The organism is Neobacillus vireti (assembly GCF_036962345.1).
In the GTDB taxonomy this organism is placed as follows: domain Bacteria; phylum Bacillota; class Bacilli; order Bacillales; family Cytobacillaceae; genus Neobacillus; species Neobacillus vireti_A.
On sequence record NZ_JBALNB010000013.1, the window covers coordinates 1 to 115,343 of the forward strand.

Annotated in this window: 102 protein-coding genes (1 of these 102 running past the window's edge); 82 read left to right on the forward strand and 20 right to left on the reverse strand. The window is 38.9% G+C overall.

What is annotated here, in order from left to right; genetic code table 11:
• Nucleotides 1–274: 274 nt before the first annotated feature.
• The 3 genes from V7108_RS16565 to V7108_RS16575 are packed head-to-tail and all read left to right on the forward strand — an operon-like array spanning nucleotide 275 to nucleotide 2,788.
• A complete protein-coding gene (locus tag V7108_RS16565) occupies nucleotides 275–1,045 on the forward strand; it encodes an ABC transporter ATP-binding protein (RefSeq protein WP_420489036.1) in 771 nt (256 codons plus the stop codon).
• Nucleotides 1,046–1,058: 13 nt separating this feature from the next.
• A complete protein-coding gene (locus V7108_RS16570; RefSeq protein WP_335568892.1) occupies nucleotides 1,059–2,018 on the forward strand; it encodes an ABC transporter substrate-binding protein in 960 nt (319 codons plus the stop codon).
• Between the two features lie 5 nt (nucleotides 2,019–2,023).
• Complete coding sequence (locus V7108_RS16575; RefSeq protein ID WP_335568893.1) at nucleotides 2,024–2,788, forward strand: ABC transporter permease; 765 nt, start codon at nucleotides 2,024–2,026, stop codon at nucleotides 2,786–2,788.
• Between the two features lie 43 nt (nucleotides 2,789–2,831).
• Here V7108_RS16575 and V7108_RS16580 read toward each other — a convergent pair whose 3' ends face one another.
• A complete protein-coding gene (locus V7108_RS16580; RefSeq protein ID WP_335568894.1) occupies nucleotides 2,832–3,284 on the reverse strand; it encodes a winged helix-turn-helix transcriptional regulator in 453 nt (150 codons plus the stop codon).
• Nucleotides 3,285–3,423: 139 nt separating this feature from the next.
• On the opposite strand from V7108_RS16580, the gene V7108_RS16585 reads away from it, so the two are divergent.
• From V7108_RS16585 to abc-f, 7 genes are all read left to right on the forward strand, one after another.
• Entirely contained in the window at nucleotides 3,424–3,954 is a 531-nt protein-coding gene (locus V7108_RS16585; protein ID WP_335510387.1) for a DUF4242 domain-containing protein, read from the forward strand.
• Between the two features lie 212 nt (nucleotides 3,955–4,166).
• Nucleotides 4,167–5,225 (forward strand): acyl-CoA dehydrogenase family protein, encoded by a 1,059-nt coding sequence (locus tag V7108_RS16590; protein ID WP_335510389.1) that lies wholly within the window; start codon nucleotides 4,167–4,169, stop codon nucleotides 5,223–5,225.
• A 62-nt stretch (nucleotides 5,226–5,287) separates the two neighbouring features.
• Nucleotides 5,288–6,211 carry a cysteine synthase A gene (gene cysK, locus V7108_RS16595; protein WP_335510391.1) on the forward strand — a complete coding sequence of 308 codons (924 nt, stop codon included), beginning with the start codon at nucleotides 5,288–5,290 and terminating at the stop codon, nucleotides 6,209–6,211.
• Between the two features lie 164 nt (nucleotides 6,212–6,375).
• Nucleotides 6,376–6,771, forward strand: a complete 396-nt coding sequence (locus tag V7108_RS16600; protein WP_335568895.1) for a VOC family protein — start codon at nucleotides 6,376–6,378, stop codon at nucleotides 6,769–6,771.
• A 12-nt stretch (nucleotides 6,772–6,783) separates the two neighbouring features.
• Entirely contained in the window at nucleotides 6,784–7,158 is a 375-nt protein-coding gene (locus V7108_RS16605) for an MmcQ/YjbR family DNA-binding protein (RefSeq protein ID WP_335568896.1), read from the forward strand.
• A 240-nt stretch (nucleotides 7,159–7,398) separates the two neighbouring features.
• Nucleotides 7,399–7,953 carry a hypothetical protein gene (locus V7108_RS16610; RefSeq protein ID WP_335510413.1) on the forward strand — a complete coding sequence of 185 codons (555 nt, stop codon included), beginning with the start codon at nucleotides 7,399–7,401 and terminating at the stop codon, nucleotides 7,951–7,953.
• A gap of 454 nt (nucleotides 7,954–8,407) precedes the next feature.
• Entirely contained in the window at nucleotides 8,408–10,351 is a 1,944-nt protein-coding gene (abc-f, locus tag V7108_RS16615) for a ribosomal protection-like ABC-F family protein (RefSeq protein ID WP_335510415.1), read from the forward strand.
• 39 nt (nucleotides 10,352–10,390) lie between these two features.
• Here the strand turns inward: abc-f and V7108_RS16620 are convergent, their stop codons facing one another.
• Nucleotides 10,391–10,708, reverse strand: a complete 318-nt coding sequence (locus V7108_RS16620; RefSeq protein ID WP_335510417.1) for a hypothetical protein — start codon at nucleotides 10,706–10,708, stop codon at nucleotides 10,391–10,393.
• A gap of 313 nt (nucleotides 10,709–11,021) precedes the next feature.
• On the opposite strand from V7108_RS16620, the gene V7108_RS16625 reads away from it, so the two are divergent.
• From V7108_RS16625 to V7108_RS16655, 7 genes are all read left to right on the forward strand, one after another.
• A complete protein-coding gene (locus V7108_RS16625; protein ID WP_335510419.1) occupies nucleotides 11,022–12,197 on the forward strand; it encodes a sulfite reductase subunit alpha in 1,176 nt (391 codons plus the stop codon).
• A gap of 381 nt (nucleotides 12,198–12,578) precedes the next feature.
• Complete coding sequence (locus V7108_RS16630; RefSeq protein ID WP_335520299.1) at nucleotides 12,579–13,310, forward strand: GntR family transcriptional regulator; 732 nt, start codon at nucleotides 12,579–12,581, stop codon at nucleotides 13,308–13,310.
• A 205-nt stretch (nucleotides 13,311–13,515) separates the two neighbouring features.
• Nucleotides 13,516–14,418 carry an ROK family protein gene (locus V7108_RS16635; protein WP_335513964.1) on the forward strand — a complete coding sequence of 301 codons (903 nt, stop codon included), beginning with the start codon at nucleotides 13,516–13,518 and terminating at the stop codon, nucleotides 14,416–14,418.
• A gap of 23 nt (nucleotides 14,419–14,441) precedes the next feature.
• Nucleotides 14,442–15,611, forward strand: coding sequence for an SIS domain-containing protein (locus V7108_RS16640; RefSeq protein ID WP_335513967.1), 1,170 nt, complete (start codon nucleotides 14,442–14,444; stop codon nucleotides 15,609–15,611).
• Nucleotides 15,612–15,703: 92 nt separating this feature from the next.
• Entirely contained in the window at nucleotides 15,704–16,642 is a 939-nt protein-coding gene (gene lacC, locus V7108_RS16645; RefSeq protein WP_335513969.1) for a tagatose-6-phosphate kinase, read from the forward strand.
• 12 nt (nucleotides 16,643–16,654) lie between these two features.
• Nucleotides 16,655–17,668 (forward strand): tagatose-bisphosphate aldolase, encoded by a 1,014-nt coding sequence (gene lacD / locus V7108_RS16650; RefSeq protein ID WP_335513973.1) that lies wholly within the window; start codon nucleotides 16,655–16,657, stop codon nucleotides 17,666–17,668.
• A 188-nt stretch (nucleotides 17,669–17,856) separates the two neighbouring features.
• A complete protein-coding gene (locus V7108_RS16655; RefSeq protein WP_335568897.1) occupies nucleotides 17,857–21,102 on the forward strand; it encodes a chondroitinase family polysaccharide lyase in 3,246 nt (1,081 codons plus the stop codon).
• Nucleotides 21,103–21,150: 48 nt separating this feature from the next.
• On the opposite strand, the gene V7108_RS16660 is transcribed toward V7108_RS16655, so the two are convergent.
• Both V7108_RS16660 and V7108_RS16665 read right to left on the reverse strand, forming a co-directional pair.
• Complete coding sequence (locus tag V7108_RS16660; protein ID WP_335513980.1) at nucleotides 21,151–21,834, reverse strand: response regulator transcription factor; 684 nt, start codon at nucleotides 21,832–21,834, stop codon at nucleotides 21,151–21,153.
• A 39-nt stretch (nucleotides 21,835–21,873) separates the two neighbouring features.
• Nucleotides 21,874–23,382, reverse strand: a complete 1,509-nt coding sequence (locus tag V7108_RS16665) for a HAMP domain-containing sensor histidine kinase (protein WP_335513983.1) — start codon at nucleotides 23,380–23,382, stop codon at nucleotides 21,874–21,876.
• A gap of 116 nt (nucleotides 23,383–23,498) precedes the next feature.
• Between V7108_RS16665 and V7108_RS16670 the strand changes: the two genes are divergently transcribed.
• From V7108_RS16670 to V7108_RS16725, 12 genes are all read left to right on the forward strand, one after another.
• Nucleotides 23,499–24,800 carry an ABC transporter substrate-binding protein gene (locus V7108_RS16670; protein ID WP_335513986.1) on the forward strand — a complete coding sequence of 434 codons (1,302 nt, stop codon included), beginning with the start codon at nucleotides 23,499–23,501 and terminating at the stop codon, nucleotides 24,798–24,800.
• Nucleotides 24,801–24,901: 101 nt separating this feature from the next.
• Nucleotides 24,902–25,801, forward strand: coding sequence for a carbohydrate ABC transporter permease (locus V7108_RS16675; protein WP_335513988.1), 900 nt, complete (start codon nucleotides 24,902–24,904; stop codon nucleotides 25,799–25,801).
• A 22-nt stretch (nucleotides 25,802–25,823) separates the two neighbouring features.
• The gene (locus V7108_RS16680; protein ID WP_335513991.1) at nucleotides 25,824–26,705 is read left to right on the forward strand and encodes a carbohydrate ABC transporter permease; all 882 of its coding nucleotides are present in this window, start codon (nucleotides 25,824–25,826) and stop codon (nucleotides 26,703–26,705) included.
• Between the two features lie 11 nt (nucleotides 26,706–26,716).
• Complete coding sequence (locus V7108_RS16685) at nucleotides 26,717–30,127, forward strand: polysaccharide lyase family 8 super-sandwich domain-containing protein (RefSeq protein WP_335568898.1); 3,411 nt, start codon at nucleotides 26,717–26,719, stop codon at nucleotides 30,125–30,127.
• A 19-nt stretch (nucleotides 30,128–30,146) separates the two neighbouring features.
• Nucleotides 30,147–31,580: a sulfatase family protein gene (locus V7108_RS16690; protein WP_335513998.1), complete on the forward strand. Its 1,434-nt coding sequence runs from the start codon at nucleotides 30,147–30,149 to the stop codon at nucleotides 31,578–31,580.
• Nucleotides 31,577–32,776, forward strand: a complete 1,200-nt coding sequence (locus V7108_RS16695; RefSeq protein ID WP_335514001.1) for a glycoside hydrolase family 88 protein — start codon at nucleotides 31,577–31,579, stop codon at nucleotides 32,774–32,776. Before V7108_RS16690 ends, V7108_RS16695 begins: the two co-directional genes overlap by 4 nt.
• A 75-nt stretch (nucleotides 32,777–32,851) precedes the next feature.
• Nucleotides 32,852–33,463 (forward strand): YesL family protein, encoded by a 612-nt coding sequence (locus tag V7108_RS16700; protein ID WP_335514004.1) that lies wholly within the window; start codon nucleotides 32,852–32,854, stop codon nucleotides 33,461–33,463.
• Nucleotides 33,464–33,571: 108 nt separating this feature from the next.
• Nucleotides 33,572–36,196 carry a polysaccharide lyase 8 family protein gene (locus V7108_RS16705; RefSeq protein ID WP_335514007.1) on the forward strand — a complete coding sequence of 875 codons (2,625 nt, stop codon included), beginning with the start codon at nucleotides 33,572–33,574 and terminating at the stop codon, nucleotides 36,194–36,196.
• A 104-nt stretch (nucleotides 36,197–36,300) separates the two neighbouring features.
• Nucleotides 36,301–37,809 (forward strand): sulfatase family protein, encoded by a 1,509-nt coding sequence (locus V7108_RS16710; RefSeq protein WP_335514010.1) that lies wholly within the window; start codon nucleotides 36,301–36,303, stop codon nucleotides 37,807–37,809.
• Between the two features lie 42 nt (nucleotides 37,810–37,851).
• Complete coding sequence (locus tag V7108_RS16715) at nucleotides 37,852–39,117, forward strand: anaerobic sulfatase maturase (RefSeq protein WP_335514014.1); 1,266 nt, start codon at nucleotides 37,852–37,854, stop codon at nucleotides 39,115–39,117.
• Between the two features lie 296 nt (nucleotides 39,118–39,413).
• Complete coding sequence (locus V7108_RS16720; protein WP_335568899.1) at nucleotides 39,414–46,502, forward strand: 5'-nucleotidase C-terminal domain-containing protein; 7,089 nt, start codon at nucleotides 39,414–39,416, stop codon at nucleotides 46,500–46,502.
• Nucleotides 46,503–46,617: 115 nt separating this feature from the next.
• Complete coding sequence (locus V7108_RS16725) at nucleotides 46,618–47,559, forward strand: carbohydrate kinase family protein (RefSeq protein WP_335568900.1); 942 nt, start codon at nucleotides 46,618–46,620, stop codon at nucleotides 47,557–47,559.
• Nucleotides 47,560–47,899: 340 nt separating this feature from the next.
• Here the strand turns inward: V7108_RS16725 and V7108_RS16730 are convergent, their stop codons facing one another.
• From V7108_RS16730 to V7108_RS16740, 3 genes are all read right to left on the reverse strand, one after another.
• Complete coding sequence (locus V7108_RS16730; RefSeq protein WP_335568901.1) at nucleotides 47,900–48,139, reverse strand: hypothetical protein; 240 nt, start codon at nucleotides 48,137–48,139, stop codon at nucleotides 47,900–47,902.
• Nucleotides 48,140–48,219: 80 nt separating this feature from the next.
• On the reverse strand, nucleotides 48,220–48,927 hold the full coding sequence (locus V7108_RS16735; RefSeq protein WP_335568902.1) for a DUF421 domain-containing protein: 708 nt from the start codon (nucleotides 48,925–48,927) through the stop codon (nucleotides 48,220–48,222).
• A gap of 169 nt (nucleotides 48,928–49,096) precedes the next feature.
• Nucleotides 49,097–49,435 carry a YmaF family protein gene (locus V7108_RS16740; protein ID WP_335568903.1) on the reverse strand — a complete coding sequence of 113 codons (339 nt, stop codon included), beginning with the start codon at nucleotides 49,433–49,435 and terminating at the stop codon, nucleotides 49,097–49,099.
• A gap of 268 nt (nucleotides 49,436–49,703) precedes the next feature.
• Here V7108_RS16740 and V7108_RS16745 point away from each other — a divergent pair, with 268 nt between their 5' ends.
• The 11 genes from V7108_RS16745 to V7108_RS16795 all read left to right on the forward strand — a co-directional run bounded on the left by V7108_RS16745 (nucleotide 49,704) and on the right by V7108_RS16795 (nucleotide 65,072).
• Entirely contained in the window at nucleotides 49,704–51,173 is a 1,470-nt protein-coding gene (locus tag V7108_RS16745) for a protein adenylyltransferase SelO (protein ID WP_335511314.1), read from the forward strand.
• A gap of 339 nt (nucleotides 51,174–51,512) precedes the next feature.
• Nucleotides 51,513–52,736, forward strand: coding sequence for an efflux RND transporter periplasmic adaptor subunit (locus V7108_RS16750; RefSeq protein ID WP_335511316.1), 1,224 nt, complete (start codon nucleotides 51,513–51,515; stop codon nucleotides 52,734–52,736).
• Nucleotides 52,720–53,400, forward strand: a complete 681-nt coding sequence (locus tag V7108_RS16755) for an ABC transporter ATP-binding protein (RefSeq protein WP_335511318.1) — start codon at nucleotides 52,720–52,722, stop codon at nucleotides 53,398–53,400. The genes V7108_RS16750 and V7108_RS16755 overlap by 17 nt, the downstream gene beginning before the upstream one ends.
• Nucleotides 53,397–54,602, forward strand: a complete 1,206-nt coding sequence (locus tag V7108_RS16760; protein WP_335568904.1) for an ABC transporter permease — start codon at nucleotides 53,397–53,399, stop codon at nucleotides 54,600–54,602. Before V7108_RS16755 ends, V7108_RS16760 begins: the two co-directional genes overlap by 4 nt.
• Before the next feature lie 167 nt (nucleotides 54,603–54,769).
• Entirely contained in the window at nucleotides 54,770–57,130 is a 2,361-nt protein-coding gene (locus tag V7108_RS16765) for a polyprenyl synthetase family protein (protein ID WP_335513218.1), read from the forward strand.
• A gap of 218 nt (nucleotides 57,131–57,348) precedes the next feature.
• A complete protein-coding gene (locus V7108_RS16770) occupies nucleotides 57,349–58,431 on the forward strand; it encodes a Fe(3+) ABC transporter substrate-binding protein (RefSeq protein WP_335568905.1) in 1,083 nt (360 codons plus the stop codon).
• 1 nt (nucleotide 58,432) lies between these two features.
• Nucleotides 58,433–60,079, forward strand: a complete 1,647-nt coding sequence (locus V7108_RS16775) for an ABC transporter permease (protein ID WP_335568906.1) — start codon at nucleotides 58,433–58,435, stop codon at nucleotides 60,077–60,079.
• Nucleotides 60,076–60,765, forward strand: a complete 690-nt coding sequence (locus V7108_RS16780) for an ABC transporter ATP-binding protein (protein WP_335513223.1) — start codon at nucleotides 60,076–60,078, stop codon at nucleotides 60,763–60,765. The genes V7108_RS16775 and V7108_RS16780 overlap by 4 nt, the downstream gene beginning before the upstream one ends.
• 222 nt (nucleotides 60,766–60,987) lie before the next feature.
• Complete coding sequence (locus V7108_RS16785) at nucleotides 60,988–62,727, forward strand: ABC transporter ATP-binding protein (protein WP_335568907.1); 1,740 nt, start codon at nucleotides 60,988–60,990, stop codon at nucleotides 62,725–62,727.
• Complete coding sequence (locus tag V7108_RS16790; RefSeq protein ID WP_335513228.1) at nucleotides 62,724–64,526, forward strand: ABC transporter ATP-binding protein; 1,803 nt, start codon at nucleotides 62,724–62,726, stop codon at nucleotides 64,524–64,526. Before V7108_RS16785 ends, V7108_RS16790 begins: the two co-directional genes overlap by 4 nt.
• A 372-nt stretch (nucleotides 64,527–64,898) precedes the next feature.
• Nucleotides 64,899–65,072 (forward strand): hypothetical protein, encoded by a 174-nt coding sequence (locus V7108_RS16795; protein WP_420489061.1) that lies wholly within the window; start codon nucleotides 64,899–64,901, stop codon nucleotides 65,070–65,072.
• Nucleotides 65,073–65,108: 36 nt separating this feature from the next.
• Here V7108_RS16795 and V7108_RS16800 read toward each other — a convergent pair whose 3' ends face one another.
• Nucleotides 65,109–66,761, reverse strand: a complete 1,653-nt coding sequence (locus tag V7108_RS16800) for an ABC transporter substrate-binding protein (protein ID WP_335513230.1) — start codon at nucleotides 66,759–66,761, stop codon at nucleotides 65,109–65,111.
• 99 nt (nucleotides 66,762–66,860) lie between these two features.
• On the opposite strand from V7108_RS16800, the gene V7108_RS16805 reads away from it, so the two are divergent.
• From V7108_RS16805 to V7108_RS16825, 5 genes are all read left to right on the forward strand, one after another.
• A complete protein-coding gene (locus tag V7108_RS16805) occupies nucleotides 66,861–68,105 on the forward strand; it encodes an MDR family MFS transporter (RefSeq protein ID WP_335513233.1) in 1,245 nt (414 codons plus the stop codon).
• A gap of 16 nt (nucleotides 68,106–68,121) precedes the next feature.
• Nucleotides 68,122–68,667, forward strand: a complete 546-nt coding sequence (locus V7108_RS16810) for a GNAT family N-acetyltransferase (protein WP_335513235.1) — start codon at nucleotides 68,122–68,124, stop codon at nucleotides 68,665–68,667.
• Between the two features lie 130 nt (nucleotides 68,668–68,797).
• Nucleotides 68,798–69,577 (forward strand): amino acid ABC transporter substrate-binding protein, encoded by a 780-nt coding sequence (locus tag V7108_RS16815; RefSeq protein WP_335513237.1) that lies wholly within the window; start codon nucleotides 68,798–68,800, stop codon nucleotides 69,575–69,577.
• Nucleotides 69,578–69,641: 64 nt separating this feature from the next.
• Nucleotides 69,642–70,301: an amino acid ABC transporter permease gene (locus tag V7108_RS16820; protein ID WP_335513239.1), complete on the forward strand. Its 660-nt coding sequence runs from the start codon at nucleotides 69,642–69,644 to the stop codon at nucleotides 70,299–70,301.
• A gap of 14 nt (nucleotides 70,302–70,315) precedes the next feature.
• Nucleotides 70,316–71,062 (forward strand): amino acid ABC transporter ATP-binding protein, encoded by a 747-nt coding sequence (locus tag V7108_RS16825; protein ID WP_335513241.1) that lies wholly within the window; start codon nucleotides 70,316–70,318, stop codon nucleotides 71,060–71,062.
• Between the two features lie 51 nt (nucleotides 71,063–71,113).
• Here V7108_RS16825 and V7108_RS16830 read toward each other — a convergent pair whose 3' ends face one another.
• On the reverse strand, nucleotides 71,114–71,542 hold the full coding sequence (locus tag V7108_RS16830; RefSeq protein WP_335568908.1) for a VOC family protein: 429 nt from the start codon (nucleotides 71,540–71,542) through the stop codon (nucleotides 71,114–71,116).
• Nucleotides 71,543–72,238: 696 nt separating this feature from the next.
• On the opposite strand from V7108_RS16830, the gene hpt reads away from it, so the two are divergent.
• The 11 genes from hpt to V7108_RS16885 all read left to right on the forward strand — a co-directional run bounded on the left by hpt (nucleotide 72,239) and on the right by V7108_RS16885 (nucleotide 80,085).
• Nucleotides 72,239–72,766, forward strand: a complete 528-nt coding sequence (gene hpt, locus V7108_RS16835) for a hypoxanthine phosphoribosyltransferase (protein WP_335519940.1) — start codon at nucleotides 72,239–72,241, stop codon at nucleotides 72,764–72,766.
• A gap of 28 nt (nucleotides 72,767–72,794) precedes the next feature.
• Nucleotides 72,795–73,022: a hypothetical protein gene (locus V7108_RS16840; protein WP_335519937.1), complete on the forward strand. Its 228-nt coding sequence runs from the start codon at nucleotides 72,795–72,797 to the stop codon at nucleotides 73,020–73,022.
• 95 nt (nucleotides 73,023–73,117) lie between these two features.
• Nucleotides 73,118–73,693: a LemA family protein gene (locus V7108_RS16845; protein WP_335519934.1), complete on the forward strand. Its 576-nt coding sequence runs from the start codon at nucleotides 73,118–73,120 to the stop codon at nucleotides 73,691–73,693.
• Entirely contained in the window at nucleotides 73,693–74,445 is a 753-nt protein-coding gene (locus tag V7108_RS16850) for a TPM domain-containing protein (RefSeq protein WP_335568909.1), read from the forward strand. The genes V7108_RS16845 and V7108_RS16850 overlap by 1 nt, the downstream gene beginning before the upstream one ends.
• A gap of 93 nt (nucleotides 74,446–74,538) precedes the next feature.
• Nucleotides 74,539–75,456, forward strand: coding sequence for a heme o synthase (cyoE, locus tag V7108_RS16855; protein ID WP_335519928.1), 918 nt, complete (start codon nucleotides 74,539–74,541; stop codon nucleotides 75,454–75,456).
• Between the two features lie 328 nt (nucleotides 75,457–75,784).
• Entirely contained in the window at nucleotides 75,785–75,928 is a 144-nt protein-coding gene (locus V7108_RS16860) for a hypothetical protein (RefSeq protein WP_335519926.1), read from the forward strand.
• A 12-nt stretch (nucleotides 75,929–75,940) separates the two neighbouring features.
• On the forward strand, nucleotides 75,941–76,408 hold the full coding sequence (locus V7108_RS16865) for a cytochrome c oxidase subunit II (protein WP_335519924.1): 468 nt from the start codon (nucleotides 75,941–75,943) through the stop codon (nucleotides 76,406–76,408).
• A gap of 19 nt (nucleotides 76,409–76,427) precedes the next feature.
• Nucleotides 76,428–78,110 (forward strand): cbb3-type cytochrome c oxidase subunit I, encoded by a 1,683-nt coding sequence (locus V7108_RS16870; RefSeq protein WP_335568930.1) that lies wholly within the window; start codon nucleotides 76,428–76,430, stop codon nucleotides 78,108–78,110.
• A 150-nt stretch (nucleotides 78,111–78,260) separates the two neighbouring features.
• Complete coding sequence (locus tag V7108_RS16875) at nucleotides 78,261–78,893, forward strand: SCO family protein (RefSeq protein ID WP_335568910.1); 633 nt, start codon at nucleotides 78,261–78,263, stop codon at nucleotides 78,891–78,893.
• A gap of 3 nt (nucleotides 78,894–78,896) precedes the next feature.
• Nucleotides 78,897–79,454, forward strand: coding sequence for a hypothetical protein (locus V7108_RS16880; RefSeq protein WP_335519919.1), 558 nt, complete (start codon nucleotides 78,897–78,899; stop codon nucleotides 79,452–79,454).
• A 22-nt stretch (nucleotides 79,455–79,476) separates the two neighbouring features.
• Nucleotides 79,477–80,085 carry a methyltransferase gene (locus tag V7108_RS16885; protein ID WP_335519916.1) on the forward strand — a complete coding sequence of 203 codons (609 nt, stop codon included), beginning with the start codon at nucleotides 79,477–79,479 and terminating at the stop codon, nucleotides 80,083–80,085.
• A gap of 35 nt (nucleotides 80,086–80,120) precedes the next feature.
• Here the strand turns inward: V7108_RS16885 and V7108_RS16890 are convergent, their stop codons facing one another.
• Both V7108_RS16890 and V7108_RS16895 read right to left on the reverse strand, forming a co-directional pair.
• Nucleotides 80,121–81,143, reverse strand: a complete 1,023-nt coding sequence (locus tag V7108_RS16890) for a UvrB/UvrC motif-containing protein (RefSeq protein WP_335568911.1) — start codon at nucleotides 81,141–81,143, stop codon at nucleotides 80,121–80,123.
• 136 nt (nucleotides 81,144–81,279) lie between these two features.
• A complete protein-coding gene (locus tag V7108_RS16895) occupies nucleotides 81,280–81,645 on the reverse strand; it encodes a DoxX family protein (protein WP_335568912.1) in 366 nt (121 codons plus the stop codon).
• A gap of 324 nt (nucleotides 81,646–81,969) precedes the next feature.
• Here V7108_RS16895 and V7108_RS16900 point away from each other — a divergent pair, with 324 nt between their 5' ends.
• The 5 genes from V7108_RS16900 (at nucleotide 81,970) to V7108_RS16920 (ending at nucleotide 87,333) form a co-directional block, all read left to right on the forward strand.
• On the forward strand, nucleotides 81,970–82,998 hold the full coding sequence (locus tag V7108_RS16900) for a fatty acid desaturase (protein ID WP_335514230.1): 1,029 nt from the start codon (nucleotides 81,970–81,972) through the stop codon (nucleotides 82,996–82,998).
• A gap of 147 nt (nucleotides 82,999–83,145) precedes the next feature.
• Nucleotides 83,146–84,279 carry a sensor histidine kinase gene (locus V7108_RS16905; RefSeq protein WP_335514233.1) on the forward strand — a complete coding sequence of 378 codons (1,134 nt, stop codon included), beginning with the start codon at nucleotides 83,146–83,148 and terminating at the stop codon, nucleotides 84,277–84,279.
• Between the two features lie 3 nt (nucleotides 84,280–84,282).
• On the forward strand, nucleotides 84,283–84,882 hold the full coding sequence (locus V7108_RS16910; protein WP_335514238.1) for a response regulator transcription factor: 600 nt from the start codon (nucleotides 84,283–84,285) through the stop codon (nucleotides 84,880–84,882).
• A gap of 244 nt (nucleotides 84,883–85,126) precedes the next feature.
• Nucleotides 85,127–85,891 (forward strand): MerR family transcriptional regulator, encoded by a 765-nt coding sequence (locus V7108_RS16915; protein ID WP_335568913.1) that lies wholly within the window; start codon nucleotides 85,127–85,129, stop codon nucleotides 85,889–85,891.
• 125 nt (nucleotides 85,892–86,016) lie between these two features.
• Entirely contained in the window at nucleotides 86,017–87,333 is a 1,317-nt protein-coding gene (locus V7108_RS16920) for a diguanylate cyclase domain-containing protein (protein ID WP_335514244.1), read from the forward strand.
• Nucleotides 87,334–87,359: 26 nt separating this feature from the next.
• Here V7108_RS16920 and V7108_RS16925 read toward each other — a convergent pair whose 3' ends face one another.
• Nucleotides 87,360–87,947, reverse strand: coding sequence for a YdcF family protein (locus V7108_RS16925; protein WP_335514247.1), 588 nt, complete (start codon nucleotides 87,945–87,947; stop codon nucleotides 87,360–87,362).
• A 321-nt stretch (nucleotides 87,948–88,268) separates the two neighbouring features.
• Between V7108_RS16925 and argC the strand changes: the two genes are divergently transcribed.
• From argC to V7108_RS16985, 12 genes are all read left to right on the forward strand, one after another.
• Entirely contained in the window at nucleotides 88,269–89,306 is a 1,038-nt protein-coding gene (gene argC / locus V7108_RS16930; RefSeq protein ID WP_335514252.1) for an N-acetyl-gamma-glutamyl-phosphate reductase, read from the forward strand.
• Between the two features lie 62 nt (nucleotides 89,307–89,368).
• On the forward strand, nucleotides 89,369–90,595 hold the full coding sequence (gene argJ, locus V7108_RS16935; protein ID WP_335568914.1) for a bifunctional glutamate N-acetyltransferase/amino-acid acetyltransferase ArgJ: 1,227 nt from the start codon (nucleotides 89,369–89,371) through the stop codon (nucleotides 90,593–90,595).
• A 14-nt stretch (nucleotides 90,596–90,609) separates the two neighbouring features.
• Entirely contained in the window at nucleotides 90,610–91,404 is a 795-nt protein-coding gene (gene argB, locus V7108_RS16940) for an acetylglutamate kinase (protein WP_335568915.1), read from the forward strand.
• On the forward strand, nucleotides 91,404–92,591 hold the full coding sequence (locus tag V7108_RS16945) for an acetylornithine transaminase (protein WP_335568916.1): 1,188 nt from the start codon (nucleotides 91,404–91,406) through the stop codon (nucleotides 92,589–92,591). Before argB ends, V7108_RS16945 begins: the two co-directional genes overlap by 1 nt.
• A gap of 19 nt (nucleotides 92,592–92,610) precedes the next feature.
• Complete coding sequence (locus tag V7108_RS16950; RefSeq protein ID WP_335568931.1) at nucleotides 92,611–93,684, forward strand: carbamoyl phosphate synthase small subunit; 1,074 nt, start codon at nucleotides 92,611–92,613, stop codon at nucleotides 93,682–93,684.
• Nucleotides 93,671–96,907: a carbamoyl-phosphate synthase (glutamine-hydrolyzing) large subunit gene (gene carB, locus V7108_RS16955; RefSeq protein ID WP_335568917.1), complete on the forward strand. Its 3,237-nt coding sequence runs from the start codon at nucleotides 93,671–93,673 to the stop codon at nucleotides 96,905–96,907. Before V7108_RS16950 ends, carB begins: the two co-directional genes overlap by 14 nt.
• Entirely contained in the window at nucleotides 96,891–97,868 is a 978-nt protein-coding gene (gene argF / locus V7108_RS16960; RefSeq protein WP_335568918.1) for an ornithine carbamoyltransferase, read from the forward strand. Before carB ends, argF begins: the two co-directional genes overlap by 17 nt.
• A gap of 76 nt (nucleotides 97,869–97,944) precedes the next feature.
• A complete protein-coding gene (locus tag V7108_RS16965) occupies nucleotides 97,945–99,156 on the forward strand; it encodes an argininosuccinate synthase (protein WP_335568919.1) in 1,212 nt (403 codons plus the stop codon).
• A 62-nt stretch (nucleotides 99,157–99,218) separates the two neighbouring features.
• Nucleotides 99,219–100,595 (forward strand): argininosuccinate lyase, encoded by a 1,377-nt coding sequence (gene argH, locus V7108_RS16970; RefSeq protein ID WP_335568920.1) that lies wholly within the window; start codon nucleotides 99,219–99,221, stop codon nucleotides 100,593–100,595.
• 681 nt (nucleotides 100,596–101,276) lie between these two features.
• The gene (locus V7108_RS16975; RefSeq protein WP_335514276.1) at nucleotides 101,277–102,134 is read left to right on the forward strand and encodes a carbon-nitrogen hydrolase family protein; all 858 of its coding nucleotides are present in this window, start codon (nucleotides 101,277–101,279) and stop codon (nucleotides 102,132–102,134) included.
• Nucleotides 102,135–102,147: 13 nt separating this feature from the next.
• Complete coding sequence (locus V7108_RS16980) at nucleotides 102,148–102,816, forward strand: GNAT family N-acetyltransferase (protein WP_335514279.1); 669 nt, start codon at nucleotides 102,148–102,150, stop codon at nucleotides 102,814–102,816.
• A 14-nt stretch (nucleotides 102,817–102,830) separates the two neighbouring features.
• The gene (locus V7108_RS16985) at nucleotides 102,831–103,499 is read left to right on the forward strand and encodes a GNAT family N-acetyltransferase (RefSeq protein WP_335568921.1); all 669 of its coding nucleotides are present in this window, start codon (nucleotides 102,831–102,833) and stop codon (nucleotides 103,497–103,499) included.
• 76 nt (nucleotides 103,500–103,575) lie between these two features.
• On the opposite strand, the gene V7108_RS16990 is transcribed toward V7108_RS16985, so the two are convergent.
• Complete coding sequence (locus tag V7108_RS16990; protein WP_090760423.1) at nucleotides 103,576–103,764, reverse strand: YfhD family protein; 189 nt, start codon at nucleotides 103,762–103,764, stop codon at nucleotides 103,576–103,578.
• 94 nt (nucleotides 103,765–103,858) lie between these two features.
• Nucleotides 103,859–103,993, reverse strand: coding sequence for a YfhE family protein (locus V7108_RS16995; protein WP_082799616.1), 135 nt, complete (start codon nucleotides 103,991–103,993; stop codon nucleotides 103,859–103,861).
• Between the two features lie 141 nt (nucleotides 103,994–104,134).
• Between V7108_RS16995 and recX the strand changes: the two genes are divergently transcribed.
• Nucleotides 104,135–104,944: a recombination regulator RecX gene (recX, locus tag V7108_RS17000; RefSeq protein ID WP_335568922.1), complete on the forward strand. Its 810-nt coding sequence runs from the start codon at nucleotides 104,135–104,137 to the stop codon at nucleotides 104,942–104,944.
• Between the two features lie 8 nt (nucleotides 104,945–104,952).
• Here recX and V7108_RS17005 read toward each other — a convergent pair whose 3' ends face one another.
• Nucleotides 104,953–105,630 carry an SDR family NAD(P)-dependent oxidoreductase gene (locus V7108_RS17005; protein WP_335568923.1) on the reverse strand — a complete coding sequence of 226 codons (678 nt, stop codon included), beginning with the start codon at nucleotides 105,628–105,630 and terminating at the stop codon, nucleotides 104,953–104,955.
• An 84-nt stretch (nucleotides 105,631–105,714) separates the two neighbouring features.
• Between V7108_RS17005 and V7108_RS17010 the strand changes: the two genes are divergently transcribed.
• Nucleotides 105,715–106,038 (forward strand): YfhH family protein, encoded by a 324-nt coding sequence (locus V7108_RS17010; RefSeq protein WP_335568924.1) that lies wholly within the window; start codon nucleotides 105,715–105,717, stop codon nucleotides 106,036–106,038.
• Nucleotides 106,039–106,087: 49 nt separating this feature from the next.
• On the opposite strand, the gene V7108_RS17015 is transcribed toward V7108_RS17010, so the two are convergent.
• Complete coding sequence (locus V7108_RS17015) at nucleotides 106,088–106,261, reverse strand: small, acid-soluble spore protein K (RefSeq protein ID WP_335514348.1); 174 nt, start codon at nucleotides 106,259–106,261, stop codon at nucleotides 106,088–106,090.
• 138 nt (nucleotides 106,262–106,399) lie between these two features.
• On the opposite strand from V7108_RS17015, the gene V7108_RS17020 reads away from it, so the two are divergent.
• Nucleotides 106,400–106,669, forward strand: a complete 270-nt coding sequence (locus V7108_RS17020; RefSeq protein ID WP_335568925.1) for a YfhJ family protein — start codon at nucleotides 106,400–106,402, stop codon at nucleotides 106,667–106,669.
• Between the two features lie 31 nt (nucleotides 106,670–106,700).
• Here V7108_RS17020 and V7108_RS17025 read toward each other — a convergent pair whose 3' ends face one another.
• Entirely contained in the window at nucleotides 106,701–107,684 is a 984-nt protein-coding gene (locus V7108_RS17025; protein WP_335514299.1) for a metal-dependent hydrolase, read from the reverse strand.
• A gap of 171 nt (nucleotides 107,685–107,855) precedes the next feature.
• Here V7108_RS17025 and mutY point away from each other — a divergent pair, with 171 nt between their 5' ends.
• Nucleotides 107,856–108,950 carry an A/G-specific adenine glycosylase gene (mutY, locus tag V7108_RS17030; protein ID WP_335568926.1) on the forward strand — a complete coding sequence of 365 codons (1,095 nt, stop codon included), beginning with the start codon at nucleotides 107,856–107,858 and terminating at the stop codon, nucleotides 108,948–108,950.
• Between the two features lie 34 nt (nucleotides 108,951–108,984).
• Here mutY and V7108_RS17035 read toward each other — a convergent pair whose 3' ends face one another.
• Nucleotides 108,985–109,209, reverse strand: a complete 225-nt coding sequence (locus V7108_RS17035; RefSeq protein WP_335514305.1) for a hypothetical protein — start codon at nucleotides 109,207–109,209, stop codon at nucleotides 108,985–108,987.
• 110 nt (nucleotides 109,210–109,319) lie between these two features.
• On the opposite strand from V7108_RS17035, the gene fabL reads away from it, so the two are divergent.
• The 5 genes from fabL (at nucleotide 109,320) to V7108_RS17060 (ending at nucleotide 113,538) form a co-directional block, all read left to right on the forward strand.
• Nucleotides 109,320–110,069, forward strand: a complete 750-nt coding sequence (gene fabL, locus V7108_RS17040; RefSeq protein WP_335514308.1) for an enoyl-[acyl-carrier-protein] reductase FabL — start codon at nucleotides 109,320–109,322, stop codon at nucleotides 110,067–110,069.
• A 75-nt stretch (nucleotides 110,070–110,144) separates the two neighbouring features.
• Entirely contained in the window at nucleotides 110,145–110,459 is a 315-nt protein-coding gene (locus V7108_RS17045; RefSeq protein ID WP_335514311.1) for a gamma-type small acid-soluble spore protein, read from the forward strand.
• Between the two features lie 195 nt (nucleotides 110,460–110,654).
• Entirely contained in the window at nucleotides 110,655–110,912 is a 258-nt protein-coding gene (locus tag V7108_RS17050; protein ID WP_335514314.1) for a YgaB family protein, read from the forward strand.
• A gap of 195 nt (nucleotides 110,913–111,107) precedes the next feature.
• A complete protein-coding gene (gene ntdP, locus V7108_RS17055; RefSeq protein ID WP_335568927.1) occupies nucleotides 111,108–111,638 on the forward strand; it encodes a nucleoside tri-diphosphate phosphatase in 531 nt (176 codons plus the stop codon).
• Nucleotides 111,639–111,762: 124 nt separating this feature from the next.
• Nucleotides 111,763–113,538 carry an ABC transporter ATP-binding protein gene (locus V7108_RS17060; protein ID WP_335568928.1) on the forward strand — a complete coding sequence of 592 codons (1,776 nt, stop codon included), beginning with the start codon at nucleotides 111,763–111,765 and terminating at the stop codon, nucleotides 113,536–113,538.
• A gap of 35 nt (nucleotides 113,539–113,573) precedes the next feature.
• Here the strand turns inward: V7108_RS17060 and V7108_RS17065 are convergent, their stop codons facing one another.
• Nucleotides 113,574–114,647 carry an aromatic acid exporter family protein gene (locus V7108_RS17065; RefSeq protein ID WP_335514322.1) on the reverse strand — a complete coding sequence of 358 codons (1,074 nt, stop codon included), beginning with the start codon at nucleotides 114,645–114,647 and terminating at the stop codon, nucleotides 113,574–113,576.
• Between the two features lie 341 nt (nucleotides 114,648–114,988).
• Nucleotides 114,989–115,343 carry the end of a glutamate-1-semialdehyde 2,1-aminomutase gene (locus V7108_RS17070; RefSeq protein WP_335568929.1) on the reverse strand. Its footprint extends 941 nt past the window's final position, so the window shows 355 of its 1,296 coding nt (coding positions 942–1,296); its start codon lies beyond the right edge, outside the window; it ends in the stop codon at nucleotides 114,989–114,991.

The window sequence follows — 115,343 nt, forward strand, 5'->3', positions numbered from 1 at the left end:
TGCGATTCGTCCCCAAGCCCTTATATTGAGGACAAATTGTTACTTGAAGCTCATGCGATTTGTTCTCAAACCCTTGTATTGTGGACAAATCCCACTAATGGCTCATATGATATGTCTCCAAAGCATAGCCTGCGGAATCCACAAAAAAAGTTCGGAAAATTCCGATTAGATGGTTGTTTTTTAAAACAAAGTATAATAAAATAACCTACAATACACAGTAAACTAATAGGAATTAATAGGTTTTAAATTAGGGGGTTGAGATGTGTCAAAGTATATGATTGAAGTAAGTGATGTGAATAAGGAATTCGTTAATGGGAAGGAATCCATTCATGTACTTGATCATGTTTCATTTCAGGTTAAGAAAGGGGAAATTGTCACGTTACTCGGAAAAAGCGGATGTGGTAAAAGTACTCTATTAAATATGGTGGGTGGATTTGAAAAAGCGGATGGGGGAACGGTGATTCTTGACGGAAATGAAGTGAAACGTCCAACAAGAAAATGTATCATGTTGTTTCAGCAAATAAATCTTCTCCCATGGAGAACAGTTTTAAAAAATGTAGAACTTGGACTTGAAGGCGAAAGAATTTCCGCTGAGGAATTGAACCAGCGGGTAATCGATGCAATAAAGCTTGTTGGACTAGAAAACCATCATCATCTATTTCCACATGAATTGTCTGGCGGGATGCAGCAACGCGTTGCCATTGCCAGGGCGCTCGCGATGAAGCCGGATGTCATATTGATGGACGAACCATTTGCGGCATTGGATACATTTAACCGCTATCTTTTACAGGATGAACTTTTGCGTATTCAAGAAAAAATGAAGACAACAATCTTAATGGTTACACATGATATAGATGAAGCTGTCTATTTAGCTGACAGAATATTGATTATGAGCTCCCACCCGGGAAGGATTTTCAAGGATATTCCCATTAAACTAGTAAAGCCGCGAGACCGAGCGGGAGAGGACTTTCATTACTACCGTAAAAGAATATTAGAAGATTTTGAGTTAAGCGGCAGTCGTCAAGAACCGGAATATATAATTTAAGGAGAATATACCATTGAGAAAAAACAGGAAATGGATGATTTCAATCGTAACCGCTGTTGTAATACTGTTTATTACGTCATGTGGACAGACCACACAGCAAAACTTGGGGAAACCAACGATTAAAATTGGCTATCTTCCCATTACACATGCAGGACCGTTGTACTTAGATGCCCATGTTCATGGGGGGCAATTTGAGGATTATAACATTGAAATGGTTAAATTTAACTCATGGCCAGATTTAATGGATGCCTTAAATACAGGACGTGTAGATGGTGCCTCAGTTTTGATCCAACTTGCGATGAAAGCAGTTGAAAAGGGAATTGATTTAAAAGCTGTTGCACTCGGTCATAAAGATGGAAATGTATTAATTTCCTCTAAGGATATTGAAGACGCTAGTGAATTAGAAGGGAAAACCTTTGCAATTCCGCATAAATATTCCACTCATAATCTTTTATTATATGAAACATTAAAAAAAGAAAGCTTAACTTATGAGGATGTTAATGTTGTAGAAATGCCTCCTGCTGAAATGCCAGCTGCATTAGCTGGGGGACGAATTAGTGGTTTTGTAGTGGCAGAGCCGTTTGGTGCGTTAGCTGTTAAACTCGATAAAGGTCATGTTCTCCATCATTCGGAAGATATTTGGCCAAATTCATATTGCTGTGTTCTTGTCTTAAGAAACGACTTTATTCAAGACAATCGAACTGCTGCTCAATCAATGGTGACTCAATATGTGAGATCTGGAGAGCTAGCTAACCAAAAAAATGAAGATTTATATCAATCATTTGGGCAATTCATGAAGGTAGACAGGGAAGTGTTGGATTTATCTTTACAATGGATTTCATATGATGGATTACGCATTGAAAAAAAGGAGTACGAGAGGCTCCGCAATCTGATAGTAGAGATGGACTTAATGGAAAAACCGCCATTATATGAAGAATTTGTAGACAATACATTTATTGAAAAAGCGATGTGACAAGTATGAAAATAGGAAAAAAACTGGTGAACTTCCTAATAGGGATGGTCGCTTTGGTTTTCATCTGGCAAGTAATCATTTTGGTTGGAGGCTATCCAGAAGCACTTCTTCCTTCTCCGTTAAGCGTTGGAAAAGCAATTATTGTTCTGATTGTCGGGGGAACCTTGTTTGAGCATTTGCAAGTGAGCTTTGGCAGGTTTCTAACCGGATATTTCTTAGCTGTCATTCCTGCTATTCTTTTAGGGATGATACTAGGAAGACTGCCTAGGGTTTGGCAAATTTTTGACCCGATTGCACAAGTGTTGCGGCCGGTATCACCTGTAGCATGGTCACCGTTTATCGTCCTATGGTTTGGTATAGGAAATATGCCAGCGATTGCCATCATTTTTATTTCAGCCTTCTTCCCGGTTTTATTAACTACAGTAGCAGGCGTCAATAAAATTGATCGATCTTATTTGAAAATTGCTGAAAACCTTGAAATTAAGAAGCTGAAGTTGATGGTAAAATTCATCTTCCCTGCTGCATTCCCGTCTATTGTGAGCGGGATGCGTCTTGCTGTAGGGACAGGGTGGATTTTCCTTGTAGCAGGAGAAATGGTTGGAGCCCAGTCTGGCCTTGGTTTTTTAATTGTTGATGCAAGAAATACATTAAATCTCGATTACGTTCTGGCAGGGATTATTTTTATTGGCGTCAGTGGATTCCTATTGGATCGTTTAATTGGCCTATTCGAAGGATGGGTAGGGAAGCAATGGGGAATGGCAAGGACTTAAGAAAAGCAGAAGCGCCTGGTAAGTTACAAAAAAAGGCTGGAGATCATTCGTCTCCAGCTCTTTGAAGTTCTTCCTGAACAGCGATTACTTCAACAGTATCAACAACTTCGCCCGTCTTTTTATTAATATAGGCAACTGCTACTTCATCACCTGTTTTGGGGTCAATTAATTTTTTATAACACTTTTGTAAATTATTGCTGCCCCAAATAATGAGTGTATTGAAAACATGTTCTAATTCCTCACCATTTTTCGTTAATGTGTAACGATAGCGCGGAGGATGGTCAGAATAGAGCTCTACCGAAATAAGTCCTTCTTCCTCTAAATATTTTAGTCTGTCTGATAAAAGGTTGGAGGGTATACCTGGTAAGGCCTTCTTAATTTCATTAAACAATGTTTGTCCATTTAGGATTTCATGGACAATTAATAATGTCCACCGATCCCCAATGATATTAAGCGATTGGGCAATATTACACGGTATATTGTATCTTGACTTCATTTGTAATTTCCCTTCAGTGTTTTATTCTATTTTATCATAAATAAATAAAAATTAATAAGGTTGATTTTTTAAACTTAGTATAATAAAATAACCTTAATGAACCATAACAAAATATAATCAAAAAAGCGAGGGAACTACAATGGCACTTTATTTAATTGAATCATCTTTAAAAGAAGTTGTTTCTACAAAAGAGGAATTGAATCAGAAGGTTTCTGCACTACAAGCAACATTAAATGAAAAAAATTCAGCTCTAATTGAAGTACAGGTATCAAAAGACTTTTCTCGCTCTTTCTTTATCGTTGAAGGCGAAGATCAAAATGCAGCGACTGAGACTTTAAAAGCTGCGGGTGTTCCTGTGGAACTTGTAAAAGAAGTTCGACTTGTTGGAAAAGAATTAGATGATGTAAAGAAAAAGAACGATGTTGTGAATTATTTAGTAGAATGGAATATTCCAGCTGATATCACAATGGATCAGTACTTAGCGCGTAAAAAGAAAAACTCTGTACACTATCAAGAAGTTCCTGAAGTTGCATTTTCAAGAACGTACGTTTGTGAAGATATGTCAAAATGTCTTTGCTTCTATGACGCTCCAGACGAAGCCGCTGTAAAGCGTGCGCGTGAGGCGGTAAACACTCCAATTGATTCTATTACTGAATTAGCTGGCGAATAATTATTTTCACGATAGTCAAAAGGCTAAAACCTAAAAAATGGTTTTAGCCTTTTTTTATTTTTAAAATATTAATATATTTAGAAAATTGCAAGTTGATTTTTTAAACGAAGTATAATATTATAACTACATAACCTACTAATCTAATAGGAATTGATTGATTAATAAATGTTTGAATTGTTTAATAATAACTTATAAAGGCAGGAGTGGCAGCCATGGATCTACAGATTTTAAGTCAAAAGTCTATTCTTGAAAAGTTAATTGAAGAGAAATTAAAACCTTATGTGAAAAAAATTGATACGGATGCTTTCTATGCAGAAGGATTCCTAAGAAAGCTTGGGGAAGCTGGATTATTATCTTCATTAAATAAATCTAAAAAAGAATATTTATTAAATGAGATGTACCTTGTGGAAGAGACTGCTAAAGTTTGTATGACTACCGCATTTTGCCTTTGGTGCCACCTTGCTGCATTAACATATGTACGGCAAACGAAAAATAACAAGTTGAAAGAGAGATTGCTATCATCACTGGAAAAGGGTGAGATATTAGCTGGAACGGGTTTATCAAACCCGATGAAATATTATGCTGGACTTGAGAAGCTCCATTTAAGTGCGAAGCCTGTAGAAGGAGGCTATCTATTATCGGGAGTGCTTCCATCAGTTTCGAATCTTGGAGAAGACCATTGGTTTGGATGCATTGCGGGCATTAAAGAAGGAAATGATATCATGTGTTTTGTTCCTTGTAATGCTGAGGGGCTAAAGATGAAAGAAAAGATCGATTACCTTGGCATTAACGGCAGTGCCACCTATGCATGTTCTTTTACCGATGTATTTGTTCCAGATGAGTGGGTACTTTCTGAGAATGCGAAGGAGTATGTTGAACAGATTCGTCCCGCATTCCTGTTATATCAAATTCCACTTGGTCTTGGTGTGACCCAGGCTTCCATTACCTCAATAGAAAAAGTTTGTCAAAAACAAAATGGCTGTAATCAATTTTTAAAGAAACAGCCTGACGATTTACGAGCTATAGAACATGACATCCAGCAAAAATTGCAATCCTTATTTAATGGTGATAGCCTTAATTTCAGAGATATTGCTAAGATTCGTCTGAAGGCAGCCTATTTAACACTTGAAGCGGTCCAAGAAAGTATGCTGCACAACGGCAGTGCAGGATATATACAGGATAGTGCACCATCCCGAAGACTGCGCGAAGCCTATTTCTTTGCAAACTTGACACCAACAGTAAAACACTTGGAAAAAGTTCTAAATGGATAATTGTGTTCCTCCATTGGAATTTACCATGGGGGGTATTTTAAATTTCGAAAGGCGGAAGGAAAATGAAACTTTACAGTTCAGTTCTTGACTTAATTGGTAAAACTCCGATTGTAAAATTAAATAAATTACCTGATCCGACTGGTGCGGAAGTTTATATTAAACTGGAATCTTTTAATCCAGGCGGCAGTGTAAAAGACCGGGCGTCTATTAATATGATTGAACGTGCAGAAAAGGAAGGAAAACTAATCCCAGGAAAGAGTACCGTGATTGAACCGACTTCTGGTAATACCGGTATTGGAATTGCGATGGTTTGTGCAGTAAAAGGGTATCGCTGTATTATTACCATGCCTGATAATGCGACAAAAGAACGGGTCAAAATCATGAAAGCCTATGGAGCGGAGGTCCATCTAACTCCGGCAAGTTTGCGAATGCAAGGGTCTATTGATAAAGCAAATCGATTGGCTGAATCAATATCTGACAGTTTTATTCCGATGCAATTTGAGAATTCTGCAAACGCGGACGCCCATCGTGAAACAACAGCTGTTGAAATTCTGGAAGCTTTTGAAGGGAAATTGGATGCACTTGTGTTAACAGCAGGAACAGGTGGAACGGTAACCGGAGTTGGAGAAGAGCTAAAAAAACGGATTCCTAACTTGAAAATTTATGTAGTCGAACCATTTGGATCCCCTGTTCTATCAGGTGGTGAACCTGGACCACATAAAATCCCAGGAACAGGTCCGGGTTTTATTCCAACGATATTAAATCGTTCTATTTTTGATGAAATTTTGCTCATCAAGGATGAAGACGCTCAAGTGACAGCACGCCGGCTTGCTGCAAAAGAAGGAATTTTTGTAGGTGCGTCAGGAGCAGCTTCAACCTACTTTGCTGTCGAGGTAGCAAAACAGCTTCAACCTTCAGCTAGAGTTCTTTGTTTAGCTCCAGACACAGGAGAACGCTATCTGTCTTCTGACTTATTTTTGGCTTGATCTTTTATTACTCTTTCAAGAGACATATCTATCAGTCTAGACTGATAGATATGTCTTTTTTGTTGTAATTGAATGTTTTTCCATCTTTTTCTCTATAATAGAGAGGAAAAAGGATCGTACAACTAGAAATTCTAGTAGAAGTTCTTAATAAGTAGGAGGTAATCATGGGACGATTAGTTCATTTCGAAATTCATGTGGATGATATGGATCGAGCAAAAAAGTTTTATGGAGAGGTATTTGGATGGTCATTTCAGGATTGGAGTGAGTATGCAGGTATGCCATACTTTGGTGCAGTGACTGGTGATCAGAATCAACCAGGAATCGATGGTGCATTAATGCAGCGGCAAAGTCCACGGCCAGAAGCAAACCAACCCTTAAATGGATTTGCTTGTACAATGGGCGTGGAAAATTACGACGTAACGGAAGCGAAAATTATGGATCTTGGCGGAAAGGTAGCAATGCCAAAGTATGCTTTGCCAGGGATGGCATGGCAAGGATACTATATTGATACCGAAGGCAATATATTCGGCATTCATCAACCCGATGAGAATGCAAAATAGGTTGATACGAACATGAAATTACAAGATACCGCAGGCATGTTGGACAATGTGCGCACTATCTGTCTCGCACTGCCTGAAGCTGTTGAAATCATTGATGGGTTTGGCCACAATACCTTTAAAATCAATGGAAAATCATTTGTAATATCAGGAGAAAATGACAAAGGGTTCAGCTTGTCGTTTAAGTCTGATAGGGAAACTCAAGAATTATTGCTTCAAAAAGCGTATTTTTATAAAACCGCCTACATAGGACATCATGGCTGGGTTTCTATTAATAATCCAGATGGAGAAGTTTGGGAAGAATTAAACGATCTAATTCAAGAAGCCTATTTACGCGCAGCTCCAAAGCGTTTGGTTAAGAAATGGAATGAACTGCATAGAGGCTTATAGTAGATGATTCCGAGAATGAATTTTCCTGATTATGTCATAAATTAGTTCAAAGTTGTTGAAAAAGGCTTAGGTCATATCCTGACCAACAGTAAACCACCGTCCATATACACTACAGGACGGTGGTTTACTGTTTTTAAGTCTATAAATAAAAAAGTGAGACCAAAACTGTTGCTCGTCCGTAGATATAAATAGTGAACCTTTATTTAGGCAGAATCTATTTAAGGAGAAAAGGGTGATGAAATGAAGGTCTTTTGGGATATTTTGTTTTTTATTGTCATCGGGTACCATTGCTATAAGTTTATTTTTATCTTAATAAAGATGAATCGAAATGTGGTTGTCCCTGTCACTAGTGAGGAGATTGCGTTTATTAGATTACGCCCTCAGAAAACAGTAGATTTTCCAATATACTCTAATCAGAAAGTAGGAATCGTGGTCTATTCTGCTATGTTATTATTTGTCATCGTCATGTTCATTTTTGGCATTTTTACCAACATATTCGATTGGCAGTTTTATTTATTATTATTTTTACCTCTATCTTATTCGCATGATCTTTTTAATATATTTGCGGTTTCAGAGGAAGGCGTTTTTAGCGGAAGTCGATTTGTTTCTTGGAGAAGAGTAAAATCATTTCTGTTCATTCCAATTGATGTCAACCATAAACTATATGGCTATGCAGCTGAGGTTAATAATGGCTATGAATTAATTATCAAGACAAAAGGCTTTTCTATCAGGTGCATAGTTACCAGCAATGAAATGAAAGAGAAGTTGACCAAAATATTAAGTGAACATGTATAAAAAATAATATTTACAAAAAAATGAAATCATGGGATAATAAAGAAAATTTTGAAGGAGGAAAGTAAGTTTATGGAACCAACTAATTGCTAATTTACATTCATTTTGAAAATGAATAGGGATTTTGTATGGAGTGTTCAATTACCTATTAAAGTTAGGTTTATTTGTTATGCTCTTTATGAATCAGGCAATTAGAAGGTACTTACTTTACTAAAATCAAAATTATAATTTAATTTCCCCAGTTTTTACTGCAGCTGGTGAAAGGGGTATAGGCATAATCTTGTGTTTTTTTGCTATGCTTGCTTTCGTAAATTATATGGACTGATTTTTTAGACTGTAAGAAGAAATAATCTTCTTATGGTCTTTTTATTTTATAGATAAATAAGTAATGCAAGTCTTCTTTGTCCTGTCCATAAAAGGGCGTAACCTTAAATTATGGAGGAAAGAAGGAAGTTTTATGTTAGAAATGAAATTAAACGGTGTTAAAAAATTCATGGAAGCCACGCTTGTGGTTAATAATATTTCATTTGAAGCGTATGAAGGAGATAAGGTAGGGATTGTAGGAGCCAATGGAAGCGGAAAGAGTACAATTCTTAAGCTAATCGCAGGAATTGAGAAGATGCATTATTACCCAGGCTATCCACAAACCTCAAGCCCTGGATATGATGAAGGTTTGATTAATCTGCCGAGAGAAGCGACTAAGGCATATCTTGAACAATCGCCTGTTTATCCGGAAGGCTTAAAAGTTATCGATGTACTGAATCTTGCTTTTGAAGAGATTGTCGGCATAGAAAACCAAATGCGGGAAATAGAAGAGCAAATGAAGACGCTTGAAGGTACTGCTTTGGAAAAGGCCTTGAATAGATACAGTGATTTGGTTCAGTTATTCGAGGTAAAGGGCGGCTACCAACGAGAAGAAAAATTGAGCAAGGTTTGTACAGGGCTGAATTTTACAGAACGTTTTTTAAACAAGGATTTTGATTTATTAAGCGGAGGGGAAAAAACCACCGTCGTGCTTGGAAAACTGCTGATTCATAATCCGAATATATTACTGCTGGATGAGCCGACCAACCATTTAGATATGGAGGCTATTGAATGGCTCGAAGGGTACCTTAAGAACTATAAGGGAATCGTGATTATTGTTTCTCATGACAGATATTTTCTGGACCATGTAGTCAATAAAATTGTCGAAATTGAGGATATGGAATCCATCTCCTATAAGGGCAACTACTCATCCTTTGTTCGTCAAAAAGAAGAAAATATGCGGATTCAATATGAGCATTTTCGAGAACAGCAAAAAAAGATTAATAACATGGAGAAGCAAGTGACAAGTCTGAGAGACTGGGCAATGAGGGCAGATAATAATAAGTTCTTTCGAAGAGCAGCCAGTATTCAAAAAAAGCTTGATAAAATGGATCGAATTGATAAACCAATTTTTGAAAGAAAGAATATGAGGCTGGATCTTAAAGTGGGTCAGAGGTCCGGGAAGGAAACCATAAAAGCAATTGGAGTCTCGAAAAGGTTCCAAGATAAGATTATTTTTAAGGACATAAATTTAATGATTCATTACGGAGAAAGAGTGGGGCTGGTCGGGCCGAATGGCAGCGGAAAAACCACCTTTTTAAAAATGCTCTTAGGGGAAGAAAAGCCCGATAAAGGTGTAGTGGAATTAGGTGCGAATGTAATAGCTGCCTACTTGCCTCAAAAAATTATTTTTAATAATGAGGAACACACAGTGCTGGAGGCGTTTAGAGAGAATATATCGATCTTGGAAGGTAAAGCAAGAGAATATTTAGCGAAATTCATGTTTTATAAAAAAAGTCCGTTCAAAAAAGTAAAGCATTTGTCTGGTGGAGAGAGAATCAGGTTAAAGCTGGCTATGCTGTTATATCAAGATATAAATTTATTAATACTTGATGAACCAACCAATCATCTTGATATTGACTCCATTGAAACCCTAGAGGAAGCGCTTGAAGATTTTCAAGGGACGATATTCTTTATCTCCCATGATCGTTATTTCATCAATAAAATGGCGGGAAGAGTAGCTGCCGTTGAGGAACATAGTATTAATAGTTATCCTGGAAATTACGATGATTATAAAAATATTAAACAAGAAGAGGAAAGCCAGAAGGCAAAAAAAGAGCCTGAGATAAATGGTAAAAAAGAACAAAAGAAAAACTCCGAGGAAATAAACCTTGAAGCATTGCTGGATAAAGCTCTCGCTAAGATTGAAAATCTTGAAAAAGAAATAAATGAGATTGATTTATCTATGGCTAAAGAATTCATCAATCATGAGGAGCTCAGTATGTTTTATAATAGGAAAATCGATTTAAGTAATCAATTGGAATCCGAAATGGAATCGTGGCTGCGTTTAAGTCAAAATAATTCTGTTTTCGAGTAAAATTATATAGCCCTTTAAAGAGGTAAGCTATTTCAGAGCTTACTTCTTTAAAATTTCACCTAAAGAAATGATTCTATGTTTTAACTCATTATTTGAATCTAGAAAACCGATAACAATTTGATTTGCTTCTGTTATTGTTGCATATCTTAAGTGTTCGTCTTCATTAATAACAAAAGCTGCGCCTTGTTTAACTTCCAACTTTGCAAAGACACACTCTGTGTACTCAAGTGGCAGAAACTCATCTAATCCTTCTGCCGGTGCTCCAACCCATCTGAACAAAAAATCTTTGAGTGAAAATTGTTCAATCATCGTTAGTTTTTTCTTGAATGTTAATTTATCTACTGTTACTGTATTCAACTTAATCACTCCTTATATAGTAAGTAAAGCTTATACCTTCAGATTTCTAACATCAACTATATTAAAGTGACAGAGTATTTACATTTTGATTACGAACAAATGTATAATTATGAATTTTCTTAACTCTATTAAAGACAAAATTATACCTCCAACATCTCATGTATTACTATAAACACACTCTACGACATATTAGAGTTGTTAAACCTAATGATGAGGTACTTACTAAAAATTGTGCATTGTGTACTGAAATACATATCTGATATTATAATATTGTGATATTTATTAAATATATTAACTTTTGGAGGTATAAGCTTTGCAACTTACTTTGGAAAACCCTAAAAATGCCAAAAGTGACAGTCTACCATTCTCTAGGAACAATCCATTTCATGCGAAGGTTCTTAAAAATATTAATTTAAATGGCCCAGGCTCTAGTAAAGAAACTAGACATATTGAATTATCCTTAAAAGATTCAGGCCTTTCTTATGCCCCAGGAGATGCACTTGGCATCGTCCCTGCGAATGATCCAGAGCTAGTAGCAACCCTGCTAACGGAAATGGAATGGGATGATGAAACGGTAGTTACTATTAATAAGCAAGGTGAGACACTGCCACTTAAGGAAGCGTTAACAAACTATTTTGAAATAACACTGCTGACGAAGAAAATTTTACAACAAGCAGCAGCATTTACAGAAAACGAAGAGTTACAAAGACTTGTGTTGGTTGAAAATGCAGGTCAGCTAAAAGAGTATTGTAATGGCCGAGATTTGCTTGATATGTTAAGAGATTTTGGACCGTGGAAGGCTTCCGTCCAGGAAATCGTCTCTATATTAAGAAAGATGACACCGCGTCTGTATTCTATTGCAAGCAGCATTACGGCTAATCCTGATGAGGTTCATCTAACTATTGGTGCGGTTCGATACACAGCGAATGAACGAGACCGAAATGGTGTTTGTTCTATCCTTTGTGCCGAACGTGTTCAAGAGGGCGATACGCTTCCTGTTTTTGTGCAGACGAATAAACACTTCTATTTGCCGGAATCCCAAGATCTCGATATTATTATGGTTGGACCTGGGACAGGCATTGCACCTTTCCGTTCTTTTATCCAGGAACGTGCAGTGACCAATTCACCTGGACGGTCATGGCTATTTTTCGGGGACCAACATGCAGCGTCAGACTTCCTCTATCAAAATGAATTGGAAAACTATCAACAGGAAGCTGTCTTGACAAAACTTGATACTGCATTCTCCCGTGATTCAGAGCAAAAGGTTTATGTTCAACATAAAATGCTTGATAACAGTAAGGAATTATTTGACTGGATTGATAATGGTGCCTATTTCTACGTCTGTGGGGATAAAGAGCGTATGGCGAAGGACGTTAACGAAGCACTTATTAGCGTGATCGAAAAAGAAGGCGGGCTGGACCGCGATGCTGCCGAAGCCTATCTAAAAGATATGCAAAAGCAAGGGCGTTATCAACGTGACGTGTATTAAAATATAGCAAAAAAAGGGAGCGAGTGTTCAGCTCCCTTTTTTGTTGTTGTCTGGTAAATCAGGTGGTCTTGAGGACAAAACATACGAGTTTCGAATGAGGATACGTCCCCAATAGAGTGTCTTGAGGACAAAACTCGTGAGAGCCCTAAGTGGATTCGTCCCCAATAAGCGGTCTTGAGGACAAAACTCACGAGGTCCGAATGAGCATTTGTCCTCAAGCCGGGGTATTGAGGACAAAGTTTGGGTTAGTACGATGAGGATTCGTCCACAATAGGCATAAGAATAATTTTTAGCGACAGTTTATTTAGTTGGTGGATTGATGGTACAAGTGGTGGTATAATAAATATAATTCTTCGGAAAAGGATAGGAAGGAAGATTTTGATGAAGCCGTTGCAAAATGACAGTGTCATACCACTTTACCATCAACTTAAGGAAAGATTAAAACATTCTATTGAAAAAGGGGAATGGCTGCCAGGCGATCAAATACCCTCTGAGAATCAATTAGTGAATGAATATAATGTTAGTAGAAATACAGCAAAAAAAGCAATTGAAGAATTGGTCCAGGATGGACTGCTCTACCGTAGACAGGGGAAGGGCACATTTGTTGCAAAGCCAAGGCTGCAGCAGTCATTAATGGGTTTATATAGTTTTAGCAAAGTTTTTAAGGAAAAAGGTTTGACCCCTAAGGATATCCTAATTGAAATAAGAGAAGTCAGACCAACTCAAGAGATTATCCAAGAGCTGCAAATACCGGAAGATGAAACGGTTATTGAAATGAAGCGCCTTCGCTGTGTGGAAGAAGATCCATATGTTCTAGAGTCCTCCTTCTTTCCAAAAAGTGTTGTGCCGGATATATCTATGTTGAACAAAGTGGGACAAATCTCGCTTTATGATTTTCTTGAACAGGAACTTAATATTATCATAAAGAAAGCTATCGAGGCCTTCGAACCTGTATTAATTAAATCAGATGAAAGTGAGTACCTGCAAACAGAAGTAGGGAAACCTGCTCTGTTATTGGAAAGAACAGCTTATGACACAAATGGAGTACCGGTAGAGTTTTGTCGTTCGATTGTCCGTGGTGACCGCTGTCGTTTTTACACTGAACTGACTTAACGTGATATTGAAAAATCGACTGGTATGAATTTTCTAAAAAAATTCTATTTGTTGGGTTGACCCTACAAGTTGAAATGTTATAATGAAATTACAAAGTGAATGAGCTCATAGTAAAAAACTGTGAGCTTTTCTACTGATCCAACTTGTACCATCAACCCATCTACATAAAGAAAATCTTTACTTAATTAAAATCGAGGTGCAGGACATGAAAAAGGCCATTGGCATTGATATTGGCGGGACAAAAATTGCAGCAGGAATCATTACCGAGATGGGTGAATTGCTAAAACGCACAGAGGTCAAAAGTGATCCTTCCGACAGAGAAAAAATGTTTTCTAGAGTGGTAGAAGCAGTCGAGCAGCTTTTAAAAGATTCATCTTATTCAATAACGGATATGGCAGGGATTGGTGTTGGTGTCCCTGGTAAGGTAGACCGGGAAAACGGGATTGCAATTTTTCAAAATAACTTACCATGGGAGCAGTTTCCAGTTACACAAAGGCTGCGGGAGTCATTCGGAATCGAGCAAATAGTAATCGATAACGATGTCTATACGGCCGCTTTTGCGGAATGGACGGCTGCTGGTGGGAATAGAGAGGAAACCTTCGTCTATGTAACAATTAGCACGGGTATTTCCTGCGCCATTATCCACCGTGGTTCCTTTTTTAGAGGGGCGGGATTTGCTGGAGAGATTGGCTTAATTCCTATTTTTTTAAAAAGAACTGCACCCCATCTGGAGCGGCTTGAACATGCAGCTGCCGGACCGGCCATCGCCAAAAAAGCGGAAGAACGTTTGGCGTTGCGACTATCCACTAAGGATGTCTTGGAACGATATCTTGCAGGAGTGCCTGAGGTTCAGTCAATCATTGATGAGGTGACGGATAGCTGGGTCCAGGGGCTCTACTCAATTTCTAGTTTATTGGACCCTCACAAAATAGTATTTGGCGGCAGTGTAATTGCGAATAACCCTTTTCTGCTTGAAATAATAAAGGAAAAACTTAAAACCTATCAAATCCCTGAACAACTGCATGTCTTAAATCAAATGTCCATAAGTACCATTAAGCAGAATAATGGTGTGGTTGGTGCGGGGTTAAAAGTGTTTGAAAAAAATTAATTTTTATATAAGGAGTGTCGTGAATGTTTACTTTGGGTAAGGAAAAATTAGTTCCGTTAGGAGCAGAGATTACAACGGCAGAAATCCAACAACAGCCTGAATTGTGGGCAGAAACTTTTGAACTGTTTGCTGAGAGACGCGGAGCTATTGCAGCATTTTTGAACACCATTAAGGAAAAGCATGATCGTGTTCGTGTGATTTTCACCGGAGCTGGTACGTCCGCATATGTCGGTGACACCGTAACACCATATTTGAAAGGAAAGGTCGATGAATGGCAGTGGGATTTGCAGAGTGTGGCGACAACTGCTATTGTTTCAAACCCATACCAATTTTTGAAAGCAGATATTCCGACCTTACTCGTTTCCTTTGCCAGAAGTGGAAATAGTCCGGAAAGCGTGGCAACCGTTGAGCTCGCACAACAAATCGTAAACAATCTTTATCAAATAACGATTACATGCTCAAAGGATGGCAAACTTGCACAGCGGGCTGCAGGGGATGACAGAAATCTTCTATTATTAATGCCTGAAAAATCCAATGATCAGGGCTTTGCCATGACGGGAAGCTATACATGTATGACTTTAACCGCACTGCTTGTTTTTGATTCGTTATCAGATGAGGAAAAAGGTGAGATCGTTAAAACAATCCGCCGTTTGGGTGAAAGTGTAATTCAAAGAGAAGCCTTGATTGAAAAGATCGTTTCTGTTGATTTTGACCGGATCATTTATCTTGGTTCCGGGGGCTTTGAGGGATTGGCAAGAGAGGCACAATTGAAAGTCTTAGAATTAACAGCTGGAAAAATGGCCACTGCATTTGATTCATCGCTCGGATTCCGTCATGGTCCGAAGTCTTTTGTAAATGAAAACGCCGCCATATTTTGCTTTGTTTCCAACCAGCCTTATACCCGTCAGTACGATTTAGATATGTTAAATGAACTGAAGCAGGACCAGATTGCCCGCTCGGTTTGTGCCATCGTAGTGGAAGGTGAAAGTAATTATTCGGGTGACAGCTTCTCTTTCGACAATGAGGGTGCAAACGTACCGGATGCTTATTTGTCCTTACCTTACGTTATGGTTGGTCAAACGATTTCCTTACTTGCGGCCATTAAAGTCGGGAATAAACCGGATACACCGTCACCAAGCGGCACTGTCAATCGCGTGGTAAAAGGGGTCACCATTCACGAATACAAAGAATAGAAGGAAGGCAGCTCGAATGTATTTGTAAAATAGGCTGCATTTCAAGTTTGCAGGTACCAAGCTAACAACTTCAAGGGGAAAGAGGAATTCTAATGATCTTAACTGTCACAATGAACCCATCCGTTGATATTTCCTACCCGATTTCTGATTTCAAACTCGATGATGTCAACCGTGTCGAAGGGGTTCGTAAAACAGCAGGTGGAAAAGGATTAAATGTGGCCAGGGTCATCAAGCAAATGGGAGAAGGCGTTGTGACGACTGGCGTGCTGGGCGGTACGATTGGCGACTACATTATTCAGGAGCTTTCGAAAGACAGGATTGAAAATGATTTTTTGAAAATTAATCAAGAATCCAGAAACTGTATTGCCATTCTCCACGACAGCAAGCAGACGGAAATTTTAGAATCAGGTCCGACCTTGACAGCCGAGGATGAAGCGGCCTTTCTTACCAAATATGAAAGTCTACTTACTAATGTTTCATTGGTAACCATCTCTGGCAGTTTGCCCAAGGGATTACCTTCAGACTTCTACAGGCAGATGGTAGAACGGGGGCATGAGCGGGGAATTCCCGTGGTCGTTGATACTTCGGGTGAATCATTGCGCCAGATTTTGATAAGCGAGGTTAAACCTTTTGCAATAAAGCCTAACATCACGGAGCTTTCTCAGCTTCTTGGCATAAATGTGGAACCTAACATAGAAAGTCTTAGGCAGGCACTCACAAACGAATGGTTTCAAGGTATTGAATGGATTGTAGTTTCGATGGGCGGAGCAGGTGCCTTTGTGAAGCATGGGCAGAATTTTTACCAGGTAACAATCCCGAAAATTAATGTGATAAACCCGGTTGGTTCCGGTGATGCCACAGTGGCCGGATTCGCTGTCGCTGTTAAACATGAACAGTCTGTTAAGGTTGTATTAAAAACGGCGATGACGACTGGGATACTAAATGCGATGGAAGCAGTAACAGGTTATATTAATACAGCAAATTTTGAAGATATATTCAACCAAGTCCAAGTAGAAAAAATAGACTTATAGGAGTGAAGACTGATGTTAAAACTAACAGATAGCAAACTAGCGGCTCTTAAAAGATTATCAGATGAAAATGGGATTATTGGGGCATTAGCCATTGACCAACGCGGTTCATTAAAGAAAATGATTGCATCCGGAAGTGCCGCTCCTGTCGGCGATGAGGGGATCGTCCGCTTCAAAGAACTAGTTTCTGAGGAATTGACTCCATATGCCACTTCCATTCTATTAGATCCAGAGTATGGGCTGCCAGCAGCAAAAGCCCGCCATTCGGAAGCAGGGCTGTTAGTCGCGTATGAAAAAACAGGTTATGACGCCAATGCTGTGGGCCGTTTACCTGATCTATTAGAGGAATGGTCGGTAAGACGCTTGAAGGAAGCTGGAGCCGACGCGGTGAAATTTTTACTCTATTACGATGTAGATGAAGATGAAAAAATCAATGACTTTAAGCATGTGTATATGGAGCGGGTTGGGTCAGAGTGTGCGGCAGAGGACATCCCATTTTTCCTTGAGATAGTCAGCTACGATGCTAAAAACGAAGATGTGAAAAGTTTAGAGTATGCAAAAGTGAAACCACATAAAGTGATTGAGGCAATGAGGGAGTTCTCGAAGCCACAGTATCAAGTAGACGTATTAAAAGTCGAAGTTCCGGTTGATATGAATTTTGTCGAAGGATACTCGAATGGTGAAGTGGCGTATACGAAGGAAGCAGCAGCAGGTTATTTCAAGGAACAAAGCGAGGCAACTCACCTGCCATTTATCTTCTTAAGTGCAGGCGTCAGCGCGGAATTGTTCCAAGAGACATTAAGGTTTGCCAAGGATGCCGGTTCCACTTTTAACGGTGTTTTATGCGGCCGTGCTACTTGGAAGAACGGTGTTACACCATTTGCGGAAATTGGTGAAGAAGCAGGACGCGCCTGGCTCCGTGATACAGGCAAAAAAAACATTCAAGAACTAAATACTGTTTTAAAGGATACTGCCAGCTCATGGTTTCAAAAAGTCTCCACTAAACGCAGTGAAGCAGCGGGGGTCTAGCACACTGGGGGAAAGCCCCCGGTGTTTTTTAGTGTTTGGTTACAGCTAGGGCCAAAAATCTCACTGCGTGTTACGGCAATCTGGGGGTATAAAGTTTTCCACTTACCTTATTACAAGTTTCCCCTACAATGGTAACTGTAAGCGTTTACGAATGACGTTTACAAAAGTGGAAAGGAGATGGATAGAAAATGAGAGATTCGATGGACAAGCAACAACTATCTGAAAAGGGGAGTAACCAGTTAAAAAATGAATGCAAGAGGTATGGGAAACGGTTCGCAGCTTTAACACTTACAGCAGCTTTAACACTTACAGCAGCTTTAACAGTTCCGCTCATCACATTACCTCCTATAACGCAAGCTTCTGAACTAAGAACTTTTTCCGCTAGTACGACTATAGGCGGTCAGGAACTGTCCACACTTGCTCTACAGCTAGAAAATGAAGCAAATGCGTTGGGAATTCCACTCTATTTGTTTGAAAATGGGGTGCCCAAGACTTTTAAAGCGGAAAAAGGCAGTACCCTTAAAATGGATGACCGTCACTCCAAGGACGGCAAGCACTCGCTAAAATGGAATTATACAAAAGGCTCCAAGCTAATGATTAACGATAAAATGGGGTATAAACCTTTTGTCGCAAATAACCAAGATCAATCAATTCAAACCTTTGTTGTCTGGGTCTATAATGAAAAGCCTGTAAATGATATAGTTACCTTTCAATTCGGCAGAGGCAATCATGTTGATAGTTGGTTTGAAATGAACCTCAATTTTACAGGATGGAGGACGGCATGGGTTTCATATGAACGTGATATGGAAGGTACTCCTCATCCAAATATGAACCGAATGACGATTGTCGCTCCTAAATCACAATCTGGAACACTTTATTTTGACTCCATGATGTTATCTACTCCAATTGACCCGCGTCATCATACACCGGATCAACAAGTTCCATTTGTTAACCCGGGAATTATGGAAGCAGCAAACGCTCACTGGCTTGGGCTTTTGCATTACTCCAAACTTACACCTCCAGATCCTCAAACAGAAGTAACTCTGGACAACTTAGCAGGCATCCGAAAAATAGAATCGAAGTTTACCGAATTGGTCTTTAAGAAACAAAAAGTAACCGATGCTTTACTTGATGACATCCGTACTCGTTTTGACACCTATGGTTTAAATAGAGACGCACAAGAAATCAAAGGGGCTTCCCTGTTTATGCCACATTTTGACCAGGTTCCAGCTGCCTTAAAAACATCTTTTAAGGAGCTTAGTAATACAGCAGACCTTCGAGAATTTACTGACTTTATGAGCTTAGTGGCAAATACGTATCTTTCAACCGAAGATAGTGTCATTAAAAATGAGTTAAAATCCATGTTCATTGATTTATCTGACCATTTATTTGATCAGGGATGGGTTGATGGGAGCGGGCAAGGAACCATGCACCACCTTGGATATAATATTCGTGGGTTTTATTCCTCTGCATTCCTGATGCGGGATGTTTTGAAGGAAGCCAATCTACTGGACCGTACCCAAAAAACACTTTTTTGGTTAAGTGGAGCGGGTGAAATATATACGCCTAAAGAAGAAGTGGTAAGTAATATTGACATATTAAATACAACCTTAAATGGGCGGCTGGCTAGTATCCTCGTCCAAGATGATACTAAGGAAAAAATAAGAGATATGGAAGCCTTCACTGCATGGCTGTCTCAAGGACTTCTACCAGCAAATGGATTAGATGCTGCCTTCAAGAAGGACGGGTCTGCCTATCATCATGCCAATCATTACCCAGCCTATGCGAAGGATGCTTTCAATGGTGTCACTCCGATGATGTATGTGTTATCAGACGGACCTTTCCGAGTAACTGAAGCTGCCCATGAATCATTGAAAAAGGCCTTGATGGCCATGCGTTTATATTCAAATAAAACTCAGTGGCTAATCAGTGTAGCTGGGCGTCATCCGGATGGCAATGGTGCTTTGGTGCTGCCTCCATTCCGTTATATGGCATTGGCAGGTTCCCCTGATGGAAAGGAGCAAATTGACCGTGAAGTGGCATCAGCTTATTTAAGGCTGGCAGATAAAGAAGATGCAACCTTTCGTCAGTTTAAAAACATGGGGATTGAAGCGGAAACCGATCCTAATGGTTTTTGGTCCATGAATTACGCTAACCTTGGAATTCATAGACAGGACCAATGGCTTGTTGGTGTAAAAGGGTATAGCCGATATTTATGGGGGAATGAAACCTATCAAGATGCTAATTTATTTGGACGGTATATGTCTTATGGTCAGATGCAAATTATGGGCTCATTAAATCACCGGGATAGCGGTTATGTACAGGAAGGCTGGGATTGGAACCGCTGGCCAGGAACAACAACCATCCATCTGCCTTTTGAAAAATTACGCTCTGATGTCCGAAATGTAGACCGTTTTAGCGGTTTTGAAGAAATGTTGATTTCGGATGAAACCTACTCCGGAAGCTTAAGTCTCCAAGGACAAAATGGAATGTTTGCGATGAAACTGCATGAACATCCAAAATATGATGGCAGCCATCGGGCAAGGAAATCTTATTTCTTTTTTGACAACAGAATTGTTGCGCTCGGTTCAGATATTGAAAATGAAAACATTGAGTATCCTACAGAAACCACTCTGTTCCAAAATCATATGAAATCAGAAACAGAGGCAATGTGGATGTCAAAAACAGGAGCTATTACTGAATTTCCTTATAAAAACCAACTCACCCTTACACAGGATGCCTGGCTGATTGATAATAAAGCGAATGGATTTTATGTGCCTGCTGGACAAACAATATCCATTTCACGGACAGAGCAATTGTCTAAGCACCAGAAGGATGGTTCTGATACATCCGGGAATTTTACTACAGCATGGATTGACCATGGTAAGGCTCCAAAGGATGGAACTTATCAGTACGCAGTTTTGGTGAATACGAATGAAAATCAGATGGCTGGGTTTGCTGCCTTGATGGAAGAACAGGACAAGGCTCCTTACAACATCCTTCAGCAGAATCGAATGGGGCATATTGTATATGACCGTGCTACCGGTATTACCGGATACGCTTTATTTGAAGCAAGTGAATCAATTGATAAAGGAATCGTGCGTGCAGTTGATACTCCTTCAATGGTCATGTCTCGAATGGATGGAGAAAAGTTGGTCTTAAGTGCAGTTGACCCTGATTTACGTTTATATGAAGGGCTTGAGGAGGACCAATATGATGAGAATGGGGTGCAAAAAGAAGTAAGCATTTATTCCCGTCAGTGGCGTCACTCAGAGAGCATAATGCGTACAATGAAATTAACGATTGAAGGAGAATGGACCATTACATCCAACGATAACCGTATCAGAATTCTTTCATCAGAAAATGGGAGAACCGTGCTAGAGTTTGATTCCAAGGATGCCGAGCCATTAGAGGTTGTATTAGAGCCAAAATAATAAAAGTAAGGGATGGTACTTGCAGACGCAAAAGTACCATCCCTTTTTTTATGAAATCTCCCCAATCAATTCAAACAGTTTGAGTTCATTGACTTCTGTAATGATTTCTTTTGTGTTACTTTTATCGAATTTTTTTAGTAAACTGCTGATTTGCTTTTTAATCGTTTCTACTTCAACAGCACGGATTTCTGCAATATCCTTGCGTTTTAAGCCGCTGCAAAGCAGTTTTAATACCTCGAGTTCCGATTGGGTCAGGTTAGCAACGATTTTAAAAAAATGGGTTAATTGATCTTCTGATTTTTTAATTCGGGCGAATTCCTGCCTGATTTTCTGCGCAATAATCGGCCGGATCGGTGACTGATTGTTAGCAGCAGAATAAATCGCTTCGATAATTTCTTCTTTTAGGGCTGATTTTATCAAGTAATCAACAATCCCCGTTTGAAAGGCAGCAAAAACAATATTGTTATCCTGATGGACGGTCAACATAATGATCTTCGTATCGGGTAAAATTTTATGAATTTCGGAAGCTGCCTTAATCCCTGCCATCTGACTTTCCATTTCAATGTCCATTAATACAATATCGGGTTTCTTAATCGCCGCAAAAGCAACGGCCTCGTAGCCGCTTTTGGCAGAGGCAACTAAAAAGAGGTTGTCCACACTGTTTATGATTCGTTCCAACCGTCTGCGATGGGCCTCCATGTCGTCGGCTATTAAAATATGTATCTTTTCCAAATGAATACCTCCCCCAAGAAATAGGAAAAGGGGGATGTTTTATCCCCTCTTTACCAGTGGCAATAGAATATCAAATTGTGTGAATTTACCTAATTCACTTGTCACTTCAATTTTTCCTCCATGAGCTGTTATAACTTTATGACAAAATGATAGACCAATTCCCCAATTGGTAATGCTTGGTTTTGTTGAGAAAAAGGGGGTAAATATTTCATCTACATTTTCGGCTGCAATCCCAGGACCGTTATCTCTAATTGTAATCGTCCCCCATTGGTCCACAGTGTTTAAATGAACTGTAATTCTTCCACCCTTACTTCCCATTGCTTCAACTGAATTTTTTAGAATATTATAGATCGCCTCGCTCGTTTCTTCTTCATCAATATATACAAGGATACTTGATTCTAGTTTTTCAAATTGGAAGTCGACATCAGACTGCATTGAATGAAAACGCTGAATCGCCTTTTCGATTGGGTGGTCGATAGGAACGGATTTGATGTTCAACGTGATATGCTTCAACTTCTCATTAGCTTGGTTAATACTCTGAAACGAATGTTCACACGAATCGGTAATTAATTTAAGGCTATATAAAGCCTCCTCATCATCAGCGAATTTTTCTTGCAGGTATTCAGCCTCCGATCGAATCGCGAGTAGATGGTTCTTAATGGCATGAGTAAACGCTCGAATCCCAAGAGAGGCAGTATCAATCTTTTTCTTCGTAATGATATTGCTATTTGAATAGCGTGCCTCATTCGTTTTATATTTGTAAATATTGTAGAGCATGACGCCGATAGCTGCGATTGCTAGAAACGGGAAAAAACGATATTCCAATAAAAATAAATTAATCGGCGGCTGTGAATAATTAATAAAGCTTTTACTGAAGGTGGTTTTGACAAAGTTGGAAGGGGCCCAGTAAAAAACAAATAGCTGCAAGAAGGTGATGGGCAGTAAGCTAATCATCATGTAAAGTGTATGTTCACGAATGGACCTTAGTTTGTAATAACGAATGTAATGGCTGACAAATAAGACAAAACTTAGAATGAGATAGGCATAATTGACTGCCTGGAAAAAAATATCTCCTATTCTACTGAATTGCTGGTATTGCTTCATGAGTAACTCCGTTTCAGAGGTTAATGTCTGAAGGTAGAGGTTGACACTTGGGTCGTAAAATAAAAACTGTATGATTCCTACAATGCCTAATGCCAAGTAAATATAGCGCAATTTCGTTCTAATCTTAAAATTGTTGGTAAAAGAAATAGAAAAACTTAAATAGGAAAAATAGAAGAGGATAATTCCTAAATTAAAGAGCCGAATTAAAGTATGAGTATCAAAGTTTCCTAATACTAGACGGCTCCACGTCCCAGGACCAAGGTCAATAAATTGGTTCGCAATATTATAATAGTAATTAAATTTTGATAGATAGAGGGTGAAAGAAATATACGCCATAATCCATCCAATCGTTAACGCGCATAAAAAGAAAACAGACCTGCTGCTAAGGTTTTTATAGATAAAAAAGATTAGAAATACCATGAAAATAAGGCATAGAAAAATCATGCTGGTCACTCCTAGTTAGAAAAAGGGGGTAAGAAATTTTCTACTTATTTAAAAAAATGAAAACCTTTACACTGAGTATATAACAAACTAGTAAAAAAAATAAGGGGGAACAAAGAATGAAAAAGGTATTCAGTTTACTAGCTATTCTTATTCTATTTCTTGGAATCTTAGCAGGCTGTGCAAGCGGCGGGTCTGAAAAAGGAAATGCTGAACCGAAAGAGAAAAAAGATCCGAATGAAAAAGTAAGTTTGAAGATGGCAGTTTTTCCAGCAGATGAGGCAGTATTTAAGAAAGGCTATGAAAACTTTAAAAAGGATCACCCAAATATTGATATCACATTTGAAACTTTCCCTCAGCAGCAATATTATGAAAAAATCCGTATGCAGCTAGCAGGCGGTGAAGGGTATGATCTTTTTACTGGTCAATTAGACAACATGGTTGATACTGGAATTGTCGCACCGCTAGATCAGCACATTAAAGACAGTGGTATGGATGTATCAGGATATGGTTCCATGTATGACACATATAAATATGAAGGAAAAGTGATGAGCCTTCCATATCGTAAATCCAATTGGATGCTTTATTATAACAAGACGCTTTTCGATGAAAAGGGTGTCGAGTATCCTAGTGATGATATGACGTGGGATGAGTTCCGTGAATTAGCTTTAAAAATGACAAGCGGCAGTGGTGAAAGTAAAGTATATGGTGCATTTTTACAACAATGGCCGCAAACCTGGTATATGAGTGCAGTTCAAAATGGTTCTTCCGTGATTGATAAAGATTTAACACCATTTAAAGAAGCATTAGAGGTTAGAGTAAATCTTGAAAAAGACGGATCCATTATGCCATGGTCTGAACAGGTAACAACTGGTGCTCACTATAATGCTGCATTCCAAAAAGGAAATATTGCGATGAATATCATCGGAGACTGGCATGTAGCCCAGCTTCGTCAAGGGGAAAAGGAAGGAACCGTTAAGTTTGATTGGGACGTTGCTCCAATTCCACATCCAGAAGGTGTAGCAAAGAATACATCACTTGCATTGCCTGTTACGATTATGATGAACAAAAATACAAAGCATGCAGATGAAGCATTTGAATTCCTTAAGTATATGTCAGGGAAAGATGGAGCCGAACTTCTTGCTTCTGAAGGCTATTTAACTGGATATATGGATAAGGACGTTGAAGCTGCATATCTTGGGGACGGTTCACAAAAACCTGAAAACCTTCACTATTTCTTAGAAACAAAAGAATACCCAGAATATCCAATGCTGCCTGGAGTTAAGAACGTTGTCGTTGAACAAATATTTAAGCAAGAAGGAGAACTTGCCTTGCTCGGTCAGAGATCCGTGGATGACACCATTAAAGAAATTACCAAGCGTGTGAAAAGCGAATGGGCTAGTAAGTACGGAGAAAAGTAATAAAGAAAAGTGAGGTACTGCGCTAGTTTATACAAACAGCAGTACCCCTTTTTTTAAAAAGACTGTTTTCGAATAGCTTTAAAGAAAGGATGAAACCTAGCATGAACCCTACTAAAAAGGTAAAGTCAAAAACCATTAGGCGAAATCGAATCATCGCTTATACCTTTCTTCTTCCCAATATCATTGGCTTCCTAGTATTTATTCTAATTCCTGTAATTGCCTCTTTTTTTATGAGTTTTACCTCATGGAATGGTTTTGGAGTAATAGAGTTTATTGGATTAGACAACTATAAACAATTATTAAAGGATGAGAATTTTAAAATTTCTTTTTTTAATAGTATCCTTTTCATGGTCATCTCTGTTCCTATCACCTTATTTCTATCCATGTTAATCGCTGTGGCACTAAATCAAGGAATCCGCTTTGTTAAGGTTTTCCGGACAGCTGTTTTCCTTCCTTATGTTACAGCTACGATTGCTGTTGCAGCTGTATGGCAGCTCATTTTTAATCCAACGATGGGACCCATTAATGGGGTATTAATGAACTTAGGGATTGATCAGCCGCCTGGCTGGCTATCCTCACCAACCTGGGCTTTAATCTCTGTTTCTATCGTTTATATTTGGCATTCAGTCGGCTATTATATGGTTTTATTTTTAGCAGGGCTCCAGAGTATACCAGATTACCTTTACGAAGCAGCTGAATTGGACGGGGCGGGACCGATTTCGAAATTTTTCAATATCACGGTGCCAATGTTATCCCCAGTTCTATTCTTTACTACCATAATTGGTGTCATTAACTCGTTTAAAGTGTTTGATTTAATTTATGTCCTGACCGGCGGAGGACCTGGCCGATCCACTCATGTGCTTGTATACGACATTTATAATACTGCATTCAAGCAATTTGAGTATGGATATGCTTCAGCGATGGCTTATGTATTATTCCTGCTCATTCTTGTTATATCTATCATTCAATTTAGAGGACAGAAAAAATGGGTGAATTATTAATGAAAAATCAAGAGAAAGGGTGATGAAAGTTATGAATCTTGCTACGGAAGCATCCGTATACACCGCTGAAGCCAAAAGCCGAAAAAAAATATCGATCGGAAAAATAATAAAGTACCTTGCTGTCATTTTTGTTTCACTCGCCATGGTTTTGCCATTTGTTTGGATGGTATCTGCGTCGTTAAAAGCGGAGACAGAAATATTTGGGTTCCCAATTAAATGGATTCCAGAAACCTTCCGCTGGGATAATTACAAAGACGTTTGGACAACCGTTCCGTTTCATCTTTATTATTTGAATACGTTAAAGATTGCGGTTATTACCACGATATTAGTGATTATCAATAGTTCCCTTGCAGGGTATGCGTTTGCCAAAATTAAATTTCCTGAAAGCAATAAATTATTTTTCATTTATGTAGCTACGATGATGATTCCATACCAGGTCATGATGATTCCCCAATTTATGCTGATGAGCAAACTTGGGCTGGTGAACTCTCATTGGTCACTTATTATTCTAGGGGCGTTTAATCCCTTTGGTGTTTTCTTATTCCGTCAGTTTTTCTTATCGATCCCGGATGAGTTATTAGAAGCAGCAAGAATTGATGGTTTAACTGAGTTTGGCATTTATTGGCGGATTATTATGCCATTGTCTAAACCGGCCATTGCTACACTTGTCATTTTCTCATTCATGCATTCATGGAATGACTTTTTAGGGCCATTAATCTATCTGACTTCTGACCATTTATATACTTTGCAATTAGGTATCCAGCATTTTATTTCCGAATATAACACAGAGTATGCTCTTTTAATGGCAGCGGCTGTATCCGCGGTTATACCAACCATCATTGTTTACTTCTTAGCTCAGGACCATTTTATCAAGGGAGTTGCCAACACTGGAATAAAAGGATAAGGAGCGAAATGATGAACAAAACACCGAAAAAAGGATTTTCTGTTCTGATCATTTTAACATTAATTATTTCTATGACTGTAAATGCACCATTGATTTTTGCTGATGATAACGTTAATCGTTTGGTCAACGCAGGATTTGAAGAAACCAAAGGTGCTGCATCGGGATGGGACCAATTAGGCGCTGTCAGCTGGAGCGTATGGAAGCCGACTGGGAGTCCTGTTGTTTCTATCTCTGAGGATGCAAACCGTACAGGAAAGTATGGATTGAAAATTATGGCTTCTCAGGACGCCCGAGCTGCAGTGTCTCAAGATGTACCTGTAAAGGGCGGAAAAACATACCAACTTAGTACATGGTTAAAGACAGATAATATTGTCAGCGGACAGGGAGCACGAATGAGAGTGACAACGTTTGAGGGAAAACAACAGCTTGATCTCTTTTACTCCTCCCGTTTAACGGGTACACATGATTGGTCACAGATCAAAATGGATGTAAAGCTCCCAGTAAATGTAGATAGTATTCGGGTTCAGCTTTTCTTTGAAACTGGGACTGGAACGGCTATGTTCGATGATGTTTCCTTACAATTAATTGATTCGGCAACCTCGATTGAGATTGAAAACAAGGAAGTAAGTATTCTAGAGAATGAGACTGCGGAAATAAATGTCAGACTAGAGCCTGTTGACGCAAGCTCAACGATTTCTTGGTATTCCACCGATGAATCGGTTGCCAAAGTGGATAACGGTAAAGTTACCGGAGTGAGAGCCGGCGAAGCAGTGATTATGGCAAGGACGGATAATGGACTCTCTGCCAGCAGTACGGTCAAGGTGTTGAAAAATTATGCGATTGAACGTCCGGCTATCGAGGCGATTGAAATTCAACCGAAACAACTGCAGCTTGAAACAGGGCAAGTTCGTTTACTTCAAGCAAATGTTTCCCCTGAAAATGCGGATATGGAAAAGTTGGTTTGGAGATCTTCCAATGAAAGTGTAGCTTCCATACAGAATGGTTTGGTAGAGGCCAAGTCCGAAGGAAGCGCCGTCATCACTGCTGAAACAATGGATGGAAGCATAAAAAGTGAAACTCAACTAACCATCTCGGCTTCGGAACAGGATGAATATGACGTGTTACGTCATAAGTGGGAAAACCAAATGACCAGTCTTGATTTTTACGATGCTTCTAATGAACGAATGAAACAAATGGTTACCAATCAAACCAATACCACACAGACATTATGGAAAACCATGGTGAAAAATAACGACCGAACCTTCTTGTGGCATGAATACTCCAGCACCGATAATTCAGCAGATATCCGATCAAATTATCGGAATTTGACCACTATGGCTAAGACGTTTGCCAATGAACATTCAACGCTCTATCGAAATCCACAATTATTGGAGGATATCAAAGATGCATTAGAGTGGCTGTATCAGAATCAATATAATGAATCGATTGCCCAGTACAGTAATTGGTGGAATTGGGAAATTGGTGTACCGAATGAATTAAACAGCATCATGGTGCTTTTATATGATTATTTGGATCAAGAAACGATCCATCGCTACTTGAAGGTCGTGGATCATTTTCAGCCGGATCCTACAAAATCTGGAGCAACTACACCGAACAACTTCCGGGAGGCAGTCGGCGCAAATAGAATTGACGTCAGCAAGGTTGTTGGAGTCCGTGGGGTAATCGTTAAGGATGAGGAGAGAATCGCTGCTGCCCGGGACGCCCTTAGTCAAACCTTTGAAAACGTGACGTCAGGCGATGGTTTTTATGAAGATGGTTCGTTTGTACAGCATGAGGATATTGCTTACACCGGTTCTTATGGCATTGTGTTAATCGAGGGGCTAACGGAGATGCTGGATTTATTGAGCGGCTCAACTTGGAGTGTAACGGACCCTAAGGTATCGAATGTCTATGACTGGATTGAAGATGCATTTGAACCATTTATGTACAAAGGTGCCTTGATGGATATGGTAAGGGGAAGAGCAATTTCACGTAATTTCCTCCAGGACCATCAGGCGGGTCACAGCATCATTAAGACTGTAATTCGAATGGCGCAATTTGCTCCAGAACCATATGCAGAAAAATACAAAAGTATGGCAAAAAATTGGCTTCAGGAAGATACACATCTAGATTATTTTTCAAATGCCAGCAGTTTCCGTGATATGGTTTTGGCTAAAAACCTGTTAGAAAATCAGGATGTCAGCCCAAGGGGAGAACTTGATTTCCATAAAACATTTGCCTCAATGGACCGTGTTGTTCATAGAAAACCGAGTTACGCTTTCGGAATCAGCATGTATTCCAACCGGATTCAAAACTATGAGGATATGAATGACGAGAATAGAAAAGGCTGGTACACCGGTGAAGGGATGACCTATTTGTATAATGCCGATCTTGCGCAATACAGCAATGATTTCTGGCCTACTGTAGACCCATACCGGATGCCAGGAACAACGGTTGATACAATGAAACGAGCAGATGGAAGCGGAGAGCACAATTCAAGTGAATCCTGGACAGGCGGTTCCACGTTAAATCGATTTGGAACAGCAGGTATGTCTTATAAGGCCTGGAATAGTACGTTATCAGCAAAAAAATCATGGTTTATGTTCGATAACGAAATTGTCGCACTTGGCTCGGGAATAAACAGCAATGACAACCGAACAATTGAAAGTATTGTTGAAAATCGAAAAATTCGTGATGACCGCTCGAACAATCTCCTTATCAATGGTGAAAAGCCGGAGTTAACCGAGGGTCAACAGCATACGGTTGAGGCTAAGTGGGCATTCCTTGAAGGGAATTTACCGGGATCTGATATAGGTTACTATTTTCCAGATGGAAAAACGCTAACGGTGAAAAAAGAACAGAGGACTGGCGCTTGGGAGGACATTAATTATGGCGGGCCATCGAATCCAATCACACGTTCCTACGCCACAATGTGGTTTGACCATGGTGTCAATCCGGCAAATGACACGTACTCCTATGTCCTGCTGCCAGGCTTAAATCAGGAACAAACAGGCCAATATGCCGTCCAGCCGGAAATTACGATTTTACGAAATGATTCTGCCGTTCAAGCGGTTCATGATGGTAAGGAAAATATCATCGGGGCTAACTTCTGGCTGGATGAAAAGCAAACGGCGGGTCCGTTAACGGTTTATCAAAAAGCTTCTGTTACATTGCAGGAGAAGGATGGCGCGCTGACACTGGCTGTTTCCGACCCAACGATGAAAAATACTGGTTCGATTGAAATTGATTTTGACGGCAAAGCCTTCAAGGTACTGGAAGCTGATGAACAGGTGCAGGTTATTCGAACGAAGCCTTCTATTAAGTTGAAAGTGAATGTCCAGCAGTCTTACGGGAAATCATTCACCGTCAAATTAAAAATGATTCCTAGCATAAAAGGGAATAGCCCGAATTCAATTCGATAAATACAAAAGGAGAGAGACCATGGAGAGGCAACAAAGGCCGAATCTAATCTATATTTTTGCAGATCAATGGCGCCGTCAGGCTGTTGGGTATGAAGGAGAGGATCAGGTATTAACGCCGAATATCGACGCATTTGCGCGTGAAGGGACGATTTTTTCTAATGCCGTAACTTGCTCCCCATTATGTTCTCCTCACCGGGCTTCCTTGCTTACCGGCAAGTATCCAAGCAGCACAGGGGTTTATACGAACTGTAAGGTTGGGGCGGATGTTATGTTAAGCCCAGATGAAATTAGTATTGGTGACGTTCTGGTAGAAAACGGCTATCAGACGGGATATATCGGAAAGTGGCATCTGGATTTACCGGAATTAAATGTATCGGAGCAGCCGGAATCCGGTGCAGAAGGGTGGGATGCGTATACACCTCCCGGACCGAAACGCCAAGGATTCCAATACTGGTATTCTTATGGAGCTTGGGATGAGCATCTCTCACCGCATTACTGGCAGGATAGTCCGGAAAAAATTAAAGTAAACCAATGGTCGGTCGAACACGAAACAGACCAAGCACTAAAATTTATCCAAGATCGAACCAACGATCAGCCGTTTGCCTTATTTTTATCCTGGAATCCGCCGCATAGTCCATTTGATCAAGTACCAGAAAAATATAAGGCACTGTATAACAGGGATAAAATTACGCTCCGCAAAAATGTCACCAATTCAAGTTTCTCCGTTCATACCGGAGAAACAGTGGACGGCGGGATTGAAGAGTTAAAGGAAAAACAATTGAATTACTTTGCTGCAATCTCAGGAATTGATGATCAATTTGAGAGAATTTTACAATTATTAAAATCAGAAAAGCTAGATGAGAACACCATTGTTGTTTTGACTTCGGATCATGGTGAAATGATGGGTTCCCATGGTCTGATGGCAAAGCATGTATGGTTTGAAGAATCGATTGGTGTCCCATTTTGTATTCGGTGGCCGAATGTAATTCCGAAAACGCGGACAGACCTTTTACTTAATACGGTTGATATTATGCCGACTTTGCTTAGTTTTCTAGATTTAGAGATTCCTAGAACGGTTGAGGGAATTGATTTATCGGACTTCATCGTAAACCAGCAAGCTGGCGGTCCAAAGGAAGCGTTTATTAGTGCCTATCCGGGAAGAAAGGAAGCGATTGAAGCGTTTCGTGAGGCTGGACTGGATAATCGCCAATTTGGATGGAGAGCCATTCGAACTGCCGAATTTACCTATGTTATTCACCATGGTTATTCTCCTAAAGATGAAAGAATTCGCTTGCTATACGATTTGAAACAAGATAAATATCAGTTACATCCAGAGCATATCAAAAATCCTTCCGATCATCTGATTGCAGAGGGTCTTGAAAGGAAGCTGCAACATTGGCTGAAAGATATGAAAGACCCATTTTATTACAAAATAGAGGAGTATTGCAAATGACTGTACTAGTTAAGGAAGTACGCAAGGAAGAAATTAAGAACAGTGTTCGTTTCACAAAAGGCCCCGCTGTAGATCGTGCCTTTGTTGAAAAAGCCATTGAGCATGTTTTGGCGAAAATCGATCAAAGCCTAGATGTATTTACAGATAAATTTCCTGATTCCAACAGTGAAGGCCTTGTCTATAAACCGATTGAAAATGTAGAATGGACCACAAGTTTTTGGACGGGCATGCTCTGGCTCGCTTATGAATACACAGGGGATGAAAAATACCGGAAAGTCGCGGAGAAGCAGATTCAAAGTTTTAAAGAACGTTTGGAAAAACGAATAGAGGTTGACCATCATGACTTAGGCTTCTTATACTCATTGAGCTGTGTGAGCGCTTATAAGCTTACCGGCAATGAAGAAGCAAAGGAAATTGCAATAAAGGCGGCAGATTTGTTAATTACTCGCTATTACGATAAAGCTGGGATTATTCAGGCATGGGGAGATCTTAATGATCCAAAGCAGCGCGGGAGGATGATTATTGACTGCAACCTTAATCTGCCTTTACTTTATTGGGCAACGGAAGTTACAGGGAAATCAGTATATCGCGAAATTGCTGAAAGTCATGTCAAGCAGGCAGCCAAATATATTGTCCGCGAAGACGCCTCCACCTTCCATACGTATTATATGGATCCGGAGACTGGTGAGCCATTGTACGGAAATACCCATCAAGGTCATTCCGATGATTCCTGCTGGGCCCGCGGGCAAGCATGGGGAATCTACGGTTTCCCGCTCAGCTACAATTACACTGGTGATTGGAGTTTAGTTGAGTTAGCGAAGAAGCTGACAAACTATTATTTGAACCGTTTGCCGGAAGACGAGATTTGTTATTGGGATTTAATCTTTACTGAAGGGGATGAGGAGCGGGACAGCTCTGCAGCGGCGATCACAATTTGCGGCCTGCTTGAGATGGCAAAGCACTTGCCATTAACTGACCCAGAAAAAGAAATCTATGAAAATGCTGCATTAAAGATGGTGCAGTCTTTATATGAAAACTATCGTACCGATATCGATAGCGAGGCAAACGGAATCCTTAAGCATGCCGTATACTACAAAGCTGGCGGCCGTGGTGTCGATGAAAGCTGTATCTGGGGCGACTACTATTATTTTGAAGCATTGATTCGTCTTGTTAAGGATTGGAAAATGTACTGGTAAGAAATTGGGATAGGGAAACGTCAAGAGTGACTGGCGTTTCCTTTCCTAATAGGATTTGAAAGGGGAAATGGTGAAATGGATGGGAAGCTATATCGAACAATGGAGTTTATCATGAAGGCCTTTATATTGAATCTATTATGGCTGGTGGTATGCCTTCCGATGCTGACCATTTTTCCAGCGACAACCGCTTTGTTTGCTGTAGTCCGAGAGTGGCAGAAGGAAAATGACATTAAAGTGTTTTCCGCTTTTTTCCGCCATTTTAAGGCGAACTTTAAACAAAGTTTCGTTCTTGGAATTTTATGGATTGTCTTTACCTTTTTGTTAATCGGTGATTTTATCATCACCAATCAAATGCAATCGAGCCTAAAATACGTACTATTTGCGGTTTTTTTCCTTTTAAGTATTGTTTATCTGTTTGTGTCAATTACGATTTTTCCCGTCATCGTTCATTACCAGGTGTCTTGGAAGGACGCAATCAAGAATGCTATGCTGTTTTCGATTGGAAATCCTCATTTTGTGCTTGTTTCCCTTGTGGTGATTGCCGGTACAGTGGTGCTCATTTTTAAGTTTCCAGCAGCCTCGATGGTAGCTTTTAGCATTGCTTCCTATCTGATTTATGCTGTGGTATCAAAGGGGTTTCATAAGGAGAAAAAGGTTCAAACCAATTACCAAACAGCCGCTGAGTAACTTTTGTACGCTCACTAGAATAGAAGCAGGAGACAGAAAAGTTCCAAATTCCAGGGCGTATAGAGACGCTCTATGTACATAAGGACAAAATTAATGGGATGGTGTATCATGGAAAAAAATCTAAAGAAAATTCTGGCTACATCCTTGACACTAACAACCTTTTTATCTGTTTCGGCACTAGATTTCAACAACTCCGCTCAAGCCTCTGAAACGCCGACAGCTTCCACCATGGCAAATTCCGCAGATACTGTGAACGAACTGAATCAATTAAAGGAGAACTTTAAACAGTATCTAGTTGGGACTGAAAGCTTGAATTCCGAACCAATGCTAGCTAGTAAAATCAATTCTGTCCACAACACGGCCAATTCAAGACTCGGAGAGTTCCTTCCCATCGAGGAAAGGGGACAAGGTCTGTTCAAAGGTGTCACACTTGGCCAAGATCCGAAAAATTTAGCCAACTCCTATTTGTATTTATACCAAATGGTGCTGGCTGCCAAGACCTATAAAGACCCTAGCCAAGGTGGTAATAATTTTTATAAAAATGAAGAAGTAATCAATAAGGTTATTGAGGGATTGGATTGGCTTTATGATAATCACTTTGCCGACCAAGAAAAAGGTTACTATGGGAACTGGTATGAATGGGAAATAGGTGCCCCAAATCATATTTCGAAAATCTTACTTTTGTTAGAGGATGAGATTAAAACTCAGAAACCGGACCTAATTGATGCCTATGTGAACTCGATGGATTTATTCTTGAGAAACGGAAAAGATGGGGATATTGATTTAACCGCCCGTCAACATACAGGCGCAAACCTTGCCGATATTGCCACTAATCGAATCATCCAAGGGGCAGTTACCGGAGATGGGCAGCGGGTATCAAAGGCAGTGGCTAACATTTTGACTGTTTTTCAAACGATTGATCCTGATCATATTGTTAATGGAAATACGGATGGATTTTATGAGGATGGCTCCTTTATTCAGCACCACCGGGTCGCCTATACGGGTTCTTACGGTAAAGTCCTTATCAATCGAATTATCCAAACTATGAAAATTCTGGATAATAGTTCTTATAATCCGAAAGAAATATTGGTTCCAACCGTCAAGAATTGGTTATATCAAGGATTCTCTCCCGTAATTTTCGAAGGGTATATGATGGAAATTGTCAAAGGCCGGGCGGTTTCAAGAACAGGAACCGGGTATGCGGATGTTAATGGTATCGTCGAAGCAATGGTTGATTTAACGAACTACTTGAATGAAGAAGACAGTCAGCAATTAAAATCCCATATCAAATATATTGCTCAAACTACGAAAGGCACTATTAATCCGGGTTCCTTCACTTCTAATTTAGCTGTTGTACAGTATAATAACCTAATCGCGGATTCCACGATTGAGGCTAAGAACGGGATTGCGAACGAAAATCATTATGCATTTAACTTAATGGATAAAACGGTCCATTTAAGGGACTCCTATGCATTTGCATTTGCAAGAAGCTCTGACCGAATCAGCAAGTATGAGTATATGAGCGGCGAAAACTTAATGCCGTGGTTCCAAGGTGATGGCGCGTATTACTTATATTTATCAGGAAGAGATCAAACAAAATCATTTGGTGCAAATTACTTTGCGGCAATGGATCCTTATAAGCTACCGGGTACAACTGTACCTGTAGAGGAGAGAAAAACGATTCCTCAACTTTATGGAGGAAAGCTTTTCTATGAAAATACCAATCATCCATTAAATTTCTTTGCATCCTCTGTGTCGCAAAATGATTATGTTTATTTTCCGGTAGGAACGAATACCTATTCTGGCGGGGTTAAGCTGGGGAAATACGGGGTAACAGGTATTCAGCTCGGGGACGAGATTGGCTATCGTGATAAACAGAATGGATTACTGCCTGAGGACTTTGTTGCATATAAAAATGCTGATGCAAATAAATCAGCGTTTATGTTTGATGATGAGATCGTTTTACTGGGTTCTGGTATTAATGATCAGCTGGGCCGGGAGGTTATTTCTACGATTGATAACCGGATGTTTGACAGCGGCGAAACCAGTTCCATTACGGGAGAAACGTATGATCATCAGGTATTAACAAATCCTTCAAATGGACAATACAATCTTAAATGGCTAAATTTCAAAACCAATGATGAAGCTAGCGAAGTAGGATATTACTTCCCCGAGGCCACCAACATAAATGTTTCAACCAATACGGTGACGGAAAGTCTTAGAAAAATCCGTACTCCAAACCCGGACACCAACATTACGAAGAACTTCTTTACATTAGGACTGGAGCATGGGGCGAATCCGCAAAATGCAAAATATGCGTATGTGATTTTGCCTAACTTTAATGAACAGGCAACGGGGCAATACGCGAATAGTCCAGGAGTGAAAATCTTGGCTAATTCGGAAGATGTACATGCTGTTGAGCATGTAAATCTTGGGCTGAAAGGTTTCAATTTCTTTGGTGACAAAAAGAGAAGTGTTAGTAATGTAACCTCCTATAATCCGGCCTCGATTCTTGTGAAAAAAGATGGAGATATCGTGACGATTGCTGTTTCTGACCCAACCTTCAGCCTTAATAAGATGAAGCTGGAGGTAGAACTTCCACGCCCTGCAGTGGTAAAAGCGAGCAAGGGTGTTAAGGCTTCAGTATTCAGTAATAAAAAGACGTTAATTCATATTGATTCCAAGAATTCTTATGGAAAGAGTTTTGAAATCAAGCTAAAAGTTAAAGAGTAACACTAGCTGAAAATATGCGGTGGAGTGGACGGCCTTATCACGGGCCGGGTTCACTCCCACTGCTTTTTCGTGCTATTAATAAAGCTAAAGAGGTGCAGGCAGTTATGAAAAAACCAAACATATTATTGATCACCAGTGACCAGCAGCACTATGACACGATTGGTGCCTTTAACCCGGAAATTTCCACCCCAAACCTCGACCGCTTGGCGAGTGAGGGAACCTCCTTTCAACGTGCCTATTGTCCGAATCCGACATGTACTCCGGCACGGTCCTCGATTATTACCGGCACATATCCAAGCCAGCACGGGGCATGGACATTGGGAACAAAACTAAGCGAGGAGCAACCGACAGTCGGCGATGTTTTTGTTGAAAATGGGTATCGGACGGCACTTGTCGGGAAGGCTCATTTCCAGCCAACACGCACGTCAGATGCGTATCCATCGTTAGAATCGCTGCCGCTCCTCCAGGATATTGAATTCTGGAAATCTTACAATCAGCCATTCTATGGTTTTGAAAAAATCGAGCTTTTGCGCAATCATACCAATGAATATTTGGTGGGACAGCATTACGTCGCCTGGTTGGAGGAGAAGGGCTATCATGACTGGAAGCAGTATTATATGGCGCCAACGGGAACCATGGATCCAGCGATTAAATATACCTGGGGTATTCCGGAGGAGTATCACTACAATACATTTATTACGGAAAAAACCAATGAGCTCTTGGAAACCTATCAACAACAAGGTGAAAATTTCTTCCTTTGGGCAAGCTTTCCGGATCCACATCCTCCCTATTTAGTACCAGAACCGTGGGCTTCGATGTATGACCCTGATCAGTTGACAATACCTGAAGCCGTTCCAGGTGAACATGAAAAGAATCCCCCGCATTTTAAAAAGACCCAGGAGGAGAACCCTGATTTTTCTGACCTGGAGGAAACAGGCTGGGGCATTCACGGCTATCACTCGCATTTGCTGCCAGAGGACGACCGCAAAAAACTAGTGGCAAATTATTTTGGTATGATAAGTTTCATGGATAAGTATATTGGTATGATTCTAGATAAGCTGGATAAACTGGGAATTGCCGATGAGACACTGGTTGTTTTTACCACGGATCACGGTCATTTCTTTGGCCAGCATGGCCTTCAGTACAAAGGCGGGTTTCATTATGAGGATTTGATAAAACTGCCATTTATTGTCCGCTATCCGGGGAAAGTGCCGGCACAAAAAGAATCACATGCCCTGCAATCGCTGGTTGATTTAGCACCAACCTTTTTGTCTTTAGCAAATATTCCTATTCCGCCTCAAATGTCTGGAGAAGACCAAAAAGATGTTTGGCTGGGAATCCAAGAGAAGACAAGGGATCACATTCTCTGTGAATTTCGCCATGAGCCAACAACCATCCATCAAAAAACATACGTTGATGAGCGCTATAAAATCACAATTTATTACCGGCAAACCTATGGTGAAATCTTTGACTTGCAGGATGACCCAAAAGAATTAAATAATTTATGGGATCATCCAAACTATCAAGAATTGAAAAAAGAACTTCTATTAAAATATGCGTGGGCAGAGCTGCATAAAGAGCAGATGCCAATGCCAAGAATTTCACACGCATAAAGACGTAAAACATACATCAAACAGTAAGGAGACAATATAAAAATGGTCCAAGACTGTTTAACTTCAAAGAACTATGGCCATATCGGTGTAATGTGGAAAACCGTTTCCGAGGCATGTAATCTTGCTTGTGATTACTGCTATTATAGCAGCTGCGGCGGTCAGCCGGGAAAAATTGAAAAAATTGACTCCATTATGCTGGAGAAATTTATTAAAGAATATATGGCTCTTAACAATGGTTTGGCATCGTTCGCCTGGCAGGGAGGGGAGCCGCTCCTTGCTGGCTTGGAATTTTTTAAACAGGTTGTATACTTACAAGCAAAGTACGCTCCGAAGAATACAACCATTAGCAATTCACTGCAAACCAATGCCACGCTCATTACAGAAGAATGGGCAAGTTTTTTTAAACAATATAATTTTTTAATCGGTGTTAGTCTCGATGGACCAAAGGAAATTAATGACGCAAGAAGGGTGAATGGTCAGGGCATTGGGAGTTACGACCGTGTCATGCGTGGAATTAATCATTTGCGAAAAGCCCATGTTGATTTTAATATCCTGACGGTTATTCACGAAAGCAATGTAGGCCGGGCAAAAGAGTTGATGGAGTTTTATCAGACAGAAGAGTTTAGCCATGTGCAATTTATTCCTTGTATGGATTTTCGAGCCCAAGAACCGAATAAGCCGGGGCAATATTTGATTACTCCTGAACAATATGGCCAGTTTTTATGCGAGGCGTTTGACGTTTGGTATAACGATGGCAAACCGAAAAGATCTGTTCGGTTCTTTGATAACATACTTAGTGTCTATTTACATCAGGAGGCAGAATTATGTGTGCATCGTCAGTCATGCCCGAAAACACTGATCCTTGAACAAAACGGCGATGCCTACCCGTGCGATTTTTATATAAATGATGATTATAAACTAGGGAACGTGGGTCAAGATTCGCTCGTAGATATTCTAAACAGTCCCAAATATGAAGACTTTTTAGGCTTAAAACCTAATTTGCCAGATAAGTGTGGGAGCTGCAAGTATTTACATCTATGCCATGGCGGTTGTCCAAGAAATCGAGTATGGAACCAAGAGGAAGACCAGGTAATGTATGATTATTTCTGTGAGAGTTATCTTCAGCTCTATAACTATGGCCACGAACGAATGGAAAGGTTAGCTGTTAGGATAAAACAGCAATGGCTGGAAAATCATCTTCGAGCAGGCCGTCCAAAGCCAGACAGAAATGATAGTTGTTTGTGCGGCAGTGGAAAAAAGTTTAAAAAATGCTGTGAACAGCTGCTGCAACACAGCATATCGCATTGAGTATATTAGTGGTTTGGGGAAATAAAATATGACACAACATCAAACACCGTCCATAAACACTTTGGACGGTGTTTAAATGTTTATTAACTTGTAAGTTAAAAAGTGAGACAAAATTACTAAGTAATTGCCTTGCTCTTAATGGGCTTATATTCATATATTACTACTTGTAATTAACATTTTTTAGGTCATTTGAACTACCGACAATTCTTTACATTAAGTTTACAATATATTAATAGTATAATTGTATAATTTTACTAGATTCACTTATGCACGTTTCAATCTAAAGGGGGAGTAACATGAAAAGAAAACTTGATTTGATAAGTAAGAAAAAGTGGCAAAAGCCTTTCAATGTATTATTATCAGCAAGCTTATTAACAAGCATTGTCGGACCGACATTTGCATCACCGGTAGAGGCTGCAACACAAAAAACAACGGATCTGATTATTTCGGAGTATATTGAAGGAAGCAGTTTTAACAAAGCTATTGAGCTTTACAATGGGACAGGTGCTGAGATCGATTTAAGTAATTATACTCTAGAACACTATAATAATAGTGGAAGTGCTACTGCAGGAGCTACCACAACAGATAAGGTACTACCTTTAGAGGGGAAACTTGCAGATGGTGATACATACGTCATATCTCGATCAGATGCAGTTGCTGCTATTGTTGCGGTAACGGATAAAATCGATGTAAGCAAACAAGTCATTAATTTTAATGGTAACGATCAAATCGTCCTTAAGAAAAATGGAAGTGTTGTTGATTCAATTGGACAGGTTGGATCAGTAGAAAATAACCTTGCAGATGTATCTCTAGTTAGAAATAGTAATGTTTTAACTGGCGATACAATAATTAATGATGCTTTTGATAAAACAAAGGAATGGACTAATTTAGGCAAGGATGTCTTTTCGAATTTAGGACAGCATACATTAGATGGTTCTGCCGTAGAGGAACCAACCGAACCTGAAGCCCCTCTAGAGGCTATTACAGTAGCAGAAGCTCGTAAAGCAGCTGTAGGGGATACAGTAACGATCGAAGGTATTGCTACAACGAATACAGGTCTTTGGGGTAACGAAACTTTCTATATGCAAGATGAAACTGCTGGTATGTTTGTTTTTAGAAGCTCAAAAACTGTAAAACCAGGCGATAAAGTAAAAATAACTGGTAAATTGCTCACATATAAAGGTGAACTTGAGATTGAACCAACAAATTTTGAAATCACTTCATCCGGTAATACACTTCCAGCGGCACAGGTAGTGACAAAAGTAGATGAGACTACATTAGCTGAACTGCTCAAATTAGAAAATGTAACAATCACTGAATTAACAAAAGATAACTATGGTACGGCTATTTTCCAAGCAGTATTCGAAAACGGAGATAAAGTAAGGGTCATCCACGATAATCGTACTGGCTCTGATTACGATGAACTTGTTAAGTTTTATAAAGAAGGCGATAAAGTTCATCTAACAGGACTTGGATCTATTGATGATAGTGGATATCACTTAAAGACTACTGGTCTTGAAAGCTATGATTTGGTAAACAAACCAGCCGTATATGTAACACAGACACAAGGCGTTGTTCCAGCTGGTACCAAGATCGAATTGAAATCAGGCCTTGAGGGCGCAGAAATCAATTATACAACTGATGGTTCTGTACCAACTGAAGAAAGCACAAAATATGTTGCACCAATTGCATTGGAAACTGGTGAAACAACCATCAAAGCAATTGCAGTGAAAGGTGAAGATGTAAGCGAAGTTTTCAGCTTTACTTTTAAAATTCTGGATACTCAAGGCGTTAAAATCCATGATATTCAAGGAAAGGGACATGTTTCCGACTATAATGGGGCTTCAGTTACAAACATCACTGGTGTAGTAACGCACGTATTTGGCACGAGCAGCTTTGTTATGCAGGACGTTGAAAATGCAGATACTGACATTACGACATCGGAAGCAATTGAAGTGTCCAAATCAGCTCATGGAGTAAAAGTTGGCGATACCGTTTCTGTTGATGGAAAAGTTACAGAAAATGGCGGAGGTGCCAACCTGTCTACAACACGAATTACTGCATCCGCAGTAACAAAAACAGGTACAGCAGATTTGCCTGCACCACTTGTTGTCGGCAAAGATATCCTGCCTCCAAACAAAGTCATTGATAACGATGAAATGAAATCTTTTGATCCAGAAGATGGCATTGACTTCTGGGAATCTGTTGAGTATATGCGTGTTTCATTCCCGAATGCACTTGTAGTTGGACCACCATATAGTAATGATGTTCCAATTATTGTTGAAAGCACAACAAATAATCAATTAAATGTTCAGGGCGGGCTTAATATCGCAAAAGACGATTATAACCCTGAAAAAATCTTTTTGGACAATGTCGGCTCTGATTTCCGTCCGGGTGACCAATTTAATGGCGATGTAATCGGTGTCCTTACTTATGCAAGCAGTGGTTATCAATTAGTCACTGATAAAACTAAATTACCTGCTTTAATCAAAGCAGACTTAAAACCAGAAGTTACTCATATTGAATCGGCTACAGATAAATTAACAGTTGCAGCATACAATATTGAAAACTTCTCAAATAACAAATCTAACACACCAGATGATAAAGTTGCTAGAATTGCAAAATCATTTGTAGACAATATGAAATCTCCAGACATTATTACTCTTGTAGAAGTACAAGATAACGACGGCGAAACTGACTCAGGTAATACCGATGCGTCAGAGAGTTACAAACGTTTAATTGAAGCAATCAAAGTTGCTGGTGGTCCAACTTATGAATGGACAGATGTTGCCCCTGTAAATAATGATAATGGTGGTGCACCTGGTGGTAATATTCGTGTAGGTTATCTTTATAATCCTGAACGCGTTACATTAGTTGAAGGTACTAAAGGTACAGGCACACAAGCAAATGCATGGAGTGAAACAGGAAATTTAACGCTTAATCCAGGAGTAATTAATCCTGCTAAATTCCATGATACGCGTAAGCCAATTGCTGCCGAATTTGAGTTCCAAGGTGAAAAAGTAGTTGTTATCGGTGCTCATTTAAATTCTAAAGGTGGAGATCAATCCTTATGGGGTTCTAACCAACCGCCTAAATTGAACTCAGAAGCTGAACGTCTAGGCTTAGCACAAGCTATTAATGACTTCATTGACCAAGGACTTGCAGAAAATCCTAATTTAAATTTTGTTGTTGCTGGAGACATGAACGATTTCGAATTCACCCCAGCTCTTGAAACACTAAAAGGTGATGTTTTAACAAACATGGTTGATCAAGTACCTGCTGAAGATCGTTTCACTTACTTCTTCCAAGGAAACAACCAAACGTTAGACCATATTTTAGTATCAAACAACTTATTAGATGTTACAAAAGCGGACATGATCCACATCAATGCGAACTTTACTGAACAAGCATCTGACCACGATCCAGTATTGGTTCAAATTGATCTAGCTAATACAGAGAAAAACTTTGAAGTAAGTATTATGCACACGAATGATACTCATGCAGCTTTAGACAAAATGGCTAAAACTGTAACGGCAGTAAAAGAAGTAAGAGCAGAAAAACCAGATGCATTACTTTTAAATGCAGGGGATGTTTTCACTGGAACTTTGTATTTCAATGAATTCCAAGGACAAGCTGATTTGGATTTGATGAATCTTATGGGCTATGATGCGATGACATTCGGTAACCATGAGTTTGATCTAGGTTCTTCCGCTGAAGGGCATCAAGGTTTAGTTGACTTTGTTAAGGGAGCAAAATTCCCATTTGTGAGTGCAAACGTAGATTTTGCGAAAGATAATAAATTCACAGGTATTTTTAGTGATTTACTATCTAACGCACCAAAAAACGGAAATATTTACAACGGAATCATCAAAGAAATTAATGGTGAAAAAGTGGGTATCTTTGGTTTAACAACTGCGGAAACTGAAGATCTTTCCAGCCCTGGAGCCATAACTTTTGAAGATTATAAAGCAGAAGCAGAAAAAGCAGTCGCTGCTTTTGAAGCACAAGGTGTTAACAAGATTATTGCATTAACACATATCGGTTATGACGATAATGCAGCCATTGATAACGACTTAGTATTAGCAGAAGAAGTTGAAGGTATTGACGTTATTGTTGGCGGACACAGTCATACAGCATTGGCTGAACCAGTGGTTGTTGCTGAAGATGCAACTCCAACGGCTATCGTTCAAACTGGTAATGCAAACAGCAACTTAGGTGTACTTGATGTTGAATTTGATGGAAATGGTGTTGTAGTTGGACAAGCTGGGGAATTAATCGCAATTGATAAACAAGCGGATGATTCAGAAGCTGCAGCTTTGTTAGCACCATACAAAACTCAAGTTAATGAAGTAGCACAAAAAGAAATCGGAGTAACAACACAAAAATTATTAGAAAATCCACGTACAAATGGTGAGAATACAGCACCAAGTGTACGTAAAAACGAAACCATTCTTGGTAACCTTATTACGGATGGTATGCTTACAAAAGCAAAAGAATTCACTGGTAAAAATGTCATTATGGCATTGCAAAACGGTGGTGGAATTCGTGCCGAAATTAATGAAGGACCTATTACAGTAGGTGAAGTAATAACTGTACTTCCATTCGCTAATACATTAGCAACAATGGATGTAACGGGGGCAGAATTAAAAGAAGCATTTGAAATCAGCTTTGGTAAATATCCTCTAGAAAATGGCGGATTCTTACATGTAGCTGGTGGTAAGGTTAAATTTGATTCATCTAAACCAGCAGGTGAACGAGTTGTATCTTTATTTTATGAAGATGCAGAAGGAAATGATGTTCCTGTTGAGGATGGGGTAACATACACAATTGCAACAAACGCATTTACAGCTAAAGGTGGAGACGGATATGGTGTCTTTGCAAAAGCTTATGCAGAAGGCCGCGTAACAGACTTAGGTTTATCTGATTGGGAAAACTTCCGTGATCATCTAGTAAGCTTAGAAACTATTCCTGAAGAAATTAAAGGCAGAATTGTTGATGTAAAAGATTACTCAGAATTAACGATCATGCATACCAATGATACCCATTCAGCTTTAGACAAAATGCCTAAAACTGTAACGGCAGTAAAAGAAGTAAGAGCAGAAAACCCAGGAGCATTACTTTTAAATGCTGGGGATGTTTTCACTGGTACTTTGTATTTCAATGAATTCCAAGGACAAGCTGACTTGGCTCTAATGAATCTTATGGCCTATGATGCGATGACATTCGGTAACCATGAGTTTGATCTTGGTTCTTCGGCTGAAGGACATCAAGGTTTAGTTGACTTTATTAAGGGAGCAAAATTCCCATTTGTGAGTGCAAACGTAGATTTCTCACAAGATGATAAATTCACTGGAATATTCAATGATTCCATTTCAACTGAAGTAATGAATGCTCAAATTTATAATGGCATTATCAAAGAAATTAATGGTGAAAAAGTGGGAATCTTTGGTTTAACAACTGCAGAAACTGAAGATCTTTCTAGCCCAGGCGCTATTACTTTTGAAGACTATAAAGCAGAAGCAGAAAAAGCAGTCGCTGCTTTTGAAGCACAAGGTGTCAACAAGATTATCGCATTAACTCATATTGGATATGACGATAATGCAGCCATTGATAACGACTTAGTTTTAGCAGAAAAAGTTGAAGGCATTGACGTTATTGTTGGTGGACATAGTCATACAGTATTAGCTGAACCAGTAGTTGTTGCAAAAGACGCAACACCAACTGTTATTGTTCAAACCGGTAATGCAAACACCAACCTCGGTGTGCTTGATGTTGAATTTGATGGAAATGGTGTTGTAGTTGGACAGGCTGGGGAATTAATCGCAATTGATAAACAAGCGGATGATTCAGAAGCTGCAGCATTGTTAGCACCATACAAAACGAAAGTAGATGCTATTGCGAATGAAGAAATCGGCGTAACAACGACTATAGAGTTGGAAAACCCACGTACGAATGGTGATAATACAGCACCAAGTGTACGTAAAAACGAAACCATTCTTGGTAACCTAATTACGGATGGTATGCTTACGAAAGCAAGAGAATTCACAGGTAAAAATATCATTATGGCATTGCAAAACGGCGGTGGTATCCGCTCGGCAATTGATGCTGGTCCAATCACTGTGGGTGAAGTAATCACTGTTCTTCCATTTGCTAATACTCTAGCAACCATGGATTTAACTGGTGCTGAGTTAAAAGAAGCATTTGAAATTAGTTTCAGTAAATCCCCAGGAGAAAATGGTGGTTTCTTACATGTAGCCGGTGGTAAAGTGGAATTTGATTCTACAAAACCAGCAGGAGAACGTGTAATATCCGTAAAATATTTAAATCAAAATGGTGAATATGTAGAAATTCAAGACGAAGTAACCTACACAGTAGCCACAAATGCTTTCACAGCTAAAGGTGGAGACGGATATAATGTCTTTGCGAAAGCTTATGCAGAAGGCCGTGTAACAGACTTAGGTCTATCAGATTGGGAAAACTTCAGAGATCATCTAGTAAGCTTAGAAACTATCCCAACAAAAGTTGAAGGCAGAATTGTAGATAAAAGTGTTGAACCAGGAGAAAATCCAGGCGAAAACCCAGGTAATAAACCGGGAGAAAACCCAGGTAATAAACCGGGAGAAAACCCAGGTAATAAACCGGGAGAAAACCCAGGTAACAAACCAGGAGAAAACCCAGGCAATAAACCAGGTGAAAATCCAGGTAAATCAGATAAAACAAAAGAAATTAAACCGTCAGTGGCTAAAGAAGGTAACAAGTATACAATTAGTAAAAATGCACTTAAAAATCTTGAAAACGAAGCAATCGTTGTTGTTGAAGTTGATAATAAAATAAATGCAACATTAACACTGACGAAGGAACAAATTAAAGCCTTAAAAGAAGCTGGTGCAGCGATTCAGGTAAGCAATGGAAATGTAGATGTACAAATTCTTGCTTCTATCCTGCCATTAGCAGAAAATCTAGATATTAAAGTAAAGAAAATGGCAGCAAATGGTTCCCTAGCTATTTATGACTTTACAATTGAAGCTGATGGCAAATTGTATCATAAGTTCAATGAAAAAGTTAAATTAACATTCAAAGTGGATCCTAAACAAATTAAAAATCCCAAAAATGTAAAAGTTTACTATTGGAATGAAGAGGCAAAAAAATGGGAATCAATCGGTGGAGAATACAATAATGGTGAAGTGTCAGCTTATACTGATCACTTCAGTACGTATGGTGTATTTGAAGGTGAACCAGATACTAATAAGATTCCCACAAAAGCTGATCATGAACTTCCAAATACCGCGACAAACAACTTTAACATTTTACTAGCAGGATTAATATTAGTTCTATCTGGTGTCGTTTTATACTTCGTTAAGAGAAGATTTCAAATTAATTTATGATTATTAATTATGTACCCTCAGACTAAATGTTTGGGGGATTTTTTTTATGGTTTACCAGAAAGAAGATTATATATAGTTTATAATGTTGTTTATACATTTCGGCAGGAGGGCTATTTTGGAAAAACAAGGAGTTATATCATTAGGAGAAGCCTTTGTAGATTATATTTCAACTGACAGTACCAATACCAATTTCCAGCGGCTGTTGGGAGGCGCAACTGTTAACCTGGCAGTCGGTACCAGCAGACTGGGGCTCCCCACTTATTATCTGTGCAAATTGGGGACAGATTCAATCGGTCAATTTGTGGAACAAGAATTAAAACAGGAAGGAGTCAATCTTACGTTTTCTGTTCGTACTGATACGAAAAGAATGTGCGGGGTCTATGTACATCTGAAAGAAACTGGCGAGCGAAACTTCCATTCTTATATAAACCCAACTCCGGATGAAGTATTAAGAGAAGAAGAATTAAGAAGAGACGTTTTTGAAAAGACAAAAATTCTTTATTTTGGCTCCGGCACCCTTTTTCAACAAAAATCCATAAAGACGACCGAGGCCGCACTAAAATATGCTAAAGAGTTTTCCAATCTGATCGCTTTTGATGCAAACATTCGTTTAAAGCGGTGGGAAAGCGAGGAACAATGCCGTCAAACAGTTGTTTCGTTCCTTAAACATGCTACTGTCGTCAAGTTGGCTGAAGATGAGTTGAATTTTTTAATGGAAACAAATTCAATTGAGGCTGGATTGGGAAAAATATCAAAGTTGAACATTCCTTATTTATTTATTACGATGGGTGGGAAAGGCGCTTATGGAGTAATGAATGGAGACAAAGTGTTCATCCGCGCTCCGAAGGTAGATACAATTGATACAACTGGTGCAGGAGATGCTTTTACGTCCGGACTTTTGTATTGCTTCCACGAAAAGGGAATGCCTGTAGGGAAAAAGGAATTAACGGAGTATCTGCAATTTGCAAATACTGTTGGTGCTGCAGCAACAACTGAAATTGGATCTTTAACTTCCAGCATAGATTTAACGGAGTTGAAAAAAATTTTTAAGCAGTGAAGATTTTAAGAGAAAACACCATTTTTCTGTTAACCTTTTACTCTGAAAAAGTTTTAACGGAAGGCGAGCGGCAGATTCCCGATAAGGGATTCCTGTCGTTTTTTTGCGCCAAGCATGGGTGCAGTCTATAGGTGCAAGTCCCGAGCTGAGATGGGAGAAGTAACAGTAGCTTAATGCAAAGGAGTTCGCGGGGACACGGGATCTTAAGAAAGCGAGCGGCAAACCTCCGATCTGATGAACACGAACTGCATATAAGAGTAGAATTAAAATATGTAATAAAATCCTTTTAAAAACAATTAAAAACCCCTGAAGACATCGCTCAAGGGTTCCATTTTGTATGTTAACAACAGGACCCGTGATGGAATCCATGATGATGGTGAAATGGATAGCCACCATAACCCATGCCGTGACCAGGAAAACCACCATAACCCATGCCGTAACCAGGAAAACCGCCATGACCCATGCCGTAACCAGGAAAACCACCATAACCCATGCCATAACCAGGAAAACCACCATAACCCATGCCGTAACCAGGATAACCACCATAACCCATACCGCTGCCAAAGTATTGTCTTTCCATTATTTTTCTCCTCCTCAAATTGATTCAAAATAGTGTATGTGTCCATATTCAAAGAGGAATGGATATTTGCCTATTTCATGTTAGTTATCTTTCCCTGGATTGTAGTAAAAAGGATTACCTTTATGGTCCTTTTCATCATTATTATCGATAAATAACTTTCCATCTTCTAAAAGAGTTGCCAAGGTAATATTTTCTACTCGTTCTCCTTTGTTTTTAAGTTCATTCATTAGCCATCCACGATCTAATTGTAGATATTTTAAATTATGGTAAATGATCTGTCCGTCCATTATCAATGGTATTGGAATAAATTCTTTCTTTACTTGTAAATTTAAATCATTTGGTTGAACAGGACGATATTCCGACTTAGGGATAACACTAATATTCCCTGTTTCCTCCATCACTGCAATAGAAATACTTTGAATATCTGTGTACCCTTTTACTCTTAAATGTGATAATAAATCGTTCATAGGCATCCTTACCTTCTTTAAGCCTTTTCGATCAATATGACCATTTTGAATTAACACTGTAGGACTTTCATATATAATCCATCTCAATTTATTATGTAACGATAATCGAATAAAAACTTTATATAAAATTACTGTTATTCCAGCATAGATAAGGGCTTTACCCATATTATTATCTTCAACAGGAGTACTAATAATATTGGTAAGAATGAGGATATAGATAATATCAAATGTGTGCATCTGAGCAACTGCTTTTTTTCCAGTAAATCTTATAAACAAATATCCGACTACAAAAACCAAGAAAGTACGGTAAAATGCTTCCAAATTTGCACTCCCTTAAAAGAATGTTCTAGATATAATATATAGTATTTGGCATTTAATCCGAGTCTAAACCGCGATAAAAAAAAACACACAGATGTTATGTAAAACTGTGTGTTTTCCTAGCTGTTTTATGTTTTATTTATAGACACTAGCTGTACGAACTCAACATTATTTATCGATTCCCTGGCGCTGGATGGTCAACACCTCTAACATGATGCCTATGCCCATTATCTTCAGAAGTGTAAAAATCATAATAATGAACATGCATCCCATTCCCTACTGGTATAGCAGGACCTGAATATGCCTTATAATGATGGGTATGCCCATCTTCAAAAACAACATATCCCTCTGTGTAATGGATGTGATTTTGATCCTGTGTTGCTATTGGCGGTGAAGTGACATCTAAACACTGGTGGACATGACCCGCTTCCACAGAAGTATAATCAACAGACCCATGATTATGATGTGGTACAAAGCCATTTACAAAATCATCTTTTCCAACATTAGCCATAAACATACTCCCCCCTTATATATTGCACTCATCTCTATTCATTTTTCCGATTATTGACTTCCCCCTCCTTTATTTCCCTTCTTTACTCATAATATTTTCTCAACTATTCAGTTATGATATAGACTTGTGAAATATTCATAAGATATGAAAAAAGTCGATAAAAACAAAAAAAGACAGTAACTACGGAACATAGCAATAATAAAAAATAACATATATAGTTAATGGATAACCTATTATATAGAAAAACAAAAAAAGAAAAGAGGATACAATGACAAAAGAATTAATGGATACGGGATGGAACTTTGATAATAGTTATGCTCGGCTGCCGAAAACATTTTTTACAAGTCAGAATCCAACGCCTGTGCGTTCCCCAAAAATAATCATCCTTAACGAACCGCTGGCAGCGACCCTAGGGTTGAGCGTACATTCTTTGAAAAGCGATGAAAGTACTGCTTTATTTGCTGGAAACAAAATACCAGATGGCGCTTCTCCTATAGCCCAAGCATATGCGGGGCATCAATTTGGTCATTTTACGATGTTAGGGGATGGTAGAGCGATATTGCTAGGTGAGCAGATTACACCTCAAAATGAGCGGTTTGATATTCAGCTTAAGGGTTCAGGGAGAACACCATATTCCCGCGGGGGCGATGGCCGAGCGGCACTTGGTCCTATGCTGAGGGAATACATAATTAGCGAAGCAATGAATGGGCTTGGTATTCCAACTACTCGTAGTCTGGCAGTAGTCTCTACTGGTGAGTCCATTATCCGTGAAACCGAACTTCCTGGTGCCATTCTAACGCGAGTGGCTGCGAGTCATCTGCGTGTCGGTACTTTTCAATACGCGGCAAGATGGGGAAATGATGAAGAACTTCAGGAGCTGGCGGACTATGCGATTGAACGTCATTATCCTGAAATTGCAGATGATGACAACAAATATCTATCATTACTTCAGGAAGTGGTAAAACGGCAGGCATTGTTGATTTCTAAATGGCAGCTTGTTGGCTTTATTCACGGGGTGATGAACACTGACAATATGACAATAAGTGGAGAAACCATCGATTATGGACCATGTGCATTTATGGATACTTATGATCCGGCAACGGTCTTCAGCTCCATTGATAGACAAGGCCGATATGCTTATGGCAATCAGCCAAATATTGGCGTGTGGAATCTTGCACGATTAGCAGAAGCTTTGTTGCCGTTGCTTCACGAAAATCAGGAGCAGGCTGTCACGCTTGCACAGGAGAAACTCTCCGAATTTGCTGGATTATTTAAAGCGAACTTTTTCGGGGGAATGAGAGCGAAATTGGGTTTATTCCAAGAAGAGGAAGAGGATGTACCCCTTATTGAAAGCCTGCTCCAAGTCATGCAAAAGCATGGTGCCGACTATACAAATACATTCAGAGCATTAACCATTGACTCTATTGAGGAAACCGGTCTGTACGGAACACCAGAATTTACTCAGTGGTATGAGAGGTGGGAAGCGAGACGCGGCAAGCAGATGGAATCGAAGGACTCTTCGAATCAGTTAATGCGGAACAGCAATCCTGCTGTAATCCCCCGAAACCATCGGGTAGAAGAAGCACTGGAGGCGGCAGTGAATAGCGGAAACTATAGTGTGATGGAACGTCTTCTAAATGTTCTTTCGAATCCATACTCCTACTCTCCAGAACAGGTTAAATACTGCTCATTGCCGGCACCTTCAGCTCGACCTTATCAGACTTTTTGCGGTACTTGATCAGGCAAATGGATGCAACCATGCTGGTTAATTGCTGGAGTGACCGAGGTCCAATCGGAACAGCGTTTTGGGTCAATGCAGAGGTGCTGGAGTGACCGAAACCCCATTGGAAAAGAGTAATAGGTCAATGCAGAAGTCCTGTTTCACCGGAAAACCAATTCCTAAAGCACTTGGTAACTATAGAAGGGTCACATAATCAACAAAAAGGCTGGCGCACTCGTCAGCCTTTTCTCATATCTCAAAACCGGAAAACTAGAAATATATTACTATATTGATTGAAAATTTTTCCATAATTGGTATAGTAAAAATAAGAAAACAAAGAGTAGATGGAGGTTTATTGTGAAGAAAAAGATATGGATTTGGGTTTCAGTAATTGTTGGCGTACTTATTATTGCCAGTACAGGAAGCTATTTATATGCGAAAACAGGTGCTGAAACGGTAGGTAATGAAATCGTTGAAATGGGGGTAAGTGTTCAAAAAGTGAGTGAACAGGAATTGGTGGAATCGATTCTGGTAACAGGTAAAATAGTACCAGAAAGTGAACAGAAAGTCTTTTTAGAACCTGAAAAAGGAGAAATTAGTGAATTTAAGGTGGCAGAAAACCAAGCAGTCAAAGCTGGCGATTCTCTATTAATCTATGATTCTTCCAAAATTGATAATGAACTTAATAAAGCAGTTCGACAAAAAGACTTGTTACAAAGCAGGGGGAAAACCGAACAAAACCAAATTGCAGATAGTGCAAAGAGATTAGCTGAAGCAAAAAAGAAATTGGAAACGCAGACTGCTGCAACAGAAGGTGTTACAGAAGAACTTGTTTCGCAAGAAGACATAAACCTCCTTTCGAATGAAAAGGTTCAACTAGAGATGCAATATGAAGGTACGAAATCTGAAATTGCTTCAGCTGACGATCTAATAAAAGAACTAAATGCACAAAAAAAGGAAATGACTGTTGTTAGTAAAATGGATGGGATCATTGTGAAGGTAAATCAGAACCTAGCGAAAACAGAAGCAGGAGCTTCTGAACCTGTCATCCACATCATTTCCAGTCAACCATATAAAGTAATTGGAACGATGAGTGAATTTGACACGGTCAAAATTCAACAGGGGCAGCAAGTTATTATTAGGCCCAAAGTATATAAAGACCGCGAATGGAATGGTACAGTGGAATCTATTTCACAGTTCCCGAACGAAGGTGGCGGCGGTGGTGAAGAATTCGGCGGCGGTGGAGGCGGCAATGTAACTATGTATCCATTTAAAGTTGCCATTACAGATGATACCACTGAGTTGCGCCAAGGCTTCCATGTTTCTTTAGAAATTAAAGCCGGCAGTTCTGACAAAAAGATTGCCATCCCACATCCAGCTTTAATGGACGAAGCTGGAATCAAATTTGTTTATATTTTAAAAGATGGGAAGCTTGAAAGACGGGAAGTTCAAACTGGGGTTATGAATGACGCATACATCGAAGCAACCGATGGGGTAAAGCCTGAGGAACTTGTTGTGATTGCACCAACAGAAGAAATGCATGATGGAATGGAAGTGACTTCATTTGATGAAGTTGAGTAATATTACCAAAGTTTACGGGAAAGGCGCCTTGGAAGTTCCTGTCCTTCATGAAATTGATTTGACAATAGAAGATGGAGAGTTTGTTGCCATCATGGGTCCATCCGGATCTGGAAAATCCACTTTGATGAATATTATTGGGTTTTTAGATTACCCTACGTCGGGTACATTTGAATTAAACGGGCAACAAATTGACTCCGCCAAGGAAAGCGCCCTTGCACTACTTAGAAATGAGCACATTGGCTTTGTTTTTCAACAATTCTTCATGTTTCCAAGGGACAATGCGATAAAAAATGTTGCATCTCCACTTGTATATGCGGGTGTTTCCAAACGGGAAAGAACGGAGCGGGCGAAAAACATGCTGACAAAGGTCGGTCTAGGAGACCGGATGAAGCACTTGCCCAATCAATTATCTGGAGGTCAAAAGCAGCGCGTTGCGATTGCTAGAGCTCTGGTCAATAATCCAACCATTCTGTTAGCAGATGAACCAACAGGGGCCCTTGATTCACATACGAGCGGACAAATCATGGAACTATTTTCACAGCTCCACCAAGAGGGAAAGACTGTTATTATCGTTACCCATGAGGAAGAAATAGCCGCTTATGCTAAAAGGATTATTACCATAAAAGATGGCAGGATAACAGATGACCGGCGGGTGACGATATGAATATTTGGGAGAGTTTCAAAATTGCCCTTTCGTCAATCTGGAATCATAAGGTCAGGTCGATATTAACCATGCTTGGTATCATTATCGGTGTGGCAGCTGTTATCGTTATTGTTGCAATTGGACAAGGTACGAAAAAACAAATGACTGATGAATTGTTCTCTACGGATAAAAATGCCATTGATATTTATTATGAATACATACCACCTGAGGGTGAGGAACCCATGTTTTGGCAGGAACCTGAATTGACTTCAGATGATATTCAAACACTTGCTAATGTTCCGGGTGTTAAGGCTGTTATTGCTACAAATCAAGGCTGGGGAATGATGAGGCATGATGAAGTACAAGGAGAAATGCAAATAACAGGTGTGGGTGCTGAATACTTTCCAGCAAGAGATATACAAGTAGTAGAAGGAAGGGCATTATACGCCGCGGATAATGATGGTTTGAATCGAGTCATACTTATTGATACCATTGCCAGGGGAAAGTTCTTTAAAGAAACAGAAAACCCAATTGGTGAGATCATTGATTTAAATGAAAATCCTTACAAGATTGTGGGTGTATATGAATCACCGCTCCCTGAACAATTCCGTAATAAGGAAACGGGCGAAATGCTGATGCCGCGTTCTGTTATTTCAATGATGTTTGGTAATCGGGAAATTGAACAATTATCGGTCATTGCGAGTGATTCTGAAAAAATTTCCGAGACAGGAAGGCTAGCTGCAGAAACATTGACAGAAACGAAAAAGCTCGAGGACGGGATGTATTCAACCAATAGCTTTGAAGATTATGAAAAAGAATTAAATACAATGATTTCTTTACTCACATTACTAATCGGAAGTATAGCCGGTATTTCTCTCCTAGTAGGCGGGATTGGTGTTATGAATATTATGCTCGTTTCCGTTACGGAAAGAACAAGAGAAATTGGACTCCGAAAAGCTATAGGTGCTACTAGAAGGAAAATTCTTTTACAGTTTTTAATTGAATCTATTACCTTAACCTCGATAGGGGGGTTGATAGGTATCGGACTAGCTTCTATTGGAAGTGTGATTGTTTCGCAATTCTCACCAATCACCGCTACGATTAGTCCTCTAATTGTCCTAATTGGTGTAAGCTTTTCAGCGTTTATTGGGATCATATTCGGATTACTCCCAGCAAACAAAGCCTCGAAGCTTAGTCCGATTGATGCATTGAGATATGAGTAGAAAATAGAGTGTAGTTAACTTATGATTATTCCCCTAGATTAACAATCTGGGGGATTTTTTTACCTTTGAGCTAATAATTATAGTTTTATAGTTATAAAGGCATTTCGAAAGTGTATTATAATAAATACATACATAAAAAAGAGAAATGAAGTAGAGGTAATGTATTAATGAGTGTGGAGTTCGTAATAAACGCAGATAGATGCTACCAACTGGCAGAGGAGAGAGCGCTAAATTATTTTAAAATCCTCCAGATCCAGCTCACCCAAAAGACGTATGTCCATAACGTAACAAAAGATTTCCAATCTTGGAAACACAACCATATTCATCATCATTCCTTTTTCTCTTTCTTTTCACGTAGTAAAGGAAAATCAACTCCCCGTGATTATCATCATTATATTCAATACTTGAATTACACCGGTAAGCTGGACCATTATCTTGATCGAAGCATATCTTATATTTTTATGCGTGACTTGGGCAAAGCACTGGATTCAAAAGATGCACAGACGAGGATTCGGAATGTAGTCGATTCTTTAAAAAAACAGTTGACGAATCCTAGCACGTCCGAAACGGATATGTATAGTGTCGCAGGAATGTACAAGTGGGCCCAGAAAGAGGGCATTGAAACGACCATAATTTGGCTGATAGAAAAACTTAAGACCGCATCCTCCTATATACCTGAAGGGATGGACGCGGACCATGCTCAGCGAAAACTGATTAAAATCATTGCTGGGGTAGTAATGCAGGAAATAGAAGAAATGGACGAAAAAATATCCTCAAAAGAACGCTCTAGTAGACTTGCTAAAGCGTTAAGGTTGGGCTATTGCTATGGTTTGACGTATCCGTTTATTGATGATCTTCTTGATGCCAATGTTTTATCTGATTACGAAAAGAAGTGTTATTCAGATTTGATTCGTACCACACTTATTACAGGAACAGTTCCGGAATTAGGTGATTGGGCTGACAATCAAATAGAATTGCTTACAAATATCCATTCAGAGCTCCGTGAAGCCTATGAGTTCATTAAGACCCATCAGCGGCCTGAAACATTGCAATCATTCTTTGAACAATCGTATGTATTTTTTCAATCTCAGGAAGTGGATCGGGTAAAGGAATTATCCAACCATCAATACACCAATGAGGATCTCTATATACCAATTATCCTTAAATCCTCCTCTTCACGTTTGATTGTACGCTCTGTACTCGATGCTCAGGAGGATGAAGGTTTTGATAACCGAACCTTCTTTTATGGTATATATAACCAGCTTGCCGATGATTTTGCTGATATGTTTGAAGACTTGGAAGCTGGTGCGGTTACACCCTATACGTATTATTTAAAATACCATGATAAACGCGCCGATCTGATTAACCCTTTTGAGTTATATTGGTGTGTCATCAATCATTTGATTCATAACGTGTATCAATCAAATTCAAAAGCTTGTGAGGTAATTCTAGATCGTGCCATCAACGGTTTAAAAAGATATAAAGAACGAATGGGAACAAAAAAATACAATGAAGTAATGAATTTATTTGGTGCTGGAAATCCCAAATTCAATGCTTTAATACAAAAAATGGTACAAAAAGCGGATGATGTAGATTTCTTTGATAAACTGCTTCGCGATCATATGATTACGAATCTAAAAAATGATCGGAAGGAACGGACAGAATTTTTAGATACCATCGAAGGAGTCAGATCGGAAATAAACACCCTATTACCTATTCCCACTTCTTTTGTGAAAGAGCCTATTGTTGAGGCGGCAAACTATAGTTTAGAGGGGGATGGTAAGCGGATAAGGCCGATCATAACGTGGATGATGGGAATAAATGAATACGGATTAGATCAATCTGCCATTGTTCCGCTGCTTCGATCATTAGAATATATGCATACAGCTTCCCTGATTTTCGATGATCTTCCTTCGCAGGACAATGCCTCGATACGCAGGGGACGTTCTACCTTGCATATGGTTTACAACAGTGCGATTGCTGAATTAACTGGACTTTTTCTTACCCAAAAGGCTTTTGAAGAACAAGCGTCACTTGATCAGTTTGATTCGAAAACAGTGCTTAGTTTGATTCACTATTCTGCCAAAATGACAGGGGAAATGTGTAAGGGGCAGGCAATGGATTTGGATTCCAGAGGGAAGCAGCTAACGCTCGAACAGTTGAATCAATTGTGCTTCTATAAGACGGGAATCGCCTTCGAAGCTTCGCTTATCATGCCAGCCATTCTTGCGAATACAGCGGAAGAAGACATGCAGGCTCTGAAAAAATATGCTTACCATGCTGGGATTGCCTTTCAAATTAAGGATGACCTGCTGGATGTTGAAGGAAATCAGGCTTTATTAGGAAAATCGGTAGGAAAAGACCAAGCAAACAAAAACTCAACTTTTGTGTCAATCCTTGGTACAGATGGTGCAAAGAAAGCAATGTGGGATCATTACTGTCTTGCTATTGATTCATTAAAAGATGTTAAACAAAAGACCAATTTTTTGAAGCATTTATTGAATTATATTGTTCACCGGGACCATTAAGCAGGTAATATCAAATGGAAGTTTAATACCTAAAGCGGAAATATTGGAAAAGGTGATCGAAGAAAATTTCGATCACCTTTTTATTTTTCATCGTGAATTTTTTTAAAAGTACAAAATATTGTTGACAAAAGAAATAGGGCTAATTAGAATAAAATTATATTAATTGATAACAATTATCATTATCATTTTCAAAAACTAAGAAGAGGCGGGTACATATCATGGCTTTATCAAAATTATTCAAACCTTTATTGGCAAGTGCGATACTGTCGATTGGCTTAGCAGGTTGCGCAACAAATCAAACTGATTCAGAAGGAGATAAAGCGGCTTCTAAGCCAAAAACAACTGAAAAACAAGAAGTCAATATTTACACAGCAAGACATTATGAAGTTGATGATGAGATTTATAACAAATTTACAGATGAAACAGGCATTAAAGTTAATGTTGTAAAAGGGGAAGCGGAAGAACTTATTGAGAGATTAAAGCGTGAAGGTAAAAGTACACAAGCAGATTTATTTGTTACAGTAGATGGCGGGGTCCTTACTAATGCTAAGCAAAATGATATCCTCCAGCCAGTTACTTCAGATATTATTGATAAAAATGTACCTGAAAACCTTCGCGATGTTGATAATAATTGGATTGGGCTGGCAACAAGAGCACGTATAATCGCCTATTCAAAAGACAGAGTTTCACCTGAGGAATTGTCTACTTATGAAGATTTAACAAGTGAAAAATGGAATGGGAAATTGTTAGTTCGTTCTTCAACCAGTTTATATAACCAATCATTACTTGCTTCATTTATTGAATTAAATGGTGAAGAAAAAGCAGAACAATGGGCGAAAGGGATTGTAAATAATTTTGCTCGACAGCCGGATGGCGGTGACCGTGACCAAGCAAAAGCAATTGCTGCAGGCACTGGTGATGTTGCGATTATGAACACTTATTATGTAGGGCTGCTTGCAAATTCGGAAGATCCCGAAGAAGTAAAAGTTGCTGAAAGTATCGGGGTATTTTTCCCTAATCAAGAAACAAATGGAACTCATGTAAATATCAGCGGAATTGGTTTGACAAAGCATAGCAAGAATCAAGAAAATGCGATTAAGCTAATTGAGTATATGACTGATGTTGAAGCACAAGAAATCTTGTCAGCAAATAATTATGAATTTCCTGTAAACCCTAAGGCTTCAAAACCAGAATTACTTGAAAGCTGGGGCGACTTTAAAATGCAAGAACTAAATTTTGATACTTTAGGAGAGCATAATAAAAAGGCAATCGAAATCTTTAATAAAACAGGCTGGAAGTAATATGAATGCGAAATTAATAAAGCGTACTATTAAAAAGGAAATAAACGGCTGGTGGATCATTAGTTTAGTTGGGGCAGTAGTTATTCTACTGCCTATCCTTTTTATTTTCTCTTCTATATTTTTAGAACCTAATGAAAACTGGCTTCATATTCGTCAGTATTTGCTAACAAATTATGTTGCAAACACCGTCGTCCTGGTAGTCCTAACTGGCCTTTTTACGTCCTTTTTAGGCGTAACTTTGGCGTGGCTGATTGCAGCCTTTGATTTTCCACTAAAACGGTTTTTCCGTTGGGGGTTAATTTTGCCACTGTCAATCCCAACTTTTATAGCGGCATATACGTACAGAACGATGCTAGGCTATACCGGAGTAGTACAAACAACGTTAAGGAATCATTTTGATTATCAGCTAGACCCAGAATGGATAACCGTTTCGGGAATAGGTGGAGCTGTTTTTATTTTTACTATCTTTCTATTTCCGTACGTGTTTATCATAACCAGAGCATTTCTTGAAAGTCAAAGTACATCTTATATAGAGAGTGCAAGGTTGTTAGGAAGAAAACCATTCGCTGTATTTTATAAAGTAGTCCTTCCTCTTTCAAGACCAGCAATTGTTGGAGGTACCGTTTTAGTCATCTATGAAGTGCTGGGAGACTATGGAGTTACCAGCTATTTGGGCATCCATACCATTTCCACCGCTATTTTTCAAACGTGGTTCGGGATGTATGATGTAAATTCAGCTATGAAACTAGCTGCGTGGCTGATGGTGATCATTGTGGGCATTTTCTTTTTAGAAAGACTGCTTAGACAGCGGCGGCGTTATCACTTGAGTAATAAATCGAGGCCGCTTGTACCTGTGAAACTGAAAGGAATCGCGGGGATGGCCGCCTTTATATATTGCGGAGTTGTATTTTTATTAGGATTTCTCATCCCATTCATACAGTTGATTGCATGGGCAAAGATGACGTTCCATAAAGTTTGGGAACCTGCCTTTTTTACCTTGTTATATCAAACCGTCTATGTTGCCGTAATATCTACATTGATTATTCTAGTTCTTTCCGTTGTTGTTGCAAACATTTGCCGATCTCATTCTTCGTTTTCTTTTATCATATCGAAATGCGTAACCTCAGGTTATTCCATTCCAGGTCCAATTATTGCTATTGGTGTTCTTGCTGTTTTTATCTCACTTGATAAATGGCTCGCACCAATGTATTTTACATTGGGTCTTGGTGAAGAACCTCTCATCTTAAGTTTGTCTCTAGTCATGTTAATCGTCGGCTATTTCATTCGGTTTATGGCTACTGGGTTTAATGCAACTGAGGTGGGATTTGAGAAGGTAGGAACGAAATATATGGAAGCTTCAAGAATGCTCGGAATGGGAGTGACAAAAACGTTCTTTAAAGTAGACCTCCCATTAATAAAAGGATCTTTAATTAGTGGTTTCATTTTAACGTTTGTTGAAATTTGCAAGGAATTACCATTATCATTGTTGTTAAGGCCTTTTAATTTTGAAACGTTAGCAACAAAAACATATCAATATGCAAACGATGAACAAATCCATGAGGCTTCTATTTCATCGCTTCTAATCATTTTAATCAGTATTTTATCTGTGGTCATTTTTCAAATAGTTGGTAAGAGGGTGAAACAATGAGTATTGTTGAAATTAAAGGTCTCACTTTTTCATATTCTCGTAAAGAGGACCCTGTTATTAACGATTTTTCGTTTTCGATGGAAAAAGGGGAAATCGTCGGTATTTTAGGACAAAGTGGAAGTGGGAAAAGTACATTACTTCGCTTGATATCAGGATTAGAAATGCCGGTCAAAGGAACCATAAAAATTGCCGGTACTACCGTTGTAAGTGAAAGTGTATTTGTTCACCCAGAGGATAGAGGAGTGGGTATGGTTTTTCAAGACTATGCTCTATTTCCTCATATGACTGTCAAGGATAATATACTTTTTGGACTATCACGTTTACCAAGGAAAGAGCGAAACTCGCGTGTAGATGAGATGTTGGAACTTGTTCAAATGAAGGAGTTCTACAAAAGATATCCTCATGAATTAAGTGGCGGGCAGCAGCAACGGATTGCTCTTGCTAGAGCACTTGCCCCAAAGCCCAATGTATTATTAATGGATGAACCATTTAGCAACTTAGACGCTGATTTAAAAGAGTCGATTCGAGACGATCTAGGGTTGATTTTGAAAAAAGCCAACATGACATGTATTATGGTCACACATGATAGAAATGATGTTGAAGCAATTTGTGATAATAGTATCGTCCTAGGTCAATCGAATGTATCTAATGGCATAAATAGAGTAAAACTTAAAACCGTAAAATAGTAATCTAATGGCAAATTATAGATTGTAATAAAGCCTCAATTCCTAATGGAGTTGAGGCATTTATATTTTTTATAAAGAGAAATATAGTGTAAAAATAACAATTTGATAGTAGAAAAAACGAGGAGTAATATTTTAGATTTCGTAAAATAAGAAGTTTTTTTCAAATAGTAATGAATATTGCCATGATTTGTAATAAAATATTATTTTGCGAGGGGGATTATAATGAATTTATTAAAAACGACATTAGGACATTTCAAACCTTATTGGAGGAAATTATTGCTTGCCTTATTTTTTTCATTATTAGGTGGAGCATTTACCATCTTGCCGCCGTTACTGGCAGGAAAATTAGTGGACGAAGTGATTGGGGCTAGAGAGATATCCTTTTTACTTTTACTTGTCGGTGGTGTTTTGGCCGCATTCTTAGGAAAGTCTTTATTTGAGACTTTACAAGAATATGTACAGGTAAAAATCGGATTCGATGTAATAACGGATATGCAGATTCGGGCCTTTAAAAAGCTGCATCGAACACCGATGTCGTTTTTTACAACGACACCAAGAGGAGATATGTTATATCGATTAACGCATGACGTGGAATCTGTTCAAAACCTAAATAACACCGTCGTTCCACGTATCTTACAGCAAGTGATTGGTGCAATTGCTGCATTTTCAGCCGTATTTGCATTATATTGGCCAGCAGCTGTTGTTATGTTTGCCGTGTTTGCTATTTACATACTTCCATCATTTAAGCTCGGTAAAACGATGCGGAAAATGAGTGCGGTCCAAAGGGATATGAGTGCAGATATGTACCAGCACCTGCAAGAAAGTATAGAAAGCACCAGACTTGTTCGAACATTTCAGACACAAAAGAAGGAAATTGAAACACAGCGAAAAAAACAGACAGAATGGAAAAACTACTCGATTCGTGCAGCGTTAATTGGAAAGGTCAATTGGCGGCTTGGAAATTTATTTAATATCGCAACTCCCGGTGTTGTCATGCTAATCGGTGGATTCTCTATTTGGGAAGGCACGATTACGATTGGAACCCTGATTGCCTGTCTTAATTTTATTCCTATTATGTTTTTGCCTGTCCGGTCATTGGCTGAAAATGCGCTGACCATTCAACAGGCAATTCCGGCACTGCAAAGAATCTATGAATATTTTGATTTACCGGAAGAGCATGAAGAAAATCTGCCTTCTTTTGGAGAAGTAGAGGGAAAAATAGACATAGAGAATATTTGGTTTAACTACCCTTCCAGTGATAAAAAAATTTTAAAGGGTGTTTCGCTATCATTGGAACAGGGGAATCACATTGGAATTGTAGGTACCAGTGGCGGGGGAAAAAGTACGCTTATCCAAATCCTCCTAGGTTTATATGAACCTGAAAAAGGTTCGGTCTTGATTGATGGTAAAAATTTATTCGCATACAACCGAAATAGCTTTAGACAACAGGTTGGGGTGGTTTCTCAGGAAACCTTTCTACTAAACAGTACACTTAGAAATAATCTTCTATACGGAAAAACAAATGCCACCCAGGAAGAGCTCGAACTTGCAGTGGAAGCAGCCGGGCTAAAAGAACTCATCGAATCTCTCGAAGATAAATATGAAACAGTGGTCGGTGAACGAGGATTGAAGCTCTCCGGCGGGCAAAGACAACGAGTGGCGCTTGCCAGAGCCATCCTGCGCCAGCCGCGAGTCTTAATTTTTGACGAAGCCACTTCCTCATTGGACGGGGAAACAGAAGAAAAAGTTCAGGAAGCCCTTGAGCAGCTAATACCGGGCAGAACAACGATTACGATTGCCCACAGGCTGATAACAGTAAGAAACGCCGACAAAATCCTTCTTTTAGATCAGGGGATGGTGGCGGAACAAGGAACACATGAAGAATTGCTTGTATTAAGAGGTCAGTATTATGAATTATACAAGGCCCAATATAGCGAGTTGGAAAAGGAGATGATTGGATGAACGTGAATACTGTCTCCCATCAAAAAAAGAATCGGGACGGCCGAAGAGTCCTTGCTTTTTTAAGACCCTATAAAAAGTGGGTTTTTGCGGACTCATTCGTTATTGCAATTAGTCAGGTTTTCTCAGCACTAATCCCAACATTAGCTTTCGCTTGGCTTGTTGATACCATTATTCCGAATGAAAATCACTCCTGGCTATGGGGATTAATGTGGCTGCTGGTCTTTTCTGCTATTTTTGATTTAGTCATGATGATCATAGATGAATATTTTTGCCATCAGACGGCAAAGACCGTAACTAATTGGCAAAAACTGCGCCTGTTTAGTCATTTACAGGTGCTGCCCTTTTCCTTTTACCATAACAATTCATCCGGAGAACTACTAGCAAGAGTCTCGGATGACCCTGATACGCTCCATAATTTCCTTGCATGGGAAGGATCGACATTCATGGCAAGTGTCCAGGGAGTATTAATTTATAGTCTCGTGCTGTTATGGATTCACCCTTATTTGATGATTACTAGTGTGATTCTAGGTGTAATCTTCTATTGGGCATCTAATTATGTAGGAGCGAGGACTAGAGCTGCTTCCGCCGATGCTAGACAGGAGGCTTCCCGCTATCTTGAAAGACTAAGAGAATCGGTGACGGGAATCCACTTGTCAAGGGTTATGGGGGTTTCTGAAAATGAGGTGGAAAGTGTTATTGCTATCCGAAACTCTTTCGTGAAGCATTCTATTAAGGAATTAAAGGCAAGAATGCAGTCCGTGGTGGTAATTGCCAGTTACAATGGATTCGCATTGGGAATTGTCTACTTCATTAGTACATTATTAATTTGGAATGATAGTTTAACAAGTGGACAAATGCTGACCGCAGGTGGCTTAGTGACGATCGCTGCCAATGAAATGCAAAGACTGCTTCGTAACTGGCTTTCTGTAAGAAGAACTGGGCCAGCACTAGATCGCTCTGACATTCTTCTTTCCCATAAGCCTTCCAAGGCAGAAATAGTGGAGGGGATCCGCGGCGGCAGAGCAAATGGTGAAATCAGACTAAAGGATGTTACGTTTGCTTACCCGGAAAAAGAAGAGAATGTACTGTCAGGGGTTTCGTTTACGGTTAACGCTGGTGAGAAGGTGGCATTAGTTGGACCGAGTGGTTCTGGTAAATCAACGATTGTTGATTTGTTATTTAAGCTTTATGATACGAAGAATGGCTGTATTGAAGTAGATGGAAGAGATATAACAGAATGGGATACAGGATGGCTACGATCTCAAATGGCAATCGTGACTCAGGATGTTCAAATGCGAAATGGTTCCCTGGCAGACAATTTAAGAATTGGAAAACCTGATGCCACAGAGGAGGAGCTGCTTAAAGCATTACATGACAGCGGGTTGGAAGAATTGGTGGAAAGTCTTCCCGAAGGATTGGATACAAAGGTAGGAGAAAGAGGAAGCCTGCTTTCAGGAGGTCAAAAGCAGCGATTATCGCTGGCTAGAGCTATTTTAAAAGATGCTCCAATCCTTATCCTTGATGAAGCAAGCTCGGCACTCGATCCAATTACGGAAACGCAAATCAATGAAGCAGTTTTAAAATCAGGAAAAAAACAAACGATTTTAATCATATCGCACCGCCTTTCAACGGTTCTTTCTGCAGATAAAATCATTGTCCTTGAAAATGGGACAATAGCCGAACAAGGAAAACATACCGATCTATTAGAGAATAACCATGGTGTCTATGCTAGATTATTTGGCAGAGAAGCCGAAATCGGCGGTGAAACCATAAGCTCCTCAGGTGTTCAAGTGAGGTAATATTAGAGTAAGGCAGCTTTCAAAAACTGAGGGGCTGCCTTTTTTTGCAATGTTCGGGAGGGGAGAGGAGACGACAGTATACATTTACAGTTGAATTGTTCCCGTAATGAACGGGTGACCATTATTACGGGAACAATCCCGGTCGGATTGTTCCGATAAAAAGTGACTGCCTCGATTATGAGCACAATCCTATGTTGATTGTTCCGAAAAATCGGGTCCGCATCAATTACGGGCACAATCCAGGTCGAATTGTTCCGATAAAAAATGACTGCCTCAATTATAGGCACAATCCTAGTCGAAATCGTAAATCGCACACATATTTTTCCAATAGATGTAGATACTATTTTTGACATTATCAAGGAGGTGCTAATATTGCCAAAGGCTCAAGATTATGTAAACCAAAGTATGTCTTCCGTACAAAATACAGTTAACACCCTGCAGCAAGCCCTAAGTACTGCTGAAAAACCAGAAAATAAAAACAAAATTCAACAAGCAATTAATTCCCTAAACTCCGTGCAAGACCAACTATCAGGATATCAGGATTAATATAATAAAATGGCAAAGAGAGCCTGACCACTGTGGTCAGGCTTCTCTATTAGGTTTCATCCATAATTTCGATAAATCAACATAGCCAAAATGTTTAATTTTTACGTTCATTAAATTAATTGAAAATGGTATTTGTCTTTTTGAATAATAAAGAGGAATGCATAATGAGTTTTTAATTAAATAATCCTCTATGATTAAATGCTGCTCCATCCAATTCTCAAAGGGGATAAAATCATAGTTTTGCAGTAGCTTTTGCAAAAGTTGATCAGATCGAGTTAATTTATAGAGCGGCGAAATCGTGTTTTTCAAAAAGCTAAAGTAGGAAAAACTCTGGTTCATCTCAAATATTTCTCCATGAATAAATAAATCTGCTTTCTGCAAATGAGCATGGTACAATGCATCATGAAATGAGACTTCTTCCAACTCCAACGGAATACCAGCCTCATCGAGGATGTTTTTTAACCAAAAGGATGTGTCCTTTGAATACCCAACATACTTCATCTTTAATGGATTTGAAAGGATTGGTTTTGGAATTTCGGGCACCGTGTAACTCCCTGAATAGCCAATTAAGCAGCCATCGGTATTTGCTGATATCCGAGAATCAATCATTGAAATTTGCGAGCGATTTTTATCTATCAGCATATGAATATAGTCTCGTACTTCTTTTCTAGCAATATCACTTTGACGAAAGGCATTCATTACTACGACACCAAATCCTGAATCACTCTCAACCTCAAAGGTTCCAACTTCTCTTGATTCATGAGCACCGTAATAAACATTTCCAAACTCTCTTAAAACCTGTATAAATTCCACTGTATCCAATAGCGGACGCTCACCGTAATAATGTTTAAACGCATGTAATACTGTTCTCTCATCGGTATCTTCTTCCAGATAAAAGCTGCCTGTTCCGATCACCAATCCGTTGGCAGATTCTTTATAGATACTTGCAGAAATCATACTTAGAAGCGGCAATACATAGGTACAGCCATATGGGAATTCAAGTTCTACGATTAGTGGTGCAGGGGAAAATATTTTTGTAATTGGTTTCCACAGTTCAGCATAAATCTTATCTTGCTTCATTCTCATAAACGTTTTGACGACGTCCTCCGCTTTTAAGATTGAACCATCATGAAAACTGACATCCTTTCGCAGGTATAAGGTTAGCCGATGATCTTCAACCTCCCAGCTATGTGCAAGCTCAGGTATGACCGTATTATCATCCTTCAGTGCGATAACCCGGTTATATAGGTTTGCGATTAGATTTGCACTATGTACGTCCGCAGCCTTTAATGGATGATACGTTATGAATGGGTAAAACCGCGGAATAATTAACGTGTCCTGACCCTCTTGATGAAAACCAAACTTGGATTGAAACCTAGTCATTAACCGCTGTTTTGTTTCTGTTGACCATTGATATAATAATAGTTTGCTAACCTGTTCAATGGAGTATCTTTCCAAGTGGGCTATAAATTGCTGTTCATACGCTGATTCCACGTCCCTGTTCCAAATCAGCTTTGAATAAATGCCTCTGCCTTTTCCAGACTGGAAGCTCAGCCAGCCTTCATCCTGCCATTGATTCAGTTTACGGCGGGTTTGTTTGGTGCTCAAATCCAATCTTTCTGCCAGCAGTTTCACTTTAACTTCTCCAGAGGGAGTTGAGTTCCATAATGCTAATAAATAGTGGTCCATCCCATCATTCCTTTAAAAGTAGACATATTTTTGAAAATTGGACATTTTTATATTATTACGTCTAGTTTACTATATAGAGTGAGAAAGGTGTTGATAAATATGGCGTGGAAGGACTATCCTCAAAATATTAAGGTTCGGCTGATTACCTCGTTTTTTAACCGAGCAATTGCCAGCTCGGTAATGCCATTTATGGCGCTCTTTTTTGCACAGCACAAAGGGGCGGTTTGGGCAGGTATATTCTTAGCAATTACGGTAATCATAGGCTTCTTTATTAATTTTATCGGCGGCTATATTTCAGACCGCTTCCCTCGAAAAAAGATTATTATTCTATCATCAGCGTCTAGTGCATTTATGTTTGCACTTATGACAGTAAGCTTGTTCCCAGATCAAAAATGGATTGTTCTATTTGCGGTCAGCTATGTGATTTTCACGATTACCAGCAGCCTTGGCCGGCCAGCCGTTCATGCCATTATCATTGACTCGACAACACCCGAAAATCGGAAGAGTGTTTATGCAATAGAATATTGGCTTACTAATCTGTCGATGGCAATAGGTGCAGCTTTGGGTGGTCTTTTGTATGTGAACCATCAAATAGAACTATTTATCGCTTTAACAATCGTTTCTATTAGCCTGCCGATTGCGTATGGAATATGGCTTCAAGATACACGCGTTAAGCTGCTGGAAAAAAAGCATGAAAATATTTTTGTGGATCTCTATCAAAACTACAAAGTCGCGTTTCAGGATAAACCATTTGTCATGGCAGTTGCTGGGTCAATGTTTATTTTTGCAGCAGAATTCTCACTAAATAGTTATATTGGGGTACGATTAGCAGAGGAATTCAAATCGGTATTTGTCGGGAATTTCGAAATTGCAGGGGTAAGGATGCTGAGTTTTCTAAATATCGAAAATATGCTGATGGTAGTAGCTCTTACCTTTTTTATAACAAAAATAACAGATAAGTATTCAAAACGGAAGATGTTACTCCTAGGATTATTGTTTTATAGTGCAGGGTATACGATTGTCACTTCAGCGAATAGTTGGTATGTCCTGATTTTATTCAATGCTTTGGCCACAATTGGTGAGCTTATTTACTCCCCAATTATGAATGCAGAAAAAGCAAATATGATGCCGGAGGACAAGCGTGGTTCTTACTCAGCCTTTTCTAACTTAAGTTTCAGCGGGGCAGATTTAATCGCACGTGCATCGATCATTTTGGGAGCTTTTTTAGTGCCAACCATGATGTCTGTGTACGTAGGAATTATTTTAATGGCCGGAACTTTCCTGCTCTATAGTGGACTTTTTGTGGTAAATAAGATCACCGTTCAAAAAAATATGTCAATGTAAGTAAGGAGGCTTTGGTGTGAGAAAAGTCGAGATTAGAAGGCCAGAATTTGAAGACACCGAAGAACTGAACCATTTTTTTAGGGTTGTGGTTACCAATACCTTTGATAGAGAAGGACTTTCGGAGTTAAAGGAAGATATTGAAATTGAAATTACCAGCAAGAAAAATTATCTGCAAATCGACCTTGAAGGTAATGGAGAGAAAAGGTATTTTTTAATAGCTTTGGCTGGAAATAAAATTATTGGGACAATAGAATATGGTCCTGCCAGCAAACTGATTCAGGACTGTACCAATGGAGTACTTGGGAAAATGATTGAAGTGGGAACCGTATTTGTACATCCTGACTATCAAAGACAAGGTGTAGGGAATAAACTGCTTGCTAAACTGCTGCAAACATTAAAGTCAAAGGGTGTCCTAGAAATCTGTCTCGACAGCGGCTACAAAACTGCCCAAACGATCTGGAAAAAGAAATTCGGAGAACCTGAGTATTTACTGAAGAATTATTGGGGTCAGGGGCAAGATCATATGATTTGGAAAATACAAATAGGTGAGTCTATTAAGTAGACTCCTTTTTTTTATAATTCTTTTTCTAGCTATTGTATTTGATAATATTATAGTGTTATAATGTGGTAGCACGATAATATGGTAACGTACTAAAGTAAATATAATTTTCTATAAAAAGGGGTAAATACAAATGAAGAAAAGTTTAGCAACTGTGATTCTTATCGTAACTGCCGTACTTTTAGTTTTTACAGGGTGCTCAAAATCACAGAGTAAAGAGGAAAAGGATTCGCTAGTTATCGGGATTGATGATAAATTTGCTCCAATGGGATTCCGTGATGAGGATAATAATATTGTAGGTTTTGATATTGATTATGCGAAAGCAGCAGCAGATAAAATGGGAACAGAAGTTAAATTCCAGCCAATCGATTGGAAAACAAAAGAAGCTGAGCTTAGTAGTGGACGAATTGATCTGATTTGGAACGGATACACAATCACGGATGAGCGCAAAGAGAAGGTCCTTTTCACAAAACCATATCTGAAAAATGCACAGGTTCTTGTTACCCTTGCTGATTCAAAGGTTACGAAACTAGATGATTTAGATGGGAAAGTAGTTGGGCTGCAGTCACTTTCTTCAGCATCGGATGCCCTTGATTCTTCACCAGTGAAAGAAAAACTTAAGACTGTTACTGAATTTGCAGATAATGTACAAGCCTTAACAGACTTAAAGAGTGGTCGTTTAGATGCTGTGGTCATTGATGAAGTTGTAATCAATTACTATATGACGAAAGAAGAAGGTACATTTAAGGTACTTGATGAATCGCTGGCTCCAGAGGAATATGGAATTGGTGTTAAAAAAGGCAATGAAGAATTACTTGAAAAACTCCAAAAGGCACTTGATGAAATGAATGAGGACGGAACAGCCGCTAGTATTTCAGAAAAGTGGTTTGGAGAAGATAAAGTATTAAAGTAATATGAAAATAAGGTAAAACAGGATTTCCTATGGGAACCCTGTTTTGTTTTTGGAGGAGTTTTCCATGTCATTTGACTATTTTACTTCGATTCTCAAACCGATGCTTGAAGGCGCACAGATGACGATTCTTTTATTTTTCATTGCGATCATCGTCTCAATTCCGCTCGGTTTTTTATTAACGCTTGCTGTTAAGAGCAGTTTGAAGCCTTTATCATTACTAGCGCAAGGGTATATATATGTTATGAGGGGTACCCCGCTATTACTGCAATTATTACTTATCTGCTTCGGTCTTCCTATGCTGCCAGTAGTCGGAGAATATTTAGTATTAGATCGATTTGTTGCAGCATGTTTAGGATTTGTCCTAAATTACGCAGCGTACTTTGCGGAAATATTCCGCGGTGGTCTCCTAGCCATTGATAAGGGACAATATGAAGCATCACAGGTACTTGGTTTAGGTAAATGGCAGACAACTACGAGGATCATTTTACCGCAAATGTTTCGAGTCACGCTTCCCGCAATTGCAAATGAATCGGTAACACTCGTTAAAGATACCGCACTGCTCTATGCAGTGGCTGTACCGGAATTACTGCATTACGCGCAAACAGCTGTTAACCGAGACTTTACGATTGTGCCATTTTTCGTTGCTGGTTTGATTTATCTGATAATGACACTTTTGTTAACATTTGTTTTTAAAGGAATTGAGCGGAGATATAAATTTGAATAAAAGGATTGGTAAATGTGGCTATCATTGAAGTATCCAACCTGAAGAAATCGTTTGGCAATGTGGATGTTTTGAAACGAATAACGTTTGACGTGAATAAAAATGATGTTGTTGCTGTAATTGGTCCGTCTGGATCAGGGAAAAGCACAATGCTCCGAAGTTTAGTCCATTTGGAGGAAATAAATGGAGGAAGCATTACGATATCGGGTGACCCATTCGTTCAAGATGGAATTTACGCGAAACCACTAGAAGTAAAAAGAATAACTTCTAAAATGGGGATGGTCTTTCAGCAATTTAATTTATTCCCACACCTGACAGTAAAAGAAAATCTAGAGCTTCCGCCTAGATTGGTAAAAAAGGAACCAATTGCCGACATTCAACAAAGAAGTACCGAACTTTTGAAGAAAATTGGTCTTAGTGATAGATCGGATTTCTACCCGGCCAATCTTTCAGGAGGTCAAAAACAAAGAGTTGCCATCGCGAGAGCACTTATGATGAATCCTGAAATTCTTTTGTTTGATGAGCCTACTTCGGCATTGGACCCTGAATTGACGGGAGAAGTCCTTGAAGTAATCAAGGCACTTGCGGAAGAGCAAATGACGATGATTGTTGTGACGCATGAAATGGGCTTTGCCAAGGAAGTGGCCAATCGGGTGATTTTCATGGATAACGGAGAAATTATTGAATCTGGGAACCCAGAAGAATTGTTTACAAATCCACAGAACGAACGGACAAAAGCTTTCTTAAGCAGAAGTTTGAAGTAAATAAAAAGGATACAGCCGCAAAATTGGCTGTATCCTTTTTATTTATGATAATTACTTGCCGTATTCTCCGCTATCATGACTGATTTGCCAGTGGATTCCGAATTTGTCCGTTACTTGACCATAAAGTTTTGCCCAGAAGGTTTCTTGGAGCTCCATCGTAACCTTTCCGCCTTCTTTTAGTTGATCATACCAAGATTGAATATCATCCAAATTTTGGCTGACTAAAGCCATTGTTATATTATTGCCTTCAATAAATGGTGACCCAGGGAAGTTATCAGAAAACATGACAGTGCTTCCATCAATGTTAAGTCGTGTATGCATAACCAAATCTTTTACTTCCTCTGGCATTTGATAATCAGGATGTTGCGGTTGTTCTCCAAAGGTCATGATATTCGGTGTTTCTGTCTTAAAAACCTTCGCATAAAACTCTACTGCTTCTCGGGTGTTACCATTAAAAACAAGATAAGCATTTATTGGCATTTTCTTCACTCCTCTTAAATGATTATGTACAAATTCCATTCTAACCGATTTATTCCATATTAATCTCTTTTTTCCTCTTTTAAATTAATGGATTTAAATTAAAATAGTCCAAAGCCTGATTGATTTGATAAAATCATATATTTTTATCACGAGACAGAACTGGATGACTAAATCAAAGGTATCGCTGTCTGATAAAGAATAACCAGCAGAACTGGTAGAAATGTCCTTCATGAAGGCGATGAAGGACAAAACCCGGTAAGGTGCCGGAGGAAATGTCCTTCATGAAGGCGATGAAGGACAAAACCGGGTAAGGTGCCGGAGGAAATGTCCTTCATGAAGGCGATGAAGGACAAAACCCGGTAAGGTGCCGGAGGAAATGTCCTTCATGAAGGCGATGAAGGACAAAACTCGGTAAAATGCTGGTAGAAATGTCCTTCATGAAGGCGATGAAGGACAAAACTCGGTAAGGTGCCGGAGGAAATGTCCTTCATGAAGGCGATGATAGACAAAACTCAGTAAAACCCCGGTAGGATTGACCTTCATTCCCGCGATGAAAGACAAAACTCGAAAAAATGCCGATAGAATTGTCCTTCATAATGAAAGAGCATTACCCAAATAGAAATTTGTTTCAAGATGGTATAAATCGGGAATAGTAATGTTGATTAATTCGGATTAAATAGAAAGAAGGTATGGTTCTTGCCCTATCGAATAAAAGACACGATGATTTCAGAAAACGAGATCAAACAAAGAATACGGGAATTGGCTGAGAAAATTGAAAGCGATTTTAACAATGAGCCAATAATGTTAATCGTTGTGCTGAAGGGATCATTTGTTTTTGCAGCAGACTTGATTCGTGAAATGAAAGGAGACATTAATGTCGATTTCATTTCGGTTTCAAGCTATAGCGACCAAACCGAAACAACTGGAAAAGTTAAGCTGTTAAAGGATCTTGATGAGGATATTACGAATAAGAATGTTTTGGTTGTTGAAGATATCATAGACAGTGGACTTACCTTGCATTTTCTGAGGAATCATTTGGACATGCATAAACCAAAACAAATTAAACTTTGCACACTATTAGACAAGCCCGAGAGAAGAAGAGTGGAATTGCCTGTGGATTATGTTGGCTTTGTGATTCCAGATGAATTCATTGTAGGCTATGGAATTGACTATGCTCAAAAGTACAGAAACTTACCACATATTGCAACAGTGGAGGAGTATTAGGTACCTGATTTTAAAGGAGGCATATGCTTTGACTGCAAATATCTTTAAAGGGAAAAGTGAAAAAGAAGAAAAAAATAATCTTGAAGAAATTCTTAAGGATTCTATAGAGATGGAAGAGGATCTAATGCGGACTTATTTAATAACGGCCGAACGGGTTCACGATGACGATGAACTAAAGGAACGCCTTGAAAACTTTGCAGAAGGAAACGCAAAAAGAACAAAGCAGCTTATTGATGAATTAAATGATCATAAATAAAAAGAAAAAAAGCTGTGCGGATTAAATAAATCCACACAGCTTTTCATAGTAGAAATAGTAAGTGAAACATACTATAGGGAAAGGAGTGTGTTCAATTGAAAAAAGGATATATCGTAATTGGAATTATTTTAGCTGTGATTGTTTTTGCTGGGGTGATGTTGGCGTCGAGCTACAATAACTTTGTTACTCTTGAAGAAAATGTAGATCAATCCTATGCACAAATCGAAAATCAGCTGCAGCGAAGGCTTGATTTGATACCAAACCTTGTGAATACCGTAAAAGGATATGCTTCACATGAAAAAGAAGTGATCGCATCGATTTCTGATGCTCGGGCAAGATTAGCAGGAGCGAATACAGTAGAAGAAGAAGCGACGGCAAATGCTGAATTATCAGGTGCATTAAGCCGGTTACTGGTTGTCGTTGAAAATTATCCGAATCTAAAAGCGGATCAGCAATTTACGCGATTAATGGATGAGTTGGCTGGAACGGAAAATCGGATTTCCGTAGCAAGAAAAGATTATAATGACCAGGTCGCTGTGTATAACAAAAAAGTAAAGCAATTTCCTGGGGCACTTATAGCAGGTATGACCGGTTTTGACGAGAAAGAATATTTTACAGCAGATCCGAAAGCGGCTGAAGCTCCTGAAGTTGACTTTGGAGGCAATGGATAATGAAACCGAAAGCGGTCTTCAGCCTTCTTTTTTTATTTTTTTTCCTGCTATCAGGCAGTACAGCTGCTAAAGAAATTAAAATGCCTGCGCCCATTGGCGATATTTATGTTCAAGATTTCGCGAAGATATTAACACAAGTAGAAATAGCAGAATTGAGAAATTTAGGAAGATCTATTGAAGATCAAACCACTGCCCAAGTTTCTGTATTAACAGTAGACACCATTGGAGAAAACACAATAGAGGAATATGCGAATGCAGCTTTTAGACAGTACGGAATTGGCAGCGAGCAACAAGATAATGGTGTATTGCTGGTTATTGCCGTAACCGATCGTTTAATAAAAATCGAAGTGGGATATGGATTGGAAGGGAGAATCACTGATGGAAAAGCTGGGCAGATTCTTGATCAGCATGCCATTCCATATCTTCAAAATAATCAGCCAAACCAAGCGATCATAGAAACGTATAAGGCACTGGCAAATGAAGTTTTAGCCGAATACGGGCAAGAGGGAGGCATGCCGGTACAGAAAAATCAAGCTGGGCAGCCATCTGGAAATGAAGGGCTCGGTATACCCTCATGGCTGTTAATCCTTATAGTCGTTGTCGTTGTTTTTCTTGATTTTAAGTTTTTTGGCGGAACCCTAACGTATCTTCTGCTATCGATCATCTCACGTGGAAGAGGTGGAGGCGGCGGTGGTCCCCGGGGAGGCGGAGGCGGTTCTTCAGGTGGCGGCGGCGCAGGACGAGGATGGTGAGTTTGGAAAATTTTAAGTGATGAATATCATGCAAAAGGCTTATGATGTATGATTTAATGATAGGGAAGGATTTAAGTTTGGAGGTTTAGTGAAATGAGTAAAAACGATATATCTTTTTTTCAGATAGATGATAGAAACCCCTCTAGCTTAATCTCTGACCTAAAGTCACTTTTTAAAGCAAGTGTATTAATTGCTAATGTTCTGCCTGTTTTTTCTGGTTTCTGGTTGGCGCTGCATTTTTCTAACCATTCATTTAGTGATTACTGGGAAGTTTTTTTGCTAACAGTTATTGGAAGTACAATGGTTATGGCTGGAGCTCTCGTCCTTAATAATTGGTATGATGTTGATATAGATACAATAATGGAAAGAACGAAAAATAGACCAACTGTAACGGGAAATATTCCTCTAAACGTTGTTTTGACCATTGGTATTGTTTTAACCATTCTGGGTTTAATTCTTTTACTATTTACTACCATTGAAGCAGCACTATATGCTTTCGTAGGATGGTTCACCTATGTCATTTTGTACACGATGTGGTCAAAGCGGAGATATACCTTAAATACGGTAATTGGCAGTGTTTCAGGAGCCGTTACTCCCTTAATTGGATGGGCAGCAGTTGAGTCAAGTTTTCATATCGTTCCCATTATCCTTTTTCTAATATTATTTGTATTTCAAATGCCGCATACTTTTGCCATTGCTATGAAGAAGTGTGAAGAATATAGAGCTGCGGGTGTGGCAATGCTTCCGGTGGTAAAGGGATTTAAAAATACAAAAGTCCAAATTGTCGTGTATGTTGCCTGCCTGCTGCCATTGCCCTTTTTTTTAACGCAGCTTGGTACCGCCTTTGTAGTGGCTGCCACGATCCTAAACATTGGCTGGCTAGTCGTATGTATAAGAGGATTTTCTACGAAGGATGACTTAAAATGGGCTCATGCGGTTTTTCTATATTCGGTAAATTATATAATGATAATATTCCTAATGGTGATTATTTTTACACTGCCGCTATTTTAACAGATTTTAATTCATATAAATACATTCAAGCTGTCCATTAACGGGCAGCTTTTTACTTTGACAAAATTTAAATATTGTTTCTATCGTTCATAAATTTGTCACTTTTACCACCTGAGAATCCTTTCTATATCAGAATATAAAATATTGATTCTTCAGGGTTTTAAAAGGTTGATATTCGTGCGTTTTTCTCTAAATAGACACAAAACTGATATAAAAATTCAGTTGATATTTTTGTATTTTTGTTTTTTCTATGTGATTCAGTTCACTTCAGTGAGAACGTTTCGCAATTATTATATAAGTAACAACAAATTAAGGGGGTTGAATTTCGATGGCAGCTACAAAGATTACTCAAAAAAATAAAAAAGATCAGGAAGAACCATTAAAAGGAACATGGCTTTCCGTAACTGTGGTTGGAGTCGTGATTGTTGCTACGTATATAGTTCTATACGGTCTTTATATGGCCAGAATATAAGGGGGGATAAAGATGAAAATGCACCTTGATGAAAAAATATGGCTTACGATAAGTTTTGGTATCATCATGGGATTCATGTTAATCACAGGTTACCAAGCTTTTGCACTAGAAATGGGACCACCAAGTAATATGGAAACAATCGATCCACAGAATGTTGATAATATAGCTCCTTTTGATAATCCAGGAGTAAAAAAAGTGGGCGACAATGAATATGAAGTCGTTATGACGTTACAAGCATTTGGCTTTACTCCAAATAACATTGAGATTCCAGCTGGAGCAAAAGTTACGTTTATTATGACTTCAAAAGATGTTGTACACGGATTTGAAGTGGCAGGAACAAATATCAATGCAATGGTTATGCCAGGGCATATTCAAAAAATCACACAAACATTTGATAAGGCAGGCAGTTATTTGGTTATCTGTAATGAATATTGTGGTGCGGGTCACCAAGTAATGAGTACAACGATTACGGTGAAATAAGGGGGGATAGCAGATGAAAATGGAGGCAGATTTAAAAATAGGTTTTAAAGATAAAGCAAACAAAATGCTGGGATATCACCCAGAGGATGCAAAAATTTCGAAATCATATATAGCTGTAGCATTTATCGCATTATTAGTTGGTGGATTTTTAGGATTATTACAAGGTTTAAACCGGGCAGGATTGTTAGAGTTACCAACTTGGTTTAATTATTATCAAGTATTGACGGCGCATGGTTTAATATTAATCCTCGTGTTAACAGCATTCTTTACCATTGGATACTTTTATGCAACACTTTCACATAACTTGGGAGGACTTCTTCCAAAAGTAAGAAAGCTCGCCTGGGTTGGTTTCTTCATCAAGTTGGTCGGGTTTGTCTTAGCGGTTATTCCAATCTTAATGAATGAAGCGTCGGTTATGTACACCTTCTATCCGCCGATGGCTGCACATCCAGTATTCTATATTGGTTTAGCTTTAATCGTAGTCGGCGTTTGGTTATGCTGTGTTGGAGCATTCATCCAAGTAGCGAATTGGAGGAAAAATCATAAAGGTCAGCATGTTCCAATCCTTTCTTACTTTGCAACAGGTGTATTCATTCTATTATTTTTCGCTCTCATGTTCGTAGCAGTTGAAGTCTTGGTTATGATTTTACCATGGACGTTTGGCTGGGTAGAAACAATCAATGTAATGGTCGCTCGTACACTGTTTTGGGCTTTTGGACACACATTGGTTAATATCTGGTATTTAACAGCTGTTTCTGCATGGTACGTAGTGGTACCCAAAATTATCGGCGGAAAGCGCTGGAGTGATGTATTAACTCGTGTGGTTATTATCGCTCTAGTCGTTATGAACATCACTGGTGGATTCCATCACCAAATCATTGACCCTGCTATCAATCAATACGTTAAATTTATGCACGTCTTTATGAGTTTGGCAATTGGATTCCCTTCTCTCATGACAGCATTTGCACTATTTGCAGTATTTGAGCGTACGGCTAGAAGAAAAGGCGGCAAAGGCCTAATTGGCTTCTGGAAGAAAATGCCTTGGGGCGATGTTCGCTTCCTAGCTCCATTTATCGCGATGGTTGCTTTCATTCCAGCTGGAGCTGGCGGTATTGCACAAAGCACAAATCAATTAGACCAAGTAGTTCATAATACAATGTGGATTGTTGGACATTTCCACTTAACATTAGGTATGTCAGTGGTTATGACATTCTTTGGAATCAGTTATTGGTTAGTTCCTTTTATATCGAACCGCGTATTAACGCCGCAAATCAATCGTTTAGGTGTTATCCAAACATGGATTTGGACAATTGGTATGATCTGTATGTCTGGTGCAATGCACTACGTTGGTTTGCTAGGTTCACCGAGAAGAACCTCTTACACAACGTACGGGGATCATGCAACAGCATTAGGCTGGGACCCATACTTGATGTTATTAGCAGTTGGCGGTACTTTACTAATTATCGGTGTTATTCTACAAGTGTACGCTGTATTCAATATGATGTTCTTTGCACCAAAAGGTGAAACAGAATTCCCAATTGCAGAAGAAGAGGAAAATGCATCAAAAACTCCTTATTGGACAGAGCGTTGGGGCATTTGGATCGTAGTAATGCTTATTATTGTTGCAATGGCATATGTAATACCTTTAACTGATATGATTGTAAATGCGCCTCCAGGATCACCACCGTTTAAGACTTGGTAATAAGAAAAGCGGAAGCGCCCTGGCCAGGGAAAAATGCAGTTCAATTTCTCCTAGGTGCTGAAGCTAGACAGTGATTTAAACTATAAGAGATAGCTCAAAGTGCTTGGGCTATCTCTTTATTCAAATAAAACAAATTTGGAAGTGATCTATATGATCAATAATAGATATACGAAAATCTCATTTTTTCTTGTTATAGTATTTGGAATTGGATTGTTTTTTATCGGAACCGATGGATTTACCGCATTTACTGCAGAAAAAGCAAGAGTGCAGCAGCTAAAAGATGATAAACCTAAATTCCCGGATGTTACCCTTGAAGACAGTATGGGACGAAAATATTCAATATCTGAATTTGAAGATAAATATGTATTTATTACATTTCTCTATACATCCTGTACCACGGTTTGCCCTGAATTAGAATACAATATGAAGCAGGTTTACGATAAACTGCCAAGCAGTGTAAAAGGAGAAGAAATTGTCTTCTTGAGCATAAGCTTCGATCCGGAAAGAGATACTCCGGCTGTTTTAAACAAATACAAAGACTTTTTTAAAAGTGATGCTGAAACCTGGCGTATGGCAAGAATTCCGGACCGGGCTGAGTTAGATTCGTTATTAAAAGCATTCGGTGTCATTGTGATTCCAGATGAAAACGGAAATTTTGCTCATAACTCTGCTTTTTATTTAATAGATAAAAAAGGCAGTTTGATTGATGTAATGGATTATAAAAAAATCGACGAAGCTGCTCAAAAGGTTGCTAACATCCTTGAAAACAAAGGGGAGGAATAGTCCATGAATCAGTCGTTTTATGGCTTACTTTTACTCATTTTCTTAGTTATTCCTCCTGTTGCAGATTTCATGGAAACCTTAATGGTCATCCATATGCATATGCAGATGCCGATGCTGGTAATCGCCGGAATGTTAATGGCACCTTTTTTCCAAAAAAGATTTCCTCATTTTTTTGAAAAGTGGAATAGTAATGGAGTTCCGGGAATTACGTTATTTGTCATTATCATGGTATACTGGATGTTACCTCGAAGCATGGATGAAGCATTGACTTCGCAGATGGTAGAAGTTTTTAAATTTATTAGTTTACCATTATTAGCGGGAATTCCTTTACGAGACAGTTGGAGAAAACTCAGTTCATTAGGAAAAAATGTTGTGATCATTAGTTTCACTCTAATGTTTATTGGACTGGGGTGGTTATATATATGGTCACCTGTGCAGTTATGTAATAACTATTTAGTAATCGAGCAGCTAACGCTCGGTTGGGCATTTTTACTGACGGCAATCGGAATGGTAGTTTATTTAGGCTATAATTTTTTTATCGACCCTTCCGCGTATGAATGAGAGGGCAGGCAGGAGCAAATGCATGAAAGAACGTAATTACGATGAATTACTGAATATAAAAACAGAAGGGTATCAAAAGGGATTCAACAAGTCCTTCCATTATCACAGATATGAGCCAACACCTTACCAGGCACTTGAAAAATTATTTGCTGAATATGAATTGAAGAGCAGCGACCATATCGTTGATTTTGGCTGCGGAAAAGGCAGACTCAACTTCTTTATTCATTACTTGTTTCATGCTTCTGTTACCGGAGTTGAAATGAACGAGAATCTTTACCAAGAAGCATTAGCCAACCAAACGAGTTATTTAGGAAAAATGAAAGAATATAAGGGCAAGATTCAATTTCAGTGCTGCTTGGCAGAAAAGTATAATATTACAGCTTTCGATAACCGTTTTTACTTTTTTAACCCATTTACGATACCAATTTTTTGGAAAATCATGAATAAAATTTTGGCTTCGGTGGAGAAATACAAACGGGAAGTTGACGTAATTTTATATTATCCATCTGAGGATTATATCTATTATTTAGAAAATCATACTTTATTTGAATTAATAAAAGAGGTTCAACTTCCTGGCTTATATGAGAATAATCCCAATGAGCGGTTCTTAATTTATCGCTTGGCATATTAAAATAGCCCTCACAGTCTAATAGAGACAAACGAGGGCTATTTTATGGGGTTATTAACTAATAATTTGTTTATTGCGTTTTCCACTTTTGTATCCATGTGGGTCTGAACCCATTTATTAGGAACCGTTGTATAACGGCAATGGCTACTTTTTACATAATTATAAACAATTTGTGCTTCATCAATTTCATCTCTACTTACGTGTTTGCGGGCATGTTTAGCACTATCGGTAAAGGTTGAACTGATGGTCCTACTGAGCTGATGAAGGTCTGCACTGTCAATCGTTAGGATTTGACTGTAAAGAATTTCGTTCCGTTTAATGAGAAAAAGCTTGAAGGAGTTCTCGTTTAAATTTTCTAAAACGATTAAATTCTTATTTGACTCGGTAAACTCGATAACCTTTTCTTTTCTAAGAAGAGACTGAATGGCATCGATTCGATCTCGATACTTAGCGGCAGCCTCAAAATCAAATTGGGCTGCAGCTTCCGCCATATTTTTTTTCATCTGATCAAGAATTACCCTATTCTCACCAGAAAGCAGGGCAATGAAATCCTCGATAATCGCATTATACTCCTGTATAGCCGGTCCGCCTCCGCACATACCAATGCACAACCCAAGTGAATGGTTTAAGCACAGCGAATTCTTTGCTTTAGGGTTGCTGCAAAGAATTTTATAAGATTCCTTAATGCCTGTTATTGCTGTTTCGACTTTATTCTTGCTGGGAAAAGGCCCGAAATATAGCCTGCCATCCTGTTCATCACGACAGTTTGTAATCTTAACATCACGGTACCTTGTACCTTGGTCGACCACAATGTAGGAGTAGGATTGGGGGCTTTTCATCATTTTATTAAATAGAGGTTTGATTTCCCTAATTAACTTACACTCCAGCATAAATGCTTCAAATTCTGTATCTGTTAACAGAATATCAAAATCTCGCACATTGCTGACAAGCTTAATAATCTTTTGAGGATGTGCTTTAGATTGCTGGAAATAGGATTGAACACGCCTTTTAAGATTCTTTGCCTTGCCGACATAAATGATGGTTCCGCGGGAATCCTTCATTAAATATACCCCGGGGGTTGCGGGAAGACTTTTTACCTTTTCTTTTATAAAAATAAAGATCTCCCCTTTGCTTGTTTTTCATCATTTTAACATAAATTGAGAACCGGATTGACGAAAACAAACTGGTAAACATCGGTTATGATGATGATTTTGAATATAAGGCAAACAAGAGCACCAGCATGACAATATCTAACCTTGCCTTAAAGGCAAAAGGTAAAATCCCGTTGTGTAACTCAGGGAGCTTTGTCAGCAGAATGGCCGCAATCATAATTCCAATTAAGGGGATAACTGCGTATTTTACACTGCGGTTTACCAATATGAGAATACCGCAAATAATTTCCAGAAAGGCTGTAACATACAGGAGTATATCTGGAAAAGGCAGTCCTAAACCGATAAATACTTGTGCAAGTTCTGTGCTAAATAATTTCATCACACCAGATGTAATAAAGACATATGCCACAGCAAATCGGATGAATTTAAAGTTTGTAAACGAATCACTCAAGTCCATTACCCCTTCAACTAAATTCTAAAGCGCAAAATAGCTAAAACCACGTTAAAATCGGCTTTAAGATTTTAACAACAATCTTTACGAAAACAACCTTAATAAAATGTATTCAATAGCTGGTCCAAACCATGAGTAAAATAGAAAAATTTATAAAATTAGGGTTAATTCGTACGAGAAAAGCAAAAAATAAACTTGCCCAAAAGGGGAGGAGAAGCTCGGAGTCGAGCTTCTCCTCTCTTCGCGTAATAGGGGAATATGACATTTATCATGGTTTGCATATGACAGCTATGGACTAAAATGAAAGAAGGGAATAATGAGAAAATGGATCAGAAGCAAAAGAATTTACGAAAGCAAGTTGCAGCCTTTGAAAAATCAAGTTTACCGGCAAGTATTTGGCAGCTGCTAAATACCCTGATACCGTTCTTTGGATTATGGGTGCTGGCCTATAAAAGTTTATCTCTTTCATACCTGCTAACATTGGGTATTTCCATTCTAGCTGCCGGATTTTTGGTGAGGACGTTTATTATTTTCCATGATTGCTGCCATCACTCCTTTTTTAGGAATCGAAAAGCAAATGCCGTGCTTGGAACCATCACTGGGATAATGACGGTTTTTCCTTATAACCAATGGCAGCACGATCACTCTGTACATCACGCAACAAGCAGTAATTTAGATAAGCGGGGAACCGGGGATATCTGGGTATTGACCGTTGAAGAATATTTGGCAGCTTCAACATTTGAAAGAATTAAATATCGCTTGTATCGGAATCCGCTTATCATGTTTGGATTGGGTCCAATATATGTTTTTTTAATTAAGAATCGCTTTAATCGAAGAGGTGCAAGGCTAAATGAGCGAATCAATACCTATATAACAAATGCAGGGATTTTGGCTGTAACAGTCATACTATGTTTGATTCTTGGCTGGAAACAGTTCATATTCGTACAAGGACCGATTTTTTTAATTTCAGGTTCTCTTGGAATTTGGCTGTTTTATGTCCAACATACTTTTGAAGATTCTTACTTTGAAGAAGACAAGCATTGGGAATACTTGAAAGCAGCGGTTGAAGGCAGTTCCTTCTATAAACTGCCCAAGATATTGCAATGGCTTACGGGGAACATTGGCTACCATCATGTTCATCATTTAAGCCCAAGGGTTCCAAACTATAAGCTGGAAGAGGCACATAATCAAACCCTTCCATTACAAAATGTTCCCACGATTACGTTAGCAACAAGTTTCAGCTCACTCAAATTTCGGCTTTGGGATGAGCAAGCGAAGAAGTTTGTCGGCTTTAAAGAAATAAAAGACCTTGTAAAAAAACAAAAAGAGATTCTTAGACCTGAGAAGGCATAGAAACGACAAGTCCTATCATAAGGGCTTGTCGTTATTTTTGTTCTAAACGATTGGTTTGGTCGAATAGATAGTAGTAAATGAAGATTAAGGAGAATTGTGGTAAGATTAGGTTAATTAACTATTTTTAGCTGAAAATGAGGTTCTTTTATGTTTAAGAGGTATATGACATTCCAGAAAAATAGCGGTATTTCACCTTATATTTGGACAATTCTTTGTATATTACCATTTTATTTTATATTCCAAACATCCTCGCCTATTAAAATCATCGTTGGAATAATCCTTACGATTCTCTTTTTTATCTTCTATCGAATTGCATTTTTCGCCAAAGGCTGGCCAGTATACCTTTGGACATTCATCTTAATCGGTATATCAATTACATCCACCAGTCTTTTCAGCTATGTTTATTTTGCCTTTTTCCTCGCGTATTTTATCGGAAATATTAAAGATCGGATTACGTTCTTTACGTTATATTTTATTCATTTGATCAGCACTTCTGCATCGATTAACTTCAGCATTGTACAGATGGATGCACTTTTTCTCAAACAATTGCCTTTTGTTATTATTATTTGGATTAGTGTCATTTTGCTTCCTTTTAATATTCGTAACAAAAAAGAGATGGGGCAGCTTGAGGAGAAACTAGAGGATGCAAACAAGCGGATATCAGAGCTGGTGAAGTTAGAGGAGAGACAGCGAATTGCCCGCGACCTTCATGACACTTTGGGTCAAAAGCTTTCACTTATTGGTTTGAAAAGTGATTTAGCAAGACGCCTAATTACAAAAGATCCTGAACAGGCACGCAGTGAATTAAAGGATGTTCAGCAAACAGCAAGAACAGCATTAAGTGAAGTTCGAAAAATGGTATCTTCGATGAGGGGAATTCGATTAAAGGAAGAGATTGTCCGGGTGAAGCAAATATTAAAGGCCGCCGAAATCAACTTCGAAGGTAATCAAGACTTTTCGTTAAAAAATGTTCCGTTACTAACCGAAAACATTCTTAGTATGTGTATGAAAGAGGCAGTAAATAATGTCGTCAAACATAGCGGTGCAAGCTCCTGCTCTATTTCTATTGAGCAATCATGGAAGGAAATAGTGATGACCATCCATGATAATGGTGTGTTTAAAGATGAAGGAGATAAAGATACGAGAGGAAGCGGTCTTTTAGGAATGAAAGAACGCCTTGAATTTATTAATGGCAGCATAGAGCTTTTAACAAAAGAAGGCACAACCTTAGTCATTAGAGTACCGAATGATGTAAAGCCGTCGGAAAAGGGGGATGTGTAGTAAATGATTAGAATTGTAATTGCGGAAGACCAGCAAATGCTATTAGGCGCCTTCGGTTCACTTCTCAATTTAGAGGAAGATATGGAAGTGGTGGGGAAGGCTTCAAATGGGGAAGAAGCAGTGGCTTTAGTAAGGAAGCATCAACCAGATATTTGCATAATGGACATAGAAATGCCAGGAAAAACAGGACTTGAAGCTGCAGAAGAGCTAAAAGGAATGGATTGCAAGGTGATCATCTTAACAACCTTTGCACGGACAGGATACTTTCAACGCGCAATCAAAGCAGGGGTTAGAGGGTACCTGTTGAAAGATAGTCCCAGTGAGGAGCTGGCGAGTTCCATCCGCCGGGTGATGGAAGGAAAACGCATTTACGCCCCTGAGCTTATGGACGATGTTTACAGCGAAGAAAATCCACTTACAGACCGGGAAAAAGAAGTCTTAGAACTCGTCGCAGATGGCAAAAACACACAAGAAATCGCCGAACAGCTCAGCATCAAAACAGGGACCGTCCGAAACTACATTTCAACCATCCTGGACAAACTCGACGTAAAAAACCGAATCGAAGCCATCAAACAATCCAGAGAAAAAGGCTGGTTTAAATAAAAGGACACATTAATCGCGGTGATATACTCGTGGTATATATTCGTGGTGACAATTCGCGGTGACAGGCACCGCTCGTGGACAGTGTCCACCCTAGATGGACATTAATGACTGAATATTGAATTAGAATAAAAAAAGAGGCATCACCCAGACGGGTGGATGCCTCTTTTTTTATGAAAATAGGCAAACTAGTGATTGACTTTAACGTTGCGTAAAGGTGTATCGTTGTTAATGAGGAGATGATTACATGGAATATACTGTTCAAAAACTAGCAAGTCTCGCAGGTGTCAGCACGCGAACACTCAGATACTATGATGAAATTGGAATTCTTAAGCCGGCAAGAATCAATTCATCTGGATATCGAATCTATGGTCAGGAGGAAGTTAATCGCCTTCAGCAAATCCGTTTTTTTAGAGAGTTAGGGCTAGGGTTAGACAGCATCAAGGAAATTGTAACTGCTCCTGATTTCGACAGTGCAATAGCACTGCGGGAACACCGTGAAAAACTCCTCAAAAAAAGAGAACAACTAGATTTATTAATCGCTAACGTCGATAAAACAATAGCAGTATCAGAAGGGAGAATGACCATGTCAAATAAGGAAAAATTTGAAGGCTTTAAGAAGATGCTTGTTGAGGATAACGAGGATAAGTATGGTAAAGAAATTCGCGAAAAATATGGCAAGGATAATATCGAAGCCTCTAACGCAAAAGTCATGAACATGACACAGGAACAATTTGAGGAGGTAACTACGTTAGCCGATCAAGTGCACGTTACACTTGCAGAAGCCTTTAAAACAGGGGACCCCGCAGGTGAATTAGCGCAAAAGGCTGCGGATCTACACAAGCAATGGTTAACTTATTATTGGAAAGAATACAATAAGGAAGCCCATGCAGGTTTAGCACAAATGTATGTGGATGATGAAAGATTTACAGCCTACTATGACAAGGAACAGCCTGGAACCGCAGAATTCTTAAGGGATGCCATTCATTTTTACACAGGGCAAAAAAAATAAGCGTAAAAACTCACCCAAGTATAGTTTGGGTGAGTTTTTCTATGTTCCTCTAAGTGTAGAAGTCTGTGTTTTTTGGTAAGATAAACGGGAGATACAGTCTACCAATGATAAAAGGCGATATGTAAATGTATGAAATAACCAATTTAGAAATTTTAAATAGCCACAATCTATTTTTTCAGTTGTTTAATAATATGACGGATTTAGTTTTTTTAACAAAAGTAAACAGTGATAAATCTTTTAGTTACGTTCTTCTAAATAAACCTGCTAAAGACCTTTACGGATTAACGAATGAATCCTTTGGAAAACCGATAGAGGAGGTTTTGCCCGAGAAGGCCTATCTAATTATTAAGGAAAAATACCGTGAAGCAATGGAGAAGAAAAAGCCAATCATCTACGAAGACCAGGTTAAGATTTCAACGCTTCCCCAAAAATTTAATTATAACCTTGAATTAATTTATTGGGAATCGACCATTACACCTGTGTTTAATCAAGATGGAGAGTGTACCCATTTGTTAGCTATTGTACGTGACTTAACAGAACAAAGGGAGAAAGAGCAGGAAATAAAAAGAATAAAAGACCATTTTGAGCTCGTGTGGAATAGTGTAGCAGACGCCATGTATACATTCGATAGAAATGAAGATTTTGTATCTGTAAATAAATCTTTTGAAAAATTATTAAGATGGCCGCAAGAAGAAATTTTGAACGATAAGTCAATTAGTATTATTCCAGAGGACAGTAAGGAAGATTTAAGAGAAATTATCGAAAAATTAAAAAGAGGTGAAACTATCCAATCTCATGAAGTGAAACGCATCACGGGAGATGGAGAAGGAATTGATTTTCTTGCTTCGTATTCACCTATTTATGATCATAATGGTAACTGGGATGGCGGTGTCGCAGTATATAAAGATATCACTGAAAGAAAGAAATATGAAAACAAGTTAAAGCACCTTGCTCTTCATGATCCATTAACAGGCTTGCCAAATAGGAATTACTTTTCGCAAAGCTTAAAAGTAGAAATGGCGAGGGCCAAAAAAACAAATTTGACACTCGCAATTTTCGCACTAGATATAGATTCTTTTAAAAAAATTAATGATACACTTGGCCATGACATTGGTGATGAGGTGCTGAGAGGATTTGCCTCGTGTGTAAAGAACACGTTGAGAAAGAATGACATAATGGCAAGAATGGGTGGTGATGAATTTGTTATTCTATTACCTGATTTAACTGATAAAACAAATGCCAAAGAAATCGCGGAAAGAATACTGCTAAGTCTAAGTGAATGGCATGTATCAGGTGAAAATATACAAATCACTACTAGTATTGGGATTTCCTTCTATAACGACTTTCAACTAGACGAAAAATCATTATATAAACAAGCGGACATGGCTTTATACCAGGCGAAAGAAAAAGGAAGAAATAATTATCAAATTTATCAAGATTAAAACTGGCTAGTAATCATAAGTCAGTTTTAATCTTGAAAAAATTTAACTAGATAATATTTAGTTATAGCAAGATATTCCCGGCCATATGATTTTGGAATGGCTACAGCTGGAGTTTTAGCGGGTAGACCTTCTAAATCTAAACCTTGATCCTTAGCTATAGATTTTGCTCGATAAAGGTGAAAATCATTTGTTACAAGTAATCCAGTCTGCAGATTATTTGGAGTTAGTTTTTTTGAAAATTTGATATTCTCTACTGTGTCCGTTGAATGATCCTCTAATAAAATTCTATTCCTATTAATCCCTCGGGCAATTAAGCCTCTTTTAATTGCTTCTGCTTCACTAATTTCTTCGCCTGCCCCTTGTCCCCCTGAGGCAATTGCAATACTTTCCTTATTAGCTTTTAAATAGTCGGCTGCCGTGTCTATTCGATATTGAAGAGCCAATGAAGGTACTTCACCTTTTACACGAGCACCAAGAATAATAATATAGTCTGCATGATTAGGTGCCTTTACATTCGTATGTTCTCTAATCTTTATATGTAAAGAAGCAAAGTATAAAAGTAAGATGAGTGAAAAAATGCCTATAGCTTTAATTAAAGTCCTCCGTGTTTTCATCCTCATATCCAACCCTTTATGATAAATTTAAACTTCCTTTATTTTACCATAGTTATCCAATTGGATTTTGTATTTCTCAAGATTATAGTGAATCAATCTTGCTTATTACACCAATATACTGAGAATTTCGGGGGAAATTACGAACATGCATATACTTTGCATAATATCCGTATATTCATGCATACATAAATGAAAGCGTTTCCAAATGTTAGGGTAATAAAACCCAATAAAAAACTGAAAATTAGGCAATTTTTTTGTTGAATAATTATTACATGGAATGTATAATGATTCATTATAAAGGAACTGCAGGAGATGAATTAAATGAAAGCAGCCATCATTGGTGGAACAGGATACGGCGCTATTGAATTGATAAGACTTATTCATAATCATCCTTTCTTGGAGGTTGGATCCGTTATTTCCAACTCGCAGGCAGGGCACAATTTTAGTGAATCCTATCCACACCTAACAGAAATTATCAATCAACCACTTGAAAGTTTTGATTTAGATAGATTAACTGAACAAAATGATATCGTGTTTTTGGCGACACCATCAGGCGTAAGTAGTAAGATGGCGCCGCAGCTTGTAGATAAAGGAATAAAGGTTATCGACCTTTCGGGAGATTTCCGGCTAAGGTCGCAAAGTGAATATGAAACTTGGTATAAGCATACTGCACCAGAAAAGCATTATTTAAGCAAAGCAGTTTATGGATTAAGTGAGATTTATGCAGAAGAAATTAAAGGGGCAAGTTTTATTGCTAACCCGGGCTGCTATCCAACTGCAACCACACTAGGTCTAATACCTATCTTAAAAGCAAATTTAGCAGACAAAAAAAGCGTTATTATTGATGCGAAGTCAGGGGTATCCGGTGCAGGAAGAGGTCTTTCCTTAACAACCCATTATGCGGAGATTAATGAAAATATCAAAGCATATAAACTAGGCGCACACCAGCATATACCGGAAATTGAGCAAGTACTAAAAGATGAAACTGGAAGTTTGATTACCATCTCATTTTCAACCCACTTAGTTCCAATGAACAGAGGAATCATGATTACAGCCTACGTGAATTTAACGGGGAATGTTTCAACGAATGAGGTAAATGAGTTATATAGGGAATTTTACAAAAATCATCCTTTTGTACGGATTCGGCCAGAGGGGATTTATCCCGCTACCAAAGAAGTACAAGGAAGCAACTACTGTGATATCGGATTACATGTTGACCCGCGGACCAATCGCCTTACGATCGTTTCGGTAATCGACAATTTGGTTAAAGGTGCTGCAGGGCAAGCCATTCAGAATGCGAACTTAATGAACGATTGGGATGTCAGGACGGGGCTTAATAGCATACCAATGTATCCATAATGATAACTTTTGAGTTAACGAGTTTAATAACGAAGCAGGAAAAGAAAAAGGGGGAGTTAAAAGTGCCAGCAATTTCAACTAAAGAAATCGTTGTACTAGAAGAAGGAAGTGTTACCCTGCCGAATGGATTTACAGCAGGAGGCATGCATTGCGGAATAAAAAGGAAACGTCTTGATCTTGGTTATATTGTTTCGGAAGTTCCGGCAGCAGTTGCTGGCGTTTATACAACGAATATTTTTCAAGCAGCACCCCTTTTACTTACTCAAGAGAGTATTGCAAAAGAAAACAAGATCCAAGCAATCATTGTTAACTCTGGAAATGCTAACGCATGTACAGGAGAACAGGGATTATTAGACGCTATTGAAATACAAAAAGGATTTGCCAGCCAATTAGGGATCCAGGAGCACTTGGTTGCTGTCACATCGACAGGTGTTATCGGAGAATTACTGCCGATGGATAAAGTAAAGTCAGGGATTGACCAAATTCTCCACCCGGAATATGAAGCAGAGGAAAACTTCAAGCAAGCGATTTTGACAACCGATACCTGCATTAAGCAGTTCGCGGTTCAATTGAAAATCGACGGCAAAACAGTAAGCATTGGCGGCGCGGCCAAAGGATCAGGGATGATTCATCCAAATATGGCGACAATGCTCGGTTTTATCACAACAGACGCAAATATTGCCCATGAGGATTTGCATAGTGCCCTAAAAGATATTACGAATCAAACTTTTAATATGATTACCGTTGATGGTGATACAAGTACAAATGATATGGTTTTAGTCCTAGCAAACGGCTTAGCAGGTAACGACCAGTTAACAAAAGATCATCCAGATTGGGAGCTTTTCAAATCAGGCTTAAAACTAGTTAGTGAAGAGCTTGCAAAGAAAATCGCCAGAGATGGTGAAGGAGCCACGAAGCTAGTAGAAGTTCAAGTAAATGGGGCATTCAGTCATGATGCTGCAAGAGCTGTTGGAAAGTCCATTATCTCTTCTAATCTTGTAAAGACAGCAATTTATGGAACGGATCCGAACTGGGGAAGAATTGTTACAGCCATCGGATATTCAGGAATTCCAGTAGAACCGAATAAACTAAAAGTAGCGATTGGCCCATACAAAGTATTTGAAAATGGTTTGCCTTGTTCGTTTGTTGAAGAAGAAGTGAAAGAATACCTAGAAATGGAAACCGTTAAAATTCTTGTTGAGCTCAATCAAGGGGAAGAAAGTGCAACGGCATGGGGCTGCGATTTAACCTATGATTACGTGAAAATCAACGCTTCCTACCGCACGTAAGTGGAGGGTTATCGATGAAATATTTAGTCATTAAGTGTGGCGGAAGTGTGTTAGAAAATCTGCCAAAGTCCTTTTATGAAGATGTCATTACGCTTCATCAAAAAGGTGAATGGACACCGATTATTGTCCATGGAGGCGGACCACTTATCAATAAATTATTAAAAAGCTTAGAAGTTGAAACTACCTTTGTAAATGGGTTACGAGTAACCAATAACGAGGTTTTGGATATTGTAGAAATGGTATTAAGCGGAACGGTGAATAAACAAGTAGTACGGAACATCATTGAAGCCGGCGGAAGTTCATTTGGTATGAGTGGAGTGGATGGAGGTTTGTTAAAAGCCATTCCAACTGCAGATGAAAGTTTAGGGTTTGTCGGGGACGTTGTTGAAGTGAATACTTCCATCATTGAAAGTATTGTAAATCAAGGACATATTCCAATCATTTCACCAGTAGGGATTGGATCGGACGGACAGCGGTACAACATAAACGGTGATGTTGCCGCAAGTGCAGTAGCCAAAGCATTAGGGGCGAACCTTTGCTTTATCAGTGATATCCCAGGAATTTTAGTTGAAAAAAATGGGGAAAAGACAAAACTAGATATGGTTACGAAAACAACGGTTGAAGAACTGATTGAAAATCAAACCATCTATGGCGGGATGATTCCAAAAGTGAAAGCTGCCATTGACGGGCTGGTTCATAAAATACCGATGGTTGGTATCATTGATGGATTTGAAAAAAATAGCTTGATAGATTATGTGAACGGCAAAAACATTGGAACAAAAATTGTTTTAGAAGAGGAGATAGCCTAATGACCATTGATACTTCCGTCTCCCCAATCTCGCCAGTAATGGCTACGTATAGCCGCTTTCCTGTTACGTTGGTAAAGGGGAAAGGAAGCTATGTATGGGATGATCAAGGGGAAAAGTACTTAGATTTTACCTCTGGTATTGCAACATGTAACTTGGGGCATGTACCTGATGTTGTGAAAGAAAAGGTTGAAGAGCAGCTTCAAAACCTATGGCATTGTTCAAACCTATATAATATTCCAAATCAACAGGAGCTTGCTGCACTGCTGACAGCCAATAGCTGTGGAGATCAGGTCTTCTTTTGTAATAGCGGCGCGGAAGCAAATGAGGCAGCCATCAAGCTTGCGAGAAGATACGCACAGAAAATCAAAGGAACAGGTTCCTTTGAGGTTATTACCTTTCAGCAATCCTTTCATGGAAGAACATTAGCAACTCTATCAGCAACTGGACAGGAAAAAATCCAACACGGTTTTGCTCCATTAGTCAAAGGGTTCAGTTATCTGCCATTTAATGATCTAGAAGCACTTGAACAGCTAAAAGACCTCCAGCCGGCTGCCATTCTACTGGAACTTGTCCAGGGCGAAGGTGGAGTGATTCCAGCAAATCAAGAATGGGTAAAGAAAATCGCTGAAATTTGTGTAGAGAAGGATATTCTCTTAATGGTTGACGAAATCCAAACTGGAATCGGCAGAACAGGAACACTGTTCGCCTATGAACAATACGGTATAGAGCCGGATGTTATCAGTATAGCTAAAGGTCTCGGCTCGGGTTTTCCAATTGGGGCGATCATTGCCAAGGGAAAGGCAGCAAAGGCATTTGAGCCTGGAACACATGGAAGTACGTTTGGCGGCAATCCATTTGTGACGGCTGCTGGGGTCGCAACGATAACCCATATCATCGAAAGTAATTTGTTAAAACATGTGAATGAAATCTCAGTGTACTTAGATGAACAGTTAACAAAGTTTAAGCAAAAGTACACTTTTATAGAAGAAATAAGAGGAAAAGGTCTCCTAAAAGGGATCGTTGTCGGAAGTAAGGCTCCTCAAATTGTTCAAAAGGCAATTGAAAATCAACTTTTAATTCTAACAGCAGGACCAAATGTGGTACGAATTTTACCACCATTAACAGTATCCAAAGAAGAAATAAACGAATTCATAGAAAAGTTGGAAAAGGCTTTCCAAAGTATATAGAGAAAGGCGTGTGAGTGTTTTGGAAAATGGTTACCTTACTTTGGAAACCGGAGAAGTTTTTGAAGGAATTTTAATAGGTGCAAACAAGGACTCTTTAGGAGAAGTTGTTTTTAATACAAGCATGACTGGCTATCAAGAAATCATCACCGACCCCTCCTATGCAGGGCAGTTGATTACGTTTTGCTATCCGATTATCGGAAGTTATGGAATCAATGCCATGGACGATGAATGCATTTCGCCTTCACTCGCTGGAGTGGTTATCGGTGATTTATGTGAAACACCAAGCCATTACCAATCCATTAATAAATTCTCTGAAAAACTAATGCAGGCAGGAGTTCCTGGTATAACTGGTGTGGATACAAGATTGCTTGTAAAAACGATACGCAGCCGTGGTACTGTAAAAGGCTATTTAAGTAAAACCAAGCAAACCGATTTCTCTGGGAACGAATTAACACATTGGGTAGAGAAAGTTTCAATAAAGAATATACAAACTTTCCAAAATGAAGGACCACACGTCGTCCTAATTGACTTTGGATATAAAAAATCAATTCTCAATGCACTGCTAGATAAAAATTGTTCGGTAACCATTGTCCCGTTCAATACATCTTTTGAAAAAATCAAAGCGTTGAAACCGGATGGTGTTCTCTTAAGTAACGGACCTGGGGATCCAATGATGTTAAAACAATGGTTTCCAGAAATCAAAAAAATTACACAGCATTATCCAACATTAGGCATTTGCCTTGGCCATCAATTAATTGCTCTTGCTTATGGAGCGAAAACGGAAAAACTTGCTTATGGACATCGTGGCGGAAATCACCCGGTAAAAGAAATTGCCACAGGAAAAGTAAAAATTACTGCTCAAAATCATGGGTATGTAGTTGTCGATGAAAGTATCGACGCGCAAGTATTCCAAGTCACATACCGTAACGTTAATGATCGTTCAATCGAAGGATTAATGCATCGTCGTTATCCTATACAAACGGTTCAATTTCATCCGGAGGCACATCCAGGGCCTAGCGACACAGAATATATACTCACAGAATTTATAAGTCAGATTACCTCAGCGGGAGAAAAACGTTATGCCATTAAATAAAAACCTAAAAAAAGTATTAGTAATTGGATCAGGACCCATTGTAATCGGGCAGGCAGCAGAATTTGACTATGCGGGAACACAGGCTTGTATTGCTCTTAAAGAAGAGGGAATACAGGTGGTTTTAATTAATAATAATCCAGCAACGATTATGACGGACGAAAGTGTTGCTGATAAAGTTTATATTGAACCTTTAAACGTTGAAACCATTGAAAAAATTATTCAAAAAGAACAGCCTGATGGAATTATTGGAACTTTAGGTGGTCAAACCGGGTTAAATCTAACAGTAGAACTCTATGAAAAGAATATTCTGAAAAAATACAATGTAGAGCTGTTAGGCACCTCTGTAGAATCGATAAAAAATGGCGAGGACCGCGACAGGTTCCGCAGTTTAATGATAAAGATTGATGAACCAATCCCAGAATCAGCGATTATTCATACTTATGAGGAAGGTGTAACGTTCGTCAACGAAATAGGTTTTCCTGTAATCATCCGACCAGCATATACACTTGGCGGACACGGCGGCGGCTTTGCCCATAATGATGAAGAACTTGAAACTGTCTTAAAGAAGGGGTTAGCAGCAAGCCCGATTCATCAGGTTCTTGTGGAAAGAAGCATTAAAGGCTGGAAGGAAATTGAGTATGAGGTAATAAGAGACGCAAATGACACCTGTATTATTGTTTGTAATATGGAAAATTTGGATCCTGTTGGGGTTCATACGGGTGATTCGATTGTTGTTGCTCCATCCCAAACATTGAATGATGTTCAATATCAAATGCTAAGGAACTCTTCGTTAAAAGTAATAAGAGAATTAGAGATTATCGGTGGCTGCAACATTCAGTTTGCTCTAAACCCTGAATCAAATCAGTATTGCATTATTGAGGTTAATCCGCGTGTAAGCCGTTCATCGGCATTAGCATCAAAGGCAACGGGCTATCCGATTGCTAGGATGGCAGCAAAATGTGCCATTGGTTATCATTTAGATGAGATTGTGAACCCAATAACAGGTAATACCTTTGCATCATTTGAACCAGCCATTGATTATATTGTTGTAAAACTTCCACGCTTCCCATTTGATAAATTTCCTGAAGCAGACCGTACATTAGGTACACAAATGAAAGCGACTGGGGAAGTAATGGCCATTGATCGTACTTTTGAAGGTGCGCTTAATAAAGCAATCCGCTCCATGGAATTAAATATATATGGGCTATGTTTGGAAACGTTCCAAGGTCTTGACAACGAAGTTATATTTGAAAAACTTGAAAATCCTAATGACCAAAGACTATTTATCATAGCTGAAGCCTTCAGAAGAGGGATTTCACTTGAAAAAATTAAGCAATTAACTGATATAGATTCATGGTTTTTACACAAGATTAACGCAATTGTTGCCTTAGAAATGGAATTAGCTTTATATAGCTGGAGCAATGTTTCAACTGATCTATTAAAGACAGCAAAGCGTCACAATATTTCCGATAAGCTGCTATCACAAATTTACAGTATAGATGAAAAGGAAATAAGATTGAAATGGAAAGAACTTAACTGGAAACCTGGCTATAAGATGGTTGATACCTGTGCAGCAGAATTTGACGCAATTACCCCTTATTATTATTCAACTTGGCTTGGAGCCGATGAGGTAGAGGTGACAGATACCAAGAAAATCCTTGTGCTCGGATCAGGACCGATCAGAATTGGTCAAGGAATTGAATTTGATTATTGCTCTGTACATGCGGCGAAGGCAATTAAGAAGCTGGGCTATGAGGCAGTGGTAATCAATAATAATCCAGAAACTGTTAGCACGGATTATTCTGTTGCAGACCGTCTCTATTTTGAACCATTAACGGCTGAAGACGTTCTTTCCGTTATTGAAAAAGAGAAAATTGAAGGTGTATTAATTCAGTTTGGCGGACAAACAGCGATTAATTTAGCACATGATCTTCGGGAAGAAGGAGTAAAGATTCTAGGTACAACAGTTGAAAATGTCGACCGTTTTGAAGACCGTGAAGAATTTTATCAGCTGCTAGAAGATTTAAACATCCCGCATATAGTTGGAAAGACTGTTAATCATAAAGATGAATTGGTAAATGCAGCTGCAAATATAGGTTATCCAGTGTTAGTTCGCCCATCCTACGTTATCGGCGGACAATCGATGTTTACTATTTTTTCAGAGGAAGATCTAAACTACTACATCCAGCAGCTTGAGGAAAACAGCTCACAGGATAAAATGTGGCCATTATTAGTGGATCGCTATATGCCAGGTCTTGAATGTGAAGTCGATGTGATTAGTGATGGAACGAATGTAGTTGTCCCAGGTATCTTTGAACATATCGAAAGAGCAGGAGTACATTCTGGAGACAGTATCAGCATTTTTCCACCTCTTTCAATCGCAAAAGAGACTAAAGAAACATTAATTGATTATGCTGAAAAAATTGCTAAATCTGCACCAATTGTAGGCATTATGAATATCCAATTTGTTATATATCAGGGTGAGGTTCTTGTACTTGAAGTAAATCCACGTTCTTCCCGAACCGTTCCAATCATGAGTAAGGTTACAGGAATTCCGATGATTGAGTGGGCTGTAATGGTTCAGATGGGAGTATCCTTAGACTCGCTATCGAGTGTAAATGGTTTATTAGCAGAGCCTAATTATTATTCAGTAAAAACACCTGTATTCTCAAGAAGCAAATTAAAGGGAGTTGACCATGTACTTGGACCGGAAATGAAATCAACTGGTGAAGTATTAGGTTTAGGAGCAACCTTCCATGAAGCGCTGGAAAAGGCTTTTCCAACTACAGGCGGAGAAACAGAGAACTATTTATTCTGTTCCATTTCCGATCGGGAAAAACAAGCTAGTCTATCGATTCTACAGCAATTTGTGAATCAAAATTATAAAATAGCGGCAACGGAAGGAACGGCAAATTTCCTTAAGAAAAATGGACTTTCCATTGAAAAAATCGTGAAGGATAACGAAGATGTCAATGACTTTTTCCGAAACAATACCATCCATGCCGTCATTAATATACCAAACCAAGGCAGAAATAAAATAAAGTTCGGATTTTACATTCGTGAACAAGCAACTCGTTACAATGTACCTGTGTTTACCCATCTTGATACAGTGGAGGCGATGATTGACCTTCGGGCTCAATCGAGTGCACCTTCAAACGTTCGAACTGTAACAGAGTATTATCAAATCGAAGAGAGCGGTGCAAAACATGTCAAATGTAATTAAATGGAATTCAAAGGACGTATCACAACAACCACAATTTAAGGGCAAGGATTTTTTAACCTTGTCCGATTACCATTCAGATGAAATACTCTATCTTCTTGATGAAGCAAAGAAACTGAAAAGCCTCCAAAAGCAAGGAAAGCCACATCCTTATTTGAACGGAAAGGTTCTAGGGATGATTTTTGAGAAGGCTTCTACTCGTACTAGAGTTTCCTTTGAGGTAGGGATGCTCCAATTAGGAGGCCATGCGATTTTCTTGAGTTCAAAGGATATTCAGATTGGCAGAGGAGAAAGCATTTCGGATACAGCAAAAGTTTTATCACGATATATTGATTGTATGATGATTAGAACGTTTTCGCATGAGACGGTTGAAGAACTAGCAGAGCATGCAACTGTTCCGGTTATTAATGGTTTAACCGATTTGCACCATCCGACACAAGTAATGGCTGATTTATTAACGATTCAAGAGCACAAAGGCAAATTGGCTGGATTAAAGATGTGCTATTTAGGGGACGGAAACAATAATATGGCTCATTCATTAATGGAAGGTGCCGCAAAGGTTGGAATGCATATCAGCATTGCAAGCCCTCCTGGATATTTACCTAATGGTCAAATTACGGAAAAGGCGATTGAAGCCGGCAAATTAACTGGAAGCAAAATTACGATTACACATAATCCAATAGATGCGATCAAGGATGCTGATATTGTCGTTACAGATGTTTGGACTAGTATGGGTCAAGAAGCAGAAACGGAAAAAAGATTAAAGGATCTAGCAGACTATCAAGTGAATGCGAAGCTTTGCCAACATGCAAAAAAAGATTATATCTTTTTGCACTGTTTACCAGCACACCGTGGTGAAGAGGTTACCGCTGAAATTATTGATGGACCACATTCGGTAGTGTTTGATGAAGCAGAGAATAGACTTCATGCTCAAAAAGCAATTTTAAAACTTTTGCTAGAATAGTAGCTTTTTTTGAATTTTGTTGTATAATAATTCTATTGATTGAATATTAATTCACGTACATGATAGGAGAATATAAATGGCTAAGGAAAAAATTGTTTTAGCGTATTCAGGCGGATTAGATACTTCGGTTTCAGTTAAATGGATTCAGGAGAAATATGGTTATGATGTCATTGCACTAGGTCTAGATGTTGGTGAAGGTAAAGATCTAGAAGCGATTAAACAAAAGGCGTTGAATGTTGGGGCTATTAAAGCCTATATGATCGATGCGAAAGAATTGTTAGCAAAGGAATATATTTTACCAGCCTTAAAGGCGAATTGTTTATATGAAGGAAAATACCCGCTATCATCTGCACTTTCACGTCCATTAATTTCAAAATTATTGGTAGAAGTGGCTGAAAAGGAAGGAGCAACAGCTGTTGCTCATGGCTGTACAGGAAAAGGAAATGACCAGGTTCGTTTCGAAGTTTCCATTCAAGCGTTAAATCCAAACTTAAAGGTTGTGGCACCTGTTCGTGAATGGGGCATGACGCGTGATGAAGAAATTCAGTATGCTGCGGAAAACGGTATTCCAATTCCAGTAGATTTAGACAATCCATTCTCAATTGACGCAAATATTTGGGGACGTGCCTGTGAAGCTGGTGTCTTAGAAGATCCATGGGCAGAAGCTCCAGAAGCTGCTTTTGACTGGACAGCACCGATTGAATTAACACCAGACCAAGCCGAATATATTGAAATTGAATTCGAGCAAGGTGTTCCTGTTGCATTGAATGGTGAGAAGCTGCCATTGGTACAATTAATCGAAACACTGAACGAACTTGGCGGTAAGCATGGGGTTGGCCGTATTGATCATATTGAAAATCGACTCGTTGGAATTAAATCCAGAGAAGTGTATGAAAACCCAGCAGCATTAATTTTAATTAATGCTCACAAAGAATTAGAATTCTTAACTCTAACACGTGAAGTAACGCAGTTCAAAACTCAAGTTGAACAGCAAATGGCAAAAATTATCTACGAAGGACTTTGGTATTCACCAATAAAGCCAGCTCTTGATGCTTTTATTGATGAAACACAAAAAGTAGTTAATGGTACAATCCGAGTGAAACTCCATAAAGGAAACCATACAGTTGTAGGTCGTAAGTCGCCAAACAGCCTATATAATGAAGAATTGGCAACTTATTCAAAAGGAGATGCCTTCGACCATAATGCGGCAGTTGGATTCATCAAAATTTGGGGACTGCCTACAAAGGTAAATGCTGAGGTAAATAATAAAGAAAAGATAATGAAATAATAAACAGGTGCCCTCGAAGGCTTTTCGAGGGCAAACTTGTTAGATTCGAGGAGGGACCATCAATGTCCAAATTATGGGGCGGGCGTTTTACAAAAGAAACAAATAAATTAGTGGAAGAATTTACGGCTTCTATTTCCTTTGATCAAAAGCTTGCAAAGGAAGATATTTCCGGAAGTCTAGCACATGTTCAAATGCTAGGTGAATGCGGCATTATTCCGACGGAGGATGCTGAAAAAATAAAAGCTGGACTTCTTGAAATTAAAAAGATGATAGACCAAGATGAAGTTGAGTTTTTAGTAGAAGATGAAGATATTCATATGAATATTGAAAAACTATTGATAGAAAAAATCGGCCCCGTTGGTGGTAAGTTACATACAGGCCGCAGTCGAAATGACCAGGTAGCAACGGATATGCATCTTTACTTACGAACAAAGACAACGGAATTAATTAAACTGCTTGAAGATGTTCAAGGTTCACTGCTTGCGCAGGCAAAAGAAAATATTCACACGTTAATTCCAGGTTATACACATCTCCAGCGTGCACAGCCGGTCTCATTTGCCCATCATTTGATGGCATACTTCTGGATGTTTGAACGTGATAAAGAGAGACTCATTGATAGTTTAAAGCGTGTAAATTGGCTGCCTTTGGGTTCCGGTGCCTTAGCAGGGACGACATTTCCTATTAACCGTGAACGTGTTGCAGAAATACTGGGTTTTGAAACGGTTTATCCTAATAGTATGGATGCCGTTAGTGATCGGGATTTTATTTTAGAATTCCTTTCAATTGGATCAATAATTATGACACATATTTCAAGATTATCAGAGGAGCTTGTAATTTGGTCAAGCCAAGAGTTCCAATTTGTTGAGCTTGATGATTCTTTCTGCACCGGGTCTAGTATTATGCCACAAAAGAAGAACCCAGACGTTCCTGAACTTTTAAGAGGAAAGACTGGTCGCACGTATGGGAACTTGATTGGCCTGCTGACTGTTCTTAAGGGGCTGCCGCTAGCATACAATAAGGATCTCCAAGAGGACAAAGAGGGTATGTTCGATACAGTAGAGACACTTGAAGGGTCTCTTATGCTTTTAGCACCTATGATTGAAACAATGACAGTAAATAAAGATATTATGAGAAAAGCCATTAATAATGACTTCTCAAATGCAACGGATATTGCTGACTATTTGGTGAGAAAAGGTCTGCCATTTAGAGATGCACACGAAGTGATTGGAAAGATTGTTTTATATGCCATTCAACAAGGTAAATTCTTGCTCGATTTGAGCTTTGAAGAATACCAAGAGTTCAGTTCGTTATTTGAAGAGGATATATATAAGATTTTAGCACCAGAGCATGTTGTTGCAGTAAGAAATAGCTTCGGAGGAACATCACCAGAACAAGTGATTAAACAAATCGAGCTTGCACAAGGGAAACTAGGGAAATAAACGAAAACCACCTGATGAGGTGGTTTTTATTTGTTTCTGTTGGTAATTAAGAGTTCTTATAGTTTATAGTTACCGTTGTTTGTGATTATTAAGGGGTACGGTAACTATGGGGCGCTTATAGTGACCGTGTCATCTGATTTTTAATGTTAAAGGTAACTATAGAGCGCTTATAATGACTGTGACTCACGATTATTAGTGTACCGGTAACTAAAAAGCCGGGGGAACCGGAAATTTATACAAAAGCCACCTCATGGGTGGTTAGGCTGTAGAGTAAATCTTGACGGCCTTTATTTTGACAAAGGTTTAAAGAGGGAATTGCGTAATTTGCCCTCAAGCCCCTGTATTGAGGACAAACCTTTGCTTGTTCCTCAAGCGATTTGTTCTCAAGCCCCTGTATTGAGGACAAATCTTGCTTGTTCCTCAAGCGATTTGTCCTCAAGCCCCTGTATTGAGGACAAATCCTTGCTCGGTACTCAAGCGATTTGTTCTCAAACCCCTGTATTGAGGACAAATATGACTGATTGCTCAAACAATTTGCCCTCAAAGCACATAATAATAAATAAGTCCGAGAAAAAATACCTTTCTCCATAGTCTGACCACCTCATGGGTGGTTTTTATTTGTATTAAAAGGTGAAATATTGGATAATTTTCTCAATGAGATTTTATTAAGAGGAGGAAAACATGAGAATACGTGTATCTGTTGTTCAATATCACTTACATACGATTACTTCCTTTGAAGAATTTGCTGCACAATGCGAGCATTACATAAAAACAGCTGAAGAATTTGGAGCGGAGTTTGTTCTTTTCCCTGAGTTCTTCACTACACAGCTGTTATCGATAGGAAATGGCAAGGGTCAGAGTCTTACAATCAACGACCTGCCTGGTTTCACTGAGCAGTATAAGGAGTTATTTAAGAATTTTGCCAAACAAACAAACATGCACATCATCGCTGGTACACATGTAATTGAAAAGGGCGGCAAGCTTTATAATACCGCTCATTTATTTTACCCAGATGGACGTATTGGTGAGCAGGCAAAACTTCATATTACTCCTACAGAGGTAAATGAGTGGAACATGGAAAAAGGTGACAGCTTTCAAATTTTTGAAACCGATAAAGGAAAAATTGCTCTCCTCACTTGCTATGACATTGAGTTTCCGGAAATTGTACGTATGGCAAAAGCAAAGGGTGCTGATGTCATATTCTGTCCTTCATGCACGGATGACCGCCATGGCTTCCATCGTGTTCGCTACACAAGTCATGCTCGGGCTGTTGAAAACCAGGTTTATGTTGTTTTAACCGGGACAGTAGGTTCGCTGCCAACCGTGGATTTCATGCGTGCAAACTTTGGCCAGGCCGTTATTATTACTCCAAATGATATTCCATTTCCGCCAAAAGGAATTCTGGTGGAAGGGGAATTGAACAACGATATGGTAGTTACTGCTGACCTTGATTTAGACCTATTATATGAAGTGAGAGAACGAGGCGCAGTGACAACCTGGCGTGACCGGAGAACAGATTTGTATCCAGATTGGGAATAAGGGTGGAAATGCCATGTATCTTAGTCAATTTTATGTTTTTGACGGGGATAAGCCAGTTCCTTTGACTATTCGCAATTACACTCAGGAGGATTTTGATCAGCTGGTTCAGATTCAATCTGAATGTTTCCCGCCGCCGTTTCCATCTGAGTTATGGTGGAATAAAGAACAGTTAAACAATCATGTCAGGTACTTTCCAGAAGGAGCGCTATGTATTGAAGTCAATGGGGAATTAGCTGGTTCTCTTACAGGTCTTTGTGTGAACTTTGATCCTAACCATATGGAACATACATGGGAAGACATAACTGACGAAGGATACATTAAGAATCATGATCCAAATGGTGACACACTTTATATTGTTGATATCAGTGTACGGCCAAAGTACCGAAAACTTGGATTAGGAAAACAGATGATGCAGGCCATGTATCATGTTGTGATTCAGAAGAAACTGGTGAGGCTGCTTGGCGGCGGCAGAATGCCTGGCTATCACAAAGTGGTAAATACGATGACACCTGATCAATATTTACAAGGAGTGTTGGCAGGTAACTTGAAAGACCCTGTGATTACATTTTTACTCCGATGTGGAAGGGTGCCAATTGGTATCATAAAAGATTACCTTGATGATGAGGAATCTTGCAATTATGCTGCATTAATGGAATGGAAAAACCCTTTTATAATCGAATGAAGGAGAGTATGATAATGGACTATATTCGTATTACATCCATAACAGATTCAAACTTTAAAAAACTGCATAACTTAATGAGCGAAATCTTTCCTCCTGAAGAAGTTTTAGAATACCAATTATGGAAGGAACCTCTAGAGGATCCTGGCATTCGTGTTTTTGTAGCCGTTGATGGGGATGATGTTGTAGGGGCAACGGAATACCGTTATTATCCAGATTGGAATATAGCGATGACTGATTTCACGATCATTAGCAAACCCGGTCTTAGCCTTGGAAGATTCTTAGCACAGAACCGCTTAAAGGACTTGCAACAGCTGGCTGATGAAAATGGAAAAAAACTTTTTGGTATGTTTGCTGAAATTTATGATCCTTATCGAGTAGGCCATGAGTTTGGCGGTGTGAAGGTCATGGACCCTTATGTCCGTCGTGAAGTTCTCTCCCATTTAGGCTATAAACGAATTGATTTAGATTATGTACACCCATCATGGGAAAACAATGGAGAAGCCGTTAAGGGCCTTGATTTCTGCTTTATGCCAATGAACGATGAGCTAGAAAATATACCTGCATCCCTTGTGGCTGATTTTCTAACCGCTTATTATTCCATCCTTTCAAACAAGCCAAAGGAATGGCTGGAGATGATCGAGCAGTTGAAGAGAAAAGAAACAATTTCTTTATTACCGCTATAATAGTAAAGAAGCAGGAAAAACCTGCTTCTTCTTTTTTTGCAGCAATGTTATATGCTGCCATATTTTTTAAAAGGGTTTATTTTCTTCGCTTGTTTGTAACGCGCTGGTTGGCTGCGTTTGCACGAGCCATTGCCTCAAGATCGGCATGATCAGCAAATTCTGCTGAATATTCCACATCATTTCCATCGGATTTCATGTTCTTAGGTACTTGTGGAAGTGAACCTTTGTTTTTATCACGAGTTTTATGTCCTTGAGCACGACCCATTACAAAAACCCCTTTCCATGTTAGCAATAAGGAACTGGAGTTGTTCCCTTTCATAGCATGTACCATTTGAAAGAGGTCCATTAATGGAAAAATATTAAAGTTTAGTCTTACTGTCGTTAAACCCGCCAGCACGGTCAGCTAACTTAAAGTCACGCTGATATAGCACTTCCTGGGTACTTGTTAAACTGTATTTCCCTCTGCCCATATCCTTTTTCTTCTTTCCTGCCATATTGCTCATTCCTTTCAACATTTTTGTTAATCGTTAAAGCTTATGGAAAAAATTAAGCACATTCTCCATTTTTACCTTTTAGGAATGGAATGATACTCAAATGTAAAAAAAATATGGTAAAGTAAGGGGGAGGTGACGGATATGGCTGTTATTACAAAAATCACCACGCAGCAGAAAAATAAGGATCGTTTTAACATTTTTACAGATGATGGTAAAGGTGAGGAATATGCCTTTAGTGTCGATAGTGATGTGCTAATTCGATTTCAATTAAGAAAAGGGATGGAGGTTGATGAGTTTTCCATTGTGGAAATACAATATCAAGATGACATCCGAAAGGCCTATCATTTAGCAGTCAATTATTTGGCAATCAGAATGAGAGCTGAAAAAGAAATAAAAGATTATTTAGTAAAAAAAGAAGTAGATGAACCGGTTGTGAATGAGGTTCTTCATAAATTGGCTTCTCAAAAATATATAAATGATGAGGAATTTGCTCTATCCTATGTCCGAACACAAAAGAATACGACAGATAAAGGTCCAGATGTAATTCGCATGGAGTTAAAAGAAAAAGGTATAAATGAAAGTACCATTAAATTGGCACTCGCAGAATATCCGATCGAGGAGCAAGTTGAAAAGGCAATAAAGCTATCTGAAAAATTATTGAAAAAGAGTACGAAGGAATCACAGCGTCTTGTTAAGGAAAAAGCTGAGCAAATGTTAGTAAGAAAAGGTTACCCATTTGATATTATCCATTCGGCATTAAATGAAGCGGACCTTGATAAAGAAGAAGATGAAGAACTAGAAGCTATTAGGTTTCAAGGTGAAAAAGCACATCGGAAGTATAGTAAATACACTGGCTTTGAATACAGCCAAAAAATGAAACAAGCCTTATACCGTAAGGGATTTTCAATCGAACTTATAGATAAATATCTAGAAGAAATAGAAAAATCATGACGATTTTGTCATGATTTTTTACTTTCGATGATAATCGAATCCTGTTCGATTTGCTCGATAATAATTTTAGCCACTTCTTTCGGTGAACGAAAACGTGAAGGATTGGAAACATGAGTGCTGCCTTCCCAAAAGGGAGTGTCCATACCGCCCATATAGACGGCCTTAATTTGAATAGGGCTGTTTTCGTATTCCTTTTGCAGGCTCTCGGTAAAGCCTCTAACTGCGAATTTACTTGCTGCATAAACGGCTTCATTGACTTTCCCTCTTAACCCTGCGGTTGAAATGATATTCATTAACAGACCCTCACCCTGGTCTTTCAGTAATGGTAATACAGCCTTTGTCATTAAGATGGTTCCAAGTACATTGGTGTGGAGCATTTCAGTGATTTCCCTTTCTTTTATTTGAGCGAAAGGACCGAAATACCCGACACCAGCATTGTTCACTAAGCCCACAATCGTATGCGTTTTGCTTATATCATCTATTTTTTTTATTATATCTGCTTCTTTTTGGACATCGAGTTCAACAAAATCAGCCCTGCCGCCAGCACCTTCGATTTCTGCCTTAACGGCTGTAAGTTTATCGATGGTTCTCCCAGTTAATAAAAGATGATAACTCTGCTCTGCGAACAATAACGCCAATTCCTTCCCCAATCCGGACCCTGCTCCGGTAATGATGATGGTTTTCACTAAAATCTCTCCTTCAACCTTTATTAATTTTATAAAAGTAACTATACTAAAATAAAAGAGAAAACGAAAACGGGAGTGGAAGGCATGCAACAGGAGAAACGCTATAGTATGATGACGGAGTATGAATTAAAGCAGGAGATCGCGCAGCTTTTAGAAAAGGCTAGAAAAGCAGAACAAATGGGGATGGTCAGTGAATATGCGGTGCTAGAGAGAAAGGCAGCAATGGCACGGGCATATTTGTTAGATCCATCTGTATTTAAACCAGGTGAGATTTATGAGCTTGAAGGAAACCCAGGAAAATATTTCAAAATTGACTATATGAATGGTGTTTTTGCTTGGGGTTATCGTTTGAAAGGTGATGGGAAAGAAGAAGCACTGCCGATTTCTATGCTGAAATGGCTGAAGTAAACTTAAAACAAACCAGAGACTTCTCTCTGGTTTGTCACTGTTCAGGGGGTTAAAAATACTCAGGAGTATCCTTATCACGCTGACCGGAAGCACGCATACGCTCCTGCGGATGTGTGTTGATCGTACCATCTGCTCTTGTTGAAGCATATTCGGCCTTTGCCCGCGGCTCTCCCTCGAGCTTGTTGTTATTTTGATTCGGGAAATTTCTTTGTTTATTTCTCACCATGTTTGTACCTCCATTAAAAGGGAATGAGAAACCGTGAATAGCAATGTGTCGTCACAACAATGCTTATCACGTGGTAATAGTATTTGATTTTTACGTTGAGGTTATGTTAAAAGAAATTGGAAATGAGGTGAATGTATGAACGATTATCATGAAAGATTATCAAGGCTACTAGTAGAAAAAAATAATCAGCTCTCGTACAATCAAGCACGAACTTGGGTCGAGTTAATGTGGGAGGATTTTGAAACCACTGCTGCTAAGGCGGGGAGGGAGTTCCTCGGCAGTGAAATGACGGAACGAATAGTACGCCAATGGATTGAGAATTATGGGGATCGGCTCCATGAGTTTGTAGCCAAGAACCCAAAATATAAAGATTTTTTTAAGGAAGAAAAAGATACGATAAATTAAAAGCGATGACGTTAGTCATCGCTTTTAATTTTTATTCCACTGGTAAAATACTTAGCTTTTTCCGTAATTTCTTCTCGCTGAACACCCAGCCTGTGTAGGAACTAATCGGGTTTAATTCCAAATCTAATTGAACAACTGCCACGAACGGATAGTGGCCATTGCTGCGATACCTTAAATCAATAAATCGAACCTCATAGTGGTCATCATATTCATCTAATTCCCAACGGTACACAGGGGAAAAGGAAAGAAAAGCTGCAAGGTTACTATCCTTCTTTGCTGCTTCAAGTACCGGTGTTTCTGGAACAGGAATTCGTTTAAAACGATCTAATATCTCGACATTCGTTCCTAACGCTTTGCCAACAAAAAACTCCCCTTCATTCATCGCTGCAATTCTCCATTGATGAAACTTCATTGTAGGAGCAATAATGATATCTGTGGCATCTGGAATTATTTTTAAAACTTCTCTTCGCACTTTTCCTTGAGCTCTGAAGCGAAGGAGGTAATATCCAATTAAAACAATAAACATTGTTAAAAAAGTATAGCCAGGATCTGCTCCAATAACCCAAATAATAATTGCAACAATGTGAATGGCGAAAATAATAGGGTCAAAAGTATTGATGACTCCCAAGGCTACCCATTTAGAAGTGAAAGGTCTTAGTGCTTGTGTTCCATAGGCGTTAAAAATATCAACAAATACATGGATGAAAACTGCAGCAAATGTCCATCCCCATAAGTGGAGAAGATTTGCAGTAGGAAAAAAAGGATAAATCACCGCCAAAAGTATAAGCGGCCATATTAGTACTGCGGGAATAGAATGGGTAACCCCCCGATGATTTCGAATATAGATGGCATTATTTCTTAACTTCAAAACGGTATCAATATCTGGTATTTGTGATCCTACAATCGTAGCAATTAACACACTTGTAGCTGTTACTGAACTGCTGGCTACTATAGGGTCAAGGGTGGCTAGACCCCCAAGGGCAATTCCCATTACAACATGAGTTCCGGTATCCAAAAGGAAAAATCCTCCTTTTATTATTTAAATTTCCAGCGGCAGCAGACTTTAAAAAGAATGCTTCCACTATCTTTATCTTGTCAAAATCAACAAATTGGCTTATCGTTATAAAATGTTTATTATTATATTCCCTTATTTCGTTTAGTTTAACAGGCTGGAGGCATTTTTGTAATGGGTAATGTGCTGAAAAATATAGAAAAAATCTCAATAAAAAAATTTCAAGATGATTTAATTTCCTGGTTTAAAGCCGAACAGCGGGATTTACCATGGAGAAAGAACCAGGACCCTTATAAAGTTTGGGTTTCAGAAATCATGTTACAACAAACAAGAGTAGATACGGTTATCCCTTATTTTAATCGTTTTGTCGAATGGTTTCCAACGATAGAGGACCTTGCAGAAGCAAATGATGATAAAGTACTAAAAGCTTGGGAAGGACTAGGTTATTATTCGCGAGTAAGAAATTTACATTCAGCCGTTAAAGAAGTTAGCGAAAAATACAATGGTGAAGTTCCAAATACACCAAAAGAAATTTCTAAACTTAAGGGTGTTGGTCCTTATACCGCTGGTGCTATTTTGAGCATTGCCTATGGTATTCCTGAACCGGCAGTGGATGGCAACGTAATGAGGGTATTATCAAGAATCCTTTCTATCTGGGAGGATATTGCAAAGCCATCTACTAGGAAGGTTTTTGAAAATGCTGTTAGGGAGCTCATTTCTCATGACGAGCCCTCAGAATTTAATCAGGCATTAATGGAACTCGGGGCATTAATTTGTACTCCAACATCACCGTCTTGCTTACTTTGCCCAGTTCGGGACCATTGCCAAGGCTTTCATGAGGGAGTAGAGTCTGAACTCCCTGTTAAATCCAAAAAAAACACTAAAAGGTCAGTCGATCTGGTTGCTGTCATTTTAAAGGATGACCAGGGGAAAATCTTAATTCATAAGCGTCCCGAAAATGGACTTTTGGCGAATTTATGGGAATTTCCAAATATTGAAATCCATCAGCCTACCGTGATGGACCGTGCCCAAATATCAGACCTGTTTCGTGAATCCTTTAATTTAAATAGTAAGCTTGAAAAGGGTATTGGTCAGATTGAACATATTTTTTCCCATCTGATTTGGAATATTCGCGTTTATACTGGATCAATCATTTCACCTTTCCAGGAAAATAACGAGTGGAAATGGGTCTCGTTAGATGAAATGGACGAATATGCCTTCCCCGTTTCTTATCATAAAATAGTAAAGCTCTATCATGAATATAATTAAAAACGAACGCCATATTTTGGCGTTCTTTTTGAAATCAGTCATATCCTACATGTGTGCCATGTGTGTAATCAGCTTCTTGTCGCTTCAATCCGCCTCTATTTTCTATCTCCTCAATGATTTCCCGATGAATAGTAACTCCTTCACTATTTAAATAAGGAGCGATTTGTTGTAATGAATGATGGAAAAATGCCAGCTCGCTGTTATCCCATTCCGATTTAGCAACCATTGACAGTTCTGTCATATCACGTCCTATGTACATTTGCTTCTTCCTCTCTGCTTTTAATAGCTATAGGTTTTGTAATCAATTGTCTTCTATTCATGAAAAGGCTAAAATGGTATGAATACTTTATATTGAAGGGGATACAAACTATGACACAAAAGGTAGCATTAATTACAGGCAGCAGCAGGGGAATAGGAAAGGCCACAGCATTAAGACTTGCCCAATCAGGATATGATATTGTCATCAATTATGCCAGAAGCAAGAAGTCGGCACTCGAAGTTGCGGAAGAAATTGAAGCTATGGGAAGAAAAGTTTTAGTGGTAAAAGCCAATGTTGGTGATGTAAGTAAAATTAAGGCTATGTTTACTCAAATTGAGGAAGAATTCGGCAGACTAGATATTTTTGTTAATAATGCAGCCTCTGGGGTGCAGCGGCCCATTATGGAATTAGAAGAAAATCACTGGGATTGGACACTAAATATCAACAGTAAAGCATTATTATTCTGTGCTCAAGAAGCGGCCAAGCTAATGGAGAAAAATGGCGGCGGAAAAATTGTCAGCATTAGTTCACTCGGATCGATTCGTTATTTAGAAAATTATACTGTAGTAGGTGTTTCAAAAGCTGCCCTTGAGGCGTTAACAAGGTATTTAGCAGTGGAATTAGCACCGAAGAATATTGTAGTCAATGCGGTCTCAGGTGGTGCTGTTGATACAGAGGCATTAACTCATTTTCCAAACCGTGAGGAGCTTCTTCAAGAAGCAAAAGAGAAAACTCCTGCAGGCCGCATGGTTGAAATAGAGGACATGGTAAATTGTGTTATGTTCCTCTTGTCCGAAGAATCCAGCATGATTAGAGGCCAAACGATCATTGTTGATGGCGGGATTTCATTGCTGGTGTAAGAAAAAAGTTTTTTTAAAAATTTTGGATAGTCTCCACATCAAGCGGGTATCTTAATTTTTGTGGAGGTGATTACAATGGCAAACTTCAATCAACAACCAAACAAAACTCAAGCTGGAACAAACATCCAGGAAGTTAGACAGCAAAATGCTCAATCTCAAGGCGGTGCTGGTGCAGCTGGTCAATTCGGAACTGAATTTGCAAGCGAAACTAACGCTTCTGAGGTGAGAAAGCAAAACCAACAATCTCAGGCTAACAAAGGCCAAGGTTCAGCTGGTCAATTCGGAACTGAATTTGCAAGCGAAACTAACGCTTCTGAGGTAAGAAAACAAAACCAACAATCTCAAGCTAATAAAGGCCAAGGCAATTCTGGTCAATTTGGCCAAAGCTAAGAAAATTCGTAAGCAGAAGGTGCTCTCATTCGGAAGAGCGCCTTCTTTATTTTTGTCTTCCTCTTGCACCGGGCAAGGGATTATGGCGTTTAGTCTATTCGACAAAACTTCCCTTTACTCTACATAACTAGTCAAAGGATATAATTCTTTGTTAAAGAATATTATTTAGATAGAAAAAATAAGGCGGTGTGGTAGATGGATCATTTTAACCGTTTAGTATCTGAACAGATGATGACAATGGAAAAATTACTATACCTACAAGGAGAGCTTGAACGTTGTCAAGAAATCGAAGAGCAGCTAATGACCTTGCAAAATGAAACTGAGTTAGAAAGTGTCCAGTTTGATATTAATCAAATGAAAAAAGAATTAAAAGAGATTCAAGAAATTTTTGAAAAACAAACCGAAGAAGTCATTCAATCTTACCGTGAAAGTGACTTAGAACCTTCAATTTAGCTCAAAAAATCGAATTATGATTGAAAATATGCAATTTTTTTCAAAGAGTCATTGAAATCAATGGCTCTTTTGTTTTAAATTCTGTATTCAACCGTTATAATAATAAGAAATAGTAAATGAACTTTGTTGCCATTTGTCGTTTAATTGTTGGAGGATCGGTTACAAAGCGTTTAGGAATGAAAGAAGGGGAGAATCATGGGCGTACCCATCGAAGGTGAACCAATACAAATACATAGCTATAAACACAATGGGCACATCCATCGCGTCTGGGAGGAAACGACCGTATTAAAGGGATCTCAAAATCTGGTAATTGGCGGAAATGACCGTACCATTGTAACGGAATCAGATGGAAGGACCTGGATTACAAGGGAACCAGCTATTTGTTATTTTCATTCACAGTATTGGTTTAATATTATTGGGATGATTCGAGAAGATGGTATTTATTACTATTGTAATCTAAGCTCTCCATTTATCTTTGATGGCGAAGCTGTTAAATATATTGATTATGACCTTGATATTAAGGTATTCCCTGATATGACGTTTAATTTATTAGATGAGGATGAGTATGAACGCCATCGTCGTGAGATGAGGTATCCAGAGGTAATTGATCAAATTCTGAAGAGAAATGTGGATAAGCTTATCCATTGGATACGGCAGCGTAAAGGGCCTTTTGCGCCAGATTTTATTGATATTTGGTATGAGCGGTATCTAACTTATAGACGTTAATGGAAAATGCTTTAGCGCTAGGAAAGATGATGAAGGCATCTACTAACGACATAGTGGCTGCCTTCATCATTTTTCCATGTTGTGGATTAATAACTAATGTGACAGCAAGAAGGGAGGGCCAATCTTGAGCAGTGTTCGCAGGTATCTTCAATTTGTTAAACCATATCGCCTTCAAATTATCGGAACCATTTTGATCGGGCTTGTAAAATTCGCTATTCCGCTTATCATTCCCATGCTGATTAAATATGTAGTGGATGATATTATTGGCAAAGGGAGTTTAACCAATGATGAGAAAATAAATAAACTACTGTTAATTATGGGGGTAATGATTGTTATCTTTGTCGTCTTAAGGCCGCCAATTGAGTATTACCGTCAATATTTCGCACAATGGACGTCTAGTAAAATTCTTTATGATATCCGTGACCGTATGTATACACATATTCAGAAACTTAGTTTTAAATACTATTCCAACACCCGTTCAGGGGAAGTCATTTCGCGTGTTATTAATGACGTGGAGCAGACGAAAACATTTGTCATCACTGGCTTAATGAATCTTTGGCTAGACATGGCCACAATTGTAATCGCTATTATTATTATGTTTTATATGAATGTCAGTCTAACTTTCGTATCAATTTTGTTATTCCCGCTCTATGCAATTTCGATAAGATACTTCTTTGGAAATCTGCGTAAACTCACTCGGTCTCGTTCACAAGCGCTGGCTGAGGTGCAGAGCTACCTGCATGAGCGTGTGCAGGGAATGCCTGTTATTAAAAGCTTTGCGATTGAAGAGTTTGAGCAGACTCAGTTTGATAAACAAAATAAGAACTTTTTAGATAAAGCATTAGAGCACACAAGTTGGAATGCAAAGGCATTTGCTGCCGTTAATACCATTACCGATATCGCACCGCTTCTTGTTATCGGATATTCAGCTTACCTTGTTATTCAAGGAGATTTAACGCTTGGAACAATGGTTGCGTTTTTTGCCTATATTGATAAATTGTACAATCCGTTGAGAAGACTGGTGAATTCCTCCACAACCCTAACGCAGTCATTCGCCTCGATGGATAGGGTTTTTGAGTTTTTGGATGTAAAATATGATATTGTCGATTCCCCAAATGCAATACAGTGTAAGGATGTGAAGGGGGACATTAAATTTGATCATGTTCAATTTAAATACAATGAAAAAGAGAATCTGATTCTGAAAAATATCACCCTCGATGTAAAAAAAGGAGAAACCATCGCCCTTGTTGGAATGAGTGGAGGAGGCAAGTCGACACTTGTCAGCTTGATTCCGCGTTTCTACGATGTCACGGAAGGGAAAATTCTTTTAGATGGAGTAGATATCCGCGACTTCCAGGTTCATTCCTTACGGGACAAAATAGGTGTGGTTTTTCAGGACAGTATTTTATTTAGTGACTCTGTTAAGAACAATATTTTATTAGGGAAACCTGGAGCAAGTGATGAAGATGTTTATCAAGCAGCCAAGGCAGCCAATGCCCATGATTTTATCGAGAATTTAGCAAATGGGTATGATACGAAGGTTGGTGAAAGAGGAGTAAAGCTTTCAGGCGGACAAAAGCAAAGGGTAGCCATTGCTCGTGTATTTTTGAGAAATCCACCTATTTTGATACTAGATGAGGCAACTTCAGCGCTAGATTTAGAGAGTGAACACCTTATCCAGGAAGCACTTGATATGCTGGCGAAGGATCGAACGACATTTGTTGTAGCTCACCGTTTATCTACCATCACCCACGCCGATCGGATTGTTCTAATTGAACACGGAGAAATTGTTGAAGTGGGCACACACGAGGAATTAATGGCGAAACAAGGCAATTATCATAAATTATTTCAAGTGCAGCAACTCGAACAGCATGAAGAAACAGCAACAGCAAAACCATAGTCAAAAAGCAGCTGAACCAATATCAGCTGCTTTTTTTATTCGATTTCTTTTTGCTCAATGGATACTTCATTATGATGAAAGGAGTGAAAGCTGTTTATAAGTGTATCAAGGTGTTCAACCTGTTCCCCATAATCAATAATAGAAGAAATTATTTGCATTGTATGATAAAGATGCGGATCTTCTTGATCGCTGTAATGCTTCTGATGGCTCAAGAATAACTCTAATAACTCCTTTTTATCAATACAAGTATATGCTTCACTTTCTATAGGTGTTGGAACTTTGCCGATAAATCGAAGCATTAATTGCTCATGATGATAGATGACACGATCGAGCTGTTCTTGGATGGACAGTTGAAAGCTTTCAGATAAGTGCAGCATTTCGTTTTCAAATCGATGAAGCTTTTTTAATGTATCAAGTGCTCGTTTTGCAGTTGAAGTCATTTGTCTAAATACCACGAGTTTTCTCGACTTTTCTAAACTATTCTTTTTGAAATAGCTTCTTTCTTCTTTATACATTAAATAAAACTGTTCCATTTTAAGTAAATTTTCTTTTAGTTTTTCAATATCCGCTTTTAAAAGGTTATAGTCAAAATCATGGCGGGTGCTTAATCGTATCCAACGAATAATTTCTTCGGTTGTTCCTGTTATACTAAAATAAAGCTTATTCTCATATTTAGGCGGGAGAAACACAAGGTTGACGATAAAAGCAGAAAATACCCCAATCATAATGGTTGAGAAGCGAATACCGGCAAACGGAATAAAGTCTATTCCGGGTGTTTCCATAATCGAAACCAATGTAACGAGTGAAAGACCGATAGTATTTTCAATTTTTAATTTACGGATGATGATAATAACAATAATTGCAGCCAATCCAATGACGATAGTATGATTTCCTAAGAGAAGGACAAAAACAACTGCGAGGATCGCGCCAATTAAATTCCCTTGAATTTGTTCAACAATCGTCAAATAAGAACGATAAATCGTTGGCTGGATGGCAAAAATGGCGGCAATGCCTGCCAATACAGGAGAGGGCGAGTGCAGCAGCTGTGCTAAATAAAGGGACAAGACAATGGCAATTCCCGTTTTTAAAATGCGGGCACCTAACTTCATTCTAAATGGTTCCTTTCAAATTTAAGTGACTTATTCTTAGTTTACTTCATAATGAACAATTACGTACTATACATGGATTAAAATATTTTATCAAGAGATATAATATGAAATTTGCTTAGGGGTTCATAGTGCCCGTGACATAGAAAAAACAATGTTTACGGTCACTCAGGAGGTTTTATAGTACCCGTGCATTGGAAAAATCAAGGTGACCGTTACTTAAGCGGGTTCAAAATGACCTTACCATCAAAAAAACTGCTCCTACGGTAAGAAGAAACGCTCATGGATTATGGTGTTAAAAAAATAGAGAGTGTTGCCACTCTCTAATTCTGCATGAAAAATGTCTATTCTCCTTTAAGTAAAGAAAATGCATTGTTTACCGCATGAAGTGTTGCTTCAATGTCCTCTTCTGAATGCGCAATGGTTAAGAACCATGCTTCATACTTGGAAGGAGCCAAGTTTATTCCTTGTTGTAGCATAAGCTTAAAGAATCTTCCGAACATCTCACCATCTGTGTTTTCTGCCTGCTCATAGTTTTCAATTCTTTCATTTGTGAAATAAACGGTGAGGGCGCCTTTTAAACGATTGATAGTAATTTGAATATCGTGTTCTCGAGCGGCTTCTAAAATTCCCTCTTCAAGCATTGCGCCTAAACGATCAAGATAATCATATACACCCTCTTGCTTTAATACTTCCAAA

Excerpts from the sequence above, each read along its gene's own strand:
- V7108_RS16785 (WP_335568907.1), top strand. The coding sequence starts at position 60,988 with ATGAATTTATTAAAAACGACATTAGGACATTTCAAACCTTATTGGAGG.
- V7108_RS16635 (WP_335513964.1), top strand. The coding sequence starts at position 13,516 with ATGAAAAAGGCCATTGGCATTGATATTGGCGGGACAAAAATTGCAGCA.
- V7108_RS16880 (WP_335519919.1), top strand. The coding sequence starts at position 78,897 with ATGAATCAGTCGTTTTATGGCTTACTTTTACTCATTTTCTTAGTTATT.
- V7108_RS16675 (WP_335513988.1), top strand. The coding sequence starts at position 24,902 with ATGAACCCTACTAAAAAGGTAAAGTCAAAAACCATTAGGCGAAATCGA.
- abc-f (WP_335510415.1), top strand. The coding sequence starts at position 8,408 with ATGTTAGAAATGAAATTAAACGGTGTTAAAAAATTCATGGAAGCCACG.
- argF (WP_335568918.1), top strand. The coding sequence starts at position 96,891 with ATGTCAAATGTAATTAAATGGAATTCAAAGGACGTATCACAACAACCA.
- ntdP (WP_335568927.1), top strand. The coding sequence starts at position 111,108 with ATGGGCGTACCCATCGAAGGTGAACCAATACAAATACATAGCTATAAA.
- V7108_RS16680 (WP_335513991.1), top strand. The coding sequence starts at position 25,824 with ATGAAAGTTATGAATCTTGCTACGGAAGCATCCGTATACACCGCTGAA.
- V7108_RS16815 (WP_335513237.1), top strand. The coding sequence starts at position 68,798 with ATGAAGAAAAGTTTAGCAACTGTGATTCTTATCGTAACTGCCGTACTT.
- V7108_RS16690 (WP_335513998.1), top strand. The coding sequence starts at position 30,147 with ATGGAGAGGCAACAAAGGCCGAATCTAATCTATATTTTTGCAGATCAA.
- V7108_RS16830 (WP_335568908.1), bottom strand. The coding sequence starts at position 71,542 with ATGCCAATAAATGCTTATCTTGTTTTTAATGGTAACACCCGAGAAGCA.
- V7108_RS16850 (WP_335568909.1), top strand. The coding sequence starts at position 73,693 with ATGAAACCGAAAGCGGTCTTCAGCCTTCTTTTTTTATTTTTTTTCCTG.
- mutY (WP_335568926.1), top strand. The coding sequence starts at position 107,856 with ATGGGTAATGTGCTGAAAAATATAGAAAAAATCTCAATAAAAAAATTT.
- V7108_RS16685 (WP_335568898.1), top strand. The coding sequence starts at position 26,717 with ATGAACAAAACACCGAAAAAAGGATTTTCTGTTCTGATCATTTTAACA.
- V7108_RS16975 (WP_335514276.1), top strand. The coding sequence starts at position 101,277 with ATGAGAATACGTGTATCTGTTGTTCAATATCACTTACATACGATTACT.
- V7108_RS16745 (WP_335511314.1), top strand. The coding sequence starts at position 49,704 with ATGACAAAAGAATTAATGGATACGGGATGGAACTTTGATAATAGTTAT.
- V7108_RS16875 (WP_335568910.1), top strand. The coding sequence starts at position 78,261 with ATGATCAATAATAGATATACGAAAATCTCATTTTTTCTTGTTATAGTA.
- V7108_RS16590 (WP_335510389.1), top strand. The coding sequence starts at position 4,167 with ATGGATCTACAGATTTTAAGTCAAAAGTCTATTCTTGAAAAGTTAATT.
- V7108_RS16765 (WP_335513218.1), top strand. The coding sequence starts at position 54,770 with ATGAGTGTGGAGTTCGTAATAAACGCAGATAGATGCTACCAACTGGCA.
- V7108_RS16900 (WP_335514230.1), top strand. The coding sequence starts at position 81,970 with ATGGATCAGAAGCAAAAGAATTTACGAAAGCAAGTTGCAGCCTTTGAA.
- V7108_RS16800 (WP_335513230.1), bottom strand. The coding sequence starts at position 66,761 with ATGGACCACTATTTATTAGCATTATGGAACTCAACTCCCTCTGGAGAA.
- V7108_RS16710 (WP_335514010.1), top strand. The coding sequence starts at position 36,301 with ATGAAAAAACCAAACATATTATTGATCACCAGTGACCAGCAGCACTAT.
- V7108_RS16990 (WP_090760423.1), bottom strand. The coding sequence starts at position 103,764 with ATGGGTCGTGCTCAAGGACATAAAACTCGTGATAAAAACAAAGGTTCA.
- V7108_RS16775 (WP_335568906.1), top strand. The coding sequence starts at position 58,433 with ATGAATGCGAAATTAATAAAGCGTACTATTAAAAAGGAAATAAACGGC.
- V7108_RS16630 (WP_335520299.1), top strand. The coding sequence starts at position 12,579 with ATGAAGCCGTTGCAAAATGACAGTGTCATACCACTTTACCATCAACTT.
- V7108_RS16985 (WP_335568921.1), top strand. The coding sequence starts at position 102,831 with ATGGACTATATTCGTATTACATCCATAACAGATTCAAACTTTAAAAAA.
- V7108_RS16715 (WP_335514014.1), top strand. The coding sequence starts at position 37,852 with ATGGTCCAAGACTGTTTAACTTCAAAGAACTATGGCCATATCGGTGTA.
- V7108_RS16740 (WP_335568903.1), bottom strand. The coding sequence starts at position 49,435 with ATGGCTAATGTTGGAAAAGATGATTTTGTAAATGGCTTTGTACCACAT.
- V7108_RS16870 (WP_335568930.1), top strand. The coding sequence starts at position 76,428 with ATGGAGGCAGATTTAAAAATAGGTTTTAAAGATAAAGCAAACAAAATG.
- V7108_RS17045 (WP_335514311.1), top strand. The coding sequence starts at position 110,145 with ATGGCAAACTTCAATCAACAACCAAACAAAACTCAAGCTGGAACAAAC.
- V7108_RS16730 (WP_335568901.1), bottom strand. The coding sequence starts at position 48,139 with ATGGAAAGACAATACTTTGGCAGCGGTATGGGTTATGGTGGTTATCCT.
- cyoE (WP_335519928.1), top strand. The coding sequence starts at position 74,539 with ATGAGTAAAAACGATATATCTTTTTTTCAGATAGATGATAGAAACCCC.
- V7108_RS16925 (WP_335514247.1), bottom strand. The coding sequence starts at position 87,947 with ATGAAAACACGGAGGACTTTAATTAAAGCTATAGGCATTTTTTCACTC.
- cysK (WP_335510391.1), top strand. The coding sequence starts at position 5,288 with ATGAAACTTTACAGTTCAGTTCTTGACTTAATTGGTAAAACTCCGATT.
- V7108_RS17065 (WP_335514322.1), bottom strand. The coding sequence starts at position 114,647 with ATGAAGTTAGGTGCCCGCATTTTAAAAACGGGAATTGCCATTGTCTTG.
- V7108_RS16905 (WP_335514233.1), top strand. The coding sequence starts at position 83,146 with ATGTTTAAGAGGTATATGACATTCCAGAAAAATAGCGGTATTTCACCT.
- V7108_RS16575 (WP_335568893.1), top strand. The coding sequence starts at position 2,024 with ATGAAAATAGGAAAAAAACTGGTGAACTTCCTAATAGGGATGGTCGCT.
- V7108_RS16760 (WP_335568904.1), top strand. The coding sequence starts at position 53,397 with ATGAATATTTGGGAGAGTTTCAAAATTGCCCTTTCGTCAATCTGGAAT.
- V7108_RS16580 (WP_335568894.1), bottom strand. The coding sequence starts at position 3,284 with ATGAAGTCAAGATACAATATACCGTGTAATATTGCCCAATCGCTTAAT.
- V7108_RS16890 (WP_335568911.1), bottom strand. The coding sequence starts at position 81,143 with ATGAAGGATTCCCGCGGAACCATCATTTATGTCGGCAAGGCAAAGAAT.
- V7108_RS16805 (WP_335513233.1), top strand. The coding sequence starts at position 66,861 with ATGGCGTGGAAGGACTATCCTCAAAATATTAAGGTTCGGCTGATTACC.
- fabL (WP_335514308.1), top strand. The coding sequence starts at position 109,320 with ATGACACAAAAGGTAGCATTAATTACAGGCAGCAGCAGGGGAATAGGA.
- V7108_RS16720 (WP_335568899.1), top strand. The coding sequence starts at position 39,414 with ATGAAAAGAAAACTTGATTTGATAAGTAAGAAAAAGTGGCAAAAGCCT.
- V7108_RS16700 (WP_335514004.1), top strand. The coding sequence starts at position 32,852 with ATGGATGGGAAGCTATATCGAACAATGGAGTTTATCATGAAGGCCTTT.
- V7108_RS16665 (WP_335513983.1), bottom strand. The coding sequence starts at position 23,382 with ATGATTTTTCTATGCCTTATTTTCATGGTATTTCTAATCTTTTTTATC.
- V7108_RS16885 (WP_335519916.1), top strand. The coding sequence starts at position 79,477 with ATGAAAGAACGTAATTACGATGAATTACTGAATATAAAAACAGAAGGG.
- V7108_RS16640 (WP_335513967.1), top strand. The coding sequence starts at position 14,442 with ATGTTTACTTTGGGTAAGGAAAAATTAGTTCCGTTAGGAGCAGAGATT.
- recX (WP_335568922.1), top strand. The coding sequence starts at position 104,135 with ATGGCTGTTATTACAAAAATCACCACGCAGCAGAAAAATAAGGATCGT.
- V7108_RS16610 (WP_335510413.1), top strand. The coding sequence starts at position 7,399 with ATGAAGGTCTTTTGGGATATTTTGTTTTTTATTGTCATCGGGTACCAT.
- argC (WP_335514252.1), top strand. The coding sequence starts at position 88,269 with ATGAAAGCAGCCATCATTGGTGGAACAGGATACGGCGCTATTGAATTG.
- V7108_RS16820 (WP_335513239.1), top strand. The coding sequence starts at position 69,642 with ATGTCATTTGACTATTTTACTTCGATTCTCAAACCGATGCTTGAAGGC.
- V7108_RS16790 (WP_335513228.1), top strand. The coding sequence starts at position 62,724 with ATGAACGTGAATACTGTCTCCCATCAAAAAAAGAATCGGGACGGCCGA.
- V7108_RS16995 (WP_082799616.1), bottom strand. The coding sequence starts at position 103,993 with ATGGCAGGAAAGAAGAAAAAGGATATGGGCAGAGGGAAATACAGTTTA.
- V7108_RS16945 (WP_335568916.1), top strand. The coding sequence starts at position 91,404 with ATGACCATTGATACTTCCGTCTCCCCAATCTCGCCAGTAATGGCTACG.
- V7108_RS16695 (WP_335514001.1), top strand. The coding sequence starts at position 31,577 with ATGACTGTACTAGTTAAGGAAGTACGCAAGGAAGAAATTAAGAACAGT.
- V7108_RS16915 (WP_335568913.1), top strand. The coding sequence starts at position 85,127 with ATGGAATATACTGTTCAAAAACTAGCAAGTCTCGCAGGTGTCAGCACG.
- carB (WP_335568917.1), top strand. The coding sequence starts at position 93,671 with ATGCCATTAAATAAAAACCTAAAAAAAGTATTAGTAATTGGATCAGGA.
- lacC (WP_335513969.1), top strand. The coding sequence starts at position 15,704 with ATGATCTTAACTGTCACAATGAACCCATCCGTTGATATTTCCTACCCG.
- V7108_RS16920 (WP_335514244.1), top strand. The coding sequence starts at position 86,017 with ATGTATGAAATAACCAATTTAGAAATTTTAAATAGCCACAATCTATTT.
- V7108_RS17020 (WP_335568925.1), top strand. The coding sequence starts at position 106,400 with ATGAACGATTATCATGAAAGATTATCAAGGCTACTAGTAGAAAAAAAT.
- V7108_RS17035 (WP_335514305.1), bottom strand. The coding sequence starts at position 109,209 with ATGTACATAGGACGTGATATGACAGAACTGTCAATGGTTGCTAAATCG.
- V7108_RS16565 (WP_420489036.1), top strand. The coding sequence starts at position 275 with ATGATTGAAGTAAGTGATGTGAATAAGGAATTCGTTAATGGGAAGGAA.
- V7108_RS16605 (WP_335568896.1), top strand. The coding sequence starts at position 6,784 with ATGAAATTACAAGATACCGCAGGCATGTTGGACAATGTGCGCACTATC.
- V7108_RS16670 (WP_335513986.1), top strand. The coding sequence starts at position 23,499 with ATGAAAAAGGTATTCAGTTTACTAGCTATTCTTATTCTATTTCTTGGA.
- argH (WP_335568920.1), top strand. The coding sequence starts at position 99,219 with ATGTCCAAATTATGGGGCGGGCGTTTTACAAAAGAAACAAATAAATTA.
- V7108_RS16860 (WP_335519926.1), top strand. The coding sequence starts at position 75,785 with ATGGCAGCTACAAAGATTACTCAAAAAAATAAAAAAGATCAGGAAGAA.
- V7108_RS16910 (WP_335514238.1), top strand. The coding sequence starts at position 84,283 with ATGATTAGAATTGTAATTGCGGAAGACCAGCAAATGCTATTAGGCGCC.
- V7108_RS16780 (WP_335513223.1), top strand. The coding sequence starts at position 60,076 with ATGAGTATTGTTGAAATTAAAGGTCTCACTTTTTCATATTCTCGTAAA.
- V7108_RS16965 (WP_335568919.1), top strand. The coding sequence starts at position 97,945 with ATGGCTAAGGAAAAAATTGTTTTAGCGTATTCAGGCGGATTAGATACT.
- lacD (WP_335513973.1), top strand. The coding sequence starts at position 16,655 with ATGTTAAAACTAACAGATAGCAAACTAGCGGCTCTTAAAAGATTATCA.
- argB (WP_335568915.1), top strand. The coding sequence starts at position 90,610 with ATGAAATATTTAGTCATTAAGTGTGGCGGAAGTGTGTTAGAAAATCTG.
- V7108_RS16865 (WP_335519924.1), top strand. The coding sequence starts at position 75,941 with ATGAAAATGCACCTTGATGAAAAAATATGGCTTACGATAAGTTTTGGT.
- V7108_RS16600 (WP_335568895.1), top strand. The coding sequence starts at position 6,376 with ATGGGACGATTAGTTCATTTCGAAATTCATGTGGATGATATGGATCGA.
- V7108_RS16655 (WP_335568897.1), top strand. The coding sequence starts at position 17,857 with ATGAGAGATTCGATGGACAAGCAACAACTATCTGAAAAGGGGAGTAAC.
- V7108_RS17050 (WP_335514314.1), top strand. The coding sequence starts at position 110,655 with ATGGATCATTTTAACCGTTTAGTATCTGAACAGATGATGACAATGGAA.
- V7108_RS16980 (WP_335514279.1), top strand. The coding sequence starts at position 102,148 with ATGTATCTTAGTCAATTTTATGTTTTTGACGGGGATAAGCCAGTTCCT.
- V7108_RS16770 (WP_335568905.1), top strand. The coding sequence starts at position 57,349 with ATGGCTTTATCAAAATTATTCAAACCTTTATTGGCAAGTGCGATACTG.
- V7108_RS16585 (WP_335510387.1), top strand. The coding sequence starts at position 3,424 with ATGGCACTTTATTTAATTGAATCATCTTTAAAAGAAGTTGTTTCTACA.
- V7108_RS16705 (WP_335514007.1), top strand. The coding sequence starts at position 33,572 with ATGGAAAAAAATCTAAAGAAAATTCTGGCTACATCCTTGACACTAACA.
- V7108_RS17010 (WP_335568924.1), top strand. The coding sequence starts at position 105,715 with ATGCAACAGGAGAAACGCTATAGTATGATGACGGAGTATGAATTAAAG.